Genomic DNA, 115343 nt, shown 5'->3' on the forward strand with positions numbered 1-115343 from the left:
AAACAGGATCTCCGCGGTCAGCTGGTCGTAGCGCCGCAGGATCTGCGGGTCGACCTCGGCCATCAGCTCGTGCACCGGCAGGAGCCTGCCGCCGCGCCGGGCCTTGGCCTGCTCGATGATCTCCTCGGCTGTGAGCTCCGTGCTGGTCACTTCTCAGATCTCCCGTCCGGCGAGTTCGCCTTCCCAGATGGCGTTGAAGATGCGGCGCGGCGACACGCAGTCGCCGATCGCCCGCACCGGTGTCTTTCCCTTGAGGTCGTGGAACAACGCGTCGTCCGCGGCGTTGCCGGTGGAGAGCACGACCGCGTCCACGTTCTCGTGCGTGGTGGTCTCCCCGGTCCAGACGTCGCTCAGCACCACCGAGTCCTCGACGATCGAGGCGACCTCGTGGTCGGTGACGAACCGGATGCCCTTGCCGCGCACACGGCGGTAGGTGGACTGGAGGTCACGGCTGGCCTCCATGTCCGGCGCGACCTGCGGCAGCCGGGTGACGATGGTGACGTCGTGGCGGCGGTCGGCCAGGTACTCGGCGGCCACGACGGGCTGCCGCGCGCCGGTGTCGTCGAAGATCATGACGCGCGGGCCGATCTCCGCCTTGCCGGACAGCACCTCGTTGACGGAGTACACGTTCCACTGGTCGGCGCCCGGCACGATCGACCCGTCACCCCACGAGGCAGGGTGCAGCGAACTCCACCCGTGCCTGAGCGGGGTGGACCCGGTCGCGATGATCACCTCGTCGTACCCGGAGTCCAGCTCGCCGACCTCGACGCGGTGCGTCAGCTTGACGTCCACCGTGGACTCATCGAGCCGCGCGATCAGCCAGTCGGTGATGCCCTGCCACTCGGCGTAGGTCTCCGACCGGCCGATCAGCCTCACCTGACCGCCCAGCTCGGACTCCTGCTCGAACAGGGTGACGTGGTGCCCGCGCTGCGACGCCGTCAGCGCCGCCCGCATCCCGGCCGGTCCACCGCCGACGACAGCGACGCGCCTGGGTTCGGCCGCCTCGGTGAGCGTGCCGACGCCGAGCTGCTTCTCCCGTGCCACGGCCGGGTTGTGCACGCACGCGAGCGGCGAGTTGACGATCGACGCCATGCACCAGTTCGCGCCGACGCACGGCCGGATCGTGTTCGCCCTGCCGTCCCTGGCCTTGTTCGGCCACTCCGGGTCCGCGATCAGGGTCCGCGCCATGCCGACCATGTCCGCCTTGCCCGAGGCGAGCGCCGACTCGGCCAGCTCGGGCGTGTTCATCCGGCCGGCCACCACGACCGGCAGCTCGGGCACCGCCGCCTTGATCCGGGCGGTGTCCTCGATCTGGAACCCGGCCGGTTTCGGGGTGGCGCCGTAGATGTTCATGCGCTCGATGTAGGTGCCCTGCGTGACCGAGATGTAGTCGATCAGCCCGGTGTCGGCCAGCGCGCGGGCGATCTCGGTCCAGTCCGCGTTGGTCAGTCCGCCAGGGACGTCGCCGTCGCTGCCGTTGATCCGGACGCCGACGATCTTGTCCCGGCCGGTCTCGGCGCGGGTGCGCTCGATGATGTCCACGATCAGCCGCAGCCGGTTCTCGAAGCTGCCACCGTACTGGTCGGTCCGGTGGTTCGTCGCGGGCGACAGGAACTGGCCGAGCAGGTACCCGTGCGCCAGGCCGTGCACCTCGACGCCGTCCAGCTCACCCTCGACCGCGTACCGCGCGGCGAGCACGTAACCCTGGATCAGCTCGTCGATCTCCTCGGTACTGAGGACGTGCGGCATCTCCCGGTACACCGTGCACGGCACCGACGACGGCGCCCACACCGGCAACCGGTTGACCGTGCCCGCCGTCTCCCGGCCGCGGTGCCACGGCTGGGCGAGCAGCAGCGTCCCGTGCTCGTGCACGGCGGCCGCCAGCTTCTTGTAGTTGGGCACCACGGCGGGGTCGAACGCGAAGATCTTCCCCTTGTACGGCTGGGTCGTCGGGTGGACGGCCATCGCCTCCATGGTGATGACGCCGACCCCGCCGCGGGCCCGCTCCGCGTAGTAGTGCACGTGCTCGTCGGAGAAGTTGTGGTCCTTCACCAGCTGCGTGCTGTGCGCGGTCATCCAGACCCGGTTCCTGGCGGTCTTCGGTCCGATCTTCTGTGGTGAGAACAGGTTCGGGTATTCGGTCACTATCGTCGTCATCCCTGCTTCAGCGTGTGGACGAACATCTCCCCGTTGGGGGCGTGCTGGTAGTTGGTGAAGCCCTCGCGCACCGCGTGCACGAAGTCGCGGTCCACCAGGTAGATGAACGGCGGGTTGTTCACCATCTGCGCACCGGCGTCGGCCACCAGCGCGTCCCGGTCGGCGCCCGGCGACATCACGCCGATCTGCTTGGCGAGGTCGTCCAGCTCGGGGTTCTTGTAGCCGTAGGTGTTGAGCTTCGAGAACGACGAGTTGTAGAGGAAGATCGAGTAGTACGGGTCGGCGACCGCGGGCGGCTCCAGGTACAGCAGCGCCTGGAACGTGCCGTCGTGGAAGATCGTGTTGATCTCGGTGGCGCTCGCGACGGTCTGGATCTTCACGTCGATCCCGATCTCCTTGAGCTGGCTCTGCAGCAGGATCGCGATCTGCTCTGCCTCGGGTCCCGGCCGGCTCGGGGAGATGTGCAGCGTGATCGACAGGTTCCCGACGCCGGCACCACTCATCAGCTGCTTGGCCTGCGCGACGTCGTGTGCGTACTCACCGTCGGCGGCGTTGTCGATGCCGTACGCGTGGGACAGCCCGCCGGTGGCCGGGGAGTTGAAGCCGCGGTAGACCGCGTCCACAATGGACTTCCGGTCGATGGCGAGCGAGATCGCCTTGCGCACGTCGGGCTTGCCGAGCTGCGGGTCGTTCGCGTTGAGCACCAGCGGGATCCGGTCGGCGGACGCGCAGGTCTGCACGTCGACACCTGGGGTGTCCTTCAGCTGCGCGTACTGCTCGTACTGCAGGCCGGTGCCGTAGTTGGCGTTGCCGGTGGACACCAGCTGCGCGCGGCTGGACGCGTCCGGCACCGACAGGAACACCAGCTTGGTGACGTCGCCGCGGTCGCCCTTGTAGTTCGGGTTGGCGGACAGGGTGAGACGGTCGCCGGAGACGAAGTCGGCGGGCTCCTGCGTCCACGGGCCGAACGTCGCGGAGTGGTTGAGCAGGTACTCCTTGCCCCACGGGTCCGCGTCGGTGACGTGCTTCTTGACGTCGGCGCTGTCCAGGATGCGGAACTGGGCCCAGGTGAGGATGGCGAGGTCCATGGCGCCCGCCGCGTCGAGGTGGATCTCGAAGGTCTTGTCGTCGACCACCTTGATCGGATCAGCCGCGTAGTTCGCGACGTCCTGCATCAGGGTGTTCGGGGTGCCGACCTCGAGCGCGATCAGCCGGTCGAAGGTCCACTTGACGTCGTTCGAGGTGAGCTTGTTGCCCGCGGCGCTCACGGCGTCCCGCAGCTTGACCGTGATGACCTTGCCGTCACCGCTGCGCTCATGGGACTCGGCGAGCTGGCCGGTCAGCTGGTCGACGTTGGCGAGCTGGTCACAGCCCTGGTTGGGCAGCTGCTCGGTATCCCAGCGGAACAGTGAGCTGGCCAGCTCGAAGCCGATGTTGCGGGAGGGATCGCCCTGGTAGTCGGCGGGGTCGAGGCTGGTGGGGAGGCCGGTCAGCGCGTAGGTGAAGGTCGGGGACGTCCCGCTGGCACCACCGCCGCCGCCTGACTCGCCCCCGCACGCGCTGACGGCCAGGGTGAGAGCGCCTGCGACGGCGACCGCCCTGGTGGCCCGCCCGACCCTCCGCGGAGCTCCGCCTGACCGTCCTAAAAGGAAGTTACGCATCATGGCATCCTCAAGGGTGTTCCGCTGAGCGGGAAATGATGATTAAGTTGTTCCAGATTTGACGCCCCGTTGGGGAGCACTGTCAAGCCCCCGATCCGAACGCAACAGCCCTGTAACCGTCGGCGGCGAGCCTGTTCCCGCCGACGCCAAGGAGGTGCCATGACCACAGTCGGTGATCTCCACGACCCGATCCACGCGGGCAGGCTCGAACTACGCAATCGCGTCGTCATGCCTGCTCACACCACGAATTTCGCGGTCAACGGCGGGTTCTCGGCGCGGCATCTCGCCTATCACCGGGCCCGCGCGGCGGGCGGCGTCGGCCTCATCATCACGGAGGGTATGCGGGTCCACCCGACGAGCCTCGGACGCACGAACACGGTCTCGGCCGGCGACGACCGGATCATCGCGTCACTGGGCGAACTCGTGGCCACCGTGCACGGCGAGGGCGCGAAGCTCGCCGCGCAACTGCTCCACGTCGGCCGTCAGGCAGGCAGCCACCTCGTGCTCACCGCTCCGTGGGGCGCGTCGCCGATCCCGTGGTCACCGACCGCGGCCGTGCCCCACCAGATGACCACCGCGGAGATCGCGGAGGTGGTGGACGCGTTCGCCGCGGCCGCCGTCCGCGTCGAGGCCGCCGGGGTGGACGCGGTCGAGGTCCACCTCGGCCACGGGCACCTGCCGCAGCAGTTCCTCTCCCCCGCGTCGAACCACCGAACCGACGGCTACGGCGGCAGCCTCACCGGCCGGCTGCGGTTCGCGCGCGAGGTGCTCGACGCGGTGGTCGCCGTCGTCCCCGACCTGCCGCTGATCGTGCGGATCAGCGGCGACGAGTTCCTGCCCGGCGGCCTCGACCTCGACACGATGCTGACCGCGGTCGAGCTGCTGGTCGCCGACCACCGGATCGACCTGCTGCACGTGAGCCACTCCGCCTACGTCGCCACCGCGAGCGTGGCAACGCAGATGGCGGACATGAGCTTCCCGCCCATGCCGTTCCGCCACCTTCCTGGAGCGTTCAAGAAGGCGTTCCCCTCGCTTGCCGTGCTCGCCGTCGGCCGGGTGGACAACCTCGACAACGCCCGCGAGCTGATCGCGGCCGGCGACGCTGACCTGGTCGCGCTCGCCCGCCCGCACATCGCGGCGCCGGACCTGGTCGCGCGGGACGGCGAACCGGTGCGCGAGTGCATCGCCTGCAACCAGGGGTGCGCGGGCAGGCTCGAACTCGGGCTGCCGATCGGCTGCGTGGTCAACCCGGAGGCCGGGTTCGAACGCGAGTGGGCGGCACTGCGCGCGGCGGCGCGGTCCGGTCCACACCTGCGCGTGCTCGTGGTCGGCGGTGGCCCCGCCGGGCTCGAAGCCGCGTGCGCGGCCGCGTCCGTCGGCCACCGGGTGACACTCGTGGAGGCGGCACCGGAACTGGGTGGCGCGTTGCGGTTCGCGGCCCGGCTGCCGATGCGCGCCCGGTTCGGGCTGATGATCGACCAGCTGGCGGCCGCGACCCGGGACGCCGGCGTGGACATCCGGCTCGGCACGACCGCCGACGCGGCGCTGCTCGCCGACGGGTGGGACCATGTCGTGGTCGCCACCGGCGGCACCGAGCCCTCGGCGCCGGCGGAGTTTCCCGCGATCCCGTTGCGGCAGGCGGTATCCGCGCCGGAGAAGACGGGTGACCACGTCGTACTCGTCGACGAGGACGGGACCACGACCGCGCTCGCGCTGGCCGACCGGCTGCTCACCGAGGGCAGACGGGTCACGCTGGTCACCGACCGGGCGGCACTGTCGTGGCGGGTGCCGGTGTACTCGCGGCCCGCGCTGCTGGACCGCCTGCGGAACCGTGGGTTCAGCGCGATCGTCCTGCGCCGCGTCGAGCGGATGGCGGGCCAGGACCTGGTGTGCGCGGACCCGATGTCCGGGCAGGAGCAGCGGATCGCGGCCGTGGACACGGTCGTGTTCGTGCGTCCCCCGGTGGCCAGGACCGACCTCGAACCGCCCGAGGGGGTGGTCGTCGGCGACGCATATACTCCCCGCACCGCGCTGGAAGCCGCGTTCGACGGCAGACTGGCCGGCCTGAGCGTGGCCCGCACCGACGCGGTGCGCGAGGCCGCGGCCCGGCTGCGCGGGCAACTGTGAACCAGAGTCCGAAGGGGACGAGCATGCAGTCGGTCGACCGGGTCACCGCCGTGCTGATGTGCTTCACCGACGGCGAACCCGAGTTGGGCGTCACCGACGTGGCCCAGCGTCTCGCGTTGCCGAAGAGTGCCGTGCACCGGGTACTCGAGGCGCTCACCAGCTCCGGCATGACCACCCGCTCCGGCGAGCGCGGGAAGTACCGCCTCGGCCCCCGCATCACCGAGCTGAGCCTCGCCGCGCTCGGCACCGTCGACGTCCGCTCGGTCGCGCTGCCGGTCATGGAGGAACTCCGCGACGCCACCGGCGAGACGGTGACGCTCACGTTCGCCATCGGCAACCAGCGCGTGTACGTGGCGCAGGTGGAGAGCAGGCAGGACGTACGCATGACGGTCGAGGTCGGCCGGCGGGCGCCGTTGTACGCGGGTGCTTCCGGGCGGGCGATCCTCATGACCTTCAACGAGGCGGAGCTTGACCACTACCTGTCGCTCGTGGAGCTGACCCCGCTGACCGACCGCACCCTCCACGACCGGGCGGGGCTGATCGACGTCCTGGCCGCCGACCGCACCCGCGGCTACACCGACAGCACGGGTGAACGCGACCCGTACGCCGCCGCGATCGCCGCTCCCATCATCGGGCGCAACCCCCGGGCGTTCGCCGGTCTCAGCGTCTGCGGCCCGAGGGCCCGCCTCGACGAATCAGCCCGCGTCACCATCGGCCCGATGGCCGTCGCGGCCGCGAACCGCATCTCGGACCTGCTCCGCGGCAACTGAGCCCCACTGCCCAAGGCCCGTTCACGGGCGGAGCTTCTCCGGGGTTGAGGACCGCCCAGATCCGCTGCCGGACGGCGGCCCACCGCAGGCGACGGTCGACAGCCGCGGCGACGTGGCGCTGGTGGTCGTCCCTTGGCCCGTTCCCACGCCCAAGGGACGACCACGGCGCCGGTCCCCTGACCAGTCACGGTTCGAGGTCGGTCACTCCGTTGCCGCTCGCCAGGTCGAACGGTACGGAGACCTGGTCGTGCGTGATCAACCAGTTCCCGTCGATCTTGCGGAAACAGTAGGTGACCCGGACCCACATACCGTTCGTGACCGTCCCGTTCTTCAGCGTTCCGCTGAGCCGGGCGAAGCAGTGCCCGAAAGCCACGTCATCACCCACAGTGAGCGTCAGGTCGCGAACTTCATAGTTCGTAACCTGGAAGAGCGTGAACGCGGTCGCCCAGTTCTTCGACTTCGCCGCCAGCCCCACGTGCTGTAGCGGCGGTTCGATGTCGAAGGACACGACGTCCGTCGCGTAAAGCTGTTTCAGGCTCTCGAGATCCTTGGTTCGGATTCCTTCGACGATCTTGTCGACCTGCTGCCTGATCCTGACGTCGTCCACCTCGTGTTGGGTTGGCATCGCTTCCCGTCCTCCAGTCGAACCTCGATCGTGGCTTCTCGCCCGTACGACGACACAGGCCCTCGGTATGTCACCCTCCGGGCTGACATTCCCAAGCGGCGAGGTACTCCTCGTGCGTCCAGTTCTCCGCCCGGGCCCGTTCGTCCGCCTGACGGCGACGCCGACCCTAGCCACGTCTGGCCTGTGGCGCGTCGATCAGGTGCCGCAGGCTCGACGTGCTGTGCTCGTGGGCCTCGCGAGGCAACGGATGTGCCCTCAGGTTTGCCCGGACACACCTTCCCCAGCCGGGCGGGAATCCATCAGGCTGGTCCTGTCGGCGGGCCCGCGGAGGTGGGTGACGTGATTCATGGGCGGGCGAGTGGTTCCCAGGGGCGGCCGAGTGCGGTGGACCGCCACACCGCGCGACCCACCGCAGTGCCTCCGGCGCAGGCCAGGCTGCTCGCTCTCCAGCGCACGGCGGGCAACGCGGTGGTGGCGAGGATGGTCACGGACACCGCACCGGGGCGGGGCCTGGCGCAGCAGCGCTTCACGACCTTCGAGAACCGCCTGCGCCCGCTGCTCGCCTCGCGCGTTGCCGCGCGCGGGGACGTCGATCCGTTGGTCTCCGCCCTGATCGCGGACACCGCCCCCGCCGTCCGCGCCACCCTGCTCGACCGGGCCAGGAAGCTGATCGACCAGTCCGAGGGCTACTCCGACGCGGCCGTCAACGCCGCACTCGCGGCGGTCGACCGGCACGATCCGGAGCGGTCGGCACGAGCCGTCCCGGGTGCGAAGTACCTGTCGCCCAGTGTGGTGACGGACGAGGTGGGCGCGGGCCACATCAACCGCGACACGCAGGACACCGTGATCGTGGAGGGCGAGTACTACGTGCCCGTCTACGTCGCCGTGATGGACGAGGCTCTCGGATCCACCCCGAAATTCAAGGACGTCCGCCAGGACGAGCACGGGATCGTACAGATCCACACCGGAGGGACACGATCCGACGATTCGGTGATGTGGTTCAGCTTCGGTCAGGCTCTCCGGCAGCTCAAGTGGATGGCGAAGTACCAGAAGCAGAAAGAGTCGGCCCAACCGCTCATTCGGTCCTTCCTGGCACCCCAGGTTGTCGTCAACAAGATCTCGGGCGGCATGATCACCGAGCGAGACGCCGGTGGAAGCACGGCGGACATCAACGTCGACAAGCGCTTCGCCCCCAACCAGATCGGCGTCCGGAACCCTCGCTCCCTGGAGCAACTGCGACAGAGCGCGCTTCCCGGATCATTACGCACGTACACCGATCTCATCGGACCTGCTCCGCGCGCCTGGGGCGACGCCCGTCCCGCGGACGAGCTCCGAGCGAGGGAAGGCGTTCCGATCGAGCGAATGGTCGACTACCCGATCTTCGCCGACGGCGGCGGCTTCACCGACTACAGGCACCTCACGAAGATCGCGACCGAGCTCGAAGCAATTCTGGACGCGCACGCGAGCACACCCAGGAACCAGAAGAACGACACCGTCGAGACGTTCTTCACCAGACATGCACCCGCGCGGTTCATCGCGATGGGCGAGGAGCCAGGAGCGCACGGCATCGCGGTGCACGAGTTCGTCCAGCAGGTCGTGATGCCCTGGCGCGACAGGGTGATCGGCGACCTGAGCATCACCGACAGCTACCAGCAACTCGTCCAGAGCGAGCTGCCGGAGCAACCCCAGACCGTCGAGGTCGCCGGGGAAAGGCAGGTGCTCAGGGGCGAGCGTCGATCCGAGGCGGCGGCACTCCACGAGGATCAGTGGCGGCACATGTGGGCACGGGCGCACATGATCAGGGCACTCAAAGGTTTTCAGGTGTCCTCGGCGGAGTTCGCGGAAGCCGGGAAGGCCCCGGAAGGCCCGAGGGTTCTCGGTGAGGTCCAGAAGTTTCAGAAGACCGTCCTCGGCGACTATCGCCACCGCATCGGCGATCGGAACACCCTGATCAAGGAGAATCCTCGGTACGCCCGGATCGCGGGTGACCTCAGGACCAGATTGCTCGCCGTCCTGCCGAACCAGCCCGGAGGCTCACCCCTGCGTGCCGTCCTCACCGGGCTCGCTCGCGTCTCGTTGGCCGTCGGCGGAACCGCCCTGGCGAAGGTGCGCGACCGGATGCGGGCCACCCGACGCTGGAAGTGAACGTGGCCATGGCCGCGTCCGCGGCGCAGAGGTCGGGTTTCGTCGAGGTGGCGGCGTGCGGGAGGACTACTGCCAGTAGCACAAAGGCCACCTCCAGCGGACTGGTCGCACGAAAGATGGAGGGCTAGTCCAAAATGAACCGGACGTTATCGGTTATCGGTGAGCCAGTTTCTACAAATCGCTCTACACAAACCTTGGCCACCCCCGAAGAAATCAACCATTCTGAAGGAACTTCACTCCAGGACCCGAAATGATCGAAAACGAGCCCCTCGGGACCCGAGAATTCGCCGACAGAGTGATATGAGCTTCCCGACACATCAGTCCATCCCAAATGCACGCGCACACCATCCGTCGAATACGACAGTGATTCACCACTTGCGACCACAACATCTACCGTCGGGCATCCTCTTGCTGATCGCAAACCCTTTGCGAGTTCGATCGCATGAAACACATCGCCGACGACTTCACCCACGATATGGATTTCACTTTCGGAATATGGGTTATAGTAGCTGATATTCATCCTGTACAACCAGGCCTTGTGGCATGTGGTGCGCCCACGACAGGCGTTCTCGTTTCGGCGACGATCATAGCTGCCCGACGCGCCAGTCCTGGCCGTCGGTGGGGCCGAGGAGCCGGCCCAGCTCGGTGCGGAGCGCGCGCAGTGCGTCGTCACCGATGGTGGTGAGGTGGTGGGTTGCGACCCCGGCCGGTGGGCGCAGCAACGTCCACAGTGGGTTGGCCACCCCGCCGCGCAGCAGTTTGGTGCGCAGGCCGCCGATGCCGAGGTGCAGGCCGCGCAGGCCGTGCTCGATGGCGTACTTCAGTGGTTCGTAGACCAGAACATGGAAGTAGTCCGAGCCATCGGCGATCGCCGCGTAGTCGAGACCGACCGCGCGGACATACAGCCGCTCGCCCCAGACGCAGCCCAGTGACACCGCGACCGGCTCACCGCCGGGGTCGACGGACACGAACGTCGGCATGGGTACTCCGGTCTCGGCCATCCACCCGCACCGGGCCAGGAAGCGTTCCAGCGCCGGGATCTCCGCTGGTTCGCCATGGTGCCGCTGGACCTGCATGATCAGCGACGCGGTGCGTGGCGGCGCCTCCCGAACGTCCACCGTCTCCAGCTTCCCAGCGACGGCCCGCAGATCCCGGCGCACGACCGAGCGCCGGGAGCCGGGGAGCGCGGCCAGCCAGGCGTCGAACCCGTTCGCCGGCACCGGCACGACGACCTCGACATCGGCGAACACCGGCTGCCAGGTCGGCAGACCGCCGAGCAGCAGGGCGGCCTCACCGGCGTCAAGATAGCTGATCGCGGCGGGGTGGTCGGCGGTCGCCCGGTCGATCGTCCTGGCCAACTCGCCCACCGCCGCGTCCCGGGCGGCACCGTGGAGTCGCGGATCGACCAGCAGCCCGTTGCCGTACCCCGCGATCGAACCCACCAGGTACTGCGGCCGCCACAGAGCCGGATCCGTGCCCGTGCCCTCCGCGAACCTTGCCAGGTCGTACCGGCTGTTCGCGGGCGCGGCCGCGAACGCGTACACCGGCGCCGCCGCCGCCCCGTCGCGGGTGCTGACCAGCCGACCGCGTCCGAGCCCGGCACGTTCCAGACCGGCCAGCCACGGCCAGCTCACGTAGAAGCTGGTGCCCGCCGCCATCTCGTTCCACCGAGTGCGATCCAGCTCCGCCGTCGGCATACCGGCGCGCGTGGCCGAGGTGCCGTCACTCACGACGCCACCCGCGTGTCGAACGCCCGCCGCACGGCGACGCTCACCGGCACCAGCATCAGGTACCAGACAGCGACCCCGACGAGGGCGACCCCGCTCGCGTCGTGATCGAAAGCGGTCGACAACGCCAGGACGGCGACGCCGGAGAGTACCGCGGCGACGATCGAGGCGCTGGTCTGGATTCTCGGCAGCGACTCAGCCGGGATCGCGGTCTGGGCCAGCACCTGGGTCGAGACGTTCGCACCGATGACGCTGCCGCCCATCGCGCCGACCGCCACGATCAGCAGGACGATGTCGGTGGTGAACGCCAAGCCGACCAAGCCGACCGCGATCACCACCAGCATCGCGGGTATCAGAGCGGTTCTGGCGTAACGGCTGATCAGGGCGCCGGCCAGGATGGCGACCACCGGATAGGCCATCTCGGTCGCGGCGTACTCGCGTAGTCCCTCGTGCAGTCGACTGTAGATGATCAGCGGTATCGCCACGTTCAGCACGTTCATCGCGATGAACCCGGAGGGCATCAGCAGGACGAGCCCGAACTCCCGCAACCTAGGCCGGACCCGGGCCGCCGCCGGTTCCGCCGCAGCCGCTGCCGGTTGCGTGTCGGCCCGGTTCGTGTCCGTTCTGGACAACAACGCCATGAGCAGGACGCCCTGCACCAGGAACGTGCCGGCGTCCAGCAGGAACAGCGTCCAGGCCGGTGCGCTGCCCTGAATGACGAGCCCGAAGGCACCCAGCACCGCACCCGACTGTGTGCTGGTCTGCAGCAGCGCGTTGCCCCGGCCGAGTTTCCCCGTGCTGAGCAGCTTGGGCAGTGCGCTCAGCACAGCGATCCACAGCACCTGGGTGAGCAGCCCCAGTGCCGCGGACGAGGCGAACAGGATGATCAACGGCCCTTGCGTCCCGGCGGTGATCGCCATCATCCCCGCGATCACCGCCTGGAGGAACGCGGTGCCGGCGGTCACCCCACGCAGCGACCAGGTGCCCAGCCGCGACGTGATCAGCGGCAGGAACACCACCACCGGCAGGAAGTTGAGCACCACGGCCGCCCCGACCGGCAGGGGCGACTCCGTCCGCTCGTACAGGTAGGTGAGCAACGCCAGCATGTTGAGCACCGCACCGGCCGACGACACCCCCATACCCACGCCCAACGCGATCCACAGCCGCCGGTCGGAGTCAGCCTCGCGGCGGACCGGGCTACTCGCCGTAGAGCTGCTTGAGGCGTTCACTGAGTTGTTCCTCCATCAGTGATTCCGGCACCGCGGGTTCGGTAAACAGCGAGTCCTGGTCGGGATCGGGTTGTCCGACCAAGTGCTCGAAGGTCACGACAAGCCGGGCACGGTCGCAGTCCGGCACGACACCCATCGCGGGCACGACCGTGCCGGCCACCACGAGCAGTGGGGGCAGCGGGTCCGACCCCGTACCGGCCAGGACGACACACACCGCGGCTGCCGATGCCTCGCCCTCCAACAGCTCGCGCAGGTCATCAGCGGTGGACGTGTCCAGGGAGATCGTGGCCACCCGCAGTCGAGTGCCGTCCAGGTCGACCTCGCGGCACACCTGGCCGATCTCGTCGGCCACGTCGGTCCCGAACCCGGTCAGCGCCGCGACCGTGCCCTGGTCGAACAAGCCCCCGAACACCGGGTGCTCGGCACCCGCGGCGGCGATGTCCTTCAACTGATCCGTCATCACGACATAGACACTGATCACGTAGAACTGTCCTCTCCCGTCCGCGGCGCCCCTGGCCGCGCCTTGGCGATCTCCTGGCCGAACAGGACGCCCGCACCGATCTCGTCATCGCCGCGCAACGTCATGAGAAGTCGTTCCATGCCGATCGCCCCGCCACCCATCGGTGGCATGCCGATTCGCGCACTGCCCATCAGCGACTCGTTGAGCACGGTCTCGCCGAGTCCACAGTCGAGCCGGTGCCGGCGCCGGACCGTGTAGCGTTCGCGTAGTTCCCGCTCCACGGTCAGGTTCTCGTACACATGCGCCACCTCCATGCCGCCCGGCAGGTACAGCTCCGCGCGCAGGGCGTAGTTGGGGTTCGCCGGATCCAGCCGGTAGCTGTAGGCCAGATCCGCCGGGAAATGAGTGACCCACGTTGGTTCATCCAGCGCTGGCAACACATGGTCGTCGAAGAGCGTGTCCAGCCAGTTGCGCCGCCAGGTCGTCGCCTGACCGGACAGCTCGACCGTCAGGCCGCACGACCGGATCCGTGCGGCGAGCCCGGCGGCGGTCGCGCAGTCCGGCGCGTCCAGGTCGATACCGGTCACCTGCTTGGTCAGATCCGCGTATCGCGCGCGAGCACACGGCCTGTCCGGGTTGATCACGGTCGGTCGGGGCCCGAACGCCGAGTGTCGCCGGACCAGATGACGGATCAGATCGTCCGCGAGTTCACGAGCTTCCTGGAAGTCCATGAACCTGCGGTAGAACTCGAGCGACTGGAACTCCGTGAGGTGCGTGCTGTCGTCGGCGTCGTCGCGCACGTTGGTGGAGATCTCGTACACCGCCTCGATGCCGGCGGTGAGATACCTCTTCAGGTACTCCTCGGGATCGGTTCGTAAGTAGAAACTCGTGCCCCGCATCGGCTGGGTGACGGCCTGGTGGAAGAAGCTGATCTCCGGCGCGGCCTGCAGCATCGGGGTCTTGACCTCGACGAAGTCACGACCGTCGAGGAACAGCCGAATCTCGCGGAACATCGCGGCGTTGTGCACAATGGCCTCAAGGCACCCCGGCCAGATGATCGCCTCGGCCTCGGGCAACTCGGTCGCGGTGGTTGGCGGCTGTTCCGGCGCGCGCAGCACTTTGGTCCGCTGCGCGACCAGCAGGTCTCCCGTCCAATCCCCGGTGACCTCGACCCAGGCGTGATCCGGCGCGTTGGCTCCGGTGACCGGGATGACCCGCGGGCCGTCGGCGAGCAGCGTCTGGTCGACTCCGCCGCACAGCCGGCCGGTCACGGTCACTTCGTGCAGCCGCTGGTCGATGGCGGCGATCTCGTCGACGGTCATGACGATTACAGCGGACGCGTCCAGCGTCATCGGTCCCCCCGGGTGTTGCGGACTGACATTTCCACCAACTCGCGATCCTTGTCGTTCTGGGAAAGGATTCCCGGCATCGGTGGAGCCAGATGCCCACGGTGCCAGCGGATTGCCAGGTCGCGGAAATGGGTGAGCTTGCGAGTACTCAGATCCTTGGCATGCGCGAGCAGCGCCGCGCCGAACGGCGAGGCGGGGTCGGCCGACAATGCACCGAGCGCATAGCGCAGCGTGGCGCCACGGAACAACTTCGCCTGGTGGGCGCCGCCGCCGTAGTCGACGCGGCGGTGGCGCCCGGTGACGGCCAGCGCCACCACCTCGTCGTACACCAGTGGCAGGTAGTCGACCTGGGGGTGGTCGCTACCGAAGCACTTGGGGAACAGGGTGTCTCCCCAGACGAGTACGGCGAGCGCACTGCGCAGCGTGGCGCCCTCGGACACGGTGAGGAGCAGCCGGGCGACACCGCCGGTGCCGGTCGCGAGCGTCCGGTACAGGCCCAGCGGCGGCGACGAGTCACCGTGCCGGCGCGCGTGTTCGGCGAACAGGCGCACCACCTGGTCGGTTTCCCGGTCGTCACAGGGCTCGTCGACCGGCCGGACCCGAACGGTGTAGCCGTTCCGTTGCCACTGCGCGTACCGCTGCCGGATCGACCGCCTCGAACCGCCGAGTTCCGCGTAGTACTCCGCGGCGGACGCCCATTCGACGTCCAGCACGCACTGCGCGCCGAGCACGAGCGGCTCCGCGCCCGCAGACCGCAACGCGCGCAGCCATTCGTCGTCCTCGCCGTCGAACAGGTAGTGGGACATGACCAGTCCAGCGCCCTGATGTCGTGCATGCCGGATCAGTTCGACCGCCAGCCCGTCGAGGGCGGCCCCCTCCGGGGCGAACGCGCCGCCACGGTAGCCGTAGGGGCTGACGGTGGTCGCGACCGGTCCCCACCGCTCCCCCACCGTGCCGATCCGTCCGGGCCACGAGGAGCCGAGGAACGCCCGCTCCAGGTGACCGGTCAGGATCTGCCGCGGGCTGTGGTAGTAGTGGTCCGGGTCGGCGTCCGTCCAGACCGGAACACCCGCGCCGTCGGCGCTGATCAGGTGCGCGCGATCGGCGAACCCGGCCGCCGAGTACCACTCCCGGGTCTGGAACGGGGTGCGTGCGAACCGACCCCAGCCGGTCTTGTCGGTGAACAGTTCCGGCAGGGCCACGCCGGCCTCGGTCATGCGGGCACCTCGTCGTGCCGCATGAGGTTCTGGCCGCTCAGGCCCGGATCCTCGGCCAGTCCGAGGAGATCGAGAAGCGTCGGTGTCACATCCAGAATGGACGCTCGTCGTCGGACACCGGGACGCACCTGCCCGCCCCGCAGGATGTAGAGGCCGTCCCGCGCGTGATTGGCCTCGTCCAGTCCGGTGTCGTTGGTCGAGACCCAGGTGCTGTGGTGCCCGACGCTGCCGATGCTGCGCCACTGCTCGGAGTCGAAGAAGACGAGCAGATCCGGGGGAATGCCGCGAACACGACGGTACAGGTCCGCCGGGGTGCACACCCGGTTGTGCAGCACCCGGCCGTCGCCGAGGGCCACCGTGGTCAGCAGGTCGTCGATCTGGGCTCCGAGCTTGGCGATCTCGGCGGGCTCCACGATGCCGTTCGGCTCGCGCCCCTTGACGTTGAAGAACACCCTGGCGTAGTAACCGCCCTCCGCCCACGCCCGGGTGGCCGTCCAGTCCACCATGGTCGGTTCCAGCGGTCCCGGCTTCGACGGCTCCTCGCGCAGGACCAGCAGACCCGCCTCGCGCAGCAGCTCGTTGACACAGAGGCCGCCGTGCATCGCCTTGGCCCCGTGGTCGGACGCGACCAGCACCGAGGTGTCCGAACCCACCAGGTCCAGCAGCGAACCGACCTCGGTGTCCAGATACCGGTAGTAGTCCCGGATGGCCGAACCGTGCGGTGAGGACGGATCGTGTCGCGGGTGCGTGGGGTCGTGGTGGCTCCAGAAGGAGTGGTGCATCCGGTCGGCGCCGATCTCGTGCACCATCGCGAAATCCCAGTCCCGCGACCCGAGCAGGTGGCGCATGAGCCGGAACCGCTTGCCGGTCATCCGGTGCGCCGTCTCGCGCACGCTCTCCAGCGGGGTGTTGCGGTACTCCGGGACGTCGAACTCGTACTCCCCCACCACCCGCTCGACCTCCGCCGCCAACTCCGGTGGCCAGGCGTAGCCGTTCGCGTCCAACGCGCCCTCGAACCCGCAGACCAGCGCACCCTCGATGTGGGGCGGTGGCGAGGTCTGTGGCACACCGAGCACAATGGACGGACGACCGGCGGCCGTCATCCGGTCCCACAACCGTGGATAGCGCACGGCGGTGGACGTGGCTCGAATCAGATCGCCGTACCGGAAGCTGCGCCGGTTACGGAACCCGTACACCCCGAGCTCTCCCGGGTCTCGACCGGTCAGCATGCTGGTCCAGGCCGGAACGGTGATCGGCGGCAGGGTGCTCTCCAGCGCTCCGCTCATCCCGGACGCGGCCAGCCCGGCCAGCCGAGGCATCAGGTCGGCCCCTTCGGGCTCGAGAAGTTCGGCGCCGAGGCAGTCCAGGCCGATCAGCAGCACCCGGCTCATCGGCCCGACCGATCACCAGCCGGAGCGGACACCTTCTCCACCAGTAGGTACGAGTAACTGCCCTGATGGAAGTTCCGCACCGGACGGTACCCGGCCTGCTCGGTGAGCGCGATGAGCTCGTCCCAGCTCAGCGGGAACAGGTCGTCCTCGAGCATGGAGAAGTAGAACTCCCGCATGGCCTCGTCCGGAAAACCGCTGCGCGCGAACGTGTGGCCGAGGCAGAGCAGCCCGCCGGGCCGCAGCGCCGTCCACAGTTCGGCCAGCCGTGCCTGCTTGTCCCGGATGAAGTGGAAGGATCCGTTGAACAGCACGCCGTCGATCGACTCCGGGGCCAGCTCAGGCAGCGGCAGGTTGATGTCGTGCACCTCGGCCCGCAGTTCGGTGCCGGCCGGATAGTCCAGTTCCCTGGTCATCTCGACGAAGTCGGCGGACTTGTCCAGCGCCACGATCGAACACCGGCCGCCGCACGCCTCCGCGATCCGCTGCGCGCCGTATCCCGGTCCACAGGCGAGATCCAGGAAACGGTTGCCCCTGGCGACCAGCTCCTCGACGCACAGTCCGCGGCCGAACTCGTAGAGCGGACTGGTCATGGTCAGCCGCCATTCCTCCGCCAGGCTCTTGTCGAACCGGGCGAACTGGTGCGGCTTGCGGAGAAACTCCAGATCGCGGCCGAGGAACTCGATGTTCGTGGTGCGGATCGCCTCCGCGTAGTCGTCCCCGTACCAACCCTCGATGTGCTGGATCTGCGGCACGTACCGACCGTCGTCGTCCAGCGATCGACCGGCCCGCGCGCCGTTCGTCTGGTAACGCGGCCCGCCGTCGACCGTGACCTCCCGCAGGAGCTCCTGACTGGCCAGTAATCGCAGCAGACAGACGAGCTGGTCCCGCTTCTCCGGCAGGAACTCCATGTGTCCGATCATGTCGTCCACACCGCGCGGCTCGGCCAGGTAGGTCAGCAGCCCGGAACTGTCCGCGACCTCGCGAACGGCGTGGCTGAAGATGCGCGACGACTCGATCGCCGCGTCGTACATGCCCTGTTCTGTCCTCATCGTTGCTCCCTCAGCACGCCCAGTGCGTGCAGGTTGAGTGGCCGGCCATCAGCGTCACGTGGGGCGCGTACACCGAGCAGTTGCGCGAAGGTCGGCGCCAGGTCGACCATCGCGACGGGAAGCTGGCCGACCGAGCCGGGTTCGAGACTAGGGTGGCGCAGCAGCGCGAGCGTGCGGGCGGATGGTGATGCCGGATGGAACGAGCCGTGGCCGCTGGTGAGTTCGACTCCCGGTTCCGTCAGCACGAAGTACGGCTCGCGTCCCGCTCGCAGCCGGGTCGCGGGCTCGTATCCGCGCGCCATGCTGAAGAACAGGTCGGGAGCGTGCTCACCGCTCTGGCCGTAGGTGGCCATCTCGTCGGCGTCGAGCACACCGGTGACCACCGGCTGCCCGGTCCTCGGATCCACGAGGCCACGAAGCCCGGCGGTGATCTCCTCGACCAGTCCGCCCACCTCGTCCTCGTGGACGATGCCTCCCGACCACCAGCTCTCCCGGTTGAGCACCACGAGGCCGGGAAAGAGCGCGTAGGCCCGAGACTTGGACCAGTCGATGTGCACCGAATCGTCGTGCTCGTGGGCGACCAGCCAACCCTGTTCCCGGAAGAAGTCGTTGACGTGGAACATGGTGTGCACCAGGTCGTGGCCGTGGTCGCTGACCAACGCCACCCCGTCGTCGGCCTCGACGCAGTCCAGCACCGTTCCGACCAGCCGGTCCATCAGCCGGTAGGTCTCCCGCAGGAACCCGAGATAGCGATCCCGATCCCGGTCGGCCAGTGGGTGGCTGTCGTCCAGGCAGGACCCGGCGATGTGGTGGGCGTACTCGACGACGTGCCAGTGCACGAAGAACCCGTCCCAGGGGTTGCCGGCGAGGTGTCGGATCGTCCGTTCGAGCCACGCCGTGTGCGCGTCGTACACCTCGAGTTGGGTCTCGATGTCGAGAAGGCCGTTCATGTAGTCGAAGGTGCCGGTCCACTCACACGGCGGACCCGCGGCATCGACGAGTTCGGAAGCCAGTTCGGACGGCGTCGTGAAGCCGTCGACGCGGTGCCCTTCTGTACGGTAGATCCGCATGATCCGATTTGTCAGGTCGAGCTCCAACAGCTTGACCCGGAACATGAACGCGCCCTGGTGGCCTTCCTCGCGGATCCAGTCGGACCACTGCCCGACGGCCAGGTCGGCGACCGCCCCGTCGTCGGACTTCCGTCTGCGGATCAGCAACCGTGCGCCGTCCGAGGACGGATAGGCCAAGGCATGCAACAGTTCCCGACGCTGTTGCCCACTCGGTTGCACCGGCAGCGTCGACTCGAACTCCGGGATACAGCCGGCCGGCAGGTCGGACCAGCCGAGCGGTTTTCGCGCGTGCACGGTGATGTGGCCGTTCGCGCCGTTGGAGTCGATACGGTAATGCTCCTCGAATCCGCGAGGCACCGCGCAGCATCCGCCCGCGGCCTGTTGGGGAGCCTCGACCCCGCACATGTACGCAGCGGACGGCAACGCCTCGAACCGGCAGGTGATGTCCGCGTAACCCCCAGCACCGTCCACCTGGACGAATCCGGTGTTCTGCGGGGGCCAGCTGCCCGGGTACTTGACCACCATCGCGGGACGGTCGTGCTCGGCCAGAACCTCCCACAGGTACTCGGCCTTCACCAGCCTGCGGTCGAAGCCGTTGCGCACCGAGTCCGGCGCCTCTCCCGGAGTGGGTTGCAGCAGGTTGACCACGCCGTGGGTCGCTGGGTGCGCCCCGGAGGCGATCGTCATCCAGCCCGGCGAGGTCACCGCCGGCAGGGTTGGTGTGACGGACAGACGCGCCGACGTCTGGAGCAGCTTCGCGCAGTTCGGAAGCAGTCCCTCGGCGAGGAAACGATCAAGGGTAGTTGGTGGCAGGCCATCGATTCCTAGAACAAAGAGTCGTGACACGTGAGTTAGTATCAGCAACTGAATCATCAGTACCGCACAGGTCTGACACAGGCCGCAGGGGTTGACGTGCTGGAATCTGATGCTAGGGGGAGAGTGGGTGCGATCTGAGAGAGCACGGCCGCGGTTCCGGCTGCTCGGTGCCCTACAGGTTCTGGCCGACGGACGCGAACTGCACGTCGGCGGCCTGTACTCGCAGCGGATCTTCGCGATGCTGCTACTCAATGCGAACCAGGTGGTCACCGTGGCCCGGTTGGGCGAGGCGGCCTGGGGCGCGGATCTACCCGAGACAGCACACCGGCAGGTACGCAACCGGATCTCCGGACTGCGTCGGCTGCTGACCGGCGCCGGGGTCGTCATCGAGACGAACCGGCCTGGCTACCGTGTCCTCGTCGACCCGGAGGATCTCGACGTGCTGGTCTTCGACCGGCTCGTCGAGCAGGCCCGCACCGCGAAGACGCCGCGCCAGGGTGCCCGAATGCTGCGTGACGCCCTGGCCTGCTGGCGGGGCCCGGCGCTCGAAGGTCTCGGCGAGCCGTTGCGCAGCGAGTCCACGGTGCTCGAGGAGAAACGGCTCGCCGCCGTGGCACGCTGTATCGACCTCGAGATCGCCGCCGGTGACCACGCGACCACGCTGCCCGAGCTGCGCAGGCTCAATGCCGAGCATCCCCTCCATGAAGGATTCGCCGCTCGCCTGATGGTGGCGCTGCGCCGGGAGGGACGGCAGAATGAGGCACTCGCCATCTATCGCCGCCTGCGTCGCCGCCTCGTCGCCGAACTCGGCGTCGAGCCAGGTATCGAGGTTCGCCAACTGAACGAAGCCACGATCAAGGGCGAAGCCGCGGAACCGGCGACCATCGGCGCTGCCGCCCAGGTCGCGTCGGACGGGCTGCCCCATGAACTCCTCGGCGACGTCGCCGCCTTCACGGGGCGGGACAACGAGCTGGCCCGGCTCCGTCAGGTCCTTGCCGAGGCCGGCGAGTCGGGCGTACCCGGCATTCTCGCGGTGCACGGCGCGGGCGGAATCGGGAAGTCGGCCCTCACCATCCACGCGGCACATCAGCTGGCGCACGGCTATCCCGACGGCCAGCTCTACGTTGATCTCCAGGGTGCCACCGACGGGCTTCGTCCGTTGACTCCTCTGAACGTCCTACGCCGATTCCTCCGGGTGCTCGACCCGCGCGGCGGTGACATCCCGTTCGATCTCAGCGAAGGAGCGGGCCGGTTCCGCTCCGTCACGGCGACCAGAAGAATCCTCATCGTTCTGGACAACGCCCGCGACGCGGCACAGGTCGCGCCACTGCTACCCAGCTCGGCGACCTGCGCGGTCCTGGTGACCAGCCGACGAATGCTGGCCAGCCTGAGCGGCGCGCACCATCTCCATCTCGGTGTGCTCTCCGACGCCGACGCACTGGAATACCTGGCGCGGATCAGCGGAGTCGAGCAGATCGCGAACGATCCCGCTGCCACGGAGATCATCCACTGGTGCGGAAACCTTCCCCTTGCCCTGCGGATCGCCGGCGCGAAACTCGCCGCCCGGCCGGGATTGCGGCTGCGCGACCTGGCCGACCGCCTCGCCGACGCACGACGACGCCTCGATACCTTGGAGTTCACCGATATCAGCGTGCGCTCCAGTGTCGAGGTCTCACTGCACGAGCTCCGCAGAAGCAGCGAGCGATCGAACCGCGCTGCCGCCGACGCGCTCGTCATGCTGAGCGTGCTCGACGCGCCCTCCATCGAGGTTCGCGCCGCGGCGCGCGTGCTCGAGGCGTCCGAATCCGCCACCGAGCACACCCTCGAGAAGCTGGTGGACGTGAGCCTGTTGGAGAACGTCTCCGTCGGCCGCTACCGGCTCCATGACCTGGTCCGGCTCTACGCGCGAGAACGGGCGCTGGAGGTCATGCCGGCCGAGCACCAGGCTGCCGCGCTGAACCGGGTTCTGGCCATGTACATAGCGACGGCCTGGAACGCGTCGACACTCATCCGGCCGGGGGATTTCCGAGCGGGGCGCCGGGACCCGCGCTGGGTCGGCGACAGCCTGACGATCGCCGACAGCGCGGCCGCGCTGGACTGGCTGGAGGCCGAACACGTCAACCTGCTCTCGGCGATCCGCCAGGCGGCGTCCACTCCCGGTGTCGCCGCCGAAGCCGCGACCCAGCTCTCCCAAGCCGTGTACGCCTTCCTCCGGTTGCGGGGACACTGGAGCGACATGGCCGAGTCAAGCCGAATCGCGCTGACCGCGGCCCGCTCGGCCGGTAACCGCGCCGCCGAAGCCGCGGTACGCAACGACCTCGGCGCCGCCCTCTGCAAACTCGGACACTTCGCTGAGGCGATCGACTGCCTGTCCACCGGTCTGATCATCCACCGCGAACTCGGTGACCGCGACGGCGAGGCCCAGTGCCTGAGCAACATCGGCGTGGCGCACAAGATGAACGGACGACTGGACTCCGCACTGGCCTGCTACCAGGAAAGCCTCGCCATTCACGAGACGATCGGCAACCGTCGCGGCCAGGCGATGAGCCTGGGCAACCTCGGCCCGCTCCACCGAATCCAAGGTCGGTACACCGAAGCGCTGGCCTGCCACCAACGCGGCCTGGAACTCTTCCGATTACTCGGCGACCGCTACGGTCAAGCCGTCGGCCTGGTGGAACTGGGAATGCTCTACGGCCAAACCGGCCGACCAGCCGAGGCCCTCACCTGCCTGAACGACAGCCTGGCCACCTACCGCGAAATGGGCGACCGCCACGGCGAGGCCGAAGCCCTCTGCCAACTGGGAGTCATCCAACGCGACATCGACCTACCCGAGCAGGCCCTCATCGCCCACCAGGTCGCGATCACCCTCAGCCGCAAGAGCGACCTTCGTCTGGCCCTCGCCCACAACCTCCGAGAAATGGGGAGAACGCTCCACGCACTGGGGCGCCGGGAAGAGGCGCGCGCCGCATGGTCGGAATCCCTCACCATCTTCACCGAACTGCACACCAGCGACGCCGTCATCGTCGCCGCGCTGCTGGAAAAGGCACCCTGGTAACTCCGGTGGAGCGACCGTCGGCCAAGAACATCAAGCCACCGGAAACCTCGCGGTGACGAGGCGGTGCACCTGGCAACTAGGGCGGGGGGAAACCGGGCTCTGGCAGGAGCGTCATGTCCTGCCAGCACCAGTAGCCGTCTGTGTTGATCACCAGGACCTCGATCGAACGCATCACGTCGACGACCCTGACCCTGAACTCCGCCGTGACCTCAGCGTCGGAGATCTTCTTGGTGCCGGTCAGCTCGACGCTGTGGATGAAGCTGATCTCGCGAATGGACCTCTCGACGTTCGGCTCCGCGTCAGCGCAGGTGAGCTCCGTCAACGCGTCCCGTTCCCAGCTTCTGATGTCCACCATCAACTGCTCGACGAGCGAGTCCGCGTCGGTGTGGCCAGCGGAGAGGAAGAAACCGGGCGCGACGAAGCCGGTGACGCCGAGGACCACCACAGCACCCAGCACGATCGCCACGATGAGGCCGGTCTTCCTCGTCGGCGGGGGTGGTGGCGCACCGTCGGCCTCCGGCTGTTGTGGGGAGACCATGCCGGCATCATACTGGTCCGACCCCGTTTCTGGGCCTCGCTCCCTTGTCTGTACCAGCGACCGGTTCCTTGGCCCGTCCGCTCCCCGCTCCCCCGCGTCACGGGAAGTCAGGGCAGCGTGTCGCCGTCGAGAACGGGGCCTCCGAGGTAGCTCAGCGAGTCCGGAACCCGACGGAGAAGTACGGTGTCGCGATGACTGTTGTTGAGGTCGTGGCCAGAACGTCGGTCGGTAGCGGAACCTCCTTTGAGCGCTTGGTGCCTCACCCGCGATTGCCTCTGGTCGCCGCGTTGAGTTCCCAGCGGCCGGCGGTGCACGTCTGGGACCGCGGGGCGGCGGCGTTACGCGAACTCGGCATCGTTGGTGCCGAGTCGAGCGACTACGGGGACGACGATTGGCGGCAGTCGGACCGGACGCCCGCTGTGGCATGGCATCCGAACCGGCCACTTCTGCTGATCTCGGGCGAGGACGGCGTCGTGCAGTGGAGCGAAGCCGGTCTCGCCGAACCGGACGGTGTTCCACCCGGGACCCGTTACCGCAGTATGGCGTTCAGTCCGGACGGCGAGACGGTATGGGCATCGCCATCGTCAGGTGGGGGCGACGACGCATGGGAACGTTCCGATGTCCTGGACCTGGCGACAGGAACCGTCACTTCCGGCCCACCGTGGGACAGCGGCGTCGCCTCGCATCCGGCCGGTGGGCTGGTGGCCACGCTGTGCAGCGATCAAGGCGCGACACTCGGGCTCTTCGCAAGCATCGCCACAGAGACCACGCCAGCCGGGATGCGGGTGCTGAGTCGTGCACTGATTCTCGACGCCGACGGCTACGAGGCACCGGTCTTCAGCGCGGACGGACGTCACCTCGCGATCCGGGGCAACGCGTACGAGAGCTCGCTCGCGGTGTTCGCGTTCCCGACGCTTGACCGCGTGCTGGCGACGACCCTGGTCGATCCCACCCCTGGCTACCCTTACCCGCCCGAATGGTGTGAACAGATGCGTAGCTGGTCGCGGCACAACATCGCGTTCGGCGGGCAACCCGGCGCGCTCTGGGTTGGCACACCGGCAGGCACCCTCCTCGAAATCGACCTGGACGACGAGACCGCCAGCGAACACGACGTGCTCGCCGGCTCACCGGTGACCGCTCTGTGCGTCACCGCGAACGGCGAACTCGTCGTCGCGAACCGCGCAGGCGAACTGGTCGTGCTGTCAGTGCTCACTGAACCCACGGGAACACACACCATCGACACCGAAGCGAGCCGAGCCACTGTCACGGCGTTCCTGGCCGCCACCTCCGTGGCACCCGATGAGGGCGACCTCTGGGATCACGTCGTCACGACCGACGGAACCCGGGCCTGGACGCCCGACGATCTGACCGCGGTGACCACCGCGACCACGGCGGATCCGGGTTGGCTGCAACTCCGCGCCGCCATCAACAACGCTCGCGGCACCGACGGCCAACTCCACACCTGACTGAGGTCGAGCAACAGCGCCCGGGCGACCAGCCGCAGCTCGACGTCACGGTCGTCGAACCGATCACCACCGACACCAGCTCCGCTCTCCGCTGCGGGACCACCGCTGGTTGGCGCCGCCGTCGCAGGTCCAGAGTTGCAGCAGGTGCCCCCGGTGGCGTCCAGGCACTGCCGGACTCGACGCGGACGCAGCTGCCGTCGGTGTTGGTGTTCCACCGCTGGTTGGCGCCGCTGGCGCGATCCCCGATCACGACCGCGGTGCCATCAGCCGTGCGCGTAGGGCGCCGCCAGGTCGGCGAGCGGCACCTCGGTGCGCCCCTGCCCGGCGAGGGTCAGCAGGGCGTCGCCGAGGCGAACGTGTAGGTGCGGCTGTTGGCTCCCGTCAGGACGGCCAGCCGCCACGAGGTCCGGGGCTCTGCTCGACGGTCACGACGGCGCACCGAGGACCAGGGTGCTCCACCAGACGTCGGTCCGTCCCCGCAGGTCGTCGCGCTCGCTGGAGTGGATCACCCGCAGGCCGCACCGGCTGGCGACCTCGGCCGTCTCCTCGGCGGTGACCTCGAACATGCGCCGGCCGGCGGGGACCGGGCCGTGGCGCAGGGACATGATCAGGCTGCTGCCGGGCGCCAGCAGGCCGGCGAGCCGGCGCAGGCCGCTGGCACGCTCGGTGGCGTCCAGGTGCATCCAGACCGCGCTGAGCAGGACCAGGTCGAAGGTTCCGGTCACCCGGGCCAGGTCGGGCAGGTGGTCGTCGAGCCAGTCGATCGCATCGCCGGCGTGCAGGCGCTGGGCGATCCGCCGCAGTTCGGCGGTGGGTTCGACGGCCAGCACCCGGTGACCCCGGCGGGCGAGCGCGGCGGCGTCCCGGCCGCTGCCAGCGCCGACGTCGAGCACCGTGGCGGGCGCGGCCGGGAACCACGGCATCACCTCGCGGTGCACGTCCTCGAAGGTGACCGCCTCGAAACCGGTGGCCAGCGCGTCCGCGTGCTCGCCGTAGCCGGCGTTCGAGCGAACCGTCATGGCGCCACGCTACGACAGGGCACCGACAGTTCCCGGTCAGGCGGGGTTGGAGTAGACCCGGGTCGGCGTGATGAGCACGGCGGCGCGGCGTTCCTCGACCATGACGCGGTCGTAGGTGTCGTAGTCGTCGTGGGTGCCGCCGGCGGACCGGAAGATCGTGCGCAGCAGCAGGCGCAGGGTGTCCCGGTCCAGGTCGGGGTGCGGGTCGTCCGGGCCGAGGACCTGCGCGGTGCCCTCGACCGTGGCCCACGTCCAGCCGGCGCGCACCACGATCGTGGTGCGCGGGTCGGCGCGCAGGTTGCGCAGCTTGCGGATGCCGCCGGCGGCGACCAGGCCCACCACCGGGCCACCGCCGAACGGGTGGTCCAGCACACCGGCGTTGACCACCGACGACTGGATGCTGCCGTCGCGGCGCAGGGTGGACAGCACGCACAGGCCGTGGTCGACGGTCAGCAACTCGGAGAACGCGGCAAGATCGGTCACGGTGCGAGGGCCTTTCCTGTTGGTGGGCCGGGCCAGCATATTGGTCCTGGCCGGGATGATGAGCGGGTCGACCGTCCGGAGAGGGTGGCTGCTGATGAAGGCGTGTGTCGTGGGGGCGGGTCCCGGCGGGATCGCCTCGGCCAAGGTGCTGGTGGACAGCGGGTTCGACGTCACCGTGCTGGACAAGTACGAGCGCGTCGGCGGGATCTGGTCACCGGGCGGGTCCTACGACGGGTTGGCCAACCAGGCGTCGCGTCGCCTGTTCGAGTTCGCGGACCTGCCCAACCGGCTGCACTACGCCAGCGCGGTCGACACCCAGCGCTACCTGGAGGAGTACGCCCGCCGGTTCGGTGTCCTGGACCGGCTGCGGCCCGGCACCGAGGTGGTGTCCGTGCGGGCGGTCGACGGCCCCGGCCCGCTGGGATCGGCCGGCTGGCTGGTCGACTCACGCCCGGCCGGCGACACCGGCACACCCCGGCGCGAGGAGTTCGACCACGTCGTGGTCGCCACCGGGGCGCACCACCTGCCGCAGGTGCCCGACCTGCCCGGCCGGTCCGCGTTCGGCGGGACCGTGCTGCACTCCAACGGCGTGCGCGCCGGCACCTTCACCGGCCGGCGGGTGGTGGTGGTCGGCGGCGGCAAGTCGGCGCTGGACCTGGCGACCCGCGCGGCCCGTGACGGCGCGTCCGCGACGCTCGTGCAGCGCAGGGTGAACTGGATGATCCCCGAACGGCTGCTGCTGGGACTGGTCGGCTACAAGTGGATCCTGTTCACCCGCCTCGGTGAGGCGCTGCTCCCCCGCTACCACGACCAGGACTGCGTGCGCGCGCCCGACCGGCTCGACGACCGCGTCAAACGCGCGCTGTGGTGGCTGATCACCCGCGACATGCTGTTCTCCGCCGGGTTCTACCGGCTGCCCCGGCGGCTGCGCCCGGCCGGCCCGCTGCCCCACCACCTGGCGCACGCCGGGGTGATGCCGCGCGGCTACGTCCGCGCCGTGCGGCGGGGACGGCTCGCCACGCACGTCAGCGCCGTCGAGTCGTTCACCGCCGAGGGCCTGCGACTGGCCGGCGGCCACGAGGTGCCGGCCGACGTCGTGGTGTTCGCCACCGGGCACCGCACGGTGTTCCCGTTCCTGGATTCGCGGGTGCGCACCCACGACGAGCACGGGCGACTGCGGCTGTACAAGGGCATCGTCGCGCCCGGCACCGAGGGGCTCGGGTTCGTCGGGTTCCGGCAGATCTTCAACAACGTGCTCGGCGTCGAACTGACCGCGCACTGGCTGGCCGCCCACCTCCGGGGTGCTCTGGGTACCACCCCGGACGAGGACCGGACCCGGGCCGCGCTCGACTGGCTGGAGGAGGTCCTGCCCGGCTCCGGCGGCTACGACTTCGGCCCGTACAACACCCACACCGCCGACGAACTCCTGCACGACCTGGGGCTGCCGTCACTGCGCGCGGGCAACGCGGTCGCCGAGTACCTGCTGCCCGGCGGCGTCGCCCACCGCTACGCCGGGCTCAGAACGGGCAGTACATGACGTGCAGCCCGACCCGCCCGAGCGTCGGATGCGCGAACGCGCCGGGAACCGTGCCCACCACCGAGAACCCGAGCCGCCGGTACAGCTCGACCGCCCCCACGTTGCTCTCGGCGACCGCGTTGAACTGCATGCCAGCGTAGCCGCGTTCCCGCGCCCAGCCCAACGCGTGCTCGACCATCGCCCGGCCGACGCCGCGCCCCCGCACGTCGGCGGCCACCATGAAACTCGCCGTGGACACGTGCGACCCCGGTCCCGGCCGGTTCGTCCCCATGTGCGCCGTTCCCACCACCCGCCCCTCCTCCACCGCGACGACCGTGCGCCCCGGCGGGGCGAGGACCCAGATCTGCCTGGCCTGCTCGGCGGTCAGGCCGGGGTCGTAGGTGAAGGTGTCCCCGGCGCGCACCACCTCCCGGACGATCTCCCACACCTGCGGCCAGTCCGCGTCCTCGACGTCACGAATGAGCATGACGCACACTATGCGCCGCCCGCCCCCTCGGCCCGACGCCGGTCCGCCGGGCCCCACGCCCGAGTTGACCTGGGATGGCTGACGGGGAGTTGAACCCCGGCTGAACTCCTGGTTCTTCCGCCGGGTGGGTGGTGATCCACTCCTAGACTCGGGTTTCGGGGAGGTAGGAGGGCGGCGGGGTGGGTTTCGTCGGTGAGGTGTTGCGGGGGTTGTTGGAGGTTCTGTCGGGAGAGAACCCGTTCGTGGTGGTGTTGACGGCGGTGGTGGCGGGTGGGGCCATCGCCAGTCCGGTGGCGCAGTGGTACTTCTCGCGGCGCAAGCGGGTGTTGTACCGGGTGCAGAGCGACTCCAAGGTCGGACTGGACACCGAGGAGCAGCGGGTCGGGCTCAACGTGGACCAGGCCGGCGGCACCGGGCACGCGGTCCCCGAGCTGATCGCGATGTCGGAGTTGTTCCGGCGCCTCAGTTTCGTCGTCATCCGGATTCGCAACACCGGGGGGAACGTCTCGGTCGGTGATCTCGGGGAGCCGGTGGAGTTCACGTTCGGCGGGCGGGTCATCTGGAACGCGCGGATCTCCGACCCGACCGAGCGGACCACAGAGGAGGAACGGCACAAGCTCGTCGACGGGCTGCGGTTCTTCTCCACCGACCCGGCCTCGCCCCCGCCGACGACGTTGCGGGAGATCCGGGAAACCTTGCCGCAGCGGCTGGTTCGGGCGTTTCGGCGGGGCACGGCCGGCACGGTGCCCGTCGAACCCGAGCGTGTCGTGGAGCAGTCGCCGCCGGTGTGGCACGGGGTGCGGCTCAAGCCGTCGCTGGCGTTGACGGCGCGGGAGCGGTTCAAGCTGATCGTCGTGCTCAGTGAGCCGGCCGAGCGGCGGCACGGGCCGCTCACCAAGGAGGTCTCCGGGCCCACCGGGCACCGACGTGTCCGCGACGAACGTGACGAGCGGCGGGTCACCTGGCCGTGGGTCACCGCCACGTTCGGTGTGCTGCTGACCGGGTTGTGGATCGCGGCGCTGGTCCTGCGGCCGGGGGCGGCGACGGCCGGGCCGGCGGTGGACTGTGTCGAGGGCGATCTGCGGATCGTGGGCTCCACCGCGTTCGCGCCGACCATGACCAGCATCGCGCGGGAGTACGCGGCGGTGTGCGGGGGTGAGATCGACGTCGTCGCCTCCGGCAGCAACGAGGGGGTGCGGGAGGTCGCCGGGCTCGACCCCGCCGAGGCGGCGACGGTGGCGGCGCTGTCCGACGGGCGGTCCGCCGAGGCCACCGCGCAGCTGCGGGCGCGGCCGGTCGCGGTCACCGTCTACACCGTGATCACCAACAACGCGGCCGGTCGACCGGCTGAGCGCCGCGCAGGTCCGGGACCTCTACGCGGGGCGCTACCGCGACTGGAACGAACTGCGGCCGGGGCCCTCGGTGCCGGTGCGGGTCGTGGGGCGCGGCGGGGAGTCCGGCTCGCGGCGCACCTTCGAGCAGACGATGCTCGTCGGCGCGTCCCAGGGCGAGCTGACCTCCGATTCGTGCGTCACCGCCGACCGGGGTGTTCCCGGGTCGCGGGTCGTGCGCTGCGAACGCGGCTCGGAGGACCTGATCGTCGACGAGGTCGCCACCATCCCCGGCGCCATCGGCTACGTGGACCTCGCCTCCGCCAACGCGGCGACCGCCGGCCGGCTGCCGGTCACCGTGCAGCGGCTGGACGGCCGGTACCCGGACGTCAGCGCCGCCGCCACCGGCTATCCACTGTGGACGATCGAGTACCTGTACACCAAGGGCGAGCCCGAGGACGGCACCGTGCTGGCCGCGCTGACCGAGTACCTGCGCGGCGACACCGCCTACGCCGAACTCGTCGAGGCCGGCTACACCCCGTGCGCCACCGACGACCGCCCCTACCCGCTGTGCGACGACCAGTAACGTCACCGGTATGCGGATCGGTGAGGCGGCCAGGCTCAGCGGTGTCAGCGCGCGGTCGTTGCGCCACTACGAGGACGCGGGCCTGATCGTCCCCGGCCGGTTCGACAACGGGTTCCGCGACTACTGCCGGTCCACGATCGACCGGGTGCTGGTCATCCGCTCGCTGCTGGAATCCGGGCTGCCCGTCCGGCTGGTCAGGGAGCTGCTGCCCGAAGGATCCGGCCCCGGCGCGGAGTTCCTGCGCGAGGTGACCCACCACCGCGACCGGCTCGACGCCCGGATCGCGATCCTCGTCGAGCAGCGGACGGCGCTCGACGACTTCCTGCGCCAGCATCCTTGACCTTGACACAAGTGTCAGGTTCCTAGGTTCGGCGCGTGGAGATACGCGCACTGGTCCAGCGAACGCACCGGGGACCGCACGACCTGACCCTCACCACCGACCATCGCCGCCCCGACCCGGGGCCCGGCGAGTACCTGATCCGGGTGGGCGCCGCCGGGGTCAACTTCGCCGACGTCATGCAGACCCACGGTACCTACGCCGGCGGCCCCCGCGCGCCCTACGTCGCCGGGTTCGAGGCGGCCGGCGAGATCGTGGCCGTCGGCCGCGCCGTCGCCGATCCGCTGGCGGTCGGCACGCACGTCGTCGGCACCGGGCCGGGGGCATTCGCGCAGTACCAGACGATGCCGGCGACCGGCGTGGTGCCCGTCCCGGCCGGCTGGAGCGACCCCGAATCCCTCGGGCTCGTGCTGAACTGGGCCACCGCCCTGGCCGCGCTGAAGCCGCTCGGCGAGGTCACGGCCGGGGACGTGGTGCTCGTGCACGCCGCGGCCGGCGGCGTGGGGCAGGCCGCGGTCCGGCTCGCCCGCCACCACGGCGCGCGGGTGATCGCCACGGCGTCCCCGGCCAAGCACGACACCGTCGCCGCGCTCGGCGCCGACGCGGTCCTGGACAGCCGGCGACCCGACCTGGCCGAGGAGATCATCCGGCTGACCGGCGGGACGGACCTGGTCCTGGAGTCGGTGGGACAGGCCACCTTCGCGACCAGCCTGGCGGTCACCACGCCGGTCACCGGGCGGGTCGTCGTGTTCGGCGCCGCCTCCGGGGACGCCACGCTGACCACGCACGACCTGGTGTTCCGGTACCCGGTTCAGGTCAAGGGCCTGCACATCGGCGCGCTGGCGGCAGCGGCCCCGGCGATGTTCCGGTCGCTGCTCGCCGAGATCGACGCGCTCATCGCCGCCGGCGTGTACCCGCCGGGGACCCCCGAGGTGCACCCGCTTGCCGACGGACCGGCGGTCCTGCGCGCCCTGGAAGCCGGGCGGACACAGGGCAAACACGCCCTCGACCCGTGGCGGTGAGCGCCGGCTAACCGCTCAGGGCGCTGACCCACAAGGCGGCGACACCGCTGACGAGCAGCACCACCACCGTGGCCGTGGCCGAGGGGGCGGCGGTGAGGATCAGGGTGGCGGCGAGGGCCGCGACGGCGGCGGCACCGGCCGCGCCGAAGCCGATGGCCTTGCGCCGGCCAGGGCCGAGCAGGTGGAGGGAGCCGGCGGCCATCGCCCACAGGCCCAGACCCAGGCCCAGCGTCGTCAGCTGGGCCGGGCCGTTGACCTGGCCGGACACGGCGGCGGCGATCGCGGCGGCGAGGAAGGCCAGGAACGCGTAGGTGGCCCGTTTCGCGGTGGCGGACAGCAGGTGGCGTTCGCGGCCGAGCAGCAGCACGGTGTTCATCAGCGGTTCGAGGGTCCAGCTCAGCAACGCCAGCGCGACCACGACGATGATCAGCAGCCGGGCCCACAGCTGCTCCTCGTAGGGGCGCAGCAGCCGGGTCAGCACCAGCGGCGCCACCAGGACCGCCAGGCGCACTCCCCGGGGCAGCGTGTCCAGCCACAGGCTGAAGCGCAACAGCAGGCCGTACAACGGGTTGCGGGTCTTGAGCGCGACCGACAGGCCGTCGCGGCTGTCCACGTCGGTCGGGTCGAGGCGCAGCGCGTCGCGGTGGGCGCGGACCGCGTCGCGGCCACCGCCGCGGTGCAGGGCGATCACCCCGCGCACGCGGTGGGCCTCGGCGTTCTCCGGGTCCAAGCGCAGGGCGTCGTCGGCGGCGGCCAGTGCCTCGTCGAAGCGGCGCAGGTCGCACAGCAGGGCGGCGCGCAGCGCGGCGACCTCCGAACTCTCCGGGGCCAGGCGCTGGGCCAGGTCCGCGCTGGCCAGCGCGGCCTCGGGGCGTTGGGCGGCGGCCAGGACCGCCGCCTCCTGCAGGTGCAGGCCGGCGAACTCGGGGGCGAGCGCGAGACCGCGCCGCAGGGTGTCGAGGGCCTCGTCGAACCGCTTCTGGCCGCCGAGAGCGGCGGCCAGAACGCTGTGGGCCATCACCATCTCGGGTTCGGCGGCCAGCGCGGAGCGGGCGGTGTCCATCGCCGGCCCGAACTTCTCCTGACGCAGCAGGGCATCCCCGAGCAGGGTCAGCACGACGGGGTCGGCCGGGTCGTCGGCCAGCGCGGTCCGCAGGTGCCGCTCGGCCTCCTCGGCGCGACCGAGGTCGAGCAGGGCCATCCCGCGCTGTCTGGCGGTCTGCGCGACCTCGCTCATCGCCACTCCTGACACTCGTCCGCCGGTCGGGTCCGGCATACCGTAGCGTTCCGCCGGTGAGTGATGATCCGGTTATCGCGGCACTGCTCGCCTCCCTGGCGGCCGACGCCGGCAACCACCCCGTGCGGATCCACGTCGCGCGGCTGCTGCTCGACGCCGGGCAGCCGGCCGACGCGCTCGGCCACGCCACCACCGTGCTCGCCGCCGAGCCGGACAACGTCGCCGCCCTGCGGATCGCGGCGGACGCGGCCCGCACCGGCGGCGACGGCGCCAGGGCGGCGTCCTACACCCGGCTCGCCGACGCGCTCGAGCCGGCGGCGCCACCGGCACCGTCACCGCCGCCGCGTGCCGAGGTCGTGCCGGACACCGCCGACGAGATCCTGGAGCGGTGGGCCGACAGTGACGCGGTCAGCGAGCCCGACATCGGCACGATCGGCGGCGCAGGGATCACCCTCGCCGACGTCGGTGGCCTCACCGAGGTCAAGAAGCGGCTGAACCTGTCGTTCCTCTCGCCGCTGCGCAACCCCGAACTGCGGCTGCGGTTCGGCAAGTCGCTGCGCGGCGGGCTGCTGCTGTGGGGGCCGCCCGGCTGCGGCAAGACACTCATCGCCCGCGCGCTCGCCGGGGAACTGGGCGCGAGCTTCTACGAGATCGGCCTCAGCGACGTCCTGGACATGTGGATCGGCAGCAGCGAACGGAACCTGCGCGCGATCTTCGACACCGCCCGGCGCAACCGGCCGTGCCTGCTGTTCTTCGACGAGATGGACGCGCTGGGCCAGAAACGGTCCCACCTGCGCGGCGGCGGGTCGTCGATGCGCGGGGTGGTGAACCAGATGCTCGCCGAACTCGACGGCGCCAGCACCGACAACGAGGGCGTGTTCGTGCTGGCCGCTAGCAACCACCCGTGGGACATCGACTCGGCGCTGCTGCGCCCCGGCCGGTTCGACCGCACCGTGCTGGTGCCGCCGCCGGACCAGGCCGCCCGCGAGGCGATCCTCGGTTTCCACCTGCGCGGCAAACCGGCCGAACGGCTCAACCTCGGCAAGATCGCGAAGGTCACCGAGGGCAGGTCGGGCGCCGACCTGGCGCTGATCTGCGAACAGAGCGTCGAGTCGGCGATGGACCGGTCGATGACCGCCGGCACCGTCGTGCCGATCACCCAGCGGGACCTGGAGGACGCGGCCCGCTCGGTGCGCCCCAGCATCGGCGACTGGCTGGAGACCGCCCGCAACTACGCCTTGTACGGCAACGAGTCCGGCGCCTACGACGAACTGGCGGCCTACCTCAAGAAGCGCCGCCGCTAGCGCGACCGTCGTAGCGCCACCGCCAGGAGCCGCGCTCGACGAACTCGGTCGCCGCCGCGAGGTCGGTGAGCCGTTGGTTCAGTTCGGCGATGGCGCGGCGGGCCTGGTCGGCCACCGGCCGGTAGCCGGTCTCGACCGCGGCCTGGAACAGGGTGCGGGCCTGGTCGGTGTCACCCTGGTCCGCCTCCAGCCAGGCGAGGTTGAACAGCCCGCGCGCGACCGGCTCGTCGACGCCACAGCCGATCGCCTCACGGTAGGCGCGGCGGGCCTCGTCGGTCTCGCCGAGTTCGTCCGCCACCACTCCGAGGTTGTGCCTGGCCATCTCGGTGATCGTCGGGTGGCCGGTGGCGGCGGCCAGTTCATAGCAGTGGCGGGCGGCGTGGAGACTGCCAAGACCGCCCTCCAGCAGTCCGAGGTCGTAGAGGGCGTTCGGGTACACGTCGGGGCGGCCGGTGTCGATGGCCCGGAGGAACCAGCGACGTGCCTGCGCCGGATCGTCGGCGGAGGCGATGGTGCCGAGTCGGTGCAGCGAGTGCGCGGCCGCGTCGGGGTCACCGGAGTCGACGGCCCGGAGGAACCAGCTCCTGGCCCGCGCCGTGCGGCCCGCCGACAGGTCCACCTCGCCCAGCCAGCGCATGCTCGACGGCACCATCGTCGGATGTCCTGACGTGAGCGCGCGCTGGAGAGGTTCGCGCGCACGGGTCAGGTTGCCGGCCTGGTGTTCCAGTTGCCCCAACAGGTTCAGTGCCCTCGGGGTCGCTTGCGCCTCGCCGGAGGCGATCGCCCGGCCAAGCCACTCGCGCGCCTGCTCGACCTCCCCTCGGCGCATCGCGTGATCGCCGAGCACCAGCATCGCCTTCGGGGCGAACACCGGGTGACCGGTGCCGATGGCCAGCCGCAGCCAGTGCACGGCCCCATCCGTGTCGCCCTGGTCCCTGGCGATCAGGCCGACGCAGTACGTCGCCCGCGCGGCGGTGTCCGGCTCGCGGGCCTCGATGGTGCGCAGGTACCAGTGACGTGCCCGGTCGAGGTCACCGACCCGGAACTCCAGGGTCGCGAGGCCGTACAGGGCGTTCGGGGACACGACCGGGTCCCCGGACCCGGCCGCCCTCTCGTACCAGTGACGTGCCGGCTCCACGTCGTCGTTGGCGTTGAGCCATTCCGCGATGGTGACCACGACCTGGGCGTCCAGCGCCGCATCGGGCACGGTGCGCAGCAGGGCATAGGCGTGCGCCGGGTCGGAGCGGTCGAGGGCGACGAGGCCGAGGTGGCGACGGTCGTCCTCGGACAACGCGTGTTCGGCGTGGTCCCACAGCGCGTCGCTGACCGGGTCGCCGGTGACGGCGGCCAGCAGCGGGTGCGGGACGTAGTGGTCGCGGATGCGCTCGACCAGCGGCGGCCGGTGGGCCCGGGCGGCCTTCAGTGCCCGGGCCAAGCCGCTCGGGCCGAGCTTGTCGGTGCCGGCGATCTCGCGGCGGTAGCGGTCGTGGAGGTCGGCGAGGTCCCGGCGCCGCAGGCGGGTCGGGACACCGGCCCGGTGCCAGTCGGTGACCGCCCGCAACAGAGCCACCCGGTCGACACCGTCCTCGCCGGTGGGTCGCAGCAGCTGGTCGAGTTCGTCGAGGGTGACCAGCAGGCGGCCGAGCAACAGTGGGGCGCCGGCGTCGATCGCCGGGGCGAGCTCGCGGTAGGCAGGGGCGGCGCGCAGTCGGGCGCGTTCGTCGGTGGACAGCACGTCGAGTTCGACGACCGCCGCGTCCTCGCGCAGCACCCGGGCCAGATGCTGTGGCACGGAGAACCCGGTGACCTGGGCGGTGTGGCAGGGCAGGCACAGGCGCAGGCCGGCCGGCAGCCGGTCGACGAGGTCGTGGTCGAGTTCGGCGAGGTGGGCGGCGGTGATCTCGTCGAGCCACAGCACCGCGCCGGGACCGCCGGCCCACCGGCGCGCGTCATCGATCAGGTCGGCGAGCCGCTGTCGGGGATCGGGCCGGTACACCAGAACCCGATGGCCGGCCAGCACGGCCGTCGCGGCGCGGGCCAGAGTGCGGGTGGTGCCGGCGAGTTTCTGGCCGTGCACCACGACGACGCGGCGGCGGTCGTCGCCGAGGGCCTGTTCGAGCCGGGTGTCGACCGCTCGGGCGACGTAGGGTGACGCGCCGCGCCGACCGAAGCGGGTCGGGTGGACCCCGAGGTCCTCCGCGGAGACGTCAGCGAGCAGCGGCGGCCGGCCACGGCGATCGCACAGGCGCAACGCGATCGCGGGCGCGGGCCGGGTGAGAATGTCGGTGACCGAGGCGCCGGTCACCGCCAGCACCAGCGACACCGGGATCCACGGCCAGCTCCAGACCCCACCGGCGAGAATCTGGTTGGCGGCCACGGCGATCGCGACGGACAGGGTCGCGGACAGCAGGACCAGCGGCCAGCGCCATCGGCTCATGGCCGACATTCTCGGCCCACCGCGCCACGGCGGGCCGGTGGGTCAGTTGTCTGGCTGTTGCTCGGCGAGGAAACGTTCGAACTCGGCGGCCAGCTCGTCCGCGCTGGGGACCGCCTCGCCCTCGCCGACCAGAAGGTTCTGGGAGGACTCGGTGAACGCGTCGTACTGGCGTTCCAGGGCGGCGACCACCTCGGCCACCTCGCTGGACTCGGCGACCTGGCGGGCGATCTCGGCGTCGGCCCTGGTCGCCGCCTCTGGCAGCGCGCCCGACTCGATGACCAGGCCGGTCGACTTGGTCAGGGCCTCCAGCAGGCCGAGCGCGGCCGGCGGGTAGGTGCCCTGGGCGAGGTAGTGCGGCACGTAGGAGGCGAAGCCCATGGCGTCGTGGCCCGACCGGCCCAGGCGCAGCTCCAGCAGTGCCGAGAGGTGGCCCGGCACCTGAACCCGGCTGAACGGGGACTTCTCGGTGATCAGCTCGGGGCGGGTGGCGTGGGAGATCACCACGAGCCGGCGGGTGTGCGGGACGCCCATCGGGATGCCGTGGAACCCGACGGTCAGCCGCACGCCCCAGCGGTCGATCAGGGCGCGGACGGCCGCGACGACCGCCTCCCACCGGCGGTCCGGTTCCGGGCCGGTCATCAGCAGGAACGGGGTGCCGGCCGAGTCGTGCAGCAGGCGCACCACGAGTTCGGGGGCGTCGTAGGACTCCCAGCGGTCGGTGTCGAAGACCATGGCCGGGCGGCGGGCCCGGTAGTCGAACAGGTCGTCGACGTCGAACCGGGCGACGACCCGGTGCTCGTGGGTGTTCAGCAGGTGCTCGACGAGTGTCGAACCGGCCGAACCGGCGTCCATGAAGCCGTCGAAGTGGTGCAGCAACACCGCCCCGCTCAGATCCGGGACGTCGGAGTCGACCTCGAACAACTCCTCCGGGTCCTGCGCCACCACACACCCTCCCAGGTCGTCACGTACTTCCCACGCCTCACACACCCAACGTCGCCGCGGCCCGGGACATTCCCGCCCGGCCACGGCGTCCGGCGACCATACCCCGCCCGGTCAGTGGCCCAGCAGGGCGAGATAGCCGTCGAGGTGCGCGGCGCCGGCCAGCAGGGCACGGCCCCGGGCGGCCAGCCTGGCCTGCCAGGCGTCGAGGAAGGCGCCCAGCGCGTCCGCGCCACCGGCCTCGTGCAACGACTCCACGAAGTGCGCGACCTGACGCAGTCGGTAACCGCCACGCCGCAGCTGGGTCGCGATCTCGGCGTCGCGCACGGCCGGCGGGTCGTAGGTGCGGTAGCCGGTCGCCGGGTCGCGTCCGGGGCGCAGGATGCCCTCGGTCTCCCAGGTACGCAGGGTCGCGGGGTGCACACCGACCCTGCGGGCCAGTTCACCGACGGTCAGCGCGCCGGTCTGGCGGGGGGTCGTGGTGGACAGGGTGTCCAGGGCGGCGGCGACCTCGGTGCGGGTGGCGCGTTCGGCCAGCAGCGCGGCGTGCGTGGCGTCGAGCAGCCGGTAGGCGGCGTCGAGGTCGTCGCGGTTGACCGCGCGCAGGATCTCGGTGGCCGTGGCGTGCCCGTGGCCCCGGCGCAGCGCCAGGAACGCCCGCAGGGCCTGGGCGTGGACGGGCGTGTAGCGGCGGTGGCCGGACCCGCCCCGCACGGCCGGCGGCAGGGCGCCGGCGTCCTCGTAGTTGCGGACCGCCTGGGCGGACAACCCGTGCTCGCGGGCGAGGTCGATGGGGCGCACCGTTCACCTCCGATTGAGGTTTCACGGTACCTCCCCAGGTCATTCGTGGAAAAACCTCACCCGAACCTTCAACGATACGGTCGAAGGTAGTTCCCCATCGGAGAAGAGAATGGAGTGCCCATGCGTGGGATCGCCCGTCAGGTCGACGACCCGACCGGCCTCGGCCGGGTCGTCGACGATCTGCTCGCCGCGAGGGCCGAACCGCCCGTCGTGCTCGGTCTCGGCGAGCCGACCCACGGGATCGCGGCGTTCCCGTTGCTGCGCAACGAACTCCTCGGCCACCTGGCCGGCCGGGGGTTCCGGTCGGTCGCCCTGGAGAGCGACCACTTCGCCGCCTCGGTCGTCAACGACCACGTCACCGGCGGGCCAGGCGAGATCGACGAGGTGCTGGCGACCGGGTTCAGCCACGGCTTCGGTGCCGTCCCGGGGAACCGGGAACTGGTTGAGTGGCTGCGCGAGCACAACGCCGGCCGGCCGCCCGCCGACCAGGTCCGCTTCCACGGCTTCGACGCCCCGCTGGAGACCTTCAGCGTGCCCAGCCCCCGGCGCGCGCTGTCCGCGGTCCGCGACCACCTGCCGGCCGCCCTGCGCCCCGCGTCGGCCGGTGACCTCGACGCGCTGCTGGGCGAGGACGCGGACTGGACCAACCAGGAGGCCGTGCTCGACCCGACGAAGTCCATCGGCGACTCGGCCAACGCGCACGCCCTGGCCGCGGTCGCCGACGACCTGGCCAGCGCGGTGCGTCGCGCCTCGCCCGACCTGGGCCCGGCCGACCCGGCCGGACACCGGCTGGCGCTCGCGCACGCCCGCACCGCGCTGGGACTGCTGCGCTACCACCGTGTCCTGGCCCGCCCGGCACCCGACCGGATCGCGACACTGCTCAGCGTGCGGGCGGAGATGATGGCCGAGAACCTGCTCGACATCGTCGAGCGGGAACGCGGCCGCGGGCCGACGCTGGTGTTCGCGCACAACGTGCACCTGCAGCGCTCACCGTCGGCGATGGCCGTCGGCGCCGAGAACGCGACCTGGGCCGGCGCCGGCGCGCTGGCCGCGCTGACCCTCGGCGAGCGGTACGTGTTCGTGGCCTCCGACGCCAACCCGCGCGCCGAGGCCGGCACCCTGCAGGGCGCGCTGGCCGGGGCGACCGACCGGCGGGCGCTGTTCGCGGTGCCGGACCTGCTCGCCGCGCTCGCGCCCTCGACCACGGCCGGCGAACCGATCCTGCCGGGACACCTGCCGCTCAGGCCAGGGGAACTGGCCGGCGCCGACGCGGTGATCTTCGTCGCCGACACCGACGGCACGCGGCATCAGTACTGGTAGGAGGCGATGACGCCGCGCGCGTAGGCGTCGGGCGGCAACGCGGGCGACACGCCGACCGCGCCGCCGGCCCAGATCTCGCGGGTGCCCGGCACGAGTTCCAGGTCGTGCACCTGGAGGTGCTGGCGACGGTCCTCGTCGGTGACCGCGTCGGTGCGGCCGGGGACCGGTTCGGGGTCGGCGATCACGGCCAGGTCCCCTGTGCCGGTGCGGTGCTGCTCGGCGCCGTGCACGCTGGCCAGCACGAACCCGCCGTCGCCGTCGACGGTGCCCAGCAGGGCGGACTCGGCGGGCATCAGGTCGGCCGAGTCGTCGACCGTGTCGGGGACCTCCCGCCACGCCGACCCGTCCCAGTGCGCGACGAACGGCGACACGGCCTCGCCGGTGGTCAGGTAGCCGAAGGCCCACACGTCCTCGGGGCCCAGCGCCACCAGGTCGCCGATCCGGCCGCCCTCGACCGCCAGCCGTCGCGGGAGTGGCACCGGTCGCCAGCCGTCACCGTCGAACCGCACCACCGCCGGCCGGCCGTCGTCGGTCCCGGCGGCCCAGACGTCGTCCGGACCGCTGGCGGCGACGTGGTCGAGGTAGTCGGCGGGCGCCGGGAACTGGCGCCATTCCCGACCGTCCCAGTGGTGGGCGATGGCGACGGGGCTCGATGACGCGTCGAGCGCCCACACGTCGTCGGGGGCCACGGCCACGGCGTCGCGCAGGGTGAACCCGGTCGGGACGCGCCGCCACTCGCGGCCGTTCCAGCGCAGCGCCCCCAGGTCCGGGGAGGCGGCGATCTCGTCGGCGGCGAGTTGGCCGAACAGCCAGACGTCGTCCGGGCCCGACGCGGTCAGCCGCGTGAACTCCGCTCCGCCCTCGTGGCGCAGCGCCGGATGGTCAGGAGCGGGCCCCCAGTCCGCGCCGTCGCGTCGCAGCAGGGCGAAGGCCGGGTCGCCGTCCCCGCTCCCGGTCTCGAACGCGATGGCCCAGCCGTCGTCACGACCCAGTGGCAGCACGTCCACCACCACCATCGACCGCGACTCGCTGACGTGGTCGAGCCGCCAGCGGGGCTCGGTCGGGGCGGCCAGGTCCTCGGACCCGCCGCCGCAGCCGGCCGTCAGCAGACACAGGGCCAGACCCGCTCTCCGCAACACCCGCCCAGCATCGCCGACGTGGCCGGGGACCGGTCCCCCGGGCTCACGCCCCGCAGCGGCCACCGAACACGTCGGCCCGGCCGTCGCCGGTCAGGTCGGCGAGCGCCAGCGTCGAGGACGGGCAGGTCGCGCGGGCCAGCGGGGTCCACGAGGTTCGCGCGCCCGAGGAGTAGAACCACTGGGTGCTGTCGGTGCGGAACACGTCGGTGCGGCCGTCGCCGTCGAGGTCGCCGAACATGAGCGCCGACGCCGCGTAGCCCGAGGTCGCCAGCGGGGACCACCGCTCCCGGCCGGCCGAGGAGAACTGCCACCGGTCGCCGACCAGCGCGAACACGTCGGTACGGCCGTCGCCGTCGAAGTCGCCGAAGCCCAGCGAGCCCAGCGGCAGGGTGGCCGAGGTCAGCGGGGTCCACGCGGTCCGGCCGCCGGCCGAGTAGTACCACCGGGAACCGTTGGTGCGGAACACGTCCGTGCGGCCGTCGCCGTCGAAGTCCCCGAACCGCAGGTCGGCCAGGCCGTAGCCGGAGGTGTTCAGCGTCTGCCACGCTCCCCGGCCGCCCGGGGAGAACAGCCACTCCCCGCCGGAGGCGGTGAACACGTCGGTACGGCCGTCGCCGTCGAAGTCGCCGAAGCGCAGCGCGGCGCGGGTCGTGCCGGAGGTCGTCAGCGGCACCCAGCGACCCACGCCGCCCGGCGAGAAGTACCAGCGGTGGCCGGTCGCGCGGAACACGTCGTCGCGGCCGTCCCCGTCGAAGTCGCCGAAGCCGACCTCGGCCGCGTCGAAGGTGTAGGGCGCCAGCGACTGCCAGGAGCCGGTGCCGCCGCTGGAGACCTGCCAGGCCACCAGGCGGCGGGTGCCCTGGACGTGGCAGTTGCCGGTGGTCGTGGCGTAGGTGTTGGTGCCTACCGTGAGGTTGCCGGTGAAGTGCAGTTGGCGTGTGGCGGTCGACGCCCCGGTGTGTGCGAAGCAGTTGCGGGTGACCGTGGCCGTGGTGGCCGGCCGGCCACGGACCACGACCGCCGGCTGGGCGCTGGAGCGGAAGCTGTTGTTGTTGATGTGGATGACGTCCCCGGCGTAGGGGGCGCCGTTGCCCAGCGCCTCGTTCTCGCCGTGCATGTCGAAGCCGTGGGAGCGGGCGTTGTCGATCACGAGGTTGTAGCGGGCCTCGTACCGCTGGGTGCGCAGGCCGTTGCCGGCGATGGCGTGCCGGTTCTGCTCGAACCGGTTGAACTCGATGATCGCGCTGGAACTGTTGTACAGCACCACCCCGTAGCCAAGGCCGGTGCGCCGGTTGTGGTGGATGTCGTTGTTGGCGACGCGCGCCTCGATGGAGTCGCCGAGGTACACCGCGCCGTGCGACCAGCCGGAGAGCTCGTTGTTGTCCACCGTCAGGTCCGAGGTCTCCAGCGCCTCGATGCCGCGCGAGTTGTCGTACTGGTAGGCGTTGTCGCGGATCTCGGTGTCCGGGCCGCGCAGCCGCAGTCCGGTGATCCGCACCCCGCTGCCCCTTGGCGAGAACTGCGCCCACGCCTCGCGGTCACCGAGGTCGAGTTCGGTGTTGTACAGCAGGGCGCCCGACGAGCCGCCGCTGCCGCGATCGCTGGCCAGGGTGACCCCGGCGGGGATGACGATCCGCTTGAGGCCGGTGAGGTTGATCGACGCGGTGCCGGCGACGGTCACCGTGTCCCCCGCCGTGGCGCCGGCCAGCGCGGCCAGCAGTTCGTCCCTGGTGTCCACCGTGACGTCGCTCGTGAGCTCGTCGGCCGTGGCGGGAGCCGGTGACATCACCAGCACCACCCCGGCGAGGACCGCACCCAGCCGTCGCATGACCGCCTCCCGTGATCATCCCGTGGTCGTGCGACATCGAACCACAGCGGGGGCGCCGACAGTAGGGACCGGCGGCGGCCAACACCGTCTCATGTAGAGTGAACATCGGTTCATTCAAAGACCGGAGGTGGACGGGTGCCACGGAGCGAGGCGCAGTACGAGGCGATGCGGGCCGACACCCGCGAACGGATCGAGGTCGCGGCGATCCGGCTGTTCGCCCGGCAGGGCTTCGCGGCGACCAACGTGCGCGACATCGCCCGCGAGGCCGGGATCAGCACCGGGCTGCTGTACCGGCACCACCGGACCAAGGAGGACCTGTTCGGCGAACTGGTCACCCGCGCGGCGCAGGGCCTGAGCGGGGTCACCGCGCGGTTCCTCGCCGACGACCCGCCGGCCGAGATCATCACCGCGTTCACCGAGGAACTCGTGGCCGATGTCGTCACCAACGGCACGTTCGTGGAGTTCATGCTGATCATGAACCAGTCCTTTGCCATGGCGAACCCGCCGGCCCAGGTGCGCACGCTGATGGCCAGGCACGACGCGATGATGCGCGCCGTCGCCGACCTGATCGCGCGCGGCCAGCGCCTCGGCCGGTTCCACCCCGGCGACCCCGCCGAACTGGCCAGCTGCTGGTTCGGCGCCCTCGGCGGCCTGGCGATGCTGCGCTTCACCCTCGGGAAGCGGTTCGTCGCGCCCCGGCCCACCATGCTGACCCACTTCCTGATCAAGGAGAACACCGATGACTGAGGTACGACGGGCCGACGAACTCGACGAACACACCCGGGCCGGTCTCGGAAAGATCTTTGTCGACGGCTTCGGCGAGCACCTGGACTTCTTCGCCAAGGACCACGACCGGCTGGCGGGTGCGCTCACCCACGCCCTGGTCCCGTCGCTGTTCCACGTCGCCCTCGTCGACGGCCGGCCGGCGGCCATCGCCGCCTGCACCGACGGCGTGCGGCTCTCCTTCCGCCACGACGGGCGGATCCTGCGCCGCGAACTGGGGACCGTCCGGGGAGCACTGGCCGACCAGGTGTTCCGGCGGACGTTCCAGAAACCGTGGACCACCACCACCAGCGGGAAGGCCTCGATCGAGTTCGTCGCGACGGCCACGGAGTTCCGTGGCCGGGGTGTGGCCACCGCCCTGATCAGCCACCTGCTGACCCTGCCCGAGTACCACACCTACGTTCTGGAGGAGGTCGCCGACACCAACGCCCCGGCGATCGCGCTCTACCAGAAGCTCGGCTTTCGCGAGTTCACCCGAAAGAAGGTACGGCACTTCGGTCGAACCGGAATCAACTACTACGCTTCGTTCACACTTGAACAGAAATAACGATCGCCATTCTCCAGAAGCGCTGGAGAACAGGTAGGGCATTCGTTGCCAGATCCCCTCGCCAGCATGCACCATTTGAATCACCGAACCGTCAACCGGCAGGGAGATGTGCATGCCCGAGTCCGCGGTGCAGGTTTCCGGGAACGCGACCGGCGGTCAACCCAGTTCACTGGCCGACCGCAAGGCCGTCGCAGCGCGGATCGTCGGCGCGCACCCGCACTGGTCGGACCGCAGAATCGCCACCGCCGCCGGGCTGTCGGCGGCGACCGTCGCCCGGATCCGGTTGCGCAGAGCCGAACCCGACCCGCCGGACCGGCTCGGGCACGACGGCCGGACCAGGCCGGTCAACGCGCGCGAACGCCGCCGGCACGCCCGATCACTGCTGCTCGACGAACCCACCCTGTCGCTGCGTGAGGTCGCCCGGCGCGCCGGGCTCTCCCCGGAGACCGTCCGGTCGGTACGCTCCCAGCTGCACCGCGGCGAACCGGCGCCCGCGCCCGAACCGGGCCCCGACCCGACCGCGGTCCTCGCCCAGCTGCGCGGTGATCCCCGACTCCGGTTCTCCGAGTCCGGCCGGGAACTGCTGCGGCTGCTGGACCTGCACACGATGCCGGCCCGACGGTGGGCCGCGTCCGCGAACACCGTGCCGCCGCACTGCCGGGACGCCGCAGCGCGAGTCGCGCGGGAGTGCGCGCGGGCCTGGCACACCTTCGCCGAGCGGCTCGAACGCACGACCGCCACCGAGGCGAGCTGACCACCGGTCGTCAGGAGACAGCCATGGGAATCCCACCGATCGCGGCCTACCCGCTACCCAGCGCCGGTGACCTGCCGGCCAACGTCGCCGACTGGACGGTCGACCCCGACCGCGCGGTCCTGCTGATCCACGACATGCAGCGGTACTTCCTGCGGCCCTTCCCGGACGAGATCGCGCTGCCGCTGGTCAGCAACGTCGCCGACGTCCTCGACCGGTGCCGCGCGCAGGGCGTCCCGGTCCGCTACACCGCCCAGCCCGGCGGCATGACCGACGGCGAACGCGGTCTGCTGAAGGACTTCTGGGGCGCCGGCATGACCGTCGAACCGGCCGACCGCGAGATCGTCGAACCGCTCGCGCCCCAGCCGGGCGACCACACGTACACGAAGTGGCGCTACAGCGCGTTCCACCGCTCCGGCCTGCTCGCCGAACTCCGCGAGCTGCGCCGCGACCAGCTGGTCATCTGCGGTGTGTACGCGCACGTCGGCGTGCTGATGACCGCCGTCGAGGCGTTCACCAACGACATCGCGCCCTTCGTCGTCGCCAACGGCACCGCCGACTTCACCCCCGAGGACCACCGGCTGGCCCTGGACTACGCCGCCCGCCGCTGCGCGGTGGTGTGCACCGCCAAGGAGGTGCTCCGGTGATAGCGCGGCTCCTCGGCGCGACGCCCCAGCCGTTCGCGATCCTGCACCGCCCCAACTCCACCGGCGACGACCTCGACGTCCTGGTCGGCGAGGTGTCCACACCGGACACCCTGGCCCGGGTCACGCTGCCCGACACCGGCCCGCCCGGCCACGACGTGCTGGTGCTGGTCCCCTACCGGCAGATCACCGAACGCGGCTACGCCGCCGTGGACGACGGGTCGCCGCTCATCGCGCTCACCGTCACCCAGCAGGCCGTACTGCCCAGGAACGACGTGCTGGCCAGCCTGCCTGACACGCCGATCCCGTTGGCCGGCGGCCATTTCGACCCCGACGACGACGCCTACGCCGGGCTGGTGCGACGGATCATCGACGAGGAGATAGCCCACGGCACCGGCGCGAACTTCGTCGTCCGGCGCTCGTTCGTCGCCGAACTGCCCGGCTTCGGTCCGGCCGCCGCGCTGACCCTGTTCCGCCGGCTGTGCGAACGCGAGTCGGGCGCCTACTGGACCTTCGTCGTGTACACCGGCGAGCGCACGTTCGTCGGCGCCACCCCGGAGCGACACGTGAGCCTGCGCGACGGGGCCGCGGTGATGAACCCGATCAGCGGCACCTACCGCTACCCGCCCTCCGGGCCGACGCTCGCCGGGCTGATGGAGTTCCTCAACAACACCAAGGAGAACGACGAGCTGCTGATGGTCGTCGACGAGGAACTCAAGATGATGGCCCGGATCTGTGCCTCCGGCGGGCGGCTGACCGGGCCGTACCTCAAGGAGATGACCCGGCTCGCGCACACCGAGTACCTCATCGAGGGCCGCTCGGCCATGGACCCCCGCCAGATCCTGCACGAGACGATGTTCGCGCCGACGGTCACCGGCAGCCCGGTGGAGAGCGCCTGCCGGGTGATCAGCCGCTACGAGCCGGGCGGGCGCGGCTACTACAGCGGGATCATCGGGCTCATCGGTCGCGACGAGGACGGCCGGCGTGAGCTGGACTCGGCGATCCTCATCCGCACGGCTGAGATCGGTCACCGGGGGCAGCTGCGGATCGGCGTCGGCGCCACCCTCGTACGGCACTCCGACCCGGACTCCGAGGTCGCCGAGACCCGCACGAAGGCCGCCGGCCTGCTCTCCGCGTTCGACGTCGACGGCCCGGTCAGGTTCGGCGAGCGGCCCGAGGTCCAGGCCGCGCTGAACCGGCTCAACGCGCCGCTCGCCGGGTTCTGGCTGGCCGACAACCGCCAGGAGGTCGGGCCGACGGCGCTGGCCGGGCGGTCGGTGCTGGTCGTCGACGCCGAGGACACGTTCACCGCGATGATCGCCCAGCAGCTGAGCACCCTCGGGCTCGACGTGACCGTGCGCCGCTTCGACGAGCCGTACTCGTGGCAGGACCACGACCTGGTGATCATGGGCCCCGGCCCCGGCGACCCCCAGGACACCGGCGACCCGAGGATCGCGCACCTGCACACGGCCATCGAGACGCTGCTGGCGCGGCGCCGGCCGTTCCTGGCGGTGTGCCTGAGCCACCAGGTCGTCAGCCTCAAGCTGGGTCTGCCGGTGCGCCGCTGCGCGGCGCCCAACCAGGGCACCCGCTCGGAGATCGACCTGTTCGGCGAGCGGGAGGTCGTCGGGTTCTACAACTCCTTCGCCGCGCACGCCACCGCCGAGGTCGTCCACCACCCGAGGGCCGGGCGGGTCGAGGTCAGCCGCGACGAGGACACCGGCGAGGTGCACGCCCTGCGCGGACCGCACTTCGCGACCATGCAGTTCCACCCCGAGTCGGTGCTCACCAAGGACGGGCCGAGAATCCTGGCCACCCGGATCAAGGAGGTGCTGGACAAGCATGCGAGCCACCGTCACGTGGTGGGACCTGAGCACGTCGACCCAGACCATCGACTCATTGCGTGAACACCTGCGCGACGGCGGGGCGGCGGCGTGGGCCGGGATACCCGGTCTGCGCCTGAAGTTCTGGATCTCCGACCGCGCCGGCAACCGGTGGGGCGCGGTGATGCTGTGGGAGCCCGGTCATCCCCGGCCCGACCAGCCGCTGCCGCCCTACCGCGCCCTGGAGCTGATCGGCTACCCGCCGACCGAGCGGATCGTGTTCGACGTCGAGGCCACCGTCGAGGGCAGCTACGCGGTGGCCGCTCTGTCCGGTCTCGGCCTGGCCGTGGAGGAACCGTGACCGAACCGATCACAGCTCCGACCGCGGCTCCGATCGCGCTGGCCAGGGACTGGCTCGCCGAGGCGGTGGCGGCGGGGGTGAGTGAGCCGGGCGTGCTGTCGCTGGCGACGGTGAGTGCCGCCGGGCGGCCGTCGAACCGGATCGTGGCGACCATCCGGATCACCGACCACGGTCTGGTCTTCGCCAGCTACACCACCAGCCCCAAGGGCCGCGACCTCGCCGCCACCGGCTGGGCGTCGGGGGTGCTGTACTGGCGGGAGTCCCGCCGGCAGGTCATCCTCACCGGCCCGGTCGAGCAGCTCACCGACGAACAGAGCGACGAGCTGTGGTTCGCCAGGGCGCCGGGCCTGCACCCGATGTCGGTGGCCACCACGCAGAGCGCGCCGCTGACCGACGAGGACGCGCTGCGCACGCGGGTCCGGGAGCTGGCCGCGTCCGGCGAGCCGCTGGACCGGCCGGCGGCCTGGGTCGGCTACCAGCTCGTGCCGTCCACTGTGGAGTTCTGGGAGGACCGGCCGGAGCGGTTCTACTGGCGGATGCGCTACGACCGTGACGGGCAGACGTGGACGCACACCCGACTTCAGCCGTAGAACGAGCCGCGCGCGACCACGACCGCCGACCCGGACACCTCGACCCGGTCCACCCGGTCGCCCGCGCCGGTCGCGGTGGCCAGCATCCGCGACGGCCGGCCCATCTCGACGCCCTGCCAGATCTCGATCCGGTCGCCGTAGGCGATGCGGCCGTGCCGGGCGAGGTGCACCGCCAGCGGGCCGGCGGCCGAGCCGGTCGCCGCGTCCTCGGCGACCCCGTAGGCCGGCGAGAACATCCGCAGCCGCCAGGACTCGCCCGCCGGGGCGAAGCAGTTGGCGGCGACGTCGAGGTGGTCGGCCAGCGCGCGCTGGTCGGGGCGCAGCGCCGAGAGCGCCCGCACGTCCGGCAGGCCGACGTAGACGTGCCGGGGACCGTTGCGGTAGACCTCGACCGGCAGCGTCGAGTCGGTGATTCCCAGTGCCGCCACCAGGTGCGCGGACTGGGCGTAGGGCTCCCAGGTCGGCACCGGCTGGCGCATCGTGGCCGACAGGACCGCGCGCGAACGGTCGTAGGTGAACGGCACGGTGCCCATGCCGGTCTCCATCAGCAGCCGGTCCCGGTCACCGGCCAGCACGATCGCGGTGCCCAGCGTGGGGTGGCCGGCGAAGGACAGTTCGTTGACCGGCGTGAAGATCCGCACCCGCACGTCACCGTCACGCTCGGGCGGCAGCACGAACACCGTCTCCGAGAGGTTCATCTCCCTGGCCAGCCGCTGCATGCGGTCGGCGCTCAGACCGGCGGCGGCCAGGAACACCGCGACCGGGTTGCCGGACAACGGTTCCTCGGCGAAGACATCGGCGACGACATATTCCAGCATTGGTCAAAAATAGCGCGCGGAGGCGCGCGGAAATGAGCAGTTGGACACGTTTGACAGTTTCCGTCCGGCGCCGTTACAAGTGGGATCCGGACGGTCGGAAGATTGGCGGGCCATGAACGCATTCGAGCAGAACGTCGAGACGCGACGCCACAACCGGGCCGTGGTGGAGGACTACATGAGCCGCCGGGGTGAGGGCCGGCTCACCCGGTACGAACTGTTCACCGACGACGGCAGCGGCGGGCTCTACACCGGCGACACCATGGAGCCGATCATCTCCGTCGGCCGGGACAAGCTCAAGGCGCACGGCGCCTGGTCGCTGAAGATCTTCCCGGACTGGGTCTGGTACAATGTCGAGATCTTCGAGACCCAGGACCCGGACCGGTTCTGGGTGGAGTGCGACGGCAAGGGCCAGATCCTGTTCCCGGACTACCCGCCCGGCCAGTACGAGAACCACTTCCTGCACGCGTTCCGCTTCCGCGACGGCAGGATCTGTGAGCAGCGCGAGTTCATGAACCCCTACCACCAGATGCGCGCGCTGGGCATCGACATCCCGGTGATCAAGCGCGCCGGAATCCCGACATGAGCGGGGACGTGACGGCCGCCAGCACCGTGGTCGAGCTGATCACCGGCGGCTGGCGCGCCCAGGCCGTCTACACGGCGGTGAAGCTGCGTCTGCCCGACCACATCGAGGACGGCCGGACCACCGACGCCGAACTGGCCGCCGCGTCCGGCGCCAGGGAGGACGGCATCCACCGGCTGATGCGGCTGCTGGTGGCCATGGACGTGTTCGCCGGCACCGGCGCCGGCTACCGCAACACCGACGTGAGCCGTGCGCTGCTGGACCGGCCCGGCTCGCAGCGGGACATGTGCCTGCTCTACGGCGAGGACTTCTACGCGGCCTGGGGCCACGCCGCCGAGGCGATCAGCACGGTCGGCTCCGGGTTCGAGCTGGCCTACGGCCGGCCGGTGTACGAGTATTTCACCACCGACCCGGCGGCGGCCGAACGGTTCCAGGGCGCGATGCGCGCCGGCAACCTGTTCTTCGACGCGGTGCCCGGCGTGTTCGACTTCGCCGGCCGGCGGGTGGTGGACCTCGGCGGCGGCTCGGGGCAGCTGCTGGGCGCGATCCTGGCGGCCACCCCGGACGCCCACGGCGTGCTGCTGGACCTGCCGAACGTGGTGGCCGCCGCGCGGACCCGGCTGGCGCACCTGGCCGGGCGGCTGGACCTGGTCGCCGGCGACATGTTCGAGGCGGTGCCCGCCGGCGGCGAGGTGTACCTGCTGTGCCGGGTGCTGGCCGGGCACTCCGACGAGGCGGTGGTGAAGCTGTTCACCGACGTGCGGAACAACCTCACCGGTCAGGACGCGCGGCTGCTGCTGCTGGACCGGCTGGTGGTCGACGAGAACTCCACCGTGCTGCCGGCACTGTGGGACCTGCACCTGCTGATGACCACCGGCGGGCGGCACCGCTCGCGTGCCGAGCTGGAGGTGTTGCTCGACCAGGCGGGTCTGGAGGTCGAGCGGGCGGCCGACCTGCCGGTGGAGACCACCGCGCTGGTCGTGCGCCGGCGGGACTGAGACCGTGCGGGCGCCCGGCGGCGGGCGCCCGCACGATGACTCAGGGCCGGTTGCCGGTGGGGATCGTGATGGGTGTCGTCGTCGACGAGGAACCCTTGTTGAGGAACAACATCGCGATCGCCCGGATGAACTGGTCGAACATGTAGAAGCCGACCGGCATGACCGGGATCAGCCCCTCGCGGAACGCGATGTAGGCGGGCCAGCCTGTGCGCACCAGTGCCGCCGCCGCGTAGTCGCGCCGCAGCCCCAGCCAGTCACCGATCTCGTGGCTCAGCGCGTAGCGCACGAACTCGTTGAGGAAGCCCCGGGTGACGCCCAGGTCGATCTGCGCGGTCAGCCCGAGGAGGTCCTCGGCGAGGTCCCTGCCCTCCTGCGTCGGCGTGAGAACCGGGGTGAGTGCCTGCTCGGACTGCGCGTACGCCTCCGCCCACGTCTTCGGGATGAACTCCTCCCGCACGCCAAGCAGGTAGATCGCCACCTGCCACATGTGCAGGAAGGCCTCCTCCTCCGCCGCGGTCATCGGCACCTTCCAGTCGCGCAGCTTCTTGTGCACGTAGGTGCCCAGGCTGTGGAAGGTGACCAGGATGTCGCCGTTGCTGATCGGGATCTGCTCGTCGGCCACGGCCGTCCACTGCGGTGACTGCGGCAGCAGGTGGCGCACGGCGGCGTGCACCAGGCGGGTCTTGTTGGCGGTGACCACGAACTGGCCGTCGGGGTCGAAGGCGTTGCGGTCGCTCAGGTCGTAGCCGAAGGTGAACGTCTTGGCCGCGCGGTCCTGCATGTCGGCGCCGCCGGCCGACCAGTACACCGACTTGGCCTCACGCGGGATGACCGTGCTCATGATGCCGCTGCCCAGGCCGTAGAGCATGAACAGGTAGGTGTCCTTGCGGCGGTTGAAGTCCGCCGCCAGGCGCAGTTTGGTGGGGTCGGCCCAGCTGGGCAGCGTGTTGACCTTGCGCAGCCAGGTGGTCAGGTTGCCGGGCAGGCCGGTGGGCAGCGGGTCGTTGTTGTCCACCCAGGTACGCATCGCGGTGTTGACACCGGGGACCTGGCCGGCGTTGAGCAGGCCGGCCATCAGGGTGTCGATCTCGTCGTCCCAGGCCCACCACGGGTCGGCGGCGGTGGCCTTGCCGGCCGCCGGGGCCAGCGACCCGGCCGTGGACGCCAGGGCCGGGGCAGCGCCGGCGACGCCGACCAAACCCAGCGCCACACCGAGGGAAAGGGCGTTCCTCCTGCTGAGATTGCTCATTTACTTACCTAGCTTCCTTGATAGGCATAGGCGCCGCTTGTGCAGGGTCTCGCGGTAGCAAACCAGCCATGTTCCCACTTGAGTCAGTGTGAGAATCTTGATTAACATAGCGAAGCTCGCCAGCCCCCGGCAAGGGGTCGTCGGCAACCCGAACCGCCTCCGCTGTCCCCCCGAGGAGCCACCATGACCAGCGAGCCGACCACCACCGGGACCGACGCCCGTCCCACCTGGGTCAGCGACGAACACGTCACGCGGTGGTGCGCCCGGGTACGCCGGGACGTCACCCGGCACGCCGACACCGCACCCGAGCCGCTGACCGCCGCCGCGCCCTTCGACCTCTCCCCCACCGCCGAGGTCCCCAGCAGCGCGCCCGAGGACGTCGCCTCCTGCGCGGACAGCGCCCGGGCCGCGCAGCGGGAGTGGGCCGCCACCCCGCTCGCGAGCCGGGCCGCGATCGTGCTCGCCTTCCACGACCTGCTGCTGGCCCGCCAGGACCAGGTGCTCGACCTGATCCAGTGGGAGACCGGCAAGGCCCGCTACCACGCCTGGCAGGAGGTCGCCCAGGTCGCGACGATCGCCCGGCACTACGCCCGCCGCGCCCGCCGCTACCTCGCGCCCCGGCGGGTGCGCGGCATGGTGCCCGGCCTGACCAGGGTCCGGGAGGTGCGGGTACCCCGGGGCGTCGTCGGCGTCATCTCACCGTGGAACTACCCGCTCTACCTCGGGGCGGGCGACGTGCTGCCCGCGCTGCTCGCCGGCAACGCCGTGATCTCCAAGGCCGACCCGCAGACCCCGCTGACCCTGCTGTGGACCCGTGACCTGATGGCCGAGGCCGGCCTGCCCGAGGACCTGTGGCAGGTCGTCACCGGCTCCGGGCCGGTCGTCGGCACGGCCGTGGTGGACGCGGTCGACTTCGTCTGCTTCACCGGCTCCACCGCCACCGGCCGCACCGTGGCCCGGCGCGCGGCCGACCGGCTCGTCGGCGCGTCACTGGAACTCGGCGGCAAGAACCCGCTGATCGTGCGGGAGGACGCCGACCTCACCGCCGCCGCGACCGGCACCGCCGTGGCCGCGTTCGCCAACTCCGGCCAGATGTGCATCCACATCGAACGCGTCTACGTGCACGAGGACGTGCACGACGCCTTCCGGGACGAACTCGTCCGGGTCACCGAGTCCCTGCGACTGGGCCAGACCTACGACTACGCCGCCGACCTCGGTTCGCTGGTGTCCCCCACGCGGCTGGCCGCCGTGCAGGCCCACGTCGAGGACGCCGTGCGCCAGGGCGCGACCGTGCTCACCGGCGGCCGGACCCGGCCGGACATCGGCCCGCTGTGCTACGAACCGACGATCCTCACCGGCGTCACGCCCGAGATGGCCGTCCACGCCGAGGAGACCTTCGGCCCGGTCCTGTCGCTCTACGCCTACCCCGCCGGTACCGACCCCGTCGAACTCGCCAACCAGGGCAGCCACGGCCTGTCCGCGTCGATCTGGTCGCGCGACAGCCGCGCGGCCGAGCGGTTGGCTGGACGGATCCGCTCCGGATCGGTCAACATCAACGACGGCGCGGCCGCGGCGGCCGGCAGCATCGAGGCGGGGATGGGCGGCATGGGCGAGAGCGGACTGGGCCGGCGGCACGGCGCCGAGGGCATCAGCAAGTACACCGAGAGCCAGACGATCGCCGTGCAGCGGCTGATGCCGCTCGGGCCGACACCGGCGGCACCGGCCGACGGGTTCGTCCACCGCACCAACCGCCAGCTCACCCTGCTGCGCCGGCTGGGGATCCGGTGAGCGCGCTGGAACGGTGGCGCGAGCTGCGGGCGGCCACCGGCCCGATCGACCCCGACCTGCTGGACGCGCTGTGGGCCGACCTGGAGGTGGTCGACGCGGCGGCGATCCTCGGTTCGTGGCGCGGTTTCGCGTTCCCCACCGGCCATCCGATCGAGAAGGCGCTTGGCGCGAGCCGCTGGCACGGCAAGCGGTTCGACGCGCTGGACGACGCCAAGCCACTGATCTGCCGCGCCGAGGACGGCACGCTCCACTCCGACACCACGACCGGCGGCGGCGAGGCCAGCCTGTGGAACGTGGAGTTCCGGGGCGAGGTCACCGCGACGATGGTCTACGACGGCCGGCCGGTGCTCGACCACTTCAAGCGGGTGGACGAGAACACGCTGATGGGCGTGATGAACGGCAAGCCGCGCCTCGTGCTCGCCGACGGCCGGCACTTCTACTTCGGGCTGGAGCGTGAGTGAGGACCTCGGTACTGCTGTCCCGGGGCGACGCGCCGAGCGAGGTCGTCGACGCCGAACTGGACGACCCCCGGCCGGACGAGGTGGTGGTGCGGATCGAGGCGGTCGGTGTCTGCCACACCGACCTGGTGATCCGCCAGCGGCTCGGTGACCGGCCAGCGGTGCTCGGCCACGAGGGCTGCGGCGTGGTCGAGCGGCTCGGCTCCGGTGTCGACGGGTCGGCCGACGGGCTGGCCGTCGGCGACCGGGTGGTGATCTCGTTCGCCTCCTGCGGTGACTGCGGGCAGTGCCGGGCCGGCCAGCCGGCCTACTGCGCGTCGGCCGCCGCCCTGACCAGTTCCGGGCGCCGCCGGGACGGGTCGCCGACGATCCGCGTGGCCGGCGAGGCGGTGTTCGGGTCGTTCTTCTCCCAGTCCTCGTTCGCCACGGCCGCGCTGGCCCCGGCCCGCTCGTGCGTGCGGGTCGGCGACCTGCCGCCGGAGGTCGCCGCGCCGCTGGGCTGCGGTTTCCTGACCGGTGCCGGCGCGGTGCTCAACGTCCTGCGCCCCGGTCCGGGCGCACGGCTGCTGGTCGTCGGCGGCGGTGGGGTCGGCGCGGCGGCGGCGCTCACCGCGCTGTCCGAACGCGTGGAGGTCGTGGTGGTGGAGCCGATCGCGGCCCGCCGCGACCTCGCCGCCCGGTTCGGGGCCGCGACCGCCGCCTCGCTGGACGACCCGCTGCCGGCGGTGACCCACGCGCTGGACACCACCGGCCGGCCGGAGGTGATCGCCAGGGCGCTCGGCCTGCTCGAACCGCGCGGCACGCTGGCCGTCGTCGGTCTCGGGCCGGCCGAGGCCACCATCGACGTGCGGAACGTGATGCTGCGCGGGCTGACGCTGCGCGGCTGCGTCGAGGGCGACGCCGAGCCGTCGGCGCTGATCCCCGAGCTGGCCCTGCGCCACCGGCAGGGCCGGCTGCCGCTCGACCAGCTGGTGGCGACCTACCCGTTGGCCGAGTTCGACCGGGCGGTCGCCGACCAGCGGGCCGGGCGGGTGCTCAAGCCCGTACTGCTGCCGCGTCCCGCTCCCGCAGGGCGCCCTTGACGACCTTGCCGCCGGCGTTGCGCGGAAGTCCGTCGGTCGCCACCAGGTCCTTGGGCATCTTGAACGAGGCCAGCCGGCCGTCGAGGAACGCGGTCAGCTCCGGCAGCGACAGCTCCGCGCCGGGCGCGAGGGTGACGAACGCGACCGGCACCTGGCCCCAGCGCTCGTCGGCCCGGCCGACGACCGCGACCTCCACCACCGCCGGGTGCCCGGCGATCGCGTTCTCCAACTCGGCGCAGTAGATGTTCTCGCCGCCGCTGATGATCATGTCCTTCTTGCGGTCGACGACCCAGACGAAGCCCTCCTCGTCCTGGCGGACCAGGTCCCCGGAGTGGAACCAGCCGCCGGCGAACGCCTCGGCCGTCTCCGCCGGCTTGTTCCAGTACCCCTGGGTCACCGTCGGTCCCCGGTAGACGATCTCGCCGACCGCGCCGGGGGCCACGTCGTTCATCTCGTCGTCGACGATGCGGTACTGGAGCGTCGGGATGGGCCGGCCGACCGAGCCGAGCTTGCGCAGCGAGTCCTCTCCGCTGAGCACGCAGGTGATCGGCGAGGTCTCGGTCTGGCCGAACACGGCGACGTTCAGCGCGTCCGGGAAGCAGTCGGCCATCGCGCGCAGGGTCGCGTCGCTGGCCGGTGCCGCGCCCCAGCTGATGATCCGCAGCCGCAGGTCCCGCTGGGCGATGTCGGGCTGGGCGCAGATCAGGTCCCACTGCTGCGGGACGTTGAACACCACGGTCGCGCCCTCGCGCTCGTAGGCGTCGAGCACCGCCCGGGGGTCGAACGCGCCGAGCGGGTGGATCACCACCGTCCCGCCGACCAGGAAGTTCGCCACGATCGAGCCGAGGCCGGCGATGTGGAAGAACGGCGCGGTCAGGAAACCGACGTCGGAGTCGTCGAAGATCTTCATCGCCCGGACGCAGGTCTGCGCCTGGAGTTGCAGGTTGCGGTGGGACAGCAGCACACCCTTGGGGTGTCCGGTGGTGCCCGAGGTGTACATGATCAGCGCGGTCGACTCCTCGCTGATGTCGGGCAGCTCCATCGGCTCCCGCGCGGCCAGGAACTCCTCGTAGGACTCGTGGTCGCCGGCGGCGTCCCGGTCACCGATGACGATCACCGTGCCGATCGCGGCCGAGGCCGGGGCGGCCAGCAGCAGCGGCAGCAGCGCCGCGTCGACGACCACCGCGGAGGGCGTGCAGTCGGCCAGGATGTGGTCGAGTTCCTGTGGTGCCAACCGGAAGCTGAGGGGAACGGCCAGTGCGCCGAGGCTGTTGGCCGCGAACACGCTCTCCACGAACCACGGGTGGTTGAGGGTCAGCATCGCGACCCGGTCGCCGGCGGCCACGCCCCGGCCGGCCAGCCCGGCGGCCAGCCGCAGCGAGCGGTCGGACAGCGCCGCCCAGGTCGTGGTCTCCCCCCGGTAGCGCAACGCCGGCTTGTCCGGGCGCATCAGCGCGTGCGTCGCCGCGTGCGCCATCCAGTGGTGCCGGAACGTCCAGGGGGGAACCTCATGGCTCGTCACTGTGCCACTCCTACCTGCCGGTGCCTGTCCGTCGCGGCGCCAGTATGCCTGCCCGACGGCCGGTTGAGAAGCACTAAGTTAATCGAAAGTCACATCGGTGGGTACCGGGTCACGTTGACCGGCGGGCCGGGCGTGGTTGACTGGCGCGCATGGCCCTGTACCGCGTCCGGGCGCCCCGGTGACCGCGTCGGCCGTCCGGCCGCGCAACCGCAGACAGCTCATCGTCGAGGCGGCCGGTCGGATGTTCAGCCAGCGCGGCTACCACGCGGCGTCCATGGAGGAGATCTCCGCCGGTGTCGGCATCACCGCCGCCGCGCTGTACCGGCACTTCCCGAACAAGTACGCGTTGTTCGCCGAGTGCGCCAACGTCACCGTCGACCGGCTGGTCGCCGCGCTCGACGCCCTGCCGGCCGACGCCTCCGCCGCCGACGTGCTCGCCGCCGCCACCGGGGTCACCGTCGCCCACCGAGCCACCGGCGGGGTGTACCGCTGGGAGGCCAGGTACCTCGAACGGGCCGACCGCGCCGTGCTCGGCACCAAGTTCGCGCACGTCGTCGGGCGGGTGACCGGGGTGGTGCCCGACGACCTGCCGGCCAGGGACCTGCGGGCCGCCGCCGCCCTCGGAGTGGTCGGGTCGATCACCATGCACCGCACGTCGATCGCGCAGCGCCGCGCCGAGGACCTGCTGCTCGCCTCCGCGCTGCGGGTCGCCACCACCGACCCCACGGCCACCACCGGCGGCGTACCGCTGGTGGAACTGCCCCACCAGCCCGTGCCGCGCACCCGCCGCGCGGAGATCATCGCCGCGGCCATCCCGCTGTTCGAACAGGACGGTTTCGCCACCGTCACCAACGGCCGGATCGCCGAGGCCGTCGGCCTGGTCCCGTCGGCGATCTACCGCTACTTCCCCGGCAAGGCCGACATCCTGGCCGCCGCGTGCCTCCAGGCCGGCGCCCTGCTGTCCCAGTCGGTGGAGCACAACCTCACCGAGGTCCTCGACCCGCACGAGGCGCTGGCCGTGCTGACCGCGACCTACGTCGCCTACAGCTTCGGGCACACCGCGCTGACCACCGTCGCCAACGCCGAGCTCGGCGGCCTGCCGGCGGCACTGCAACGCCCGCTGGTGGTCGCCCAGCGCGAGCACATCGCGGTGTGGGAGCAGCAGCTGCGACTGGCCCGCCCCGAGCTGGACTCCCGCCAGGCCAGGGTGCTCGTGCACGCCGGCTTCGGCGTGGTCGTCGAGGCCGGGCGGCGGCTGCGCTGGCGCGACGACCAGGACAACCGCGACGCCGTCGGCGCGCTGGTGCTGGGCGCGCTGGGGCTTTAGCCGCCCTCGTTTCTCAGCCGCACAGGCCCTTCGCGCGCAGCACGCGGTCCAGGGCCTCGTCGACGCGCTGGCGGGGCAGCCGGCCGGTGGCCACGGCGTTCTCCAGCAGGTCGAGGACCTCGTTGATCTGCGCGGGCGATGACCAGAACGCCACGTCGACACCGGCGCCCAGCGCGGTCACCACCGCCTCGGGCAACGGGTAGCGGGCCGTGACGGCCTTCATCGCGGCGAGATCGTCGGTGTAGGAGACGCCGTCGAAGTCGAACTCGTCGTGCAGCAGCGCGTAGGTCGCCGGGCTGAGGGTGGCCGGCTGGCCGTCGGTCAGGCCGGGGACGTCGACGTGCCCGACCAGGACCGCCGCCGGGCGGTCCGGGCCAAGCAGCTCGCGGTACGGGACGAGGTCGACGGCCTCCAGGTCGGCCAGCGGCGGAGTGACCACAGTGGACTCGTGGGAGTCACCGGAGGCGCGGCCGTGGCCCGGGAAGTGTTTGAGCACCGGCAGGACGTCGCTGTCACGCAGGCCCTGGGCGAACGCCCCCGCGTAGCGGGTGACGGTCGCCGGGTCCTCACCGAAGGAACGGTCGCCGATCACCGAGTCGTCCGGCTGGCCGCTGACGTCCACCACCGGGGCGAAGTCGATGGTGACGCCCCGGCCGCGTAGCGCCGCCCCGCGCTCGCGGGCGAGGTCACGCACCTGGTCGGTGGTCAGGTCCCTGGCCATCGCGCGCGGGCTGGGGATCGGGCCGTCCAGCTCGTCGATGCGCTGCACCCGCCCGCCCTCCTCGTCGACGGCGACGGTCAGCGGCACCGCCGAGACGGCCTGGACGCGGTCGATCCCGCCGCCGCTCAACAACGCGGTGTCGTTGCCACCGACGAAGATCCCGCCGACGCCCACCGTGCGGACCAACTCGGCCGCGGGCTCGACCCGGCCGGGGTCGACGCCGACCATCAGCAGCTGGGCCAGCTGGCGGCGCGGCGGCAGGTCCGCGATCACCCCGGCGCAGGCGGACGCCGTCGTCGTGGGTGCGGTCGTGGTGGTGGTCGCCGCCGGGAGGCTCGTCGTCGGCGGCGCGTCGGCGGTCGTCGTGGTCGGCGCGGGCCGACGGTCCGCCGGCTGGGCGGTGCCCGAGGTCCTCTCCGGGGCCGCGGCCAGCACCAACACGGCGACCATCGCGCCGACAGCACCGAGCGCGACGGCGATCAGCAGTCCGGTCGTGACCGTGAGGCGTCGAAAGAGCACTCCCGAATGTAGCCTTTCCCCCTGAACGAGGCTCGGCGAGATCACGGGGGGTCACCGCCATGCCGGATCGCGACGCCGCCCTGTCCGCGCTCCACGCCCTGCTCGGCGGCGCGCGCGCCAACCCGGACCGGATCCTGGACGCCGGCGCCGCCGCGATCGCCCGCCGGCTGGCCGAGGCCACCGACCCGGACACCGACCTGACGGCGGCGCACGCGCTGGGCCTGTACCACTGGCTGCGTTGGGAGGTGCTGCCCGACGGCAGCGACGGCGAGGACCTCGCCGCCGCCACCCGCCTGTTCGGCCCGGTGTACCAGGTCAGCCCGGACTCCGTCCCCGAGCTGCTGCACCACCTCCTCGGCGGGGCCGACCCGGGGAAGGCGTCGCGCGACGCGGGCATCGAGCTGCTCACCGCGTACCTGACCACCGGGCGGTTCGAGCAGCTCACCGAGGCGGTGGCCCGCTTCCGGGAGGCCCTCGCCGCCCTCGGCGCCGCCGACGCCCACCGGGACAACGACCTGAACAACCTGGTGGCCGCGCTCAGCGTGCTCGCCGAGCGCCGCAACGACCCGGACGTCGTGCGGGAGGCGGTGGCCGCCGGCCGCGAGGCGGTGGCGATCAGCCGCCACCACAAACTGCGTGTGCGGTACCTGGACAACCTCGGCGGCGTGCTGCGGCTGCTGGCGGTGCGCACCGGGGACCTGGCGACGCTGCGGGAGGCGGCCGAGGTGGCCCGCGAGGCGGTCGCCGGCCTGACACCGGGACACCCGAGGCTCGCCGCGTTCAGCAGCAACCTCGCCGCCACCCTCCAGGTCCTGTACCAGCGCGCCGGGGAGCTGGAGGTGCTGGAGGAGGCGGCGCGGGCCGGCCGCACCGCCGTGGCCGCCACCCCCGAGGGACACCCGAACCGGGCCGTGTTCCTGCACAACCTCGGCGGCACGCTGGTGTCGCTCTACAGCCGCACCAACCGGTCCGACGTGCTCGACGAGGCCGTGACGGTCAGCCGCGACGCGGTCGCCGCACTCCCCCGCGACCACCCCGAGCGCGCGTCGATGACCAACGGCCTGGCCGGCACGCTGGGCATGCTGGGCGAGCACACCCGAGACGCCGACATCCTGCGCGAGGGCGTGCGGACCGAGCGCGACGCGATCACCGCCACCCCGCACGACCACCCCGCCCGCGCCGGCTACCTGCACAACCTGGGGCTCATGCTGCGCACCCTGTTCGACCTGACCGGCGAGCTGGACGCGCTGACGCAGGCAGCGCGGGCCGGCCGGGCGGCGGTCGCGGCGACCACCGGCGACCACCCCGACCACGCCACCACCCGCTACGACCTCGGCAGCACGCTCCACCGGCTCCACGAGCGCACCGCCGAGCCCGAGGTACTGGCCGAGGCGCTGGAGTGCCTGCGCGCGGCGGGCGCGAGCTCCGCCGCGTCGACGTTCGTGCGGCTGCGCGCCCGGCACGCCCTGGGCCAGCTGGCCACCGACCCCGCCGAGGCGTTGCGCGCCATGGACAGCGCCATCGACCTGCTGGAGCTGATCGCCCCGGGCAGCCTGCAACGCAGCGACCGGGAGCACCAGCTCGGCCGACTGGGCAGCCTCGCCGGGGACGCGGCCGCCGCAGCACTGGCCGCCGGGAACCCCGCGCGCGCCGTCGAACTGCTGGAACGGGCGCGGGGCGTGCTCGCCGCCGACGCCGTCGGCCTGCGCGGCGCCGACCACGAACGGCTGCGCGCCCGGTACCCCGACCTCGCCGGCCGGCTCGACCGGGCGCGGAGCCGGATCGTCGAGCTGGACCGCACGCACGCCACCCTCGCGCACACCGTGCTCACCGCCGGCTCGACCAGGACCGTCAGCGCCCAGCTCCGCCAGCTGGCCGCGTCGCGCCGGGCCGCGTACGCGGACTGGGAACGTGCCCTGGCCGAGGCGCGCGAGCGCCCCGGGTTCGCCGGTTTTCTGCGGGCGCCGGACATCGGGCAGCTCACCCGGCACGCGCGGGACGGGCCGGTCGTGTACGTCACCGCCGGCCACGCCCTCGTGCTGACCGCCGACCCCGAGGACCCGGTGCACGTCGTCGCGCTGGCCGGGCTGAGCCCGCGCGCCGCCGAGGGCCGGGCGACCAGCCTGCTGGCCGCGTGCGGCACGGCCAACGCCCGGGACCTCGCGCCCGCCGCCGCCCGCACGGCCCAGCAGGAGATCCGCGCGGTCCTGGACTGGGTGTGGGACACCGTCACCGGCCCGGTCCTCGCCCACCTCGGGCACACCGCCGCCGTACCGGCCGGCGGCCCGTGGCCCCGGGTCTGGTGGTGTCCGGTCGGGGTGCTGGCGTTCCTGCCGCTGCACGCCGCCGGGCACGCGCTGGACCGCGTCGTGTCCTCCTACACGCCCACCGCGCGTGCCAGGAACCCCGAGCCGGCCGGCGCCGCGCCGGGCACGACCGTGATCGTCCCGGTCCCCGACCTGCCGGGTGCGGCGCTGCCGGGCGTCACCGAGGAGACCGCCGCGATCGGGGCGCTGGTGCCGGCGGCCAGCGTGCTGACCAACCCCACCCACGACACGGTCCTGGCCGCGTTGCCGGGCCACCAGGTCGCGCACTTCGCCTGCCACGGCCGGGCCGACCTGGCCGACCCGGCCCGCAGCCACCTCGTGCTCGCCGACCACGCCACCGCGCCGTTGACCGTCACCGAGATCGGCGCGCTGCGGCTGTCGGCCGGCCTGGCCTACCTGTCGGCGTGCGCGACCAGCGTGACCGCCGCGCGCCTGGCCGACGAGGCACTGCACATCACCGGCGCGTTCCACCTCGCCGGCTACCACAACGTGGTCGGCACGCTGTGGTCCATCGACGACACCACCGCGGCCGAGTTCGCCGCCGGGTTCTACCGGCTGCTCACCGACGACGGCACGGTCGCGCCGAGGACCGGGCGCAGCGCCGTCGCCCTGCACGAGGTCACCCGGCGGCTACGGGAGCGGTACCCGGACGTGCCGGCGGTGTGGGCGGCCTACACCCACACCGGCGCCTGAGCGCTACGCCGCCGCCAGGCCCTCGCCGGTCTGCCCGGCCAGGCGCCGCAGTTCGGCGGTGCACATCATGAAACCGTCGGGCGGCAGCCGGTGCGCATAGTGGTCGAGGTCGTCGAGCAGCGCGTACACGTGCACCGGGGTGCCGGCGCGGCCGGCGGCGTTGACCACCTGGCGCAGTCCGGCCAGCACGGCGGGGTGGCGGGTCTGGTAGGCGTGGGCGACCTGGTGGTTGCTGCGGTCGGCGGCCAGGTAGAACTGCACGAGGTCCTTGGTGCCGACGAACAGCTCGCTCGCCCCGGCCGCGCAGAACCCCGGCACGGAGTGCACCGCGGCCGGTGTCTCGACGAACACCGCCAGCGGCAGGTCGTCGGGCAGCGCGAGCCGGCGGCGCAGCAGCAGGTACTCGTGCTGGTCGTTGACGAACGGCACGGCGAAGCCCACGCGGCCGGCGTCCGGGCCGAGGGTGTCGCGCACCTGGGCGCGCAGCGCCTCGAACGCCAGCGGGTAGTGCGGCTCGCGCAGCAGCGCCCGCGCGCCGTGCAGGCCGAGGTCGGGGTTGGTCTCGTGGTCCACGGCCCCGGTGGTGATCCGCGCGGCGTCGTCGGAGCGCAGGTCCAGCAGCCGCATGACCAGCCGCTGTCCGGGCAGCAGCTCGCGGGCGAACCCGCACAGCTCCCGTCCGACGGCGGCCCCGTACCGACGGGCCTCGACCGGGCCGGAGCGCAGCGCGTCGAGTGGGCGCAGGCCCACCGACAGGCACACGAACTCCTCGCGGACGAAGAAGCTCGACACCTGCTCGACGCGCGGCACCAGCGCGTTGGTCGACGCCACGTCGGTCGCTGCGGCCACCACGACACAGATCGACCCGAGGTCCTCGGGTGTGACGGCGAGCCGGCGGGGGGCCAGGGCCGGTGGCCGCGCGTCGCCGACGACGACCGACTCGCGGTCGGTGCGCACGGTGACCGTGCCGACCAGCCCGGCCAGCTCGCGGCGTTCGACGCGCAGCACCGGGATTCCCCGCGTGCGGCACAGCGACTCCATGTGGCCGGTGCGTCCGCCGCCGGCGCAGATCACCGCCGAGGAGGCCACGATGGCGTCGTAGAGGTCCGGCCGGAGCGTCTCGACGACGAGCACCGAGCCGGGGATCGGACGGCCGGTGTGGTTGCAGTCCCCACGGATCTCGATCGCGGGCACGTCGACCAGCAGGACCCCGGGAAGTTCACGTGCCATGAGCTCCAGGCTGACAACCGGCCGGCGCGGCCCGCATCTCCGCCTATGCGAGGGTCTCCAGGCTCTTGTCCAGCCCGAGGCGGCCACGGAGGTCGCGCGGGGTGACCGACAGGTCCTTGAGCCGCGCCGAGGCGACCTCGGTGACGGCGAGCCGGACCGTGCGTTCGGTGACCGACCGGCCGTGCCGGGTGCTGATGGCCTGGATGGCGCGCAGGCTGTCCTCCAGCCTGGCGGTGAGCTCCTGGCGCTGGTCGCGGCGCCGGGCGGTCATCCGCCGGACCTCGATCATGGTCGAGTACGACAGCGCCTCGGTCAGCTCGGGGTCACGGGTCTCGGGCAGGGGGACCCCGGTGGCGTCGTAGCAGGACTCCAGCCGGCACAGCAGCGACGCGGCGACCTCCACCGAGTGATTCTTGATGGCGGCGAGGTTGAAGGTGAACGCGCCGGTGCGCCCGTTGCGCACGATCTCGTCGCCCTCGCGCGGGCTGCCGACCACCGAGACCGGCGCCGCCGGCAGCCCGGCCGCGCCGACGAGCGTGCCGTGGCCGTCGACCTCGACGCCCCGGCCGGTGCGGCCGTGCGGGCAGGCCAGGCCCCGGCGCAGCAGGTTGGCCCACAGCGGCGAGTCGACCCTGGCGTAGTCGGACTCGCGCCCGAAGTTCGAGATCACCAGGTCGGCGGTGAGCTGTCGCGGTGCGGTGCCGCCGACCGACAGCACCAGCCGGTCGTCCGCGCCGGGGGTGATCGCCTGGATGCGTCCGGCGGTGACCGCGACCTGGTCGTCCATGGCGGCGTCGACCGGAGCGGCGGTGTAGGCCATGACACCGACGCGCATGATCGCCAGCAGGCTGCCGTACCGGTCGAGGAGGGTCCGCAGGTCGGCGGAGGGAATCGCGGCGAGGATTTCCGGCAGGTGCGGTTCCCAGGCCTTGAAGACGCGTTCGCTCACGACGGACCGGGCGACCTCCGGGTGTTCCCGGATCACCCGCAGACCGGCCCGCCGGCATTCGTCCTGGAACCGTTCGATGAAATCGTCGAGGCCGACGTAGGGTTGGTCGCCAAGGCGCGGCGGCGGGAGTTCCAGAACGTGGTGGCGGTGATCGGCAGGATAGGTGCGCAGGGTACGGCCGGAACCGGAGATCATGTGGATCTTGCCGGTGTGTCCGTGGCGCAACAACAATGCGGCCGAGTCGTACGCGCTGAGCACCGATCCGACGATCGCGACCTCCGCGTCGGGCGCCACCCCGAGAATCCGTTCGATTCCCCGTTCCGAGTACGGCTGCGCGACGAACGCCGGGTGGTCGACCACGGTCTCGGCGAACGCCGGGTGCCGCCGCTCCAGCCCGGTGGCCAGCACGACGTGGTCGGCGACCACGTCGGGGCGGCCGGTCACGGTGACCGTCACCCGGCCGTCGTTCGGTTCCAGGTCAACGGCTTCGCCGTCGACCTGGACCAGGTGGACGCCATCGGGCGCCTCGGCGGCGGCCTGGTCGAGGCGGTCGCGCAGGTAGTCGGGATAGACGCAGCGGGGCGCGGGGCCGGACTCGGTGAACACGACGTCGCGCCATTCGTCCGGCCAGCCCGACCGGTCGGCCTCCCGGTTGGCCCAGGAGACGAAGTCGTCGACGTCCTCCCGGAACGCCGACATCCGCCCGGCCTGAATGTTGAAGACGTGCTGCCAGTGATTGCTGCCCGGGTGGTAGGCCACCCCGGCCTGCCGGTATTCGGCGCGCCGTTCCAGGAGCATGATCTCCACCGGTTCCCGCGCGAACTGGAGCAGGCGAATCGCCGTGGCCGTTCCCCCCAGCCCGGCTCCCACGACAAGCACCCTGGGACGTTCGTTCACCTGTTTCTCGCCCTCTCCAGAACCCGTCGAAACATCGCACGACAGGACACCGGGAAAAAGATCAGCAAACAGATTACCGCGAAACCCGATCGTTGAGCACCTGCGGGCCGGCGGACGATCATGGCCCATAAACTCGTCCACGCCCCCGGGTCGCGGCCACTTCCTGCGTGCGCAGTTTCCCCGGGAACCGTTTCCCTTCACAGCCGTCCAGCGACATTCCACACTGCGGAAGCCCTTGCCGCGATGTGGTCGGCCGGTCACGATCGGGCCGACAGCCACGATCCGCGGCCAGGAGGTTCCATGTCCCTGATCATCGCGCTGGCGGGCAGCCCGTCGGCGACCTCGCGCACCGTCGCGTTGTTCGGGGCGCTCGCCAGCGGATTGCGGACCGACGGCCACCAGGTGCGGGTGCTGCCCGTGCGCGCGTTGCCGGCCGAGGCGTTGCTCGGCGCCGACGCCTCGGCACCGGCCATCGCCGAGGCGATCGCGGCCGTCGCCGGGGCGGACGGGCTGATCGTCGGGTCGCCGGTGTACAAGGCGGCCTACTCGGGCGTGCTGAAGACCTTCCTCGACCTGCTGCCGGCCGACGCCCTGGCCGGCAAGGCGGTGCTGCCGGTACTCACCGGCGCCGCGCCCGCCCACGCGTTGGCCGTCGACCAGGTACTGGCCCCGGTACTGACGGCGTTGGGCGCGCGGCACGTCGTGTCCGGACTTTTCCTGCTGGACAAGCAGATCCGCCGCATCGCCGACGGCGCCGTGCTGGCCCCCGAGGCGCGGGACCTGGCCGACGCGGCGATCGGGCGGCTGGTCACGGCACTGGTCACGGCACTGCCCGCCGGCGAGCGGGTGCGGCGCTGACCTCAGTGGTGGAAGGCGACCTGCGGTGACCGGGTCGCCCCGGCCGAGAGCCGGTCCACGCTGCGTCGCAGGTCCTCGGCGAGCAGGGTGACCTTGTCGGCGCTGACGCCATGGCGCACGAGGATCCGGTGGATCACGGTGTCCTGGCGGGCGGGCGGCAACGGGTAGGCCGGGACCTGCCAGCCGCGCGTGCGGAGCTCGTCGGACAGGTCGTAGAGGGTGAACGGCGTGGTCGCCGGGTCGGCGAGGGTGTAGGAGACGGCGGGCAGGCCACCCCGGCCGTCGTAGAGCAGGTGGAACGGGCCCATCTCGGTGATCTGCTGGGCCAGCAGTCCCGCCGTGTCGGCGCAGGCCTGGTGGACGTTGCGGTAGCCCTCGCGGCCCAGGCGCAGCAGCAGGTAATACTGGGCGATGATCTCCCCGCCGGGGCGGGAGAAGTTGAGGGCGAAGGTCGGCATGTCGCCGCCCAGGTAGTTCACCCGGAAGACCAGGTCCTCCGGCAGGTCGGCGGCGCTTCGCCAGATGGCCCAGCCGACACCGAGCGGGGCCATGCCGTACTTGTGGCCCGACGCGTTGATCGAGCACACCCGGGGCACCCGGAAGTCCCACACCAGGTCCGACTGGATGAACGGCGCGACGAAACCGCCGCTGGCCGCGTCCACGTGCAGCGGCACGTCCAGGCCGGTGTCGCGCTCGATGGCGTCGAGCTCGGCGGACAACTCGCGGATCGGCTCGTAGTCGCAGGTGAAGGTCACCCCGAGGATCCCGACGACGCCGATGGTGTTCTCGTCGACGTGCTCGCGGAGCTGTTCGGGGCGCAGGCCGGTGGCCCCCGGCAGCAACGGGACCTGACGCAGCTCCACGTCGAAGTACCGGGCGAACTTCTCCCAGCAGACCTGGACCGGGCCGGTCACCAGGTTCGGCGACCCGGTCGGCTTCCCCGCCGCCGCACGGCGCTGGCGCCACTTCCACTTCATCGCCAGGCCGCCGAGCATCGCGGCCTCGCTCGACCCGGTGGTCGAACAGCCGACGGTGTCCGCGCTGTTCGGACAGTTCCACAGGTCGGCCAGCATGTGCACGCACCGGGACTCGATCTCCGCCGTCTGCGGGTACTCGTCCTTGTCGATCATGTTCTTGGTCAGGCCCAGGTCCATCAGCCGGTGGATCTGGTCGTCGCCCCACGTGGTGCAGAAGGTGGCCAGGTTCTGCGCGGCGTTGCCGTCCAGCTCCAGCTCGTCGCGCAGCAGGTGGTAGACCGCCTGCGGGTCGTTGCTCTGGTGCGGCATCCGGCGCCGGGGCAGCGGCCGTTCGCTCAGCGGGGTGGCGTAGATGTCCTCGAACGGGCTCGCCTGGTCGTGGTCCACGCGGTGCAGCGACATGAGCGAAACCAAACACATCCGCGACCCGCCCGCCACACGGCACGGTCCCCGTGTGGCGGGCGGGCGGCGTGCCTCAGATGCCGACCCGGCAGCCCGACAGCACGATCTCCTGGCCGAGCAGGGTCACCACCCGGACCGCGTACTGCGCCAGCTGCCCGGCGGGCGTGGTCACGGTCTGGTTCACGTGGACGGTGGCCACCCCGAGGATGCTGATCGTCGCCGGCTGGGTGCCGATGGGCCGGCCGTTGATCGTGCCGACCCGCGACGAGCCGGACAGGCCGCTCTCGTCGGCGACGCAGTGCGTCTCGATGTCGGAGATCCGGATCGCGCCGGCCAGCAGGTTCGCGCCGCTGATCTCGGCCGCCGCGTCGGTGCGCCCGGTGTCGGCGTTGCGCGTGCACTCGGCGTGCAGCGCCTCGACAGTGGCCAGACCGGGCACGGTGAGGGTCGCGGTGGTCAGGTCACTGTTCGGCGGGCACTCGGCGTGCGGGGTCTTGGCCACGGTGATCAGGCCGTTGGCGCTGATCGCCCACGCCTCGGCCCGCACGTAGGACACGATCGTCACCACGGCGGTGGCCGCGTCGCCGTCGTCGTCGGTGACCGTGACCAGCACCTGGTGCGCGCCGACGCCGGTGTAGGTGTGCGTGGCCGCGCAACTGCCGGAGCCGGCGCCCTGGGTGACCTCACCGGCCACGACCGGCGACCCGTCGTCGAAGTCGACCGTGCACGTGTGGGTGTCGTTGGTGGCGATGTCGGTGAACGGCGCGGTGACCCCGACCGGGGTGCCGCGCAGGACCAGGGTGCCCTGGTCGGGGGCCGAGACGCTCACCTGCGGGGCGACGTTGGTCAGGGTCAACGACGTGGTGGCCACGACGTCGGGGTGCAGGCTGTCGTCGGCGCTCAGGGCCAGCGTCCACACGCCGTCGTCGGTGCAGGTCACGGTGGTGGACTGGGCGGCGGGGTCGGCGAAGGAGCAGGTCGCGCCGGGGTCCACGCCCGAGGCCGGGGTGGCGGTCCACCCGGTCGTCAGGGTCGGGCCGTCCGGGTCGGTGACCAGGCCGCCGAGCTGCACCGGGGTGCCCTCCTGGCCGGCGTACGGGCCACCGGCGTCGACCTCCGGCGGGTCGTTGATGATCACGTCGACGCAGTCGGTGACCTGGCCGGGGCCGCCGTGGTCCTCGCCGCGGGCGGTCACGCAGATCCGGTGGCGGCCGGAGGTGAGCGGGTCGGTGGTGAACGAGTAGGTGACGTTCACCGGGCCGGTCTGCGGCGGCACCGGGCTGACGTCGGTCACCGGGACGGCGCCGCCGCCGTCGACGGTGGCGGTCAGGCCGGTGAGAGTGGACTCCAGCAGGCCGGGCAGCACGTCGGGCAGGTTCGCCGGGTCGGCGACCTGGGTGCAGGTGCCGCCGGTGCGGTCGGCGATCACCTGCAGGCTGGCGTTGTAGTCGCCGGCGTCGCACGCGGACCCGCCGCCGACGGCGAAGGTGTGGATGTCGACGTTGGCCGGGACGTCGTCCAGGGCGGGGTTCACGTCACCGGCGGAGAACCCGTCGGAGAGGAACACCACGATCTTGCGGGACTCGGTCTGGGCGTTGGTGACGGCCGTGGCCTTGACCACCGCGTCCGGGAAGAATGTCCCGGTCGGCATGGTCCGGGGGGTGAACTGGCCGATCTGGCCCTGGCTCATCGAGCCGAAGACCTCCTCGGCGTCGCGGATGCCGTTGGCGTTCTGGTCGGCCTCCGGGGTGGTGAGGACCTGGTCCCCCGCCGTCGGCCGCATGTCGGCCACCGCTGCCGACGATCCGAACGCGACGGTGCCGACCGATCCGATCACCGAGGTCGGTTCGGCGGCGCGGGTGTTGAGCGCGGCCGACGCCTCGACCTCGCACCGCAGGATCGTGCGCGCCGTCCCGTCGCAACTGGCCGCGGTGCTGCCGGACACGTCGATCACGTAGGTCAGCGCGGTGTCCTTGACCACGGCCGCCGCCCCGACCGAGGCCGTGCCGGTGACCGTCACCGGCCCCTGGGGGAACACCGTTTCGTCGGCCGGGCTGTCGATGGTCACCGAGATCGAGGTGCCGCCCGGCAGGGTGCCGTCGACGGCCACCGCCGTGCCGGTGAGAACGGCCAGCGCCGTGACGGCGGCCAGCCCTGATCCGACGAACGTTCGTCGTCTCATCGTGTCACTTCCCTGAATCGTCGCCGAGAATCTCCTGGAAAGGAGATCGGAAAACCGAAACACCTGGTTACTGCGACAATTCAGTGAACTCCTCGACCTGACCGGAGCAAACAATGACGAACGTCATAACCCGGTCGAGGGAGTTATCGCGAACCTATCGAAATCCGGATACGCCGGGGCAACCGGGCGCCGGGTTGGCTGGGCGGACCCACTGCCCGACCAACCCCCGGGAGAACCGTGAACCACTCCGACTCCGCGCCTCGGTGGCGACGACGTTCCCTGCTCGGTGCCGCCTCGGTGGCGGCCGGTGGCGCGCTCGTCGGCACCGGCACCGGCATCGGCACCGCACCGGCCGCCGCCGATCCGGTTCCGCCGGACGCGATGCCCGGCGAAGCGTACGACCGGTACATCGCCGGGCTGGCCGCGCAGGACCGGTTCTCCGGCGTGGTCATGCTGGTCCACCGGGGGCGCACGGTGCTCTCGCGCAGCTACGGGATGGCCGACCGGGAGCGCGGGATCCGCAACCACGAGGGTGTGGCGGTGAATCTCGGGTCGGCGGTGAAACCGTTCGTGGCGGTGGCGGTGCTGCAACTGGCCCAGCGTGGCCACCTTCGGCTCCACGACGTGGTGGGCGACTTCCTGGACGGGTTCCCCGCCGACGTGGCCGCCCAGGTGACCATCCACCACCTGCTGACCGACACCTCGGGCCTGAGCCACCCGGAGCAGGATCTCCAGCGGGTGTTCCACAGCCGGGAGGAGGTGCACGCCCACTACGAGCAGTGGTCCCGGCAGGTGTCGCTGGTGGGGGTTCCGGGAACCGATTCCGGTACCTCCGGGGCGTGCCTGGCGATCGCCGCGCAGATCGTGGAGGCCGTCACCGGGGTGACGTACTGGGACTACGTCACCGAACACGTCTTCGACCGCTGCGGAATGACCGGAACGGGATTCTTCACACGCCCCGAGTGGTTGAGCGATCCGCACATCGCGCATTCCTACATGATCCAGCACGACGGCACCCGGGTGGATGCCGTACGCAACCTGGACAAGGGTGGGGTGAATCCGTTCGAACCGGGGAAGAATCCCGGGCGGAACTTCATCGACCACGCCGGGGACGGCGGTTTCGCCACCGCCCCCGACCTGGTGCGGTTCGCGCGGGCACTGGGCGAGGGCACGGTGCTCGACCAGCCGTACGCGGACCTGCTGACCGGGGCGAAGATGCCGCAGAACTCCGGCAAGCACGGTGGCCCGCCGCCGGCCCACCCCGCGTTCAAGGGCTACACCGTGCCGGTGAAGATCCTGCAGGGGCAGTGGGTCACCGGGCGGGGCGGGGTGAACCCCGGCAGTACCGCCAACTGGAACCTGTACCAGGGTTCCGGGTGGATCGGCGTCCTGCTGAGCAACTACGACAACCTGCCGGTGCAGGAGATCCTGGACCGGGAGCGGCTGGCCGTGCTGGGACCGGCTGACTAGGTTGTGATCCCCGAAATCCCCACCCACCACGGAGTCCACCGTTGCTCATCACCTTCACCGGCGTCATCCTGCTCACGGTGCTCGCGTTACCGCTGGCGGCGGGCATCGTCGCGCTCCTGGCCCGGCGGCGGACCCGCGCCGGGGAGGACCACCCGTGGCGGCGGTCGGTGGCCGAGGTCGGCGTCGTCCACGGAACCGTGCCATGGGTCTGGATGATCCTGCTGCCCGGAGGCGACGAGGCGACCAGCCGGGTGAGTCTGGTCCCCCTCGTCGATCTCGTCACGATCGTCGGCGACGAACCGGTCCTGGCCGTGCGGCAGATCGTGGGCAACCTGCTCGTGTTCGCCGCCTTCGGCGCCCTCGCGCCGCTGCGGTTCGCCGCGCTGGCCTCGATCCCCCGGGTCGTGGCCCTCGCGGCGGCCGGCTCGGCGGCGGTGGAGATCATCCAGTACACCCTGGCCCTGGACCGGGTGTCCTCGGTGGACGACGTGCTGCTCAACGCCGCCGGGGCCGGTGTCGCCGCGTTGGTGTCCCGACGGTGGTGGGCACCGGAGAGGGTCAGCTCGCGGTGATCCGGCCGCAGGCGCGGGCCTCGGCCGTGGACCGCTGGGCGGTGATCTCGGCGAGGAAGTCCTCGGCCAGCGCCGTGAGGTGCTCGACGACCTCCGGCTGGCCGTGGCGCAGGTCGTAGGTCTCCGCCGGGTCAAGCTCCAGGTTGAACAGCTGGGGAAGCTCCTTGCCGTGGGACCGGGTCGGGTCGCGCGGCTGCCGGTCCAGGTGCAGTTTCCACGGCCCCTCCCGCACGGCGTTGAGCGTCCACCAGTGGAAGAAGAACAGCGGCCGGGACACCGAACCCCCGGTCAGTACGGCGGACACGTCGACGCCGTCGATCGGGCGGTCGGCCGGCAGCGAACCACCGGTCAGGGCGGCCAGCGTGGGCAGCAGGTCGAACAGGCAGACCGGGACGTCGGACACCGTGCCCTCGGGGATGCGGCCGGGCCACCGGGCGAGGAACGGGACGCGGACGCCGCCCTCGTAGGTGTGGTTCTTGTTGCCGCGCAACCCACCGGTACTGCCCTCGAACCACGGGCCGTTGTCGCTGGTCACCATGACCAGGGTGTTGTCGGCGACCCCGACCTCGTCGAGGGTGTCGAGCAGGCGGCCGACGTGGTGGTCCAGGCACTCGACCACGTCGCCGTAGCGGCCGCCGGCCGATCGGTCGCGGAACTCGTCGGTCACCGCCAGGGGGATGTGCGGCATCGTGTGGGCGAGGTAGACGAAGAACGGCTCGTCGGCGTGCCGGCGGACGAAGTCGATCGCGTGGTCGGTGTAGGCGCCGGTCAGGGTCGCCTGGTCGACGTCGGTACCGGTGACCTGGTCGCCCTCGAACATCTCCACCGGGTGCATGTCGTTGCTGTACAGCAGGCCCGCGTACTCGTCGAAGCCGTGGCGGGTCGGGTGGTGCTCGGGGCGGCAGCCCAGGTGCCACTTGCCGAACATCGCCGTGCGGTACCCGGTGTCGCGCAGCATCCGGGGCAGGGTGTACTCCCAGGTCGACAGGCCGGTGCCGTCGTGGGGGAACAGGACCTTGGGCAGGCCGACGCGCTGCGGGTACCGGCCGGTCATCAGCGCCGCGCGGGAGGGCGAGCAGACCGAGGACGCGGCGTAGGTGTGGCGCAGGTTCACGCCGCGCTCGGCCAGGGAGTCGATGCGCGGGGTGCGCAGGATCGTGTTGCCGGTGCAGCCGAGGTCGCCGTAGCCGAGGTCGTCCATCACGACCAGGACGATGTTCGGTGGCCGGTCGGTCATGATCCCTCCCGGGGACGCAGGGTCGCGCTGGCCTCACCCAGCCCGTCGATGGCACCGTGGACGACGACACCGGCGGCGTACTCCTCCCGGGTGACCTCCAGGCGCGCGGTGGTGGCGCCGAGGGTGATCACGTCGCCGGGGAACAGGGTGATCATCGCCGAGATGACGCCGATCAGCTCGTCGGGGCCGGCGACGTAGGCCGAGGTCGACGCGCGGATCTCGCGGTCGCCCACGCGCAGGGTCATCTCGCGGTCGCGCCAGTCGTGGGAGGGCAGCGGCACGGGGGTGGCGGCGATGTTGAAGCCGTCGGCCCAGCGACCGTACATGGCGGCGATGCCGCGTTCGCCGGCCCGCGCGGGTTCCACCACGGCGTCGGCGAACGAGCGGTCGCACACCGAGACCAGCGGCAGGTAGCCCAGGACCAGGTCCGGGTCGCCGGTCCCGGTCACCAGCGCCCGGACGACCACCGCCAGTTCGACGCTCACCACGAGGTCGGTGGCGCGCGGCGGGATCTCCACCTGGCCGCCGGGGCCGAGGGAGCTGGGTGGGCCGTTGAGGAAACGCGGCACCGACAGCGCCTCGGGGTCGTGGTTGCCGTAGGAGGTGAGGAAGTGTCGAACCGAGGCCACCGTCCAGTCCTGTGTGGACTCCAGGGCCGGTTCGGCGGCGGCCGCGCGGATCGCGTAGGACGGGTGGTCGGCCGGCGGGACCGGGGCGGTGGCGACGACGGCCGGGTTGGTCAGGGTGCCGACGTCCTCGATCGACACCTCCAGCGAGGTGCCACGCTCCAGTTCGGCGGCGGGTACCGGCAGGCCGTCGACGCCCATGGTCGCGAAGTGGATCACGTCGCCGGGGTGCAGGGAGGCGAACGAGGAATACCAGGCGATCACCCGCTCGATGCCCAGGATCGCCGCTCCGCTGTGCGCGCGGTCGCGGGTACGCCCGGACTGGCGGGTGTACATCAGCAGGTCGTAGGGGTTGGTGACCTCGTCGGCGGTCACCAGGTACGGGCCCATCGGGGCCATCGTGTCGGCCTTCTTCCCGCCCCAGGACGCGGTCGCCTGGTAGAGCCAGTCGTCGTGGCCGGGCGGCAGCGAGTAGCCCGTGCCGGCGTTGCCGGGGACGATGCCGTAGTAGTACGTGCCGGACACGTCGTTGACCACGGTGTACCCGGCGACGTGGTCCATCGCCCGCTCCAGCGGGATGTACCGGCCGCCGGTGCCGATCACGACCGCCAACTCCACGTTGTAGGCCATCAGCGGCCGGTGGTGGCCGTCGCGGAACACCACCGCCGCCCCGGCGCCGACGGCCGTGCCCTGTGGACGCTGGTGGCCCAGCGGGAACAGGTTCACGATCCGGGTCTTCTCGTTGTTGCGCACGAACGACGGCGCGTTGGTCACCAGACCCCAGTACAGCCGGGGCTTCGGGATCGGCGCCAGCAGTTCGACCTCGGTCACCGGGAATCCGCACGCGGGCACGATCGTGGAGTCCGTCCTGGCGGCGAACCGGGCGGCCTGACCGGCCACTCGTGCCAGGTCCGCCAGCGCGGTGTCGCCGAGGGCGAGGAAGCCGGCGAGCGTGGGCGGCCACCCGTCCACGGGCGGACGGGGACGGGTGGCCGGCCCGGAGGACGGGATCGACGCGTAGGCCGCGAGGAACGCCGCGACCCGCGCGGGTTCGAGCACCCACGCCGCCGAGGTGACCGGGTCGTCCACGACGAAACCCCACCGCTCGGTTCCCCCGGCGACGAAACTGGCGAGCCGCACGTCGATCCCTCCCCTGCCTGGTTGACCCTGCCTCGCTGACCTGCCTAGTTGACCGGTGCGCCCAGCGGCATCCGGCGCCAGCCGGAACCGTCGGCGACCGCCAGCGACGCACCGGCCCTGTCGCGCACCAGCACGACCGTTCCCGGTTCCGGGTCGGGCAGGTCGCCGGCGGCCACCGTCGCCAGCCGCAGGGTGTGCGCGTGGACCGTGCGGATCCGGTGCTGCTCGGAACCGACGTCGCGGACGTTGTCGGCCGAGGGCACGAGCCCGTTGATGTCCACCCGCATCGCCGGGACGCCGTTGGAGCTGTTGGTGGAGCACAGGAACTCCACGGCCGCCGCGCCGCTGTCGTTGGCCGGCACCACCCGCACGCCGCCCTTCACGCCCTCGCCCTCCCGGGCGGCGACGAAACTGCCGTAGGCGTCGGCGCCCACCCCCGGGCTGGCGGTGGCCCGCACGACCAGCGCGCCGTTCTTGGCCGCCGTCAGCTCGTGCTGGTTGGCCCCGGCCGTGGGGCGCTCGACGTAGTTGTCGGCACCGACCGACTCCGCGTACAGGACCCCGGCGGTGTTGTCGAAGCTGTTGCCGATCACCGTGGAGCCCGACAGGGCGCCGATCACCCGCACCGGCGGCGCGGCGGCGACGGTGTTCGCGCCGAACGCGTTGCCCATCACCGACAGGTCCCTGGCGTCGCCGTTGACCCGGATCGCGCTCCACCGCTCCTCGGCGTCGAGGTTCCAGTTGTCGAACGTGTTCGCGGTGACCGTGACCCGCGAGGCCGCCGCCGCGAAGTACACCGGCGAGCCGAGGACCCAGTTGAACGAGTTGCCGGTGACCGTGATGTCGTGCGCGGCGACCTCGGGGCGGAACTCGATGGCGTGCGGCGGCCGGGAACCACCGGTCGGTTGCGCGCCGCCCAGGACGTTGCCGGTGAACGTCAGGTTGGTGCCGCCGGAGGAGATGGAGATGATCGGGCCGCTGCCGTTCTCCACCACGTTGCCGGAGAACGTCGAGTTGACGATCCCGCCGGCGAACAGCCGCCGGCCGATGTCGAGCAGGTTGTTGGCGATCACCGCGCCCCGGAACTGGTGGGCGTCCGCGCCGGTGGTGACGATCGCCGTGCCCATGCTGTGGAAGTGGTTGCCCTCGATGAGCCACTTGCGCATGCCGTAGGGCAGCAGGTGCACGCCGCTGCCGTCCACGCCCTCGGTCGGCCAGGAGATGTCCAGGCCGAAGTCCCCGACGGCGACCAGGTTGTTGGTGAACACCAGGCCCCGGCCGACGTGCTTGACCGCCGTGTAGAACTCGATGAACGTGCACTCGGTGATCGTCGGGTCCATGTCGTCGGTGCCCGGGGTCGGCGCCTTCGGGTCGCGGGCGATGTGCAGGGCGACGGTGTTCTTCAGGCTGGCGGCCACGACGAAGCACAGTCCGCGCACGGCGGCCAGCGGGGCGCGCAGGAAGATCGCGGTGCCGTCGAAGTCCGGACGGATGATGGAGGTCCGCACGCCCATGGTGCCGGCGCCGGCCAGCACGATCCGGTTGAAGTCGCCGCCACCGGCGCCGGCGCGGTCCGGGATGACGATCGTGCGCGTGGTGCGGTAGGTGCCCGGCGGGAAGTAGACGATCTTGTTGGCCTTGTCCAACTGGGCGTCGATCGCCTGCTGGATCGCGTCGGTGTCGTCGGCGACGCCGTCGCCGACGGCGCCGAAGTCCTGGGGCGTGGTGGCGCCGGCCAGGTCCGCGGCCGGCTCGGCGGCCGCCGTGGTGACCGCGGCGCCCAGCGCCGCGGTGGTGACTCCCGCGATGCCCGCGGTACGGATGAGATTGCGCCTGTTCACGGCCTTACCCATGCTGCTGTCCGTTCGTCGGGTGAAGCAACTGATCCTCGTGTGGTGACAGGAAGTCCTGGAGCCGGTCGCCCTCGTCGGGGGTGCACCGGCGCAGCGGCGCGGCGACGTGGGGGGTGCACAGGGACCGCCGCGCGAGGATCTCCTTGACCGCCGGGGTGCCCGGCCGGATCCCGTGCAGCCCGGTCAGCGCGGTGATCCGCTCCTGGGCCAGCGCCACCGCGTCCCGGTCGCCGGCCGCGTGCGCGGCGCACAGCGCCAGCGCGGGGCCGGGCGCGAGGTTGGTGACCCCGGGCGTGACGCCGTGCGCGCCGAGGTCCAGCGCGGCGGCCAACTGGGTCTCCGCGCCCTGGCTGACGGCGAACCCCGGGCGGCTCGCGGCCCGGCCGGTCAGGTGGCGCAGCCAGTCGAGGTCACCGGAGCTGTCCTTGACGCCCACGACATGGTCCAGCGCCAGCAGCCCGTCGAGCACGGCTTCGGTGACCGGGTTGCTGTAGCGCGGGGCGTTGTAGGCGATCACCGGCAGCCCGGTGCCGGCCAGCGCGGCGTAGTGGTCGACGATCTCCCCGGCGCGGTGGTGGAAGTAGATCGGCGGGCTCAGCACCAGCGCGTCGGCCCCGGCGGCGGCCGCGATCGCCGCGCGGTCCAGGGCGTCGGCGGTGCCGGCGGCGGTGACGTTCACGGTGACCACGCCCTCGCCAAGCGCGCGCCAGTGCGCGGTCACGCCCTCGACGAACGGGGCCAGCGCGCGGGTCGGCACCAGCGGGCCCTCCCCGTTGCTGCCCAACAACATCAGCCGCCGCACGCCGACGCGGTGCAGCGCGTCGAGCAGGGCGGTGGCCGTCGGGGCGGACGGGGTGCCGTCGCGGTCCATCGGGGTCACCAGCGGCACGGTCACCCCGGCGAGCAGGTCGGTCCCGGCGCGCATCAGTAGCCCTTCACCGACGGCCAGGCCAGCTCGAACCCGTCGGCGCCCAGCTCGCGCTGGAACTCGGCGAGCCGGGCGTGGTCGGCGTGAACCTGGTGGGGTGTCAGGGAGTTGTCCAGGCAGTGGGCGGCCAGCGCGCCGGCGGCCTCGCCGATGTTCCACTCCACCGGGTGCAGCCGGTAGCAGCCGTTGGTGATGTGCGTGGTGCCGATGTTCTTGCCGGCGGCCAGCAGGTTGCCCACCCGGCGCGGCAGCAGCGCGCCGAGCGGGATCTGGAACGGGCTGCTCGGCACGTCGAGGTAGTTGTCGCCGCCGGTGGAGGGGTGCAGGTCGATCCGGTACATGCCGATGCCGACGGTGTCCCGGTAGGACACCGCGCCGGCCTCACCACGCACGGCCAGCGACAGGTCCTGCTCGGTGACGGTGGTCAGCGCGCGGATCCGGCGGGACTCGCGGATGTAGGGGGCCATCGCCAGGCCGTCGGCGGTGCCCATCACGTCGGGGCGCAGGCGCAGCCCGGGCCAGCCGGTGCCGCCGTCGGGGCGCGGCGCCTCGGTCTGCAACCAGTACAGCATGCTCAGCGAGAGCTGCCGGGAGCCGTCGAGGTGCTTGACCCGTTCCTCGTCGGACACCCCGACCAGCGGGCCGGGCAGGTAGTCGATCATCGGCCAGTTGACGACGGTGATGTCGCTGGCCGCGAACCCCGGCACGCACTGCTCGCGGGCGAAGATCCGGCGGAACAGCCACAGGTCCCGGTCGCCGGGGTCGGCGCTCTGGTCGGCGACGATCGGGCCGGCCGGCGCGTGCGGCACGAACGTGCGGGTCAGCGGCTCCAGCGTCCGTGGGTCGGGCGCGGTGAGGCTCAGCAGCCGGTCGGGCCAGTAGTCGGGCCGGTAGTCGCGCCAGAAGGCGTACTGGGAGGGGCGGTCGACGGTGTGGTCCTCGCCGTCGCGGTGCTCCACGGCGAACACCCAGGAGAACGCCTGCTGGTTGAGCGACTGCGCGGTCGCCGGGGCGCTCGGCTCGCCGGTCTGTTCGGTGGACTCGAACCCGACGACGTGCTCGACGCCGGCCAGCGGCAGCAGGTCGCCGAGCTCGGTGCCGTCCAGCACGAACGGTGCCTCGACCGTGAGCCGATCACCGGTCCGGGACTCGACGGTGACCGAGGTGATCCGGTCGCCGTCGACCCGCGCGGCGACCGGGGTGTGCGCGGTCAGTACCCGCAGCAGGCCGGCCGATCGGTAGGGCGCCAGCATGCCCTCGAGTACGGCCAGCGCGGCCCTCGGCTCGTGGCACAGCCGGCTCACCCGGCCCAGTCCCGGGTTGAGGTCGGTGCGGCGTAACGCGTCGGCGGTCAGCGGGTAGAAGGTGCGGTAGTACCGGCGGACGCCGTCGCGGAAGGCCCGGTAGGAGCGGGTGGCGCCGAACTGCTCGATCCACGGGTGCTCGTCGGGCGGCACGGCCTGGGAGGTGAGCTGGCCGCCGAGCCAGTCGTACTCCTCGGTCAGGACCACCGACCGGCCACGGCGCAGCGCCGCGAGGGCCGCGGCCACTCCGCCGACGCCGCCGCCGACGATCAGCACGTCGGTGTTCGCGTGTTGACTCAACTGACTTGCTCCCCTGAGGTGTCTGTGTCGAAACTGTCGAAAGCCGCGCCTTCCAGCTGGTGGGCGGCGCGCAGCAGGTCGCGGGTGTACGGGTGGGCCGGCTCGGTGAACAGCTGGTCGGCCGGTAGTTGTTCGACGAGTTCGCCCGAGCGCATCACCGCGACCCGGTCGGCGATCTGGCGCACCACGGCGAGGTCGTGGGTGATGAACAGGACCGACAGCTCGTGCTCGCGCCGCAGGTCCACCAGCAGCCGCAGGATCTGCGACTGCACCGAGACGTCGAGCGCGGAGACCGCCTCGTCGCACACCAGCAGCCGGGGCGCCAGCGCCAGCGCCCTGGCGATGCTGACCCGCTGCTGCTGGCCGCCGGACAGTGCCGACGGCCGGCGGGTGGCGACCCCGGCGTCCAGGCCGACGTCGGCCAGCACGGCCGCCAGCGCCTCGGCGCGGTCACCCGCCGGCGCGACGGCCGGGTGGGTCCGCCACGCCTCCCGGATGATCGCGCCGACGGTCATCCGCGGGTTGAGCGAGGAACCGGGGTCCTGGAACACCATCTGCAGGCCACGCTGGGCCGACGCCGGACGTCGGTCGACCGGCCCGAGCGGCTGGCCCTCGAAGGTGATCGTTCCGGCCTGGGGGCGCACCAGGCCCATCACGCACCGGGCGATCGTCGACTTGCCCGACCCGGACTCGCCGACCAACGCCAGTGTCTCGCCGGGCAGCACGTCCAGGCTCACGTCGTCGACCGCCCGCACCGACCGCCGGCCGCGCCCGGTGTAGGTCACCCGCAGGTCACGGATCTCCAGCACGGTCACGGCGTCACCTCCTCGGCGAGGTGGCAGGCGCTGAACCGTCCCGGCTCCAGCTCACGCAGTCGCGGGGTCTCGGTCCGGCAGCGGTCGGTGACCAGCGGGCACCGGGGGTGGAAGGCGCAGCCGGCCGGCCGGTCGAACGGGTTGGCCGGCGCTCCCGGCAGTGGCCGCGCGATCGCCGAGCGGGTACGTACCGAGGGCACGTTGTTGGCCAGCGCCCGGGTGTAGGGGTGGCGCGGCGAGTCGAGGACCGCGCGGGCCGGTCCGCGTTCGGCGACCCGTCCCGCGTACATCACCACCAGGTCGTCCGCGACGTTCGCCATCACCCGCAGGTCATGGCTGACCAGCAGCAACGCCGTGCCCTCCCGCTCGCGCAGGCCGGCGATCAGCGCCAGCACACGGGCCTGGGTGGTGACGTCCAGCGCGGTCGTCGGCTCGTCGGCGATGATCAGCCGCGGTTCGCCGGCCAGCGCCATCGCGATCATCACCCGCTGGCGCTGGCCGCCGGACAGCTCGTGCGGGTAGGCGTCGATCCGCTGCTCCGGGTCGGGGATGCCGACCCGGTCCAGCAGTTCGAGCACCTTCGCCCGGACCGCGTCGCGGGACAGGCCGTCGCGGCGCGGGATCTCACCGATCTGGCGGCCGACGGTCTGGGTCGGGTTCAACGCCTGGAGCGGGTCCTGGAAGATCACGGCGATCTCACGGCCGCGTACCTGGCGGACCCGGCGCGCGCGGGCACCGAGCAGGTCCTCCTCGCGCCACCAGACGTGCCCGGCGGTGCGGGCCCCCGCCGGCAGCAGCTGGACGAGGGCCATCGCGGTCATCGTCTTGCCGCTGCCGGACTCGCCGATCAGGCCGGTCGTGCGGCCGGCGTCCACGGAGAAGGAGATCCGGTCGAGCACGGTTCCCGTGGTGGCGCCGGCCGCGAGGACGACCTCCAGGTCCTCGACGTCGAGCAGCGCGGTGGGTGGACGGTCAGTCACCGGAGACGGTGACCTTGGTGAAGTAGGGCGTCGCCTCGGCCGACGGCTCGAACCCCTGGACGGTGTCGCGCCACGCGTAGGGCTGCTCGACGAACATCGCGTACATGCCGACGGCGTCGTCCCAGATGATCTCGGTGGCCTGCGCGTAGAGGTCCTCCCGCTCGGCGGTGTCACTGGTCGCGCCGGCGGCCGCGACCAGCTCGTCGAGCTTCGGGTTGCAGTAGCCGGTGCGCTTGGCCGCACACGGGTAGAGCCGGCCGAGGTTGGTGGCCGCGTCGAAGCCCTGCGAGCCCAGCTGCTGGAAGTTCAGGTCCCACTTCAGGGCCAGCAGGTCCTCCAGGAAGACCGCCTGCTCCTTCTCCAGCGGCTCGGCCCGCACACCGATCTCGGCGAGGTCGGACACCACGGCCTGCACGAACTCGCGGAAGTTCGGCTGGGAGAACTGGAAACGCAGCACCGTGTCGTAGTCGAACCCGGCCGCGTCCAGCGCCGCCTTCGCCGCCGCCGGGTCGTGCTCGACCGGTTCCTGTGCCGCGTAGCCGAACACCGCCGGGCTGACCGGCGCGTCGGCCACGGTGCCGGTCTTGGGGTAGAGCGACTTCACGATCGCGTCGAAGTCGACCGCCTGGCGCAGCGCCCGCCGGACCTCGGGGGTCGTCAGCGAGGGCGTGGAACTGTTGAACCACATGGTGAACACGCCCGGGCCGGGCACGGTCTCGACGGTGATGGCCTCGTCGGCCTCCAGCTGGGTGATCTGGTCGTCGGGCATGGTCCAGGTGACGTCGACCTCGCCGGTGCGCAGCGCGGTCATCCTGGCCGAGACCTCCGGAATGGACCGGAACACCAGCGCGTCCAGCGTCGGCGCGCCGTCCCAGTACTCGGGGTTGGGCACCAGCTTCAGGTCCTGTCCCGGCTCGAACGACTCGACGGTGAACGGGCCGGAGCCGACCGGCTTGTCGAAGAAGCCGTCCTCACCGGCCGTGGCCGGGGTGACGAAGAACGACGAGATCTTGCCGAGGAACGCGGCGTCCGGCGCGCCGGCGGTGAACACCACGGTGTCCTCGGCCGGTGCGGCCACCGTGTACCCCTCGAAGTTGCCGGCCAGCGGCCCGGCCTCGGCGAGCACCCGCTCGAACGAGGCGACCACGTCCTTCGCGGTGACCGCCGAGCCGTCGGAGTACTTCACGCCCTGGCGCAACGTGATCGTCCACTCCGACGCGTCCTCGTTGGACGTCCACTTCTCCGCCAGCTCACCGGTGAACTCACCGGGCCCGGTGCTGATCACCAGCTGGCTGAAGATCGCCCGTGACGCGACCTGGGTGCCGGCGTCCATGGACGCCGCCCCGTGCGGGTCGAGGTTCTCGATGGGGATCGGGCCGGCGACGTCGAGCACGCCGCCTCCTCCCCCGTCGCCGCCACCGTCGCCCGACGGCGAGGACGAGTCGCCCAGCGAGCACGCCGAGGCGGCCATCAGCACGGCGAGGGCCGCCGCTACCAGCCTGACTCTCATGGGAATTCCTTCCTGGAGGGTGGTTTTCGGGGCGACTAGTCCCGTTTGCGGGTGAACCGCCGGGTGAGCCGGTCGCCGATCAGTCCGACACAGATGACGAGGATGGTGAGGGCCGCGCCGGGGAAGACGGTGATCCACCAGGCCGTCGCGAGGTACTCGCGGCCGCCGGCGATGCTCTGGCCCCAGGACACGACGTCGGGCGGCAGCCCGAGGTTGAGGAAGCTCAGCGCCGCCTCGGCGAGCACGGCCGACGCCAGTTCGATCGTGGCGAGCGCGATCACCGACCCGGCGAGGAACGGCACGACGTGTCTGGTGAGCGTGGCCGGGGTGGACACGCCCATGGTGCGGGCGGCGTCGACCCAGTCCCGTTCGCGCACCGACATCGCGATCCCCCGCGACAGCCGGGCGAAGCCGACCCAGCCGCCGATGGACAGCGCGATGATGACCACGAGCGGGCCCCGGTCGAGCAGGCCGGCGATGATGATCGCCAGCAGGATGCCGGGGAAGGCCATCATGATGTCGATGAGCCGGGAGATGACCAGGTCGGGGAACCGTCCGAAGTAGCCGGCGACCGCCCCCAGGGCGATCCCGACCGTCGCGGTGATCAGCACGACGGCGATCCCGATGACGAACGAGGTCCGCGCGCCGTGCACGACCTGGGCCAGCACGTCGCGGCCGACGCCGTCGGTGCCCAGCAGCGCCGTGCCGGACCCGGTCGCCGACCCCGGCGGCAGCAGCCGGTCGGTGACCGAGGTCGCCACCGGGTCGAAGTCGATGACCAGCGGGCCGAACAGCGCGGCCAGCAGGTAGATTCCGATGATCACGTAGGGCACCGCGGCCAGCGGTCGCCGGCGCGTCGCGGTTGGCGCGGTGAGAACGGCGGTCTCGCTCATCGGCGCGCCTCCAGCCGGATCCGGGGATCGAGCCGCGCGTTGACGACGTCCGCGGCGAGGTTGAGCACGATCACGCACACCGCGATCAGCACGGTGGCCGCCTGGACGAGCGCGAAGTCGCGGTTCTCCACGGCGTTCACCAGCATCGACCCCAGCCCCGGCCAGGCGAACACGGTCTCGATCACCACCGCGCCGCCGACCAGCGTCCCCAGTTGCAGCCCGACGACGGTGACCACGGGGATCAGCGAGTTCTTCAGCACGTGGCCGCCGAGGACCTGGGTCTCGGTCAGCCCCTTGGACCGCGCGGTCCGCACGAACGACTCGGTCATCGTCTCGGCGACCGCGCCGCGGGTGATCCGGGCGACCAGGGCGGTGAACGGGATCGCCAGCGTGACCGCCGGCAGCACCAGGTGCCCGAGCGTGCCGCCACCCGCGCTGGGGAACAGCCGCAGTTGCAGGGCGAAGACCAGGATGAACATGATCCCCACCCAGAACGGCGGAATGGCCTGGAGTCCCAGGGCGACGGTCGACACCGCCCGGTCGACGAGGCTGCCCGGCCGCCGGCCGGCGAGGACACCGAGGACCAGCCCGCAGCAGATGGCGATCAGCGCGGCGGTGACCGTGAGGGTGACGGTGGCGGGGAACCGGCCGAACACCACGTCCATCGCCGGGCGCCCGTAGCGGTAGGACTCGCCGAAGTCGAGGGTGAGCACGTCGCCGAGATAGTCGAGGTACTGCACCAGAACCGGCTGGTCGAGCCCGAGGGCGTGCCGCAGGGCGGTGAGCTGCTCCTGGGTCGCGTCCGGGCCGAGCGCGACCGTCGCCTGATCGCCGGGGGCGAGCCGGATGACCACGAACACCGCGCTCACCACGCCCCAGATCGTGACCAGCCCGATCAGCAGGCGGCGGCCGACCAGGCGGGTCACGGTGTCACCCTGGGGGCGACCGAGTCGCCGGTGATCTGCGTACAGGCCAGGTAGGTGCGGCGCGGCCGGCCGTCCTCGTTGTCGAGAAGTTCGAGCAGCAGGCGGACCGCTTCGCGGCCCATGTCCTCGCGGGGCACCGAGAACCGGGTCCACTCGCGGCGGGCGGGGTCGCTGAACGGCGGGTCACCGAGCAGGACGACCGAGCAGTCCCCCGGGATGTCGACCCCGGCCCCGGCGGCGGCCCGCTCGACCTCGACGATCGCCGTGTCATCCTCGGCCGGCTCGACCAGCAGGGCGCTCACCCCGGCGCGAACCCAGTCCCGCAACAGATCCGCCGTCACCGGTCCGGTGTGGACAATGACCTCGTCCTCGGCGATGCCCGCCTCCGTGAGCCCCTGCCGGAAGCCCTGCGCGCGGTCGCGGGTCGGCTCCTGGTCGTCGTCGAGCTGGAGGTAGGCCAGGCGGCGGTGACCCTGGGCGGCCAGGGTGGCGACCAGTTCACCGGTCGCGCCGACGTAGTCGGCGGCCACGTAGGACAGCTCGACGCCCGCGACCTCACGACGGCCGACGAAGACGAACGGGAAGTCCTCCTTGGCCAGTTCGGCCAGGTCGTCGCGGTGCAGGTGGCGGCCGAGCAGGACACACCCGTCGGCGACCTTCAGCCGGTTGACGCCCTTGGCGTAGATGCGGCGGTTGCCCTCGGCGGTGGCCGAGCTGAACAGGAGCAGGTCGTAGCCGTAGGCGGCGGTCGCCTCCTCGACACCGAGGAGGAAGGGGAAGTAGAAGTCCCGCTGGGCCACCGGGAAGACGGGTTCGAAGGTGTAGAGCCCGAGCATGCGGTTACGTCCACCCTTGAGACTGCGGGCGACGGCGTTGACGGTGTAGCCGAGCTGCTCGGCGGCGTCGAGGACGGCCTGCCGGGTGGCCTCGGCGACCTGGCTGCTGGCGGCACCACCGCTGATGACGAGGGACACGGTGGCTTGGGAGACGCCGGCCTGACGGGCGACGTCTACCTGGGTCGGGGACCGGCGTTGGCCTGCCATTGGTGTCCTTAATACGTATCAGCGAGGTGGTGAGCGGTGACGGTACGCAGGTTCTCCGCGTGTCGTCAAGAGGGGGTTTTCGCTGGTTGCCGGTGTGCCGCGGGCCCCTTGGGTCGTCGTGGAGCGGGTCGCGCCGTCAGCCAAGCGCCCTGGCGAGGAGGAACTGGGCCATGGTGTTCGTGGTGACTTCGAAGTGGTGCCGCCGGGTGGGGGTGGGGTTGAAGAAGCCGTGCCGCTGATCCGGGTAGAGCACCAGTTCCACGGGGTTGGCCGTCGCACCGGCCCGGTCGGCGAACGTGACCGAGTTCTGGTGGTGCACGGCGGTGTCGGCCGTTCCGTGCATGATCAGCGTTGGGGGGAGGTGGGGTCCGAGTTGGTGCAGTGGGGAGTACCGGGCGGCCTCGTCGTCGGTGGCGAAGTGGCGGCGACCAAAGGCTTGCGGGAACTCCCCCGTCGTGTCGGTGACCGGGTTGAGCAGGATGGTGGCGGCGGGGCGATGGCGCGGGTCGGCTTCCGGAAACAGGGTTGCCATCAGGGCCAGGTGACCTCCCGCCGAGCCGCCTATGGTCACGACCTGACCCGGACCGGCGTTCAGTTCTTCGCTTCGCTCGAAGACCGTTGCCATGGCGAGCAGGGTGTCGTCCACCGCCGCGTGCGGGCCTTCGGTTCGGTACTCGACCAACACCGTTCCCACGCCCAGGTCGGCCAGGTGCGCGGCCTGGGGGCGGAACTGGGTCCAGTCACCCCGGACCCAGCCGCCGCCGTGGAAGAAGACCGCCAGTGGCGTGCCCGTTGACAGGACGTGCAAGCTCAACGTTCGACCGTGGACGGTTCGGTAGGGGATCTGGCGCACGGGCGTCATTATGAGCACGGTGACGCACCGTGCATCAGCGAACACACCGCGGAGCCGCTCGCGGCTATCACGCGGGGTGGATTCCCACTTCTTTCTGGTTGCTTTGTTTGTTCCCCAGAGGCTTGTTTCTTCGGTGCCAATTGGACTACGTTTGCGTCACTTCCAGCCGATCATCCCAAACGGACAATCGTTTTGTCGTTCACGAAAGGAGAAAATGAGTGTCCCGACGTGACAAGCCATTCCGACGGGCCCGGCGCGGCCTCTACGCCGCCCTGACCGCCGTCGTCGTCCTGCTGGTGGGCTCGGCGGTCAGCGCGGCCTCCCCTGCCGATCGGCCGGGGACCCGGAACCTGCCAGGGTTCAGCCATGGGACCGTTGCCGTGCAGGGGTCCACGCTGCACTACGTGCGCGGCGGTTCCGGCCCGCCGCTCATCCTGCTGCACGGGTGGCCGCAGACCTGGTGGGAATGGTCGAAGGTCATGCCGGCGCTTGCCGAGAACCACACCGTGATCGCCTTCGATCTCCCAGGGCTGGGTGATTCGAGCATTCCGTCCGACGGATTCGACAAGGTCACCACGGCCAAACGAATCCGGGAAGGGGTGCAGAAGCTCGGGTTCACGCAGGTCTCCCTGCTCGCGCACGACACCGGTTCTCTCGTCGCCTACCCGTACGCCCGGGATTACCCGAACGAGGTCACTCGGATGGCTGTCCTGGAAACGCCATTGTCCGGGTTCGGACTGGAGGACTTCTACGGGGTCAGCTTCCACCTCGGGCTGAACCAGACGGTCGCCCCGGTCCCGGAGGCGCTCATCGACAACGACGACGTCTCCACCTACCTCGGGTGGATGTTCAGCGGCGCCCGCTACCCCGACCGCATCGACCAGGCGGCCTTCTTCCAGGCCTACGCCAGCCCCGCCCGCCGCGGCGCCGGGTACGAGTACTACCGCGCCTTCGCCGCCGACGCGACCAACAACCAGGCCAACGCCACCAAGCGGTTGCCCATGCCCGTTCTCGCGATGGGAGCCGAGTTCACCTTCGGTCCGGTCGTGGCGAACTCGTTCTCCCAGGTCGGTGACGACGTCCGAGGCGTCATCGCACCGGACAGTGGGCACTGGATCGCCGAGGAGAACCCGCAGTTCCTCATCGACTGCGCGGAACTGTTCTTCGGACCCGCGGGCACCCCCGCCCCACGTCCCGAACTGGCGACCTGCGTCGCCTGAGGTGAGAACCGTCGGCCCCGCGCGAGCACCGCGCGGGGCCGACGTGTGTCAGGCGAAGATGTCCTCGACCGCCAGGGCCGCCAGCTTGGCCTCGATCGTCGACCGCGACCACGTCGACTCGTCGGCCGGTTCGATGTTGGCGACCAGCAGACCGGCGAAGGCGATCGCGGCGACATCCGGGCCGGCGTCGGTCGGGCGGCCAGCCAACTCGCCGACGACCAGGCCGCGCATCAGCGCCAGGCCGATCCGGGCGAGCGTCGGATAGTCGACCACCGACCGGAAGCCGAAGAACTCGATGAGCATCCGGTAGCTCCCCGCCACCCGGTCGGTCAGCAGGTCGTCCGCCTCCGCCAGCGCGTCGGCGACCTGGTCGCGCAACGGACCCGGTGGCATCGTGCGCAACGCCAGGATCAGCGCCAGGTACGTCTGCCAGCGACGGGCCTCCACCCGGTCGAGGTCGAAGTCGTCGGCGGCGGTCACCCGCACGACCTCCTCCAGCGTCCGCGCGCGCTGGGCCCGGGTACGCAACCGGCCGGCGTGCGCGTGCACCAGGTCGCGGACCAACCTCGTACTGTGCTCGTTCCTGGTCGGGGCCACCGGGACGGCCTGCCTGGCCAGCTCCACCGACAGGTCGGCGAGGAACGCGTCCTTGTGCGGCCAGCACCGGTAGGCGGCCGTGCGCGAGACGTCCGCCTCGCGGATCGCCTCCTCGAAGCTCAGGTGGTCGAGCCCCACCGCCAGTCCCCCGCCGCGCACGGTGGCCGACGCGGAGTCCAGTACCCGGCGGCGGCGCTGTGGTTGCGCCGCGCCGCCCGGTAGGGGAACCGGCGGCAGCTGACCTCACCCCTCGCGAGGTCAGCTGCCGCCGTTGGCTCACTCGCGGTTGGTCCCCCACCCGAACCAGCGGGTGCACGTCGACGCCGACACCTTGCGGTGGGAGCTGATGCTGTTGCGCCACCAGTCCTTGTTGCCGCTCGCATCGCCGTAGTACTGCAGGGCGTTGACCCACTCCCCCGGACCGACGCAGAACCGGTCGCCGTTCGCCTTGCCCTCGGCGGTCTCGTTGTAGTCCGGGTAGTTGTAGAACTCGATGTGCGAGTCCGTCGTGTTCACGATGGAGTCGATCTCGTTGTCCCAGTTCTTGACCTGCCCGGCGTCGTCGCCGTGGTCGCTGTCGCCGCCGCTGTTGTCCTTGGCGCCGTTGCCGCCGTCGCACTTCTCCCGGGAGTAGAAGTAGACGTAGCCCGAGTTCTCGTACTCGTGGGCGGTCTGGTTGCAGTCCAGCTCGGCCGTTCCGACGTCGCCGGCACCCGGCGCCGCCGACGAGGCGCCGGCCGGGAACACCCCGAACACCAGCACGACGCCGAGCGCCGCGACGACGATCCGGCGTGTCCGCCGGCCAACCATGGTCCTCATCCCGCTCCTCCCCGCGCTCATCGCTTGAACTTGCTGGTCTGCCAGGTCAGGCTGGCCGCCTGACGCGCCTCGAAGAAGTACGACCGGAACGCGTCGTGCACGGCGGCGTCCCTGATCTCCAGCTGCGTCTCGTCGCTGACCCGCACCGACCGCCCGGTGAAGTTGAACGTGCCGGTGAAGACGACCTTCTGGTCGGGCTTGCCGTCGAAGTAGCCGTCGATCAGGATGTCCTTGGAGTGCAGTCCGCCCTTCGACGAGTTCGCGTAGAACTCGCGCACCTCCGGCCCGTGGTGGTCGCCCTTCGGCTTGCGCAGCAACGCCTCCAGCGGTCCGTCGTTGCCGCCGGCACCCTTGCCGACCTTGTCGACGATGACGTCGACGTAGCAGCCCTGGTCGTCCATGGCCTTGAGCTTCCTGGCCAGCACGGTGCCGGTGCTCTCCCAGAGCGTTCCGCTGATGTTCCACACGGCCACCCGCACGATCGGATAGTTGCCGGGGTCGGTCCCGCCGGTGTCGCTGGTCTTCGTGCAGTCGACCCGGTTGAGGATGTCCAGCAGCGTGTTCCCGGACGCCCTCGGCGAGTGGTAGACCGAGTACTTGCCCAGGTTCGACGGCGGCATCATGTTGTAGAAGTCGTTGTGCTGCTCACCGGCGATGAGGTACTCGAAGTACCGGGCGTAGTGGTCGTAGACCCGGGGCTCGTCGGCCACGGTGTAGGCGCTGTTCCACATCCCGGTGCCCGAGCCGCCGGACTTGAAGTTGTGCGAGGTCTGCAGGACCACCTTGTCGGTGCCCCTGGTCCGGCTGAACAGCAGGAACTTGTTGTGCATCTTGGCCTCGGGGTCGTAGTCCTCACCGCCGCCACCGCCGATGCAGGCCCGGGACCCCAGCTCACAGGTGGTGATCCACGAGGTGCTCCCCGGGCTGTTGTCGAAACTGGACTTCACCCGCTCGAACTCGCTGTAGTTGTGCGGTTCCGCGCCCGTCGCGGCGCCCCGGTCCACGATGATCCGGACCCGCACGTCGCGGTGGGCCATCTCCATCAGTGCCGTGGCGATGTCGGTGTGGGCGAACATGTGGGCGGCCACGTCGATCGTCTCGCCGCGCTCGGTGCCGCAGATGAGGTAGACGATCCGCTCGGCGATGTCGTCGCGTTTGCCGGTGTCCGGGTTGTTGTAGGTCAGGCCCGACTGGACCGCCGCCGTGTCGACCGGCGCGCTCTGCTCGGCCGGGCAGACGTCGTTCTGCGCTACCGCCGGTCCGACGGTGGTCAGGGTGGCGGTCAGCGCGGCCACGAGGCCGATGGCGTAGAGCTTGTTCCTTCGCATCCTTGTCCTTCCCCCTTCGTCCTCGTGACGGTGCCAGACCTGTCCGAACCGGATGGCCTGTTTCGGCCAGCGCCGAAAGAGGTCGCCTCAGGCCGGGTTGCTGTCCAGCAGCGCGGCCCCCAGCGCGGTGAGGCTGTGCCGGACGCGGTTGCCGTGCTGCGTGCTGGTGACCAGCCCCGCGCCCCGCAGCACGCCCGCGTGCTCGCTGGCCGAGGACACCGACACGCCGGCCCGCCGGGCCAGTTCGGTGGTGGTGGACTCCTCGACCAGGGTCCGCAGGACCGCGGCCCGGGTGTGGCCCAGGAGCAGGCCGAGGTCGTTGCCGGGCAGGGTGTCGTTGGGCGAGCGGTGCGCCTGCGCCGGGTAGACCAGCACGGGCGGCAGGTCGGGGTCGGCGAGGGTGACGGGCATGCCCCGGCAGAAGTACGAGGGCACCAGCACCAGGCCCCGGCCCTCCAGCCGCAGTTCGCGGTCGATCGGGTAGTCGGCGACCAGGTACGGCGGCTGCCAGCTCAGGCCGTTGCCGAAGGTGCGCAGCATGGCCTCGGTGCCGCCGGCGCACTGGGCCAGTACGCGGCGGCGGCGGTCACCCTGGACGCGTTCGCTGATCTGGCGCCAGGCGGGGACCAGCGCGGTGGTGTGGTGGTGGCGCAGCGCCCGGCCCAGGCCGTGCAGTACCTGGGGTTCGCCGTCGGCGATCCGTCTGGTCCAGGACGGGAGCACGGTGTCCTCGGCCATCCTGGCCAGTTCGGCGCGCAGCCGGCGGCGCGGTGTGCTCAGCACCGCGTCGATGCCCTCCTCCAGCCCGGCGCCCAGCGACGCGACCGGGGTGAGGAAGTCCGGGAAGTAGCCACGTGGCGGCATCAGCGGTGCCATCGCGCGCAGGGCCTGGCGGCCGTGCGGGGCGTCGCCGCCGCGCAGGACGGGGTCGGGGCGCTGTTCGCCCAGTTGCTGGACGCTGAGCAGGATCTCCCAGAGCTGGTCGGGCCCGTCGGCGATCCGGGTCCTGGCGAGGTCCCCGGCCGTGAAATGGACGCGCAGCACCGGATCTCCCCCCGATTTTCGACATCCCCCGAAGCGGGAACGACCGTTCTCGGCTGATAGCGTAGCGCCGAGAACAGCCGTTCTCAAGCGTTTCGGAACGGAGCACCGATGTCGGACGTCGACGACCAGGCGCGGACCAGGGTGCTCGACGCTGCGGACACGCTGTTCTACTCCCACGGCATCCGCGCGGTGGGGATGGACCGCATCCGGGACCTCTCCGGGGTCCCGCTCCGCCGGCTGTACCGGTGCTTCCCGTCCAAGGACGAGCTGGTCGTGGCCTATCTGCGCCGCCGGGACCGGGTCGCGCGGGCGGCGCTGGCCGAACGGGTGGGCCGCCACACCGACCCCCGGGAGCGGGTGCTGGAGGTCTACGAGTGGCTGCACGACTGGTTCCACGAGGCCGGGTTCCGGGGCTGTGCGTTCACCAACGCGTTCAGCGAGGTCGGCGGGGACAACGCGGAGGCGGCCCGCACGGTCCGCGCGCACCAGCAGGCGGTCCGGGCCTACCTGCGTGAGCTGGTCGGGGTGCTGAACGCCGCCGATCCGGATAGCCTGACCGACCAGTTGATGGTATTGGTTTCGGGCGCGATCAACACCGCGCTCATCACCGGCTCGCCGGAACCAGCGCGGCACGCCCGCGCGGCCGCCGCGTCCCTCCTGCCGTCCTGAGCGGGGAAGACGGTGCCACCTCGGTGGTGCGCACCGGGCTCACGGGCCGCGGGAGGGACCCGGAGGGCGGCCCTCAGAGGTTCCTCACGTCAGGGTGGTTCACGTACTCCACGCCCAGGTCGGCGAGTGTGCGGCGCAGGCCGTAACGATCCAGGCCCAGCTCACCGGCGGTGAGGGCCTCACGGGTCGCCTCCTCCGTGGCGACCCTGGCCCGCGCGGCCACCAGCGTCGCGGTGGCGGCGAGCCGGGGGACGCACAGCACGCCGTCGTCGTCGGCGAGCACCACGTCGCCGGGGCACACGGTCTGACCGCCGAGCACGACCGGCACGTTGACCGAGCCGGCGGCGGCCTTCACCGTGCCCTGCGCGCTGACCGACCCGGACCACGCGGGGAAGCCCATCGCCCGCAGCTCGGCGGTGTCCCGCACGCCGGCGGTGGTGACCACGCCGCGCACGCCCCGGTGGCGCAGCGCCGTGGCCAGCAGCTCGCCGAACGAGCCGTCGCGGGAGGGCGAGGTCGTGGTGACCACCAGGAGGTCCCCCGGGCGGCACTGCTCGACGGCCGCGTGGATCATCAGGTTGTCGCCGGGCCGGCTGAGCACGGTCACCGCCGTGCCGGCGATCCGGGTGTCCCGCTGGACCGGGCGCAGGTCGGGGCCGAGGTAGCCGTCGCGGCCCAGCGCCTCGTGCACGGTGGCCACGCCGAGGACGGCGAGCGCGTCGACCTGCGCCATGGCCGCCCTGGGGTGGCCGGTCACCACCACGGTCCTCATGCCAGCACCCCGGTGACCTGCGGGTAGAGCCGGACGTAGGCCTCGGCCCTGGTGTCGTGCGGCAGGCCGAGGTTGGGGCCGGCGTTGCGCCGCAGCTGGACTCCGCGCCGGGTGGCCAGATCGGTGTAGTAGTCCCACATGTGCCGTTGCGCCGGCAGGCACTCCATGGCCGCGCGCTTGCGGTCGAACACGCCGGTGATGTCCAGCAGCACGTCCGGCCGGAACTCGCACTGTTCGGGCTGGTGCGGTTCGAACAGGAACACCGGCGGGGCGCCGAGCGGCTCGCCGGGGGCGTCGTAGCCGACGGCCTGGGCGAGCACCCGCGCCTGCAACGCCATCCGCGCGGCGGCCGGGTGGTCGCCGTTGTAGGGGTCGGCCAGGGCGTGGGTGAGGACGGTGGTCGGCGCCAGCTCGCGGTGGACGCGCACCAGCTGGTCGACGACCTCGGGGGTCTCGGGCAGCGGGTAGTCGCCGAGGTCGAGGAAGCGCACCTCGGCGCCGAGCGCGGCGGCGGCGTTCTCGGCCTCCTCGCGGCGGATCGCCTTGATCTCGGTGAGCGAGCGGCCCTCGCGCCAGGCGCGGGCGGACTCGCCGCGTTCGCCGAAGCTCAGGCACACCACCGTGACCCGTTCGCCCCGGGACGCCGCCAGGGCGATCGCCCCGCCCGCGCGCCACACGAAGTCGCCCGCATGGGCGCTGACCACCAACAGGTTTCCCGGGTTGTCCGTCACGACCCCGAGTCTCAACTTTGCGCGACTATTTTGTCAACAATCCTGGCGCGGATCTCAGCTGACGGTTGCCCGCAGGGCGTCGATGACGCCACGCAGGTGGGCGCGGGTCGCCTCCTCTGCCGCCACCGGGTCGCCGGCCAGGATCGCCTCGACGATCGCCAGGTGCTCGGGCAGCGAGACCGCGAGCCGCCCGGGACGCATGGCGAGCTTGAACTGGTGACGGACGTTCTGGGCGCGCAGGCGCTCCAGCAGGTCGCGGGCGGTGCGCTGACCGCTGATCTCCCGCACCCGGCGGTGCAGCTCCTCGTTGAGGTTGGAGTAGCCGAGCACGTCACCGGCGGCGACGGCCGCGCGCATCCGGTCGCCGATGGCCGCCAGCTCGGTGCGCTGACCGGCGGTGACGACCTCGGCGGCCTTGGCGGCGCACAGGCTCTCCAGGGCCAGCCGGACCTCGCTGATCTCGATCGCCTCGGCCAGCGACACGGCCCGCACCTTGGCCCCACGGTGGGGAATCCGCTCGACCAGACCCTCGCCGGCCAGGGTGACCAGCGCGGAGCGGACCGCCGCCCGGCTGGCGCCGAGCTGCTCGGACAGGTCGGCCTCCACCAGGCGCTGGTTCGGCCCGAAGTCGCCGCGCACGATGGCCGCGCGCACCGCGTCGGCCACCGACCCCGGGCTGTCGTTCACTGCCTGTCCACTCACGGATACCACCCGATATTGGCGCCAATCTCGCGCGGCGAGTTTACCGAAGGGTGCGGGTGCCGTCGGCGTGCCGGCGGGTGACCCGGCGGGCGTCGAGCAGCTCCAGCAGCGGCACCGCGACCCGGCGGGTGGTGCCCAGCGCCCGCCGGGCGTCGCTGACGGTGAACGGCGCCGCGATCCCGGCCAGAACCGTGGCGGCGCGGTCCGGGGCGTCGGCGGCCAGGACGACCGACCCGGCCAGCCGAACGAGCCGCCCGGCCCGTTCGGCCGCCGCGAGCTGACGCGGGCCGAGACCGAGCGCGGACAGGTCGGCCGCCTCCGGCGCGGTGAACGGCGCCCCGTCGAGCCGGGCCTCCACCGCCGCGACGGCCTCGGCGAGTTCGGCCGGCAGTCCCGCGACCGCGTCACCGGCCCGCACGAGTCCGTTGTGGACTGTCAGGCTGGTTTCGCGGATGGCTTGGCGCAGCACGGGATCCGGCACGCCGAACTCGCGGCGCAGAGCCTCGATCGGCAGGCCGGCGGCGATCGGGTGACCGGCCGACCACGCGCGGAACCGGTCGGCGACCCGGCCGGGCAGCTCACCCAGCAACGTCTCGTCCACCGCCAGGTCCCCCACCGCGACCCCGACCGGCGGGTGGCCCAGCACCCGCAGCTGCGCCAACGGCACGACACCGCGCCGCCGCAGGTACGCCGCCGCCGGATCGGCCAGGTCGACGACCCGCTGCCGGGCCGCCCCCCGGCCCGACAGAGGTGGCGGGCACGGGTCGAGCACCTCGACAGCGGCCAGGATCCGGTGCTCGCCGGGATCGCGCAGCAGGCCGATGTCCCCGGCCCGCAACGCGAGCCCGGACGCCAGCGCCAACCGGGCCGTGTCCGTCCCCAGTGGACGGACACGGCAGGGCACGGCCGCCGCGCCGACGTGCAGGACCAGAGACCGGCGCTGGGCGGAGTCCCCGCGCAGCCGCACGTCGATCTCGCCGGTCACGGGGAAGGCCGACGGGGTCAGCAGGGCGTCGCCGCGCCGGACCTCGTCCCGGTCCACGCCGCGCAGGTTCACCGCCACCCTGGCCACCGCCGCCACCTCCTCGCGCGGACGACCCAGCGCCTGGAGTCCCCGGACGACCACCCGCCGGCCACCGAGGTCGAGCTCGTCGCCGACGCGCAGGGTGCCGGCGCCGAGAGTGCCGGTCACCACCGTGCCGGCACCCCGGATGGTGAACGCGCGGTCCACCCACAGCCGCACGTCCGCGGCGCGGTCCGGGACGGGCAGGGCGGCGGTCAGCGCCAGCAGCTCCCGGCGCAGCTCCGGCAGGCCGGCACCGGTCCGGCCGCTCACCGCGACCGCGCGCACACCGGCCAGGCCGGTACCGGCGAGCTGTTCGCGGGCCAGGTCGGTGGCCGCCGCCGGGTCCGCGCGATCGGACTTGGTCACCACCAGCAGGCCGTGCCGCACGCCGAACGCGTCCAGCGCGGTGAGGTGCTCGGCCGACTGCTCCGCCCAGCCCTCGTCCGCGGCGACCACGAACATCGCGGCCGGTACCGGACCGGCGCCGGCCAACATGTTCGGCACGAACCGCTCGTGTCCCGGGACGTCGACGAAGGCCAGGACCTGGTCGTCGAGCTCGGTCCAGGCGAACCCGAGGTCGATCGTCAGCCCGCGTCGGCGTTCCTCGGCGAGCCGGTCGGGTTCCATCCCGGTCAACGCGCGGACCAGCGTCGACTTGCCGTGGTCGACGTGGCCGGCGGTGGCGATCACGTGCACGGGCGGACGTCCTGGCGGAGGCGAACGGGAATCGAACCCGCCAACGGCAGTGCCTGCCGTTCAACGATGTTGAAGACCGCGCCGGTCACCAGGCCGGAAGCGCCTCCCCTGGACATGACGATCATCCTCGCAGAAGCCGGCCGTTTCCCGTAACCTCCACGGCATGGCGTGGTTGACGACCATCCCGAGGAGCGAGGCGACCGGCGAGCTGGCGCGGACCTACGAGGCCATGGCCGCCCGCCCCATCCCGGACGCCTACCAGCCGCCGCACGGCGACGCACCGGGGATCATCCGCGCGCACAGCCTCGACCCGGAGCTGATGCGGCTCACCTTCGGGGTGTCCGGCGCGCTGCACCGCTCGACGCTGAGCTGGGCGGACCGGGAGCTGATCTCCAGCGTCACCTCCCGCACCAACCAGTGCTTCTATTGAACATCGGCTCACGCGGAGTTTCTGCGTGTCGCTTCCGGTGACCCCGCCCTGGCGGAAACCGTGCTCACCCGCGCTGATGAGAGCCTGTCCGCGCGCGAGGCCGTCCTGGCGCGCTACGCCGCCGCGCTGACCGCGGCGCCGTGGTCGATCACACCCGCGTTCGCCGAGCAGTTCGCCGCCCACGGCCTCGACGGGGACGCCGTCCAGGCCGCGACCGGCGTGGTCGCCATGTTCAACTACCTGACCAGGGTCGCCGACGCCACCGGCATCGACTTCGACTACGCCTCGCCGCTGCCGGTGTTCCAGCCCGACCGCGACCGGGACCCGACCCCGCGCCCCGCCCGGCGGCACTGGCCGTCGGTGGCCGGCGAGGACCGCACGCTGCCCGCGTTCCCGGACCTCGGCCAGGCCTGGCAGCGCTGGCGCACGCACGTGTTCGACACCGACGAGCCGCTGACCGGCCGCGAACGCCGGCTGCTGGCCGCCGCGGCCGCCCAGGAGTCCTGCGACCGCACCCGCGCCGAGGACCTGGCCGACACGGTCCCCGGCGACGACCGCGAGTCCCTGCTGGACACCTTCGCCCGCCGGCTCTCCCGCCAGCCGTGGCGGATGACCCCGGCCGACCTGGACGGTCTGCGCGCCGCCGGCTACCCCGAACCCGCGCTGCTGCACGTGATCTCGGTGGTGGCGCTGCAGAACGCCGAGTCCCGCCTGGCCATGGGCCACGCCCTCACCCGCCGCTGAGGCGCGACCGGGCGCGGTAGTGGTCCAGGACGTCCTGGCGCAACAGCGCCCCGAAGCCGGCCGACGCGATCCGCTGGCCGAGCTGGGCCGGCGACACGCCCAGCGCGGTCGCCGTCGCGGCCACGTTCCAGTCGTGGGAGGCGAGTTGGTTGAGCAGATGGCCCCGACGGGCCTGGTTCTCCGACAGGCGGAAGGTCTTGAGGTAGGCGGTGCGGCCCCGGCGGTCGGTGATCAGCTCACCGAGGTGGTTGGGTTCGCCGAGCCGGAAACCGGGCAGGAACCGGGACAGCGTGAACTCGCCCAGGCGGTACACCCGGCGCACGTCGTAGCTCGGCTCCAGCAGTTCGGCGGCCATCACCGAGTCGTGGAACTCCGTCCACTCGCCACGCTGCCGGTCGGCCGCCGCGCGCAGATCGGCGAGCGTGCGGACGTGGGTGCCGCTGATCGCCGCCCGGAACTCGGGCACCGGCCGGCCGAACAGGCCGTAGTGGTGGACCAGCTCACCGAACAGGTCCTGCACCAGGCTCGGGTGCAGGGCGCGGTAGTCGTCGGGGTGGGGCACCACGAACGCCGCCGCCAGCGCGTCCGCGACGTAGCAGAGCACGCCGCACTGGCCGGGGTGGATCTCGAACACCCGCAGCGCGTCGGCCAGGTCCCGGATCTCCGCGCCCCGGTAGGCCTGTTCCTCGCGCGGCGAGAGCCCCCGGGACACCGCGCGCCGCGACCACTCGTCCCAGACGACCGTCGGGCCGCCGAAGTGCAGGGCCAGGTAGCCCTGCAGGGCCAGGTGCAGCGGCAGGAACCGCAGCCGGCCGCGCTCCACCCGCCTGGCCATCCGGCGCTGCAGGCGCAGCGGCAGGCAGTCGATCGTCGTCGAGTCGTCGTCCTTGGTCAGCTGGGTGCCGTAGGCGGCGGCGAGGGTGTCGTCGGCGCCCCAGGCGGCGACGAACCCGTGCGGGACGTAGCTGGCGTAGTAGTGGCGCGCGTCCACCGCGACGACGGCGGTCTCGGTCTCGTAGGCGTGGCGGTGCAGCCGAAGGCCGACGACCGGACGGTCCCGGACCAGTGGCACCAGCCGCACCCCGCCCCACACCTGGGACGGGCCGGCGGTCAGCCCGTCGAGGCTCAGGCCGGTCATCGGGCCGGCCCCGCGAACCGGGCGACCCGCTGGTCGAGGTAGGACCGCAGCCGGTCGAGGTCGCCGGTGCCGGCGGCCAGCCCGGCGAACTCCACCAGCGCCGGGAGGTCCTCGGCGTTGCGCACACCCACGGTCGGCACCCCGGCGCAGAGCCGGTGCACGTCGAAGTCGTCGGCGTCGTAGACCGGGTTGAGGTGCACCACGGCCGTGCGGCCGTCGGGGTCCAGGCGCTCGCGCCACACCCGCAGCACCTCGGCGGCCAGCCCCGGCGGGGCGTTGTCCCAGCCGTCGGACACGATCAGCAGCCGGTCCGGGGCGTGGTCGAGGGCGTCGAGCACGCGCTCACCGAGCGGGGTCGGGCCGAACGGGTGGAGCAGCAACGCGTCGGTCCGCCCGGAGGTCCACAGTGGAACGTAGGTCGTCGCCAGGGCCTCGCACAGGAAGTGCGCGGCCAACGCGACGGCCAGCGGGCGGCGACGCTTGTGGGTCGAGCCGATCGAGGAGAAGCTGTCGTCGAGCACGGCGGCCACCCGGCCCCAGCGTCCGGCGTGCTCACCGGCGACCCGCCGCGCGGCGACGCGCAGCGCACCGGTCAGCTCGGCCCGCCGCAGGGCACGGTCGTCGCCGGGCAGCGACAGCACGTAGGACGCGAGCCTGGTCAACGGCATGGTGTCCAGGTCGGGCGCGACCCCGACACCCGCCCGGGCGGCGGACTCGCGCAGCCGCAGCCGCTCCAGGCGGGTCATCGTCGGCGTGGCACGCTCCAGGAACGTCGCCCGGTCGATGCCGTGCCTGGCCGCGAACCCCTCGGCGACGGTGAACGGCAGTTCGTAGACAGCGCTCCGCTCGTGGTGCGCGCGCCGCCACGCGTCCAGGATCGGCGTGGCGTAACGACTCTGGCGGCGCGGGGCGAACAGGAACGGGCCGAGTTCGGCCGGCGGCGCGAGGTGGGTGTGGCGCACCGTGTCCCTGACCGCGCCCCGGTACTTCACCGCGTCGAACGCCAGGTCCGGCCGGGCGGCCAGCCAGTCGCGAACGACGGCCCTGGTCAGCCGGTTGTTCACCCGCGCGCGGCGCAGCGAGCGGAACAGGTCGTAGACCCGCTGGGGCGGCGTCACCGCCAGCCGCGCGGCGATCAGCCGGCCCTCGCGGCGCCGCTCGTCGGGGGTCGTCGTGCCGGGGTCGGCCAGCAGGCGCGCCACGATCATCGCGGCGTTGTGGTCGTTGACGTCCAGGGCGAGGGTCGCCGCGTAGAGGTCGCGGTAGTTGCCGAGCAGGTAGTCGTGCAGGAACTCCAGCGACAGCCGCTGGGTGCCGGCGTCCGCGCGGAACTCCCGCTGGCCGGTCGCGGTGATCGCCGCGTTCACGAACAGCAGCAGGTCCGACGCGGCGAGGGTGTCCATCACTCCTCCTGGACGGGCGAACGAGAACGTGGGCGCCGGCCGGGGAATGGGGGTGCGATCAGCGAATCATCGCTTCAGAGGCGGGTTCCGGAAGTCGCACCGGAGTCCCACGGCCGGCGCCAGGACAGTAGCAACCGGGACACCGGTCAGACCGGTGATTTCGCCGATGTGACGGCGCGGGCGGGGTGGGCACAGTGGAACGGTCCCACCTCCTACCCCCTGTTTCGGAGGACCAATGCGTCGAATCCTCGGTCTCGTCGCGGCCATGGCGGTCGCGTTCGCGGTGTTCACGCCGGCGACCACGGCCAGCGCGTCCACCAGTACCCCGGTGATCTTCGTGCACGGCTACACCGGCAGCGCGTCGAACTGGGTCACCGCGATGAGCGTGTTCCGGGCGGCCGGCTGGTCGAGCGGCGACCTGTTCGCCTACGAGTACAACTCCTACGGCAACAACGTGACCAACGCGCGCGGCCTGGCCAGCTACGCCGACACCGTCAAGGCACGCACCGGCGCGTCGAAGGTCGCCATCGTCAACCACTCCATGGGCGGGCTGGTCAGCCAGTACTACCTCAAGGTGCTCGGCGGCAACGCGAACGTCAGCCACCTGGCCTCGATCGCGGGGGCCAACCACGGCACCACGGCCGCCGGTGCCTGTCTGGTGTTCGTCACCTGTCAGCAGATGTATCCCGGCTCGTCGTTCATCGCCCAGATCTCGGCCGGTGACGAGACGCCGGGCGCCACCGAGTACGCGACCTGGTACTCGGCGTGCGACGGCGTGATCCTCCCCTACACCAGCACCCGGCTCACCGGCGCGGACAACAACCTCGTCGTCTGCCAGACCCACCTCGGGTTCCTGGCCGACACCGGTGTGCTGGGGCAGATCGCCAGCTACGTCAAGGGCTGACGCGCGCGCCGCGACGGCTCACACGCTGCGCAGCACCGACACCACGACCCCGAGGACCACGGCCTCGTCGCCGTCGATCACCTGGTAGGCGGGGTTGCGGGGTTCGAGCAGCACGTGGCCGTCGCGGCGGCGGTAGACCTTGACGGTGGCCTCGCCGTCGAGCATGGCGGCCACGATCTGGCCGGAGTGCGCCTCGGGCTGCTGGCGCACGACGACGATGTCCCCGTCGCAGATGGCCGCGTCGACCATCGAGTCGCCCCGCACCCGCAGGCCGAAGACCGTGCCGCGCCCGGTCAGCCCGCGCGGCAGCGACAGCACGTCGTCGACGTGTTCCTCGGCCGCGATCGGCACCCCGGCGGCGATGTCACCGACCACCGGCACCGGCACCTGGTCGGTGGCCGCCCGCTCGTCCGGCTGGCGCAGGAACACCCGCACGTCGATCGCCCGGGAGACCGTGCTGCTGCGCCGCAGGAAACCCTTGTCCTCCAGGCTCGCCAGGTGTTTGGACACCGACGAGGAGGACCGCAGGCCGACGGCGTCGCCGATCTGCCGGGTGCTCGGCGAGTACCCGTGCCGGCCGACCCAGTCCCGGATGGCGGCCAGGATCCGCTGCTGGCGCGGCGGCAGGCCGGCGACGTCCAGGTCGCCGAACACGTCATCGTCGAAGGTGGTCACCGGGCGAATCGTAGAGGTCGGTCGGTTCGTCGCCGCCGAGGACTCCGAGGACGCCCAGGAACGCGCCGGCCGCCGGTGTGCGGGTGTGCCGGCCCCACACGACGTACTCGACGCGCATCGGTGCGTCGATGACCTCGACGGTGGCCAGGCCGGGCAGTCGGGGCGCCCAGGCTGCCGGGAGCAGCGCGATGCCCAGGCCCTCCCCCACCAGCCGGGTCATCAGGTGGTCGACGGTGCTCACCTCGAAGGCGACGTCGCGGGTCAGGCCGGCGGCGGCGAAGGCCTCGTCGGACTGGGCGCGGCCGGCGGTCCCGGCCGGCAGGTCGACGAACGGCTCCCCGGCCAGGTGGGCCAGGCTCGTGGAGGTCTCGCCGGCCAGTGGGTGGTCCGGCGCGATCACGGCGACCAGCCGGTCGCAGGCCAGCTCGTGCATGGTGACGCCCTGGGGCTCGGTACTGGTGGGCAGGCCGAGGAAGGCGACGTCGAGGCTGCCCTGCCGGACCTGTTCGACGAGGTGTTCGCTGGCGCCGACCCGCAGGCTGATCCGCACGTGCGGGTAGGTCTGGCGGAACTCGCGCAGCGCGGCCGGCAGGTCGACGGCGGCGACGGTGGGGATCAGGCCGACGGCCAGCCGCCCGCGCACCTCGCCGACGGCCGCGGCGGCCTCGGCGGCGGCCCGTTCGGCGGCGGCGAGGCACTGGCGGGCCGCCGGCAGGAACGCGGTGCCGGCGGGGGTCAGCCGCACCCGGCGGCTGGTGCGCTCGAACAGCCGGGCGCCCAGTTCCCGTTCCAGGCGCGCGACCTGGTGGCTCAGCGCGGACTGGACGACCAGGCACTGCTGCGCGGCCCGGGTGAAGCTGTTCGTCTCGGCGATCGCGACGACGTAGCGCAGTTGTTGGAGCTCCATCGATCTATCGTGCACCACGATTGATGAGGTGACAAACATGTGTTGGACTCATTGATCGTTCGTGGGGAGACTGGAGCCATGACCGGAAACCCGACGCGCGTCGCGTTGACCGCGCTCGCCCCCGCCGTGTGGGGCACCACCTACGTGGTCACCACCGAACTCCTGCCGCAGGGTCATCCGGTGTTCGCCGCGCTGCTGCGCGCGCTGCCGGCCGGTCTGATCGCACTCGCGCTGACCAGGACACTGCCGCGCGGCGAGTGGTGGTGGAAGGCCGCGGTGCTCGGCGTGCTGAACATCGGTCTGTTCAACGTGTTGCTGTTCATCGCCGCCGAGCGCCTGCCCGGCGGCGTCGCCGCGACCCTGGCCGCCGGCCAGCCGCTGGTGGTCGCCCTGCTGGCGGTGGCGGTCCTGCGCGAACGCCCCTCCGCGTGGCGGTTGGCCTGGGGGGTCACCGGGATCGTCGGCGTCGGCCTGGTGGTGATCGGCCCGGCGGCGGGACTGGACGCGGTCGGCGTGGTCGCCGGCCTGGCGAGCGCGGTGTCGATGGCCCTCGGGGTGACGCTGACCAAGCGCTGGGGCCGGCCCCCGCAGGCCAGCCCGACGGCCTTCGCCGGCTGGCAGCTCGCGGCGGCCGGGCTGTTCCTGCTGCCGGTCACGTTCGTCGCCGAAGGCGCGCCACCGGCGATCGACCTGGCCGCCGCGCTCGGGTACCTGTGGCTGGGTCTGGTCGGCGGGCTGATCGCCTACGTGCTGTGGTTCCAGGGGATCACGTCGCTGCCGGTCACCTCGGTGGCGGTACTGCCGCTGCTCTCACCGCTGGTGGCCGCGGCGCTCGGCGCCGCGCTGCTCGGTCAACTCCTGGGCCCGGTGCAGCTGATGGGCTTCGCGCTGGCCCTCGGTGCGATCCTCGCCGGACAGCTGCCCGCCCCCGCCAGGCGCGTCCCCGTCCGGAGCTGACCCGGGTCACCCTGGCTCGGCGCGGTTCCACCGGAGTTTCACCTCGATCTGGCCGCCGACCCCGGTACGGGCGATGACCGCGCCGACCTCGGCATCGAACTTGACGCCGAAGGTCAGCTCGATCTCGTCCGGTGCGGTGGCCATCGCGGTGAACTGGGCCAGGGCCGAGGCGGCGGCGTCCCGGACGTCACCGATGGCCTTCTCGAACTGGGTCCGGGCCTCGCGCAGCACGTCACCCGCGCGGCCGGCCCTGGCCACGCCGGGCGGGACGTCGACCTCCACCAGTACCGAACCCCCGTCGGTCAGGGGAAACCGGGCGATCTCCTGTTGCGTCACGCACACGTCCCTTTCGTCAGTGCGGCTCGACCAGCTCGTGCTGGCAGTCGCCGCAGTACCTGGCCGCCGCCGACCAGCGCGTCCCGCAGATCGGGCACTCCCCGTTCGGGCCGGGCGTGGCGGGCCGGTCGGCACTCGGTGTGTCGACCGGCCCCCGGGTCGTCGTACTCGACCCCATCTCCGCCCAGAGCAGGTCGACGACCCCGATGTCGTCCCTGATCGATGTCACCCCGTCGCGGGGGTCGCCCGTGATCCTGACCAGCCGCCGGAGCCGGGCCAAGGCCTTCTCGTTGCCGGACTCGGCGGCCAGCAGGACCGCGCTGCGCCATTCGGCCTCGGCGGTTTCCAGGTCATCGATCCTGTACGCGGCGATCCCGAGCCGGATGTTCTCCCCCAGCGCGGCCTGGTCGGTGTAGTGCGCGACCCGGGGGTCGATCACGCTGGAGAGCCGGGCGTCGTTGGTCCAGCACGCGAACACGCCCCCCGCACACAGGTTCTCGTACTCGTCCGACCCCGGACGGCGCCGCTGCACGTCGACGCGGGCGATCCGGATCCGCTCGTCCAGCTCGGCCGCGACACGGTCGGTTCGCAGACACAGGTGGAAGTCCCGCGTCTGCACCCCCCACGACCCGGTCGCGAACGCCGTGACCCGGTCGGACACCGGCGCCGGCTCCAGCACGTACAGCGTGGGATGGGTCTGGCGCAGGAAGTCGACGGTGACGCCGGTCGTCGTCCGGACGACGACCCGCACCTGCGGCACGAGCTTGCCGACCGCCGACAGGGTCATGGCCCGGAACTCCTCGCTCAGGTCCCGGTGCTCCCGGACGGCGTCCGCCGTGCCGTGCAGTGCCTCGGCGATCCGCCGCAGCTCCCGGGGCTCCCAGTGCTCGCCGATCCCCCGGGAGTCGCAGGTGAACACCGGTGGGCAGGCGACCAGCTCCTCCTCAAGCACGTCCCGGGACGAGGTGTTCTGGCCGTCGGTGAGCAGGATCGCGTGCCGCACGGCATCCGGATAGCGCGCCAGCAGCTGCCTGGTCAGCCGCAGCCACACACCGATCGCGGTGCTGCCGTTGGCCCGCAGCCCGGCGACCGCCTCCCGCGCCGCCGCCCGCGTTCCCGGTGAGGCGACGGCGAGTTCCGGCTCACGCGGATACACCATGGTGGCCCGCTCGTCGCCCGCGACGACGGCGAACCGGGTGCCGTCGGGCAGGAGGTCGATCGCGGTGCGGGTGGCCCGGATGGCGGCCACCATCTTCGTCCGGGGGGTGTCCATGGAGGACGAGCGGTCGATCACGATCACCTGGGCGAGTTCGGGGGCGACCACCGCCGGTCCGGCGCCGGCCACCTTCTCGGTCACGGTCGCGGTCAGACCGAGGATGGCGTGCATCTCCTGTTCCTCCGGTGCCAGGTGGACTTCCTGGCTGACCGTCAGACCGAACTCGGGCGCCTGGGCCATGTCGTTGCCCTCCCAGCTCTCAGATGTGGGTGACCGGGCGGTGCCGGTTCGCGAGATCGATCAGGCGGGTGTGGTCCACCGGGGTCCGGGACTGCCTGGCCAGGCCAAGGTAGGAGGTCTCCAGGTCCCTGCGGGCCGCTCGTTCCTCGGCCCGGTCGTTCTCGGCCAGCCACCGGGCCAGCCGGGCCTCCCGCAGGACGGTCTCCAGCCGGACCTTCGCCCCGTCGTCCAGGTTCAGGTGGGTCAACCGGTCTGCGGCGTCGCGCAGGTCCTCGGGGGTCGGGCGGTGGTCACCGAGGTTGCCGCACAGCACCTGGACGGCCGCGACACCGACCGCGACGGTGTGCCGCCACGTCGAGGTGGTCGTGTCCAGCAGGGCGACGGCCCCGGCCCGGTCCGCGCGCCCGAGCCGGATCCGCACCAGCCCGAACAACGCGCTCACCACCTCCGGGTCCCGGCGCCACACCGCCTCGTAGAACGACTCCGCGAGGTCGGGACGCTCACCGGCCTCGGCGCAGTAGGCCAGCGCCAGTTTCGGCGCGTCCTCGCCGGGCAGTGCCCGGTACACCGCGTCGAACTCCCGGGCGGCGACCCGCACCTCCCCGGTCCACAGCGCGATCAGGCCGGCGTGCCAGCACGAGCGCCAATCCTGGTCGTCGTCGAGCAGTATCCGCGCCTGCGCGAGGTCCGCCCTGGCGGCGTTCGGGTCGGCGGCGGCCAGGTCGGCCCGGCAGCGGTCCAGCGCGTCGGTGAGCCGGCCCAGGCGGTCGGCCTCCGTGGCGCTGAGCGGTTGACCCTGGTCGTCGGTGGCCGATCCGGCCACGAACCCGCTCGTCGGGTCCTTCGGCTCCGGCAGCCCGATCGCCACGTCCGTCGGCTCCGGCGGGCCGGACGCGAGGACGACGTCGAGCGGCGAGGTGTCACCGGCGGCGGTCGTCCACCGCTCCAGCCCCGGAACCCGGCCCAGGCCGCCGTCGAGCAGAACCGTCCCGCGCTCGAACCAGGCCGACGGCCGGGGGCGGGGCCGGCCGTCGCGCAGCGAGGCGATCTCCCGCAGCACGCCGTCCAACTGCCCGGCCATCTCCGTCGCCGAGGCGAACCGGCGACGCGGGTCCTGGTGCCGCGCGCGTTCGTACACCAGGACGAACGGCGACCGCCCGGCCGCGGTGGCCCGTGGCCGGGCGACGACCGCCTGGTGGAGCCGTTGCAGCGTGACCCCGACCGTGTGCAGGTCCGACCGCACGGTCAGTCCGTGTTCGGCGATCTCGGCGTCGGAGACCACGAACCCGGTGGTGCCGACCCTCGGGCTGATCCGGTCGCCGATCCGCCGAACACCGCCGAAGTCGATCAGCTTGACCCGGTTGCTCTGCTCGTCGCGCCCGCCGGAACGCAGGATCACGTTGTTCGGGTTGAGATCGCAGTACAGGTAGCCCCGGCCGTGCAGGTACTGGAGTGCGGCGAGGATCTGCAGGCCGCACATGATGACGTGCTCGATCGTCAGCGGACCTCGCCACGGCAACCGGTCGGTCCTGGACCTGAGCATCACGTCGGCGAGGACCAGACCGCCGACGTACTCCATCACGATGTAGTCCCTCGGCGTCGCGAGCTGCGCGTCCGGGTGGGTGACGAAGTTGTAGATCCGCACGATGTTCGGGTGCTCGAAGGTGGTCAGCGCCCGCCGCTCGGCCACCGCGGAATCCCCAACGGCGATGTGTCCCTTGAGGACGACGTCGTTGTCGTCGAGGTGGACGTCCTGGGCCAGGTAGGTCTCGCCCTGGCCGCCCCGCGCCAGAAAGCCACGGACCTTGTACTGGTCGCCGACGAGATCGTTCCTGCGCAGGCTCGCCCCCAACGGCGTGGCGCATTCCGGGCAGTACTTCGACGCGCGCGGGTCGGGCTCCTTGCGGCAGGTGACACACCACCGCACCCCGTCGCCGGCCACCGGCAGCGGGACCGTGAAGGCCGGGAAGGACAGGGGATCCCCCTGCTCCGCGTCGTCGGCCGGCGCGGGCCGAGCCGGGGTGCTGGGTGGCCGGGCGGCCTCGTGACCGCAGTTCTCGCAGTAGCCCATGTCGTCGACCGGGCCGCCGCAGCCGGGGCGGGCACAGGTGGTGGGCGGGCTCATCGCTGCTCCTCCAGCAGACGTCGCAGTGCGTCGTCGTAGGCCTGGACGGCCGCGCGCACGGCCTCCAGGTCGGGTGGCTCGACGGCGATCAACTCGGTCGCCCGGCGGTGCCGCGCGACGAGAACCTCGTGCTCGACCATCCCGGCGTCACCCGCCCTGGCCGTCAGTGCCTCCAGCCGGCCGCGTTCCGCCGCGACACCGGTGCCGCGCGGGTTCGCCGGCTCCAGCCGGGCGACGCGCCGCTCCAGCCGCGGCAACAGCCGCTCGACGACCCCCTCGGGGTCCACCTCGGCCGCCAGCCGCGTGTCGGCCAGCCATCCGGTCAGCCTGGTGATCTGCCTGGCGTGCCGGCGGTCGAGCGCCGCGACCCGCCGGGCGAGGCCGTCGAGCCTGATCCCCACGGCGCGGATCGCCAGGTCCCGCACCATCGACCGGCTCACCGAGTCCTCGTCCCGCAGGCCGAGCACGAGCCGGCCCCCGTACAGCACCAGCGGCGTGAACACGTCCCGGATCAACGACTCCGGGTCCTCGGCCCGGTCGACCTCCACCGCCACCACGGTCATCGGCGGCGTCCCGGCGGCCAGTCGCTCACGGGAGCTCCGCCCGTCGTCGACGGTCAGCCCCACGCGGTCGGCGATGCGCCGGGACACCTCCTCGACGGACTGTCCCGCGACGTCGATCGCCAGATCCGCCAGCGGCTCGGTGCCGGGGCCGGACAGCATGACCGCCTGCCGCAGCGCGTCGACGTCGCGACCACCCACGAGCCGCACCCCGGGTTCCGCCGACCGGGCCCGCAACTGCGTGGCCAGTTCCGTCGCACGGTCGTCGGCGGGGAGACCGGGACGCGTGAAGCTCGGGTCGACGCCCCGGCCGCCGACGGCCCAGTCATCAACCAGCGGCAGGTGCGCGATGATCGCCTCGGTCGGCAGCATCCAGGACAGGCCGGCCTCCTCGTCGGTGTACTCGGCCACGACGATCCCGACGACGTCGCCGGTCAGGTCGTCGACGACGCCCGAACCACTGAACCCGGCCCGCACCCGCTGCTCGACGTCCGACCGCCGGTTCATCTGCACCCATTCCGGCCCCACGCGCCCGACCAGCGTCGTCAGCGCCCACAGCCCGTCGTCGAACAGGCGCGGGTAGCCCAGCACGCGGGCCGGCCGGTCCCGGGTGATGGCCAACCGCCGCAGCCGCGCGCCGTCGTCGGCCGGCCGTGGCTCGCGGAGCCGCAGCAGCGCGACGTCGCCCCGGCGAACGCCAGGGAACTCCGCCACGCACAGCTCGTCCACGACCTCGGCGCCCACGGCGGGCAGGCCGTCGTGACCCATCAGGTCGACCACCAGCTCGGGCGCCCTCAGCGCGACATGGGCGCAGGTGAGCACGAACTCCGGGCCGAGCAACACGCCGGCGCCGAGAACCAGGTCCGGGTCCTCGCGGGAACGCACCCTGACCTGCCAGCGGTGCTGGCTCCGGTCGTTCATGCCGTACACGGCAGGTCAAGCCATTCTTCCGGTGGCACGGCGGCTCTGACCTCGTCCAGCCCGGCGAGCAGTTCGTCGAGCCGTGCGGGACTGTTCAGGTACTCCAGCACGGCACGGTAGTAGGCGGTGCGCACCGCCGGCGGCAGGATGTCCACGACGTGGAAGCACAACGGGTCGTCGGACGAGAACACCTCGGCGATGCGTGGGCTGATCGGATCCTGGTACACGTCGGTGTCGACGTCGCGGTTCAGCGTGAACACACCGCGATCGGACCCCCGTGGCCAGATTCCCTGGGTCGAGTCGCGGGCGAGGAACTCCATCAGCGACCGGGCCTGCGGCGTGTCGGTGAACATCCCCGCGAGGTCGACCGACACCGTCCACACCGGATCGGTGCCCACCGCACCGGGGAAGGGGAAGAAGTCGAAGTCCTCCCCGGCCGTCGGCCGGGACTCGAAATCCCGGTAGAAACCCATGATGAACGACGACTGGTGTTCGAACAGGCAGCCGGGCGGATCGGTGAACAGCGGCAGCCCGCTGTCCCCGAAGTCGGTGGAGAACACCGTTCGCGGGCCGCCGTACACGGCACGCGGGTCGGTGGCGAGGCTGCCCCACTCCGCCCACGCCTGGCGTACCTGTTCGGAGGTCCAGGCCAGGTCACCGGCGGCCCACTGCCGGTAGCGGTCCGGACCGAACCGGTGGACGAAGATGTCCTCGATCAGGTCCGCGCCCGACCAGCCGGAGATCGACGAGTCGCCCATGCCCATGCACCACGGCGTGATCCCCGACCCGGCGGCCGACCCACCGAAGGCCAACAGCTCCTCCAGCGTTCCCGGCGGCGGGCCGGTCAGCCGTTTCGGGTTGTACCAGACGAGGCTGGTCAGGTTCGCCTTGATCGGCACGGTGTAGACGTGGTCGACGCCGTCGACCCGGGTGGGCAGCAGCCACGGCGCGTCGTAGGCCGCTCGCTGCCGCTGGCTGAGCACGTCGTCCAGCGGGTACAGCCCGCCGCCCCTGGCGAACCGGGCGAGATCGCCGGGGCTGGACAGGATCGCCACGTCCGGCGGGGCGCCGCTGGCCATGCCCGACCGCAGAACCTGGGCCAGCGCACGAGTTTGCTGGTAGTCGTACTCGATGCCGGTTTCCTCGGTGAACGCGTCCAGCACCGTGCGGAACTCGCGGCCCTCGGAGTTCTCCCCGGTGTCCAGCCATGGTCCGAGGATGGTCACGGTCGCCGGTTCGGTCACGGCGCAGGCGGGCAGTCCGGCGGTCACCAGCAGCACGACCAGCCCGATGACGTTACGGCGCACGGATGTCCTCATCTCGACCGGAACCGGTAGCGGAACAGCGGGGGCAGGGTGCCGAGCAGGATCGCCACGACCAGCAGGGCGTCCAGCGCGATCAACCAGGTACGCGAGCCGGTACCCACCTCGGCGGCGTCGGCGTGCGCCCGGACGGCGAGCGCCTGCTCGGCGACGTCGCTCTCGGTGACCGTGGGCAGGGGGTCCTGCGCGGCGTTCACGTCCTCGTCGAACCGGGCCAGCGTGGCGCCGCACTGGTTCTGGTCGCCGCAGACCGTGCCCACGACCAGGTCGCGCAACTCCACCTGGCCCACCCTGCTCGCGGCGTCGTCCAGCGTCCGCTGCTGGTCGACCATGCCGTTGAGCGTGGTGCCCGTGGTCGACAGACCCTCGTCCGACCCGACGAGGTGCCAGGTGAGCAGGGTCGAGCCGATGAGGGCCGCCGCGGCGACCACCAGCCAGGGGTTCACCCGGCGGCGGAACCGGCGCAGGTACACGAGGTTGGTGAACGCCAGCAGGGCCAGCAGGGCGACCGCGAGCAGGATGATCGACGCCTCCGCGTGCCAGGGTGTCGACGCCTCGTCCAGGTGGTCGGCCAACACGTCCTGGTGGGCGCTCAGCAGGCCGTCCAGTTCCCTGAGCAGCGTGGCGTCCTGCCCGTGCAGCAGCCGCGACGCGTGCCACAGGTCCACGGCGCCCAGGGCCTCGCCGCCCGGTTGCCGGAAGTGGGCGTCGGCCTGGCCGATCATGCCGACGTAGGTCACCACCAGCCCCTGGACCAGCCGCAGGGTGCTGCTTCCGTTGCGGGTCATGGTGTGCTCGGCGACCATGGTCAGGCTCTGGCTGGCGATCGCGACCTGGTTCTGGAACTCGTCGCCGGGGCCGGCGAGCCGCCCGCCGCCCGAGGTGAAGCTGAGGATCGCGGCCTGGTCGGCACGCACCAGCGCGGACCGCGCGGTCGCGATCTCGCTGATGGCGTTGACCGTGCGGGTCCGCGCGGCGGTCGAGACCTCGTGCACGCGGGCGAACACGAGCAGCCCGCTGACACCGACCAGCACCCACAACGTGAGCAGCCCGGCGAACAGGCTGATCAGCAGGAGAACGGTGCGGCGCTGCCGCAGATCGCGTACGTAGGACCGCAGCGGGCCATCGGTGCGTGACACCGTCGTGGTCCCCATCGAGCTCACCTACCCCCAGGTACCCGCTCAGGGGGTTTCATCGTACGGACTGGGGCTCCCGAAGAACAGCCCTCAGTGACCGACGGTGACGGCGTGCGACGCTCTACCGGCCGGTGCGGCGGTATACCCGCAGCAGCGGCAGGGTCAGCAGGCTCAGCGCGGCGAGCAGCAGGAACACCAGCGTCGGCCCGTCGATCAGCACGGCGACGACGCCCGCCAGGACCAGGCCGCCGAGGTTGCCGGTGAGCCAGATCAGGCCGGCGGCGGTGCCCTCGGTTCCGCCGCCCCGGCGTTCGGTCAGCTCCAGCACGATCGGGAGGGCCGGCAGCAGACCGAAACCGATGAGCGCCAACGCGATGTACCCGGTGGCCACACCCGGGACCACCGCGAGAACGACACAGGCGACGGTCGTGACCACCAGGGCGGTGGTCATGGCGAGGACCTCGCGGCTGTGGCGGTGCGCCCAGACCGGCACGACCGCGCAGCCGACGACGCCCGCCGCGACACAGGCGAGCAGGATCAGGCCGGACGTCGCCTCCGGGACACCGGCGGGTTCGAGCAGCGGCTGGGCGAACGTCGCCATCGTGACGAACACCCCGAACGGCACGAACACCAGCGCGCACAGGGTTCTGATCGTCCGGTCGCGCCAGGCCGTGCGCAGCGCGCCGAACCCGACCGGCGCCGGCGGGACCCGGAACGGCGGCGGTGTCCGCAGCACCCGGAGCACGGCCAGCGCGGCGACCACCGCGAGCGCCGCCTGCACCAGCAGCAGCGTGCCGACGTCCTCGGCGAACACGGCACCGAGACCGAACCCGACGATCAGCCCGGCGAACGTGCTCGCCGACCCGACGGCGATGCCCGCCGGCCGGTCCTCGTCCGCGAGATAACGCCCGGCGACACTGGTGATCGCGTTCAACACCAACGGTTGTGCCACCGACACGACGAGTTGCCCGGCCAGCGCGACCGCGTACCCGTCCCCCACGATCCGCAGCAGCGCACCGAGCGCGACGAGCACCGCGCCCACGGCCAGCGCTCCCCGGAACCGGCGGTCCAGCAGCACCCCGGCCGGGATCGCGAGCAGCACGTACACCAGGGGAAACACGTTGGCCAGCCAGCCAATGGCACCGTCACCGACGCCGTAGTGGCGTGCGGCGGCGTCGGCGACCGGGGCGTAGGTGACCCAGAGAACCTGCGTGACCGCCGCCAGCGACGCGAACGCCGCGACCGTCGACCAGCGGCTGCGGGACACGACCATGGCGCGCAGCATCGCACGCCGGGCCCACGTCGCGCGCGTGGGCGACCGGTCAGTCCCGCGCCTCGACCCGGTCGAGCCACTCCCCCAGATGCGCGGCGAACAGGCCCGCCTGCTCAATGTGCAGGTTGTGTCCGGCCACGTCGAGCACCGCGAAACTCGCCCTCGGGTAGTGCGGCAGCAGGGCGAACTGGTCCTGGTAACCCGTGACGTGGTCCTGCCGGCCGGTCAGGATCAGCGCCGGGCGGTCGAACGGAGCGCCGTGGGGCAACCGCGCCATCACCCACTCCTCGCCCCGGGATCCTCCACAGGATCTTCACATCTCGCACCGAGGGTCTCCACGGCCGGTGCCTAGAGTCAGCCGCATGGAAGCTGTGGGACGGCGGGTGCTCGTCGTGGAGGACGACGTCACGATCGCCGAGTCGATCGCGGCGCGGTTGCGGGCCGAGGGGTTCACCGTCACGGTCGCCCACGACGGACCGGCGGCGGTCGCGGCCGACACCGACGGCGACCCGGACGTGCTGGTGCTGGACGTGATGCTGCCCGGGTTCGACGGCCTGGAGGTGTGCCGGCGGGTTCAGGCGCGCCGGCCGGTGCCCGTGCTGATGCTCACCGCCCGGGCCGACGAGACCGATCTGCTGGTGGGGCTCGGCGTCGGCGCGGACGACTACCTGACCAAGCCGTTCTCCATGCGGGTGCTGGCCGCGCGGGTGCACGCGCTGCTGCGCCGGGTGGAGCGTTCGACCCGCGCGGAGGCCGTCGCCGCCCGTATCGTGCTCGGTGACCTGGAGATCGACCTCGACCGGCGGCTGGTGGCCAGGGCCGGGGTGGCGGCCCAGCTCACGCCGATCGAGTTCGACCTGCTGGTGCACCTGGCGCGGCGCCCTCGGGCGGTGCAGCACCGCGAGCGGCTGCTCAGCGAGGTGTGGGACTGGGAGACCCACGGCAACGCCTCGGGCACGCGCGCGGTCGACAGCCACGTCAAGGCGTTGCGGCGCAAACTCGGCGCGGACCTGATCCGCACGGTGCACGGCGTCGGCTACGCGTTGGAGGTCGGGCCGTGACCACCCGTGAGACCGTGCGCCGGCTGGTCGACCTCCTGCCCCGGCCGCTGGACCCGATCCGCTCCATCAAGCTCAAGCTCGCCATCCTGCTGGTGTGCTCGGGCGGGGTCGCGTTCACGTTCTTCAACTACCAGATCGGCTGGCTGCCACCGCGCACCACGGTCACCGCGATCGTGCTGGCGCTGCTCACCTCGCAGATCCTGGCGCACGGCATGACCCGGCCGCTGCGTGAGATGACCGCCGCCGCGCGGGCGATGGCCAGGGGCGACTACACCCGGCGGGTCCGGGCGAGCGCGCGCGACGAGGTCGGTGAGCTGGCGGTGGCGTTCAACCAGATGGCCGCCGACCTGGACACCGCCGACCAGCAGCGGCGCGAGCTGATAGCGAACGTCTCCCACGAGCTGCGGACCCCGATCACCGCGCTCAACGGCGTCCTGGAGAACCTGGTCGACGGGGTCGCCGAGCCCGACCCGGCGACGCTGCGCACGGCGCTGGCCCAGACCGAGCGGCTCGGTCTTCTGGTCACCGAGCTGCTCGACCTGTCCCGGATCGACGCGGGCGCGTTCCCGCTGGACCGGGAGGAGTTCGACCTTGAGCTGCTGCTGGACGAGGTCGTCGCCGAGGCGGAGGTGATGGCCGCGGCCGTCGGCCGGGGTGTCCGGTTCACCGTCGAGGTCCTGCCGGCCGGGGCGCACGCGGTCGCCGACCGGGGGCGGCTGCACCAGGTGGTGCTCAACCTGCTGGACAACGCCGCCCGCCACGGTCCGGCCGGCGGCAAGGTGCACGTGTCCGCCCTGGCCCGCACCGACGACGTGGTGATCGAGGTCCACGACGAGGGTCCCGGCATTCCCGCCGAGGAGCAGCACCGGGTCTTCGAGCGCTTCACCCGGGGTGAGCGGGCCGGGGGCGGCGGCACCGGCCTCGGCCTGGCGATCGCCCGCTGGGTGGTCGACCTGCACGGCGGCCGCATCGGAGTCGTGCCGCCGGCCGAGCTGCCGCCGGGTGAGCCGCCCGGTTGCCGGATCCGTGTGGTGCTGCCCACTCCCTGATCGGTTCGACCCCACTGCCGCCCGGTGCTGTCCCGGGCCGCTGACCCCTGCCCGAGAAACTGGAGATGATCCATGCCTGACAGGACCCTGCCGGCCCCGTTCCTGACGCGGCCGGTGCCCCCGCCGAAGTCGGCGGTGGTGCCCGTGACGCCGGCCGTGCTGCCGGCGGCGGTCGTCGCCGGGCTCGGCGGGGCGGTGCTGCTTCCGTTGGAGCGGCCGGGGATCGGGGTGGTGCTGACCGGGTTGGTCGTGGCGGGCGCCGTGGTCCACGTCCACCGCCGGTCGCGTCCGGCCGACGCCGCACCGCACTTCACCGGGATGAGCGCGGTGTGGGCCGCCGCCACGTTCGCGTTGCTGGCCGCCGGGTTCGTCCGCGCGGCCGAGTGGCTGTTCGCGCTGTGTGTGGTGGCGGCGTGCGTGACCGGGTCGCTGGCGGTGGTTGGCCGGCGGACGTCGAGGTCGCTGTTCTACGAGGCGGTCGCGGTGCCGGTCGAGGCGCTGCGCAGCCTGCCGTGGGTGATGCGCGCGGTGCGGCGGCGGGCCGAGGAGGCCGACGGCCGGCGGCGGCGCGTGGGGCTCGCGGTGGTGGCGTCGCTGGCGCTGCTGGCGGTGTTCGTGCCGTTGTTGAGCGGGGCGGACGCGGCGTTCGCGCACCTGGTGTCCTCGGCGGTGCCGGAGATCGACGAGGACGTCTTCGCCGGCTGGCTGCTGGCCTTCGGCGGGGCCGGGCTGGCGGTCGCCGGGGCGTGCTACCTGCTGGCCGCGCCGCCGGAGCGGGCCGGCGAGAACCCGGCGCGGCGGCGGTTGACGCACCGGGTGGAGTGGGCGCTGCCGTTGGGGGTGCTGGTGGCGCTGTTCGCGGTGTTCGTCGCCGTGCGGCTGATGGTGTTGTTCGGCGGCGAGGACTACCTGCGGCGCACCGGTGGCCTGACGGCGGCGGAGTACGCGCGCGGCGGGTTCTGGCAGCTGGGTGTGGCGACCGTGTTGACGCTCGCGCTGGTCGGCGCGGCGCTGCGCTGGGCACCCAACACCACGGCGGCCGACCGGGCCTGGCAACGGGCACTGCTGGGCGCGCTGAGCGGGTTGAGCCTGGTCCTGGTCGCCTCCGCGTTGAGTCGCATGTGGACATACCAGCAGG

101 protein-coding genes and 1 tRNA gene (2 of these 102 only partly in view) are annotated in these 115343 nt (G+C 71.8%); 37 read left to right on the plus strand and 65 right to left on the minus strand.

Going from position 1 to position 115343, the window contains the following annotated elements:
- The 3 genes in view from BLA60_RS15550 to BLA60_RS15560 are tightly spaced (at most 3 nt apart) and all read right to left on the minus strand, a layout consistent with a single transcriptional unit that may run on beyond the window.
- A protein-coding gene (locus BLA60_RS15550; RefSeq protein ID WP_075133577.1) for a carboxymuconolactone decarboxylase family protein crosses the window boundary here: on the minus strand, nt 1-150 show its beginning. 234 nt of this gene lie to the left of the window's left edge; the window shows 150 of its 384 coding nt (coding positions 1-150); its start codon is at nt 148-150; its stop codon lies off the left edge, out of view.
- Nucleotides 151-153: 3 nt separating this feature from the next.
- Complete coding sequence (locus BLA60_RS15555) at nt 154-2157, minus strand: oxidoreductase (RefSeq protein ID WP_075133578.1); 2004 nt, start codon at nt 2155-2157, stop codon at nt 154-156.
- Nucleotides 2154-3821, minus strand: coding sequence for an ABC transporter substrate-binding protein (locus BLA60_RS15560; RefSeq protein ID WP_075133579.1), 1668 nt, complete (start codon nt 3819-3821; stop codon nt 2154-2156). The genes BLA60_RS15555 and BLA60_RS15560 overlap by 4 nt, the downstream gene beginning before the upstream one ends.
- A 156-nt stretch (nt 3822-3977) precedes the next feature.
- Here BLA60_RS15560 and BLA60_RS15565 point away from each other — a divergent pair, with 156 nt between their 5' ends.
- Together BLA60_RS15565 and BLA60_RS15570 are read left to right on the plus strand one after the other, a co-directional pair.
- Nucleotides 3978-5945, plus strand: a complete 1968-nt coding sequence (locus tag BLA60_RS15565) for an oxidoreductase (protein ID WP_075133580.1) — start codon at nt 3978-3980, stop codon at nt 5943-5945.
- Nucleotides 5946-5968: 23 nt separating this feature from the next.
- On the plus strand, nt 5969-6715 hold the full coding sequence (locus BLA60_RS15570) for an IclR family transcriptional regulator (protein ID WP_075133581.1): 747 nt from the start codon (nt 5969-5971) through the stop codon (nt 6713-6715).
- Nucleotides 6716-6899: 184 nt separating this feature from the next.
- Here BLA60_RS15570 and BLA60_RS15575 read toward each other — a convergent pair whose 3' ends face one another.
- Nucleotides 6900-7340 (minus strand): YybH family protein, encoded by a 441-nt coding sequence (locus BLA60_RS15575; RefSeq protein ID WP_075133582.1) that lies wholly within the window; start codon nt 7338-7340, stop codon nt 6900-6902.
- 480 nt (nt 7341-7820) lie between these two features.
- Between BLA60_RS15575 and BLA60_RS15580 the strand changes: the two genes are divergently transcribed.
- Nucleotides 7821-9485 (plus strand): hypothetical protein, encoded by a 1665-nt coding sequence (locus tag BLA60_RS15580; RefSeq protein WP_154814370.1) that lies wholly within the window; start codon nt 7821-7823, stop codon nt 9483-9485.
- Nucleotides 9486-9609: 124 nt separating this feature from the next.
- Here BLA60_RS15580 and BLA60_RS43280 read toward each other — a convergent pair whose 3' ends face one another.
- The 9 genes from BLA60_RS43280 to BLA60_RS15620 form a co-directional block, all read right to left on the minus strand.
- Nucleotides 9610-10005: a hypothetical protein gene (locus BLA60_RS43280; RefSeq protein ID WP_154814371.1), complete on the minus strand. Its 396-nt coding sequence runs from the start codon at nt 10003-10005 to the stop codon at nt 9610-9612.
- A gap of 64 nt (nt 10006-10069) precedes the next feature.
- On the minus strand, nt 10070-11215 hold the full coding sequence (locus tag BLA60_RS15585; protein WP_075133584.1) for a GNAT family N-acetyltransferase: 1146 nt from the start codon (nt 11213-11215) through the stop codon (nt 10070-10072).
- Nucleotides 11212-12351, minus strand: coding sequence for an MFS transporter (locus tag BLA60_RS15590; protein WP_075133585.1), 1140 nt, complete (start codon nt 12349-12351; stop codon nt 11212-11214). Before BLA60_RS15590 ends, BLA60_RS15585 begins: the two co-directional genes overlap by 4 nt.
- Nucleotides 12352-12409: 58 nt before the next feature.
- Nucleotides 12410-12901, minus strand: coding sequence for a hypothetical protein (locus BLA60_RS15595; RefSeq protein WP_154814372.1), 492 nt, complete (start codon nt 12899-12901; stop codon nt 12410-12412).
- A gap of 17 nt (nt 12902-12918) precedes the next feature.
- The gene (locus BLA60_RS15600; RefSeq protein WP_084734970.1) at nt 12919-14253 is read right to left on the minus strand and encodes an amino acid--tRNA ligase-related protein; all 1335 of its coding nucleotides are present in this window, start codon (nt 14251-14253) and stop codon (nt 12919-12921) included.
- On the minus strand, nt 14250-15467 hold the full coding sequence (locus BLA60_RS15605; protein WP_075133588.1) for a GNAT family protein: 1218 nt from the start codon (nt 15465-15467) through the stop codon (nt 14250-14252). Before BLA60_RS15605 ends, BLA60_RS15600 begins: the two co-directional genes overlap by 4 nt.
- Entirely contained in the window at nt 15464-16858 is a 1395-nt protein-coding gene (locus BLA60_RS15610) for an alkaline phosphatase family protein (protein WP_075133589.1), read from the minus strand. Before BLA60_RS15610 ends, BLA60_RS15605 begins: the two co-directional genes overlap by 4 nt.
- A complete protein-coding gene (locus BLA60_RS15615) occupies nt 16855-17907 on the minus strand; it encodes a class I SAM-dependent methyltransferase (RefSeq protein WP_084734971.1) in 1053 nt (350 codons plus the stop codon). The genes BLA60_RS15610 and BLA60_RS15615 overlap by 4 nt, the downstream gene beginning before the upstream one ends.
- Nucleotides 17904-19850: an alkaline phosphatase family protein gene (locus BLA60_RS15620; protein ID WP_084734972.1), complete on the minus strand. Its 1947-nt coding sequence runs from the start codon at nt 19848-19850 to the stop codon at nt 17904-17906. Before BLA60_RS15620 ends, BLA60_RS15615 begins: the two co-directional genes overlap by 4 nt.
- 70 nt (nt 19851-19920) lie before the next feature.
- Between BLA60_RS15620 and BLA60_RS15625 the strand changes: the two genes are divergently transcribed.
- Entirely contained in the window at nt 19921-22848 is a 2928-nt protein-coding gene (locus tag BLA60_RS15625) for an AfsR/SARP family transcriptional regulator (RefSeq protein ID WP_075133592.1), read from the plus strand.
- 76 nt (nt 22849-22924) lie between these two features.
- Here BLA60_RS15625 and BLA60_RS15630 read toward each other — a convergent pair whose 3' ends face one another.
- Nucleotides 22925-23314 (minus strand): hypothetical protein, encoded by a 390-nt coding sequence (locus BLA60_RS15630; RefSeq protein WP_075133593.1) that lies wholly within the window; start codon nt 23312-23314, stop codon nt 22925-22927.
- Between the two features lie 263 nt (nt 23315-23577).
- Between BLA60_RS15630 and BLA60_RS15635 the strand changes: the two genes are divergently transcribed.
- Nucleotides 23578-24852 (plus strand): WD40 repeat domain-containing protein, encoded by a 1275-nt coding sequence (locus BLA60_RS15635; protein ID WP_211288738.1) that lies wholly within the window; start codon nt 23578-23580, stop codon nt 24850-24852.
- Nucleotides 24853-25277: 425 nt separating this feature from the next.
- Here BLA60_RS15635 and BLA60_RS15640 read toward each other — a convergent pair whose 3' ends face one another.
- Nucleotides 25278-25871, minus strand: coding sequence for a class I SAM-dependent methyltransferase (locus BLA60_RS15640; protein WP_075133595.1), 594 nt, complete (start codon nt 25869-25871; stop codon nt 25278-25280).
- Between the two features lie 36 nt (nt 25872-25907).
- Complete coding sequence (locus BLA60_RS15645) at nt 25908-26354, minus strand: TIGR03618 family F420-dependent PPOX class oxidoreductase (protein ID WP_075133596.1); 447 nt, start codon at nt 26352-26354, stop codon at nt 25908-25910.
- Nucleotides 26355-26448: 94 nt separating this feature from the next.
- Between BLA60_RS15645 and BLA60_RS15650 the strand changes: the two genes are divergently transcribed.
- Nucleotides 26449-27891, plus strand: a complete 1443-nt coding sequence (locus BLA60_RS15650) for a flavin-containing monooxygenase (RefSeq protein WP_075133597.1) — start codon at nt 26449-26451, stop codon at nt 27889-27891.
- Here the strand turns inward: BLA60_RS15650 and BLA60_RS15655 are convergent.
- A complete protein-coding gene (locus tag BLA60_RS15655; protein ID WP_075133598.1) occupies nt 27872-28357 on the minus strand; it encodes a GNAT family N-acetyltransferase in 486 nt (161 codons plus the stop codon). The genes BLA60_RS15650 and BLA60_RS15655 overlap by 20 nt on opposite strands.
- Before the next feature lie 142 nt (nt 28358-28499).
- The gene (locus BLA60_RS42095; RefSeq protein ID WP_084734975.1) at nt 28500-29663 is read right to left on the minus strand and encodes a hypothetical protein; all 1164 of its coding nucleotides are present in this window, start codon (nt 29661-29663) and stop codon (nt 28500-28502) included.
- Between the two features lie 41 nt (nt 29664-29704).
- Here BLA60_RS42095 and BLA60_RS42100 point away from each other — a divergent pair, with 41 nt between their 5' ends.
- From BLA60_RS42100 to BLA60_RS15670, 3 genes are read left to right on the plus strand one after another with little or no spacing between them, the layout of a single operon-like run.
- Nucleotides 29705-30274 carry a PstS family phosphate ABC transporter substrate-binding protein gene (locus tag BLA60_RS42100; protein ID WP_084734976.1) on the plus strand — a complete coding sequence of 190 codons (570 nt, stop codon included), beginning with the start codon at nt 29705-29707 and terminating at the stop codon, nt 30272-30274.
- Between the two features lie 10 nt (nt 30275-30284).
- Nucleotides 30285-30614, plus strand: coding sequence for a MerR family transcriptional regulator (locus tag BLA60_RS15665; protein ID WP_075133599.1), 330 nt, complete (start codon nt 30285-30287; stop codon nt 30612-30614).
- A gap of 35 nt (nt 30615-30649) precedes the next feature.
- Complete coding sequence (locus BLA60_RS15670; RefSeq protein WP_075133600.1) at nt 30650-31633, plus strand: zinc-binding dehydrogenase; 984 nt, start codon at nt 30650-30652, stop codon at nt 31631-31633.
- A 7-nt stretch (nt 31634-31640) separates the two neighbouring features.
- Here the strand turns inward: BLA60_RS15670 and BLA60_RS15675 are convergent, their stop codons facing one another.
- The gene (locus BLA60_RS15675; RefSeq protein ID WP_075133601.1) at nt 31641-32870 is read right to left on the minus strand and encodes a tetratricopeptide repeat protein; all 1230 of its coding nucleotides are present in this window, start codon (nt 32868-32870) and stop codon (nt 31641-31643) included.
- A gap of 56 nt (nt 32871-32926) precedes the next feature.
- Between BLA60_RS15675 and BLA60_RS15680 the strand changes: the two genes are divergently transcribed.
- On the plus strand, nt 32927-34174 hold the full coding sequence (locus tag BLA60_RS15680; RefSeq protein ID WP_075133602.1) for an ATP-binding protein: 1248 nt from the start codon (nt 32927-32929) through the stop codon (nt 34172-34174).
- Here the strand turns inward: BLA60_RS15680 and BLA60_RS15685 are convergent.
- The 3 genes from BLA60_RS15685 to BLA60_RS15695 form a co-directional block, all read right to left on the minus strand.
- Nucleotides 34155-36611, minus strand: coding sequence for a tetratricopeptide repeat protein (locus BLA60_RS15685; RefSeq protein ID WP_075133603.1), 2457 nt, complete (start codon nt 36609-36611; stop codon nt 34155-34157). The genes BLA60_RS15680 and BLA60_RS15685 overlap by 20 nt on opposite strands.
- A gap of 42 nt (nt 36612-36653) precedes the next feature.
- A complete protein-coding gene (locus tag BLA60_RS15690; protein ID WP_075133717.1) occupies nt 36654-37553 on the minus strand; it encodes a proteasome assembly chaperone family protein in 900 nt (299 codons plus the stop codon).
- 111 nt (nt 37554-37664) lie between these two features.
- Nucleotides 37665-38351, minus strand: a complete 687-nt coding sequence (locus BLA60_RS15695) for a MerR family transcriptional regulator (RefSeq protein WP_075133604.1) — start codon at nt 38349-38351, stop codon at nt 37665-37667.
- 120 nt (nt 38352-38471) lie between these two features.
- Here BLA60_RS15695 and BLA60_RS15700 point away from each other — a divergent pair, with 120 nt between their 5' ends.
- Nucleotides 38472-39671, plus strand: coding sequence for an erythromycin esterase family protein (locus BLA60_RS15700; protein ID WP_075133605.1), 1200 nt, complete (start codon nt 38472-38474; stop codon nt 39669-39671).
- Here BLA60_RS15700 and BLA60_RS15705 read toward each other — a convergent pair.
- Nucleotides 39659-40810, minus strand: a complete 1152-nt coding sequence (locus BLA60_RS15705) for a hypothetical protein (protein WP_075133606.1) — start codon at nt 40808-40810, stop codon at nt 39659-39661. The genes BLA60_RS15700 and BLA60_RS15705 overlap by 13 nt on opposite strands.
- A gap of 43 nt (nt 40811-40853) precedes the next feature.
- The gene (locus tag BLA60_RS15710; RefSeq protein WP_075133607.1) at nt 40854-42638 is read right to left on the minus strand and encodes an FG-GAP-like repeat-containing protein; all 1785 of its coding nucleotides are present in this window, start codon (nt 42636-42638) and stop codon (nt 40854-40856) included.
- A 135-nt stretch (nt 42639-42773) separates the two neighbouring features.
- On the opposite strand from BLA60_RS15710, the gene BLA60_RS15715 reads away from it, so the two are divergent.
- The 7 genes from BLA60_RS15715 to BLA60_RS15745 all read left to right on the plus strand — a co-directional run bounded on the left by BLA60_RS15715 (nt 42774) and on the right by BLA60_RS15745 (nt 48137).
- Nucleotides 42774-43385 carry a TetR/AcrR family transcriptional regulator gene (locus BLA60_RS15715; protein ID WP_075133608.1) on the plus strand — a complete coding sequence of 204 codons (612 nt, stop codon included), beginning with the start codon at nt 42774-42776 and terminating at the stop codon, nt 43383-43385.
- Entirely contained in the window at nt 43378-43968 is a 591-nt protein-coding gene (locus tag BLA60_RS15720) for a GNAT family N-acetyltransferase (RefSeq protein ID WP_075133609.1), read from the plus strand. The genes BLA60_RS15715 and BLA60_RS15720 overlap by 8 nt, the downstream gene beginning before the upstream one ends.
- Before the next feature lie 112 nt (nt 43969-44080).
- Nucleotides 44081-44722, plus strand: coding sequence for a hypothetical protein (locus tag BLA60_RS15725; RefSeq protein WP_075133610.1), 642 nt, complete (start codon nt 44081-44083; stop codon nt 44720-44722).
- 23 nt (nt 44723-44745) lie between these two features.
- Nucleotides 44746-45366: an isochorismatase family protein gene (locus BLA60_RS15730; protein ID WP_075133611.1), complete on the plus strand. Its 621-nt coding sequence runs from the start codon at nt 44746-44748 to the stop codon at nt 45364-45366.
- Nucleotides 45363-47270: an anthranilate synthase family protein gene (locus BLA60_RS15735; protein WP_075133612.1), complete on the plus strand. Its 1908-nt coding sequence runs from the start codon at nt 45363-45365 to the stop codon at nt 47268-47270. The genes BLA60_RS15730 and BLA60_RS15735 overlap by 4 nt, the downstream gene beginning before the upstream one ends.
- On the plus strand, nt 47263-47547 hold the full coding sequence (locus BLA60_RS15740) for a hypothetical protein (protein ID WP_245812002.1): 285 nt from the start codon (nt 47263-47265) through the stop codon (nt 47545-47547). The genes BLA60_RS15735 and BLA60_RS15740 overlap by 8 nt, the downstream gene beginning before the upstream one ends.
- Nucleotides 47544-48137 carry a pyridoxal 5'-phosphate synthase gene (locus BLA60_RS15745; RefSeq protein WP_075133613.1) on the plus strand — a complete coding sequence of 198 codons (594 nt, stop codon included), beginning with the start codon at nt 47544-47546 and terminating at the stop codon, nt 48135-48137. The genes BLA60_RS15740 and BLA60_RS15745 overlap by 4 nt, the downstream gene beginning before the upstream one ends.
- Here BLA60_RS15745 and BLA60_RS15750 read toward each other — a convergent pair.
- The gene (locus BLA60_RS15750; protein WP_075133614.1) at nt 48128-48955 is read right to left on the minus strand and encodes a PhzF family phenazine biosynthesis protein; all 828 of its coding nucleotides are present in this window, start codon (nt 48953-48955) and stop codon (nt 48128-48130) included. The two genes, BLA60_RS15745 and BLA60_RS15750, sit on opposite strands and share 10 nt — an antisense overlap.
- 112 nt (nt 48956-49067) lie before the next feature.
- Between BLA60_RS15750 and BLA60_RS15755 the strand changes: the two genes are divergently transcribed.
- Both BLA60_RS15755 and BLA60_RS15760 read left to right on the plus strand, forming a co-directional pair.
- Nucleotides 49068-49538 carry a PhzA/PhzB family protein gene (locus tag BLA60_RS15755; RefSeq protein ID WP_075133615.1) on the plus strand — a complete coding sequence of 157 codons (471 nt, stop codon included), beginning with the start codon at nt 49068-49070 and terminating at the stop codon, nt 49536-49538.
- Entirely contained in the window at nt 49535-50533 is a 999-nt protein-coding gene (locus BLA60_RS15760; RefSeq protein ID WP_075133616.1) for a methyltransferase, read from the plus strand. Before BLA60_RS15755 ends, BLA60_RS15760 begins: the two co-directional genes overlap by 4 nt.
- 40 nt (nt 50534-50573) lie before the next feature.
- Here BLA60_RS15760 and BLA60_RS15765 read toward each other — a convergent pair whose 3' ends face one another.
- On the minus strand, nt 50574-51782 hold the full coding sequence (locus BLA60_RS15765; protein ID WP_075133617.1) for an oxygenase MpaB family protein: 1209 nt from the start codon (nt 51780-51782) through the stop codon (nt 50574-50576).
- Nucleotides 51783-51965: 183 nt separating this feature from the next.
- Between BLA60_RS15765 and BLA60_RS15770 the strand changes: the two genes are divergently transcribed.
- The 3 genes from BLA60_RS15770 to BLA60_RS15780 are packed head-to-tail and all read left to right on the plus strand — an operon-like array spanning nt 51966 to nt 55110.
- Nucleotides 51966-53570 carry a succinic semialdehyde dehydrogenase gene (locus tag BLA60_RS15770; RefSeq protein ID WP_075133618.1) on the plus strand — a complete coding sequence of 535 codons (1605 nt, stop codon included), beginning with the start codon at nt 51966-51968 and terminating at the stop codon, nt 53568-53570.
- The gene (locus BLA60_RS15775) at nt 53567-54031 is read left to right on the plus strand and encodes a DUF4334 domain-containing protein (protein WP_075133619.1); all 465 of its coding nucleotides are present in this window, start codon (nt 53567-53569) and stop codon (nt 54029-54031) included. Before BLA60_RS15770 ends, BLA60_RS15775 begins: the two co-directional genes overlap by 4 nt.
- Nucleotides 54028-55110: an alcohol dehydrogenase catalytic domain-containing protein gene (locus tag BLA60_RS15780; protein WP_075133620.1), complete on the plus strand. Its 1083-nt coding sequence runs from the start codon at nt 54028-54030 to the stop codon at nt 55108-55110. Before BLA60_RS15775 ends, BLA60_RS15780 begins: the two co-directional genes overlap by 4 nt.
- Here the strand turns inward: BLA60_RS15780 and BLA60_RS15785 are convergent.
- Entirely contained in the window at nt 55064-56587 is a 1524-nt protein-coding gene (locus tag BLA60_RS15785) for a long-chain-fatty-acid--CoA ligase (protein ID WP_211288746.1), read from the minus strand. The genes BLA60_RS15780 and BLA60_RS15785 overlap by 47 nt on opposite strands.
- 223 nt (nt 56588-56810) lie before the next feature.
- On the opposite strand from BLA60_RS15785, the gene BLA60_RS15790 reads away from it, so the two are divergent.
- A complete protein-coding gene (locus BLA60_RS15790) occupies nt 56811-57959 on the plus strand; it encodes a TetR/AcrR family transcriptional regulator (protein WP_154814374.1) in 1149 nt (382 codons plus the stop codon).
- A 13-nt stretch (nt 57960-57972) separates the two neighbouring features.
- Here BLA60_RS15790 and BLA60_RS15795 read toward each other — a convergent pair whose 3' ends face one another.
- Nucleotides 57973-59130 (minus strand): glycoside hydrolase family 3 N-terminal domain-containing protein, encoded by a 1158-nt coding sequence (locus BLA60_RS15795; protein WP_084734994.1) that lies wholly within the window; start codon nt 59128-59130, stop codon nt 57973-57975.
- Nucleotides 59131-59258: 128 nt separating this feature from the next.
- Here BLA60_RS15795 and BLA60_RS15800 point away from each other — a divergent pair, with 128 nt between their 5' ends.
- Nucleotides 59259-62219, plus strand: a complete 2961-nt coding sequence (locus BLA60_RS15800; protein ID WP_075133624.1) for a CHAT domain-containing protein — start codon at nt 59259-59261, stop codon at nt 62217-62219.
- A gap of 3 nt (nt 62220-62222) precedes the next feature.
- On the opposite strand, the gene BLA60_RS15805 is transcribed toward BLA60_RS15800, so the two are convergent.
- On the minus strand, nt 62223-63449 hold the full coding sequence (locus tag BLA60_RS15805) for a putative PEP-binding protein (protein WP_075133625.1): 1227 nt from the start codon (nt 63447-63449) through the stop codon (nt 62223-62225).
- A 43-nt stretch (nt 63450-63492) separates the two neighbouring features.
- The gene (locus BLA60_RS15810; protein ID WP_245812003.1) at nt 63493-65268 is read right to left on the minus strand and encodes an FAD/NAD(P)-binding protein; all 1776 of its coding nucleotides are present in this window, start codon (nt 65266-65268) and stop codon (nt 63493-63495) included.
- A gap of 327 nt (nt 65269-65595) precedes the next feature.
- On the opposite strand from BLA60_RS15810, the gene ssuE reads away from it, so the two are divergent.
- Nucleotides 65596-66153: an NADPH-dependent FMN reductase gene (ssuE, locus tag BLA60_RS15815; protein ID WP_075133627.1), complete on the plus strand. Its 558-nt coding sequence runs from the start codon at nt 65596-65598 to the stop codon at nt 66151-66153.
- Nucleotides 66154-66155: 2 nt separating this feature from the next.
- On the opposite strand, the gene gad is transcribed toward ssuE, so the two are convergent.
- The gene (gad, locus tag BLA60_RS15820) at nt 66156-67532 is read right to left on the minus strand and encodes a glutamate decarboxylase (protein ID WP_075133628.1); all 1377 of its coding nucleotides are present in this window, start codon (nt 67530-67532) and stop codon (nt 66156-66158) included.
- A gap of 73 nt (nt 67533-67605) precedes the next feature.
- Complete coding sequence (locus BLA60_RS44830; RefSeq protein WP_075133629.1) at nt 67606-69714, minus strand: PKD domain-containing protein; 2109 nt, start codon at nt 69712-69714, stop codon at nt 67606-67608.
- A gap of 237 nt (nt 69715-69951) precedes the next feature.
- On the opposite strand from BLA60_RS44830, the gene BLA60_RS15830 reads away from it, so the two are divergent.
- Nucleotides 69952-71184 carry a serine hydrolase domain-containing protein gene (locus tag BLA60_RS15830; RefSeq protein WP_075133630.1) on the plus strand — a complete coding sequence of 411 codons (1233 nt, stop codon included), beginning with the start codon at nt 69952-69954 and terminating at the stop codon, nt 71182-71184.
- A gap of 41 nt (nt 71185-71225) precedes the next feature.
- Nucleotides 71226-71756: a VanZ family protein gene (locus BLA60_RS15835; protein ID WP_075133631.1), complete on the plus strand. Its 531-nt coding sequence runs from the start codon at nt 71226-71228 to the stop codon at nt 71754-71756.
- On the opposite strand, the gene BLA60_RS15840 is transcribed toward BLA60_RS15835, so the two are convergent.
- The 12 genes from BLA60_RS15840 to BLA60_RS15905 all read right to left on the minus strand — a co-directional run bounded on the left by BLA60_RS15840 (nt 71743) and on the right by BLA60_RS15905 (nt 86125).
- Nucleotides 71743-72993 carry a sulfatase family protein gene (locus BLA60_RS15840; protein ID WP_075133632.1) on the minus strand — a complete coding sequence of 417 codons (1251 nt, stop codon included), beginning with the start codon at nt 72991-72993 and terminating at the stop codon, nt 71743-71745. The genes BLA60_RS15835 and BLA60_RS15840 overlap by 14 nt on opposite strands.
- A complete protein-coding gene (locus tag BLA60_RS44235; protein ID WP_075133633.1) occupies nt 72990-74759 on the minus strand; it encodes a fumarylacetoacetate hydrolase family protein in 1770 nt (589 codons plus the stop codon). Before BLA60_RS44235 ends, BLA60_RS15840 begins: the two co-directional genes overlap by 4 nt.
- 44 nt (nt 74760-74803) lie before the next feature.
- The gene (locus tag BLA60_RS43300; protein ID WP_162292967.1) at nt 74804-76600 is read right to left on the minus strand and encodes a right-handed parallel beta-helix repeat-containing protein; all 1797 of its coding nucleotides are present in this window, start codon (nt 76598-76600) and stop codon (nt 74804-74806) included.
- Nucleotides 76601-76604: 4 nt separating this feature from the next.
- Nucleotides 76605-77537: a dihydrodipicolinate synthase family protein gene (locus tag BLA60_RS15855; protein WP_075133635.1), complete on the minus strand. Its 933-nt coding sequence runs from the start codon at nt 77535-77537 to the stop codon at nt 76605-76607.
- On the minus strand, nt 77537-79144 hold the full coding sequence (locus tag BLA60_RS15860; protein ID WP_075133636.1) for an FAD-dependent oxidoreductase: 1608 nt from the start codon (nt 79142-79144) through the stop codon (nt 77537-77539). The genes BLA60_RS15855 and BLA60_RS15860 overlap by 1 nt, the downstream gene beginning before the upstream one ends.
- Nucleotides 79141-79959, minus strand: coding sequence for an ABC transporter ATP-binding protein (locus tag BLA60_RS15865; RefSeq protein WP_154814377.1), 819 nt, complete (start codon nt 79957-79959; stop codon nt 79141-79143). The genes BLA60_RS15860 and BLA60_RS15865 overlap by 4 nt, the downstream gene beginning before the upstream one ends.
- Nucleotides 79956-80939 carry an ABC transporter ATP-binding protein gene (locus tag BLA60_RS42110; protein WP_162292968.1) on the minus strand — a complete coding sequence of 328 codons (984 nt, stop codon included), beginning with the start codon at nt 80937-80939 and terminating at the stop codon, nt 79956-79958. Before BLA60_RS42110 ends, BLA60_RS15865 begins: the two co-directional genes overlap by 4 nt.
- A complete protein-coding gene (locus BLA60_RS15885) occupies nt 80932-82449 on the minus strand; it encodes an ABC transporter substrate-binding protein (RefSeq protein ID WP_075133638.1) in 1518 nt (505 codons plus the stop codon). Before BLA60_RS15885 ends, BLA60_RS42110 begins: the two co-directional genes overlap by 8 nt.
- 35 nt (nt 82450-82484) lie before the next feature.
- Nucleotides 82485-83342: an ABC transporter permease gene (locus BLA60_RS15890; protein ID WP_075133639.1), complete on the minus strand. Its 858-nt coding sequence runs from the start codon at nt 83340-83342 to the stop codon at nt 82485-82487.
- Entirely contained in the window at nt 83339-84268 is a 930-nt protein-coding gene (locus BLA60_RS15895) for an ABC transporter permease (RefSeq protein ID WP_075133640.1), read from the minus strand. The genes BLA60_RS15890 and BLA60_RS15895 overlap by 4 nt, the downstream gene beginning before the upstream one ends.
- Entirely contained in the window at nt 84265-85311 is a 1047-nt protein-coding gene (locus BLA60_RS15900; RefSeq protein WP_075133641.1) for a LacI family DNA-binding transcriptional regulator, read from the minus strand. The genes BLA60_RS15895 and BLA60_RS15900 overlap by 4 nt, the downstream gene beginning before the upstream one ends.
- A gap of 136 nt (nt 85312-85447) precedes the next feature.
- Entirely contained in the window at nt 85448-86125 is a 678-nt protein-coding gene (locus tag BLA60_RS15905) for an alpha/beta hydrolase (protein ID WP_162292969.1), read from the minus strand.
- Between the two features lie 257 nt (nt 86126-86382).
- On the opposite strand from BLA60_RS15905, the gene BLA60_RS15910 reads away from it, so the two are divergent.
- Nucleotides 86383-87384 (plus strand): alpha/beta fold hydrolase, encoded by a 1002-nt coding sequence (locus BLA60_RS15910; RefSeq protein ID WP_245812004.1) that lies wholly within the window; start codon nt 86383-86385, stop codon nt 87382-87384.
- Between the two features lie 48 nt (nt 87385-87432).
- On the opposite strand, the gene BLA60_RS15915 is transcribed toward BLA60_RS15910, so the two are convergent.
- The 4 genes from BLA60_RS15915 to BLA60_RS15930 form a co-directional block, all read right to left on the minus strand.
- Nucleotides 87433-88119 (minus strand): hypothetical protein, encoded by a 687-nt coding sequence (locus tag BLA60_RS15915; protein WP_154814378.1) that lies wholly within the window; start codon nt 88117-88119, stop codon nt 87433-87435.
- Nucleotides 88120-88257: 138 nt separating this feature from the next.
- The gene (locus BLA60_RS15920; RefSeq protein ID WP_075133644.1) at nt 88258-88800 is read right to left on the minus strand and encodes a hypothetical protein; all 543 of its coding nucleotides are present in this window, start codon (nt 88798-88800) and stop codon (nt 88258-88260) included.
- A 17-nt stretch (nt 88801-88817) separates the two neighbouring features.
- Nucleotides 88818-90128 (minus strand): phospholipase D-like domain-containing protein, encoded by a 1311-nt coding sequence (locus BLA60_RS15925; protein WP_075133645.1) that lies wholly within the window; start codon nt 90126-90128, stop codon nt 88818-88820.
- Nucleotides 90129-90215: 87 nt separating this feature from the next.
- The gene (locus tag BLA60_RS15930) at nt 90216-91172 is read right to left on the minus strand and encodes an ArsR/SmtB family transcription factor (RefSeq protein WP_075133646.1); all 957 of its coding nucleotides are present in this window, start codon (nt 91170-91172) and stop codon (nt 90216-90218) included.
- A 108-nt stretch (nt 91173-91280) separates the two neighbouring features.
- Here BLA60_RS15930 and BLA60_RS15935 point away from each other — a divergent pair, with 108 nt between their 5' ends.
- On the plus strand, nt 91281-91841 hold the full coding sequence (locus BLA60_RS15935; RefSeq protein WP_075133647.1) for a TetR/AcrR family transcriptional regulator: 561 nt from the start codon (nt 91281-91283) through the stop codon (nt 91839-91841).
- A 73-nt stretch (nt 91842-91914) separates the two neighbouring features.
- On the opposite strand, the gene BLA60_RS15940 is transcribed toward BLA60_RS15935, so the two are convergent.
- The 5 genes from BLA60_RS15940 to BLA60_RS15960 all read right to left on the minus strand — a co-directional run bounded on the left by BLA60_RS15940 (nt 91915) and on the right by BLA60_RS15960 (nt 95915).
- Complete coding sequence (locus BLA60_RS15940) at nt 91915-92613, minus strand: 4-carboxy-4-hydroxy-2-oxoadipate aldolase/oxaloacetate decarboxylase (RefSeq protein ID WP_075133648.1); 699 nt, start codon at nt 92611-92613, stop codon at nt 91915-91917.
- Nucleotides 92610-93344, minus strand: a complete 735-nt coding sequence (locus BLA60_RS15945) for a PIG-L deacetylase family protein (RefSeq protein ID WP_075133649.1) — start codon at nt 93342-93344, stop codon at nt 92610-92612. Before BLA60_RS15945 ends, BLA60_RS15940 begins: the two co-directional genes overlap by 4 nt.
- 54 nt (nt 93345-93398) lie before the next feature.
- Nucleotides 93399-94046: a GntR family transcriptional regulator gene (locus BLA60_RS15950; RefSeq protein WP_075133650.1), complete on the minus strand. Its 648-nt coding sequence runs from the start codon at nt 94044-94046 to the stop codon at nt 93399-93401.
- A gap of 40 nt (nt 94047-94086) precedes the next feature.
- A complete protein-coding gene (gene selB / locus BLA60_RS15955) occupies nt 94087-95808 on the minus strand; it encodes a selenocysteine-specific translation elongation factor (protein ID WP_075133651.1) in 1722 nt (573 codons plus the stop codon).
- A 12-nt stretch (nt 95809-95820) separates the two neighbouring features.
- Nucleotides 95821-95915 (minus strand) — tRNA-Sec (locus BLA60_RS15960).
- A 56-nt stretch (nt 95916-95971) separates the two neighbouring features.
- On the opposite strand from BLA60_RS15960, the gene BLA60_RS15965 reads away from it, so the two are divergent.
- Together BLA60_RS15965 and BLA60_RS15970 are read left to right on the plus strand one after the other, a co-directional pair.
- Nucleotides 95972-96238, plus strand: coding sequence for a carboxymuconolactone decarboxylase family protein (locus tag BLA60_RS15965; RefSeq protein WP_075133652.1), 267 nt, complete (start codon nt 95972-95974; stop codon nt 96236-96238).
- A gap of 60 nt (nt 96239-96298) precedes the next feature.
- A complete protein-coding gene (locus tag BLA60_RS15970; RefSeq protein ID WP_075133653.1) occupies nt 96299-96982 on the plus strand; it encodes a carboxymuconolactone decarboxylase family protein in 684 nt (227 codons plus the stop codon).
- On the opposite strand, the gene BLA60_RS15975 is transcribed toward BLA60_RS15970, so the two are convergent.
- Complete coding sequence (locus tag BLA60_RS15975) at nt 96969-98120, minus strand: ARPP-2 domain-containing protein (RefSeq protein ID WP_075133654.1); 1152 nt, start codon at nt 98118-98120, stop codon at nt 96969-96971. The two genes, BLA60_RS15970 and BLA60_RS15975, sit on opposite strands and share 14 nt — an antisense overlap.
- On the minus strand, nt 98117-99523 hold the full coding sequence (locus tag BLA60_RS15980; protein ID WP_075133655.1) for a hypothetical protein: 1407 nt from the start codon (nt 99521-99523) through the stop codon (nt 98117-98119). The genes BLA60_RS15975 and BLA60_RS15980 overlap by 4 nt, the downstream gene beginning before the upstream one ends.
- A gap of 235 nt (nt 99524-99758) precedes the next feature.
- On the opposite strand from BLA60_RS15980, the gene BLA60_RS15985 reads away from it, so the two are divergent.
- Complete coding sequence (locus BLA60_RS15985; protein WP_075133656.1) at nt 99759-100427, plus strand: esterase/lipase family protein; 669 nt, start codon at nt 99759-99761, stop codon at nt 100425-100427.
- Between the two features lie 18 nt (nt 100428-100445).
- On the opposite strand, the gene lexA is transcribed toward BLA60_RS15985, so the two are convergent.
- Both lexA and BLA60_RS15995 read right to left on the minus strand, forming a co-directional pair.
- Nucleotides 100446-101102 carry a transcriptional repressor LexA gene (gene lexA / locus BLA60_RS15990; protein WP_075133657.1) on the minus strand — a complete coding sequence of 219 codons (657 nt, stop codon included), beginning with the start codon at nt 101100-101102 and terminating at the stop codon, nt 100446-100448.
- Entirely contained in the window at nt 101083-102009 is a 927-nt protein-coding gene (locus BLA60_RS15995) for a LysR family transcriptional regulator (RefSeq protein ID WP_211288739.1), read from the minus strand. Before BLA60_RS15995 ends, lexA begins: the two co-directional genes overlap by 20 nt.
- Nucleotides 102010-102087: 78 nt before the next feature.
- On the opposite strand from BLA60_RS15995, the gene BLA60_RS16000 reads away from it, so the two are divergent.
- Nucleotides 102088-102966, plus strand: a complete 879-nt coding sequence (locus tag BLA60_RS16000) for an EamA family transporter (protein ID WP_075133659.1) — start codon at nt 102088-102090, stop codon at nt 102964-102966.
- A gap of 6 nt (nt 102967-102972) precedes the next feature.
- On the opposite strand, the gene BLA60_RS16005 is transcribed toward BLA60_RS16000, so the two are convergent.
- The 8 genes from BLA60_RS16005 to BLA60_RS45530 all read right to left on the minus strand — a co-directional run bounded on the left by BLA60_RS16005 (nt 102973) and on the right by BLA60_RS45530 (nt 112372).
- Nucleotides 102973-103302, minus strand: a complete 330-nt coding sequence (locus BLA60_RS16005; protein WP_075133660.1) for a CU044_2847 family protein — start codon at nt 103300-103302, stop codon at nt 102973-102975.
- Between the two features lie 16 nt (nt 103303-103318).
- The gene (locus BLA60_RS16010; RefSeq protein ID WP_075133661.1) at nt 103319-104758 is read right to left on the minus strand and encodes a vWA domain-containing protein; all 1440 of its coding nucleotides are present in this window, start codon (nt 104756-104758) and stop codon (nt 103319-103321) included.
- A 19-nt stretch (nt 104759-104777) separates the two neighbouring features.
- Nucleotides 104778-106883, minus strand: a complete 2106-nt coding sequence (locus BLA60_RS16015) for a tetratricopeptide repeat protein (protein ID WP_075133662.1) — start codon at nt 106881-106883, stop codon at nt 104778-104780.
- Entirely contained in the window at nt 106880-108364 is a 1485-nt protein-coding gene (locus tag BLA60_RS16020; protein ID WP_154814380.1) for a S1 family peptidase, read from the minus strand. Before BLA60_RS16020 ends, BLA60_RS16015 begins: the two co-directional genes overlap by 4 nt.
- Entirely contained in the window at nt 108361-109671 is a 1311-nt protein-coding gene (locus tag BLA60_RS16025; RefSeq protein WP_162292970.1) for an ABC transporter substrate-binding protein, read from the minus strand. Before BLA60_RS16025 ends, BLA60_RS16020 begins: the two co-directional genes overlap by 4 nt.
- An 8-nt stretch (nt 109672-109679) precedes the next feature.
- A complete protein-coding gene (locus BLA60_RS16030) occupies nt 109680-110840 on the minus strand; it encodes a hypothetical protein (RefSeq protein WP_154814381.1) in 1161 nt (386 codons plus the stop codon).
- Between the two features lie 103 nt (nt 110841-110943).
- The gene (locus BLA60_RS16035; protein WP_075133722.1) at nt 110944-112095 is read right to left on the minus strand and encodes an MFS transporter; all 1152 of its coding nucleotides are present in this window, start codon (nt 112093-112095) and stop codon (nt 110944-110946) included.
- A gap of 49 nt (nt 112096-112144) precedes the next feature.
- Nucleotides 112145-112372 carry an alpha/beta fold hydrolase gene (locus BLA60_RS45530; protein ID WP_245812005.1) on the minus strand — a complete coding sequence of 76 codons (228 nt, stop codon included), beginning with the start codon at nt 112370-112372 and terminating at the stop codon, nt 112145-112147.
- Between the two features lie 85 nt (nt 112373-112457).
- On the opposite strand from BLA60_RS45530, the gene BLA60_RS16045 reads away from it, so the two are divergent.
- The 3 genes from BLA60_RS16045 to BLA60_RS16055 form a co-directional block, all read left to right on the plus strand.
- Nucleotides 112458-113156 (plus strand): response regulator transcription factor, encoded by a 699-nt coding sequence (locus BLA60_RS16045; RefSeq protein ID WP_084734984.1) that lies wholly within the window; start codon nt 112458-112460, stop codon nt 113154-113156.
- Nucleotides 113153-114205 (plus strand): sensor histidine kinase, encoded by a 1053-nt coding sequence (locus BLA60_RS16050; protein WP_075133665.1) that lies wholly within the window; start codon nt 113153-113155, stop codon nt 114203-114205. The genes BLA60_RS16045 and BLA60_RS16050 overlap by 4 nt, the downstream gene beginning before the upstream one ends.
- Before the next feature lie 72 nt (nt 114206-114277).
- Nucleotides 114278-115343, plus strand: the 5' portion of a protein-coding gene (locus tag BLA60_RS16055) for a DUF4153 domain-containing protein (protein WP_084734985.1). 431 nt of this gene lie beyond the right edge of the window; the window shows 1066 of its 1497 coding nt (coding positions 1-1066); it begins with the start codon at nt 114278-114280; the stop codon falls past the right edge of the window.

The sequence above is a fragment of the Actinophytocola xinjiangensis genome (assembly GCF_001921215.1).
In the GTDB taxonomy this organism is placed as follows: Bacteria; Actinomycetota; Actinomycetes; order Mycobacteriales; family Pseudonocardiaceae; genus Actinophytocola; species Actinophytocola xinjiangensis.

Bases quoted from the DNA above. Each gene is read 5' to 3' on its own strand.
- BLA60_RS15890 (WP_075133639.1), bottom strand. From the start codon at position 83,342: ATGAGCGAGACCGCCGTTCTCACCGCGCCAACCGCGACGCGCCGGCGA.
- BLA60_RS15750 (WP_075133614.1), bottom strand. From the start codon at position 48,955: ATGCTGGAATATGTCGTCGCCGATGTCTTCGCCGAGGAACCGTTGTCC.
- BLA60_RS16045 (WP_084734984.1), top strand. From the start codon at position 112,458: ATGGAAGCTGTGGGACGGCGGGTGCTCGTCGTGGAGGACGACGTCACG.
- BLA60_RS15580 (WP_154814370.1), top strand. From the start codon at position 7,821: ATGGTCACGGACACCGCACCGGGGCGGGGCCTGGCGCAGCAGCGCTTC.
- BLA60_RS15920 (WP_075133644.1), bottom strand. From the start codon at position 88,800: ATGAGGACCATGGTTGGCCGGCGGACACGCCGGATCGTCGTCGCGGCG.
- ssuE (WP_075133627.1), top strand. From the start codon at position 65,596: ATGTCCCTGATCATCGCGCTGGCGGGCAGCCCGTCGGCGACCTCGCGC.
- BLA60_RS15650 (WP_075133597.1), top strand. From the start codon at position 26,449: ATGAAGGCGTGTGTCGTGGGGGCGGGTCCCGGCGGGATCGCCTCGGCC.
- BLA60_RS15675 (WP_075133601.1), bottom strand. From the start codon at position 32,870: ATGAGCGAGGTCGCGCAGACCGCCAGACAGCGCGGGATGGCCCTGCTC.
- BLA60_RS16030 (WP_154814381.1), bottom strand. From the start codon at position 110,840: ATGGGGACCACGACGGTGTCACGCACCGATGGCCCGCTGCGGTCCTAC.
- BLA60_RS15570 (WP_075133581.1), top strand. From the start codon at position 5,969: ATGCAGTCGGTCGACCGGGTCACCGCCGTGCTGATGTGCTTCACCGAC.
- BLA60_RS15900 (WP_075133641.1), bottom strand. From the start codon at position 85,311: ATGGCAGGCCAACGCCGGTCCCCGACCCAGGTAGACGTCGCCCGTCAG.
- BLA60_RS15855 (WP_075133635.1), bottom strand. From the start codon at position 77,537: ATGCGCGCCGGGACCGACCTGCTCGCCGGGGTGACCGTGCCGCTGGTG.
- BLA60_RS15805 (WP_075133625.1), bottom strand. From the start codon at position 63,449: ATGGCACGTGAACTTCCCGGGGTCCTGCTGGTCGACGTGCCCGCGATC.
- BLA60_RS15765 (WP_075133617.1), bottom strand. From the start codon at position 51,782: ATGAGCAATCTCAGCAGGAGGAACGCCCTTTCCCTCGGTGTGGCGCTG.
- BLA60_RS15700 (WP_075133605.1), top strand. From the start codon at position 38,472: ATGCGTGGGATCGCCCGTCAGGTCGACGACCCGACCGGCCTCGGCCGG.
- BLA60_RS43280 (WP_154814371.1), bottom strand. From the start codon at position 10,005: ATGAATATCAGCTACTATAACCCATATTCCGAAAGTGAAATCCATATC.
- BLA60_RS15760 (WP_075133616.1), top strand. From the start codon at position 49,535: ATGAGCGGGGACGTGACGGCCGCCAGCACCGTGGTCGAGCTGATCACC.
- BLA60_RS15925 (WP_075133645.1), bottom strand. From the start codon at position 90,128: ATGCGAAGGAACAAGCTCTACGCCATCGGCCTCGTGGCCGCGCTGACC.
- BLA60_RS15600 (WP_084734970.1), bottom strand. From the start codon at position 14,253: ATGACGCTGGACGCGTCCGCTGTAATCGTCATGACCGTCGACGAGATC.
- BLA60_RS15635 (WP_211288738.1), top strand. From the start codon at position 23,578: ATGACTGTTGTTGAGGTCGTGGCCAGAACGTCGGTCGGTAGCGGAACC.
- BLA60_RS15610 (WP_075133589.1), bottom strand. From the start codon at position 16,858: ATGAGCCGGGTGCTGCTGATCGGCCTGGACTGCCTCGGCGCCGAACTT.
- BLA60_RS15640 (WP_075133595.1), bottom strand. From the start codon at position 25,871: ATGACGGTTCGCTCGAACGCCGGCTACGGCGAGCACGCGGACGCGCTG.
- BLA60_RS15555 (WP_075133578.1), bottom strand. From the start codon at position 2,157: ATGACGACGATAGTGACCGAATACCCGAACCTGTTCTCACCACAGAAG.
- BLA60_RS15935 (WP_075133647.1), top strand. From the start codon at position 91,281: ATGTCGGACGTCGACGACCAGGCGCGGACCAGGGTGCTCGACGCTGCG.
- BLA60_RS15885 (WP_075133638.1), bottom strand. From the start codon at position 82,449: ATGAGAGTCAGGCTGGTAGCGGCGGCCCTCGCCGTGCTGATGGCCGCC.
- BLA60_RS15800 (WP_075133624.1), top strand. From the start codon at position 59,259: ATGCCGGATCGCGACGCCGCCCTGTCCGCGCTCCACGCCCTGCTCGGC.
- BLA60_RS15615 (WP_084734971.1), bottom strand. From the start codon at position 17,907: ATGAGGACAGAACAGGGCATGTACGACGCGGCGATCGAGTCGTCGCGC.
- BLA60_RS45530 (WP_245812005.1), bottom strand. From the start codon at position 112,372: ATGGCGCGGTTGCCCCACGGCGCTCCGTTCGACCGCCCGGCGCTGATC.
- BLA60_RS15975 (WP_075133654.1), bottom strand. From the start codon at position 98,120: ATGACCGGCCTGAGCCTCGACGGGCTGACCGCCGGCCCGTCCCAGGTG.
- BLA60_RS15785 (WP_211288746.1), bottom strand. From the start codon at position 56,587: ATGGCGCACGCGGCGACGCACGCGCTGATGCGCCCGGACAAGCCGGCG.
- BLA60_RS15665 (WP_075133599.1), top strand. From the start codon at position 30,285: ATGCGGATCGGTGAGGCGGCCAGGCTCAGCGGTGTCAGCGCGCGGTCG.
- BLA60_RS15795 (WP_084734994.1), bottom strand. From the start codon at position 59,130: ATGGTCGCCGTGTTGGTGCTGGCCGCGGCCCCGGAGAGGACCTCGGGC.
- BLA60_RS16035 (WP_075133722.1), bottom strand. From the start codon at position 112,095: ATGGTCGTGTCCCGCAGCCGCTGGTCGACGGTCGCGGCGTTCGCGTCG.
- gad (WP_075133628.1), bottom strand. From the start codon at position 67,532: ATGTCGCTGCACCGCGTGGACCACGACCAGGCGAGCCCGTTCGAGGAC.
- BLA60_RS15710 (WP_075133607.1), bottom strand. From the start codon at position 42,638: ATGCGACGGCTGGGTGCGGTCCTCGCCGGGGTGGTGCTGGTGATGTCA.
- BLA60_RS15770 (WP_075133618.1), top strand. From the start codon at position 51,966: ATGACCAGCGAGCCGACCACCACCGGGACCGACGCCCGTCCCACCTGG.
- BLA60_RS16010 (WP_075133661.1), bottom strand. From the start codon at position 104,758: ATGGCCCAGGCGCCCGAGTTCGGTCTGACGGTCAGCCAGGAAGTCCAC.
- BLA60_RS15605 (WP_075133588.1), bottom strand. From the start codon at position 15,467: ATGACCGAGGCCGGCGTGGCCCTGCCGGAACTGTTCACCGACAAGACC.
- BLA60_RS15590 (WP_075133585.1), bottom strand. From the start codon at position 12,351: ATGGGGGTGTCGTCGGCCGGTGCGGTGCTCAACATGCTGGCGTTGCTC.
- BLA60_RS15595 (WP_154814372.1), bottom strand. From the start codon at position 12,901: ATGACGGATCAGTTGAAGGACATCGCCGCCGCGGGTGCCGAGCACCCG.
- BLA60_RS15685 (WP_075133603.1), bottom strand. From the start codon at position 36,611: ATGAGCCGATGGCGCTGGCCGCTGGTCCTGCTGTCCGCGACCCTGTCC.
- BLA60_RS15565 (WP_075133580.1), top strand. From the start codon at position 3,978: ATGACCACAGTCGGTGATCTCCACGACCCGATCCACGCGGGCAGGCTC.
- BLA60_RS15995 (WP_211288739.1), bottom strand. From the start codon at position 102,009: ATGGAGCTCCAACAACTGCGCTACGTCGTCGCGATCGCCGAGACGAAC.
- BLA60_RS15720 (WP_075133609.1), top strand. From the start codon at position 43,378: ATGACTGAGGTACGACGGGCCGACGAACTCGACGAACACACCCGGGCC.
- BLA60_RS15965 (WP_075133652.1), top strand. From the start codon at position 95,972: ATGGCGTGGTTGACGACCATCCCGAGGAGCGAGGCGACCGGCGAGCTG.
- BLA60_RS15575 (WP_075133582.1), bottom strand. From the start codon at position 7,340: ATGCCAACCCAACACGAGGTGGACGACGTCAGGATCAGGCAGCAGGTC.
- BLA60_RS15980 (WP_075133655.1), bottom strand. From the start codon at position 99,523: ATGGACACCCTCGCCGCGTCGGACCTGCTGCTGTTCGTGAACGCGGCG.
- BLA60_RS44830 (WP_075133629.1), bottom strand. From the start codon at position 69,714: ATGAGACGACGAACGTTCGTCGGATCAGGGCTGGCCGCCGTCACGGCG.
- BLA60_RS15755 (WP_075133615.1), top strand. From the start codon at position 49,068: ATGAACGCATTCGAGCAGAACGTCGAGACGCGACGCCACAACCGGGCC.
- BLA60_RS15560 (WP_075133579.1), bottom strand. From the start codon at position 3,821: ATGATGCGTAACTTCCTTTTAGGACGGTCAGGCGGAGCTCCGCGGAGG.
- BLA60_RS15655 (WP_075133598.1), bottom strand. From the start codon at position 28,357: ATGCTCATTCGTGACGTCGAGGACGCGGACTGGCCGCAGGTGTGGGAG.
- BLA60_RS16000 (WP_075133659.1), top strand. From the start codon at position 102,088: ATGACCGGAAACCCGACGCGCGTCGCGTTGACCGCGCTCGCCCCCGCC.
- BLA60_RS15725 (WP_075133610.1), top strand. From the start codon at position 44,081: ATGCCCGAGTCCGCGGTGCAGGTTTCCGGGAACGCGACCGGCGGTCAA.
- BLA60_RS15730 (WP_075133611.1), top strand. From the start codon at position 44,746: ATGGGAATCCCACCGATCGCGGCCTACCCGCTACCCAGCGCCGGTGAC.
- BLA60_RS16015 (WP_075133662.1), bottom strand. From the start codon at position 106,883: ATGAGCCCGCCCACCACCTGTGCCCGCCCCGGCTGCGGCGGCCCGGTC.
- BLA60_RS15840 (WP_075133632.1), bottom strand. From the start codon at position 72,993: ATGACCGACCGGCCACCGAACATCGTCCTGGTCGTGATGGACGACCTC.
- BLA60_RS15985 (WP_075133656.1), top strand. From the start codon at position 99,759: ATGCGTCGAATCCTCGGTCTCGTCGCGGCCATGGCGGTCGCGTTCGCG.
- BLA60_RS16020 (WP_154814380.1), bottom strand. From the start codon at position 108,364: ATGAACGACCGGAGCCAGCACCGCTGGCAGGTCAGGGTGCGTTCCCGC.
- BLA60_RS15620 (WP_084734972.1), bottom strand. From the start codon at position 19,850: ATGATTCAGTTGCTGATACTAACTCACGTGTCACGACTCTTTGTTCTA.
- BLA60_RS15940 (WP_075133648.1), bottom strand. From the start codon at position 92,613: ATGAGGACCGTGGTGGTGACCGGCCACCCCAGGGCGGCCATGGCGCAG.